The organism is uncultured Phyllobacterium sp. (assembly GCF_902479695.1).
GTDB lineage: Bacteria > Pseudomonadota > Alphaproteobacteria > Rhizobiales > Rhizobiaceae > Phyllobacterium > Phyllobacterium calauticae.
Map to the genome: position 1 here is coordinate 1 of NZ_CABSQF010000014.1, position 113,013 is coordinate 113,013.

The window sequence follows — 113,013 nt, forward strand, 5'->3', positions numbered from 1 at the left end:
ATTCCCGCCGCCCGCGACTCGGTGCGCGCCATCATGATGATCCGCGCCTATCGCATGCGCGGCCACCTGCATGCCAAACTTGATCCGCTGGGCCTGGCCGAGGTCAAGGAAGATTACAACGAGCTTTCGCCCGAGAGCTACGGCTTCTCGCCGGCCGACTATGACCGCAAGATCTTCATCGACAATGTGCTGGGGCTCGAATATGCGACGATCCCGCAGATGCTCGACATCCTGCAGCGCACCTATTGCTCGACCATCGGCGTCGAGTTCATGCACATTTCCGATCCCGTGGAAAAGTCATGGATTCAGGAACGCATCGAAGGCCCGGACAAGGGCGTCGCATTCACGCCCGAAGGCAAGAAGGCCATCCTTTCCAAGCTGGTCGAGGCTGAAGGTTTCGAACAGTTCATCGACGTCAAGTACAAGGGCACGAAGCGTTTCGGCCTTGATGGCGGTGAATCGCTGATTCCGGCCCTCGAACAGATCGTCAAGCGTGGCGGATCGATGGGCCTCAAGGAAATCGTTCTCGGCATGGCGCATCGTGGCCGCCTGAACGTGCTCAGCCAGTTCATGGCCAAGCCGCACCGCGCCATTTTCCATGAATTCAAGGGCGGCTCCTATACGCCTGACGATGTCGAAGGTTCGGGCGACGTGAAGTACCATCTGGGTGCGTCGTCGGACCGCGAATTCGATGGCAACAAGGTGCATTTGTCGCTGACCGCAAATCCCTCGCACCTCGAAATCGTCAATCCGGTTGTCATGGGCAAGGCGCGTGCCAAGCAGGATCTGCTTGCCGGCCGCGAACGTGATGATATGGTGCCTTTGTCCGAGCGCGCCAAGATCATGCCGCTGCTGCTGCATGGTGATGCTGCCTTTGCCGGCCAGGGTGTGGTTGCGGAATGTCTTGGCCTTTCCGGCCTGCGCGGGCACCGCGTTGCCGGCACGGTGCATTTCATCATCAACAACCAGATCGGCTTCACCACCAATCCGCGCCTGTCGCGTTCCTCGCCCTATCCGTCCGATGTGGCGAAGATGATCGAGGCGCCGATTTTCCACGTGAATGGCGATGATCCGGAAGCCGTGGTCTACGTGGCAAAGATTGCCACGGAGTATCGCATGACGTTCCATAAGCCCGTGGTCATCGACATGTTCTGCTACCGCCGCTTCGGCCACAATGAGGGCGACGAGCCTGCGTTCACGCAGCCGCTGATGTACAAGACGATCCGCGGCCAGAAGACCACCGTACAGCTCTATTCGCAGAAGCTGATCGATGAAGGTCTGGTCAATCCGGCGGAAGTCGATGCCATGCGTTCCGCTTGGCGCGAAAAGCTCGAACAGGAATTCGAAGCCGGACAACACTACAAGCCCAACAAGGCCGACTGGCTGGATGGCGCCTGGAGCGGTCTGCGCACGGCCGACAATGCCGACGAGCAACGCCGCGGCAAGACCGGACTCCCGTTGAAGACAGTCAAGGAAATCGGCAAGAAACTGTCCGAGGTTCCCGGCGGTTTCAATGTGCACCGGACGATCCAGCGTTTCCAGGACAACCGCGCCAAGATGATCGAGTCGGGCGAAGGGTTCGACTGGGCAATGGCCGAGGCTCTTGCCTTTGGCTCGCTGGTTATCGAAGGCCACCCGATCCGCCTTTCCGGCCAGGATGTGGAACGCGGTACGTTCAGCCAACGTCATTCGGTTCTCTATGATCAGGAAACCGAGCAGCGCTACATCCCGCTCAACAACCTGCAGAAGGGTCAGGCCATCTACGAAGTCATCAATTCGATGCTTTCGGAAGAGGCCGTGCTTGGTTTCGAATACGGCTATTCGCTGTCCGATCCGCGCGCGCTGACCCTGTGGGAAGCCCAGTTCGGCGATTTCGCCAACGGTGCCCAGGTGGTGTTCGATCAGTTCATCTCCTCGGGTGAGCGCAAGTGGCTGCGCATGTCCGGTCTCGTCTGCCTGCTGCCGCATGGCTACGAAGGCCAGGGTCCGGAACATTCGTCGGCCCGCCTCGAGCGCTATCTGCAGCTCTGTGCGGAAGACAATATGCAGGTGGCGAACTGCACCACGCCTGCCAATTACTTCCACATCCTGCGCCGCCAGATGAAGCGTGACTTCCGCAAGCCGCTGATCCTGATGACGCCGAAGTCGCTGCTGCGCCACAAGCGTGCCGTGTCTTCCATCAGCGATTTCACTGGCGATTCTTCGTTCCACCGTCTGCTGTGGGACGATGCGCAGCTGCTGAAAGATCAGCCGATCAAGCTGCAGAAGGACTCCAAGATCCGCCGTGTCGTGCTCTGCTCGGGCAAGGTCTACTACGACCTCTACGAAGAGCGCGAAAAGCGCGGCATTGATGATGTCTATCTGCTGCGCGTGGAGCAGCTGTATCCGTTCCCGGCCAAGGCGCTGATCACGGAACTGTCCCGCTTCCGCAATGCGGAGATGGTCTGGTGTCAGGAAGAACCCAAGAACATGGGTGCCTGGGCCTTCATCGACCCCTATCTGGAATGGGTTCTGGCGCATATCGATGCCAAGCATCAGCGTGTCCGCTATACCGGACGTCCTGCCGCTGCATCGCCTGCAACGGGCCTCATGTCCAAACACCTTGCACAGCTCGAAGCATTCCTTGAAGATGCCCTCGGCGCCTAAACCACAACAAACAGAAGTCATCTGAAGATCAACGGAAGAGCAAGATCATGGCAACCGAAATCCGCGTCCCAACGCTGGGCGAATCCGTTTCCGAAGCAACCATTGGCAAATGGTTCAAGAAAGTCGGCGATGCGATTGCCGTCGACGAGCCTTTGGTGGAACTCGAGACCGATAAGGTAACAATCGAAGTTCCGGCCTCCGCTGCCGGTTCCCTTGAGGAAATCACCGCCAAGGAAGGCGATACGGTCGAAGTTGGCGCCTTGCTCGGCATGATTGGCGGCGCCGGTGCCGCTTCTGCGAAAAAGGAAGAGGCCAAGCCCGAAGCTATCGCCCAGGCATCGGGTGCCGCCGGTGCGTCGTCAACGGCAGAAGCCGAGGACAAGGCTGCTCAGGTTGCCGGCAACACGCCGATCACGGAACGCAAGGAGAGCGAGATGCCCGCGTCCCCCGCAGCATCAAAGCTACTGGCGGAAAAGGGCGTTTCTGTCTCGCAGGTCGAGGGTTCGGGCAAGCGCGGCCAGGTTCTCAAGGGCGATGTCCTTGATGCTGTCGCCAAGGGCATTGCCGCACAGCCTGCCGCTGCTCCGGCCCCGCAGGCAGCGCGTCCCGCCTCTTCGGCTGATGACGCATCGCGCGAAGAACGCGTGAAAATGACCCGCCTGCGCCAGACCATTGCGCGCCGCCTCAAGGATGCCCAGAGCACGGCAGCGATGCTGACCACTTACAATGAAGTGGACATGTCGGCCGTGATGGACCTTCGTAACCGCTACAAGGAAATCTTCGAGAAGAAGCACGGCGTCAAGCTCGGCTTCATGGGTTTCTTCACCAAGGCGGTCACCCACGCACTGAAGGAAATCCCGGCGGTCAATGCCGAGATCGATGGCACTGACATCATCTACAAGAACTTTGCCCATGTCGGCGTTGCCGTCGGTACGGACAAGGGCCTCGTCGTGCCGGTCGTGCGCAATGCCGACCAGATGTCGATTGCGGAAATCGAGAAGGTCATCGGCCGTCTCGGCAGAGCTGCCCGCGATGGCGCGCTGTCCATGGCTGATATGCAGGGTGGCACCTTTACGATCTCCAATGGCGGCGTCTACGGTTCGCTGATGTCTTCGCCGATCCTCAATGCGCCGCAGTCCGGTATTCTCGGCATGCACAAGATCCAGGATCGTCCGGTTGTCGTTGGCGGCCAGATCGTTATCCGTCCGATGATGTATCTTGCCCTTAGCTACGATCATCGCATCGTTGACGGCAAGGAAGCCGTGACCTTCCTCGTGCGGGTCAAGGAAAGCCTGGAAGATCCGGAACGCCTGGTTCTCGACCTGTAAGATTGCGAAGAGCGGCCTTGCCGGCAAAGCGAGGCCGTTTTTGCAGTGTGGTGAATTGCACCGGATTGACTTAGTCTTGCGGCCCAATCACAAAATGACGTGATGAAAGGCGATTCAAAATGGCTTTTGCACCGAATTTCCCACCTGTCGAACCCCATATCTGCGTGAAAGGCGGCCTCGAAGCGATCGCCTTCTACGAAAAGGCCTTTGGTGCCGAAAATACCTTCAAGCAGCTGGCCGAGGATGGCAAACGCGTGCTGCATGCCAATCTGTCGCTGTTTGGCGGCTCGATCATGCTGCACGACGAATTCTCCGAGTACAAAAACCCGGACGGTGAGAACGATGTCATGTCGCCGGTCACCCGCGGCGGGGCGAGCATTGCGCTGAACATCAATCTCGCAAGGCCCGCCGATGTCGATGCGGCGGTGAACCGTGCGGTGGCGGCTGGTGCGGCACTGATCATGCCCGTCGAGGATACGTTCTGGAATGCCCGCTATGGCCGTATTCGTGATCCCTTCGGTCATGTCTGGGCTTTCAACGCCGCGCTTGAAGCGCCTGCCGGAGAATAGGCATGTCACATTACATGTATGAGTTCCTCGGCCTGATGGCCGTCTTCTCGATCATGATCGTCTCGCCGGGCGCTGACTTTGCCATTGTTGTGCGGCAGAGCATCGTGCATGGCCGCCGCAGCGCTATCATGACCAGCTTCGGCATCGGCGCCTCTTTGCTCTTCCATATCAGCTATACCATTCTTGGCCTTGGCCTTCTGGTGTCCAAATCACTGTTTCTCTTCGGCATGCTGAAATGGGCCGGCGCTGCCTATCTCTTTTATCTGGGCATCAAGGCCCTGCGCGCTCCCGGCATGGAAGCATCTGGGGAAGCACCTGGAGATATCGTCGATGACACCGTGGAAAAGAATATTTCCGACTGGCGTTGCTTTCTCATGGGATTTGTCACCAATGCGCTCAATCCCAAGCCGGTTCTTTTCTTCCTGTCGCTTTTTTCAGCTCTGGTCAGCCATGAAACCCCGGCGCTGGTGCAGGCAACCTATGGCCTGTTCATGGCAACCGCGCTGATTGCCTGGTTTGTTGCCGTATCGACGTTCTTCACCATGCAATCCGTACGGGATCGCTTTGTTGCGTGGGGACGCTGGTTCAACCGCGTGACCGGTGTGGTTTTCATCGGCCTCGGTATCAAGCTTGCAACGCAGCAGGCGAGCTAGGAATACCGATGACCGCATTGCTTCGCCGCCGTCCCGCAAAAAGTGTCACCCTGCTTGCAGCACTCAGCATCACCCTGTCGTCGCCAGCTTTCGCGGCGTGTTTGCAGGACCATGCGGTCTATACGGATCGGGACGATGATTATACGCTGACTTTCAAAAGCGTTCCCGACGATGGCGCGGCGGTCACCTCCGATGAATTCACGATTAAGATGAATGACAGCGATCTGAAGATGGATGGTGTTGTCATGTGGAACATGGATGGCGGTAGGCCCAATGCCACCATCAGATACAAATGCCCGGCGGGCGATGCGACAGGTGCAGAGCTGCAACAATGCACTGTCTGGAAAGGCGTGGTTTATGCCTTGAAGGAAGGTGCTGATGCCGAGCTCCTGCCAAAGGCCAAGGAGCCTTCGGCCCAGGCACTGCTCTTGCCTGATTTTTCCGGCGCCATGAGCAGCTTCAATTTCAAACTTGAAAAACCCTTGGAGGCTTTCCCGTGGGAAGTCTTCCGTTTCAAAGAATGCGTGCCCGAACAATAGTTTCGCGTTGCGTCAGAACAGAAGGATTGAATCATGTCATATGACGTCGTCATCATCGGAACAGGCCCTGGCGGCTATGTCTGTGCGATCAAGGCTGCACAGCTCGGCCTGAAGACCGCGGTGATCGAAAAGCGCGATACATTTGGCGGCACCTGCCTCAATATCGGTTGCATTCCATCCAAGGCATTGCTGCATGCTTCGGAAGTCTTCCATGAGGCTGGCCACACCCATGCAAAACTGGGCGTCGAGGTTGGCACGCCAAAGCTCAACTTGAAGGCGATGCTTGCCCATAAGGACGCAACGGTTGAGTCCAATGTCAGCGGCGTAGCCTTCCTGTTCAAGAAGAACAAGATCGACACCTTCAAGGGGACCGGCAAGGTTGTGGCGGCAGGTAAGGTGTCCGTCACCGGCGACGATGGTAAGGTGCAGGAAATCGAGGCGAAGAACATTGTCATCGCCACCGGTTCCGATGTCGCCGGCATTCCGGGTGTCGATGTCAAGTTCGATGAAAAAATCATTGTATCTTCGACCGGCGCACTGGATTTCGACAAGGTTCCGGAAAATCTGATTGTTGTTGGCGGCGGCGTCATCGGGCTTGAGCTGGGCTCGGTCTGGGCACGCCTCGGCGCCAAGGTTACCGTTGTCGAATATCTCGACAAGATTCTTGGACCGATGGATGGTGAAGTATCGCGCCAGTTCCAGCGCATGCTGGAGAAACAGGGAATCGCATTCAAGCTTGGCGCCAAGGTGACGGGCGTCGAAAAGTCCGGCAAGGGAGCCAAGGTGACGTTCGAGCCGGTCAAGGGCGGTGAAGCCCAGACCATTGCGGCTGATGCCGTTCTCGTATCCACCGGTCGCCGCCCCTACACGGACGGTCTCGGGCTCAAGGAAGCAGGTGTTGCCGTTGATGATCGCGGACGGGTGGCAATCAATGACCATTGGCAGACCAACGTCGCGGGTATCTACGCGATCGGCGACGTCGTCCAGGGCCCGATGCTGGCACACAAGGCCGAAGACGAAGGCATTGCCGTTGCCGAGATTCTGGCCGGACAGGCGGGACATGTGAATTTCGATGCCATTCCGAGTGTCGTCTATACGCAACCGGAAGTGGCTTCGGTCGGAAAAACCGAAGAAGAGTTGAAGGCAGCCGGTATCGAGTACAAGGCCGGAAAGTTTCCGTTCACAGCCAATGGCCGTGCCCGCGCCATGCTGCAGACGGATGGCTTTGTCAAAATCCTCGCGGACAAGGCGAGCGATCGTGTGCTCGGCGTTCACATTGTCGGTTTTGGCGCCGGCGAGATGATCCACGAAGCAACGGTCCTGATGGAATTTGGCGGTTCGTCAGAGGATCTGGCACGGACAACCCATGCCCATCCGACAATGTCCGAAGCCGTCCGCGAAGCTGCCCTGGCAACCTTCGCCAAGCCAATTCATATGTAATCTCCAAGCACGAAAATGAGAAAAAGGCCCGAAATTTCGGGCCTTTTTGGTTTCGAAGGCACTTTGGAACTAGTTGTTGCTTGGGGCCGAATTGGCGGGAGCGGGCGCTGCAGGTGCAGGCGCCTGCGTTGTTGGTGCTGCCGGTTCCGGGCCATCCATGGTCGAACTGTTGTTCAGATAATAATAACCGCCGATAATCAGCGCTGCGATCAGAATACCTGCGATCAGAAAGCCGCTGCCGCCTGAGGGAGCCGCGTCGGGCTCACGATCGGACTGCGTATCCACCGGACGCCGCAAATTAGGATCATAGGTCATCATGTCCTCCGTCACACTCTTTGCATTCAGAATAATAAACGGCTCAGAACAGCCTGGGTTCCGAAATCGCCCGTCATCTGGCTGACCAGCCTTATATAAGGGCTTGGAATCACTCTGCCAGATGTGACAAAATTTAAGGTTATTGCGCCTCGACCGTAAAGCCCTTGCTGCGCAGCAGAGCCACCAGCCCCTTTTCTCCGGGAAGATGCAAGGCTCCCACCGCTATAAAGGCATTGCCCTTGTCGATGATTGGAACCGCATGTTCCGCCATGACGCGGTTGCGAGCATTGACCATCTTTTCCTCGAACGCGGCATAGTTTTCACCGCTCGCCGTGCCATCGGGAGAGATGGACCGTATCACCGGGAAAATCATGGCTACGTCGCCCCGGGTGTAAAGCAAGGTCATGGTTTCAAACATGTCGGGTAGTTTCGGCGCAAGTGTCAGTGTCTCGACAAGTCCCTCGACATGGAATTTCAGCGGCAGGGATGCCATGGCGCTGAGCTGATCCTTGATGGTTTCAAGCCCCGTGACAGCCTTGCCCTGTGCCTTGGCGTCCTGGGCGAGCTTGACGTCGAGGAAGGCTGTGCCGCTTTTGCTGCGCGTCAGCTCGCAGGGAGGCATGGCCAGCATGCTTGTCACGATCCATGGCTGCATCTTGTTGAGCGCCGTCAACGACAGGCCGCGTGCGGCAAGGCCCGCTTTTACACCCTCGAGCTTGTCAGCTGGAATGAGCTTCTCCAGCGTGTTCTCATCGGTGAACATCATCAATCCCGGATCCTGCGCCATGACTTTCAAGGGCGCTTTCGGATCAAGCACCTCATCGGTTTCAATGACGACCGTTGCCGCCCCCTGATAGGCTGTTTGAGCCGCGTCTGAAAGCTTGAGCACGCGCGGATCTGTCAAATGCATGGTGCCAAAGAGCCAGGAAGGTTTGGTTCCCGGCTTTCCAATCTTCCAAAGGATGCCTTTGCCGTTCACCGTTGCGGCTGCTTCCTTGCGCAAGGCGGCCAGCTTTGCGGGGTCCGACTTGGCCATTTCGGCGACGAGATCGCGTCCGCCACAGGAGGCATCCTCCGCACGGGCGCGGGTTGCGCCAAACGCCACGACAAGAAATGAGGCGAGCAGAATCCAGCTCAGAAAAGCCAGGAGCCTCAGTGCGCTCTCAGCAATGCGATCAAGAGAAGTGGTGGGGCCGGAATGGGTCATCATCAATGCATACATAGGGTTTGACAAAAAGGCGTTAAAGCTAGTGGAACGAATTTGACATTCGCATCTCATTTGACATCACGCGCAACAAGCGAATGTCAGAATCGGACCACTAGTCTGCAGATTGTTTGTTACAATCCATATGGTGTTCAGGCGCGGGGATGTGCCTTGTCGTAGATTTCCATCAGTCTGTCGGTATCAACGCCGGTATAGACCTGCGTCGTTGACAGGCTTGCATGGCCGAGCAGTTCCTGGATCGTGCGCAAATCGCCGCCGCGCCCGAGCAAATGGGTCGCGAAGGAATGGCGCAGAGCATGCGGCGTCGCGGTCTCCGGCAGGCCGAGCGCGCCGCGCATTTTCTGCATGTCGCGCTGGATGATGGCCGAATGCAGTTCCCCACCCCGCGCGCCGCGAAACAGCGGCTTGCCCGCTTCCAGTTCGTAGGGGCAGAGCGTGCGGTATTCCTCCACCGCCCGGTGGACTATGGGCAGGAGCGGCACCATGCGTGTCTTGCCGCCCTTGCCGGTGATGGGGATGGAACGCGCCGAGGCATCACGCAAGGCGGCGCCGTCCAGGTTGAGTGCTTCTGAAATGCGCAGGCCGCAACCGTAGAGCAGGGTCAGCACCGCCGCATTGCGCGCGGCAATCCAGGGTTCCTCATTGAGCTGTTCGCCTTTTTCCACCACGCGGCGCGCATCGATGGCCGTCAGTGGCTTTGGCAGGGATTTCGGTTGCTTCGGCGCGCGCATGGCAATGGAAGCTGCCGCATTGGCCATGCCCTGCTTTTCCAGATGGCGCAGAAACGAACGAATGCCCGCAAGACCGCGCCCGAGCGTGCGCGCACCGGCACCATCATTCCGCCGCCGCGCCAGGTAGGATCGCAGATCGGCAATCCGCAGGGCTGCCACGTCCTTCAGGGATGGCGGCTCAGCGAGATGACCGGTGAGAAACTGGAAGAACTGACGGGTGTCGCGCTCATAGGCTTCCAGCGTGTTGGCCGCCAGACGCCGGGTGTTTTTCAGTGATCTGAGCCATTCTTCCCGCGCCGCGATGAGGTCTGGCCGGGCCGAAACAAGAAACTCGGCATTCTGGGGCTGCGCCACCATTGCCATACTCCTTACCGTGTATCGGGGTAGACCATGCCACGACAGTCCTTACGGAGTCGTTTCGCTTTCCCTTGAGGGCTGATCCTTCGCACTTGGCGTTTGGCCAAAGACAGAGTAATTCGTCGGGAAGAGAAGATAGGAATGGAACAGCCCGATGGCAAAATTGAATGATCCAGTGCAACTCGCCGTTATCGGTGCAGCGCACGGAACGCGCGGCGAAGTGCGGGTCAAGACGTTTACCGGTGATCCGCTGGCACTGGCCGATTATGGCCTGCTTTACGATGTGACCGGCAGAAGCTTCGAGATTCTGGCTATCCGCCCGGCCAATACGGTTGTCGTTGTGCGGTTCCGCGGGGTCAATGACCGCAACATGGCCGAAGCGCTGAACGGCACGACGCTGTTTATCGACCGCTCGCAGCTGCCGGAAGAGCTTGAGGAAGACGAGTTCTATCATGCCGACCTGATCGGGCTCGATGCCGTCGACGCAACAGGCAATCCCTATGGCAAGGTCTCGGCCATGTTCAATTTCGGTGGCGGTGATCTCATCGAGTTAACTATACCGGGACGCCGGCCGATGCTGATTCCGTTCACCCAGGCCGCCGTGCCGCATATCGACATCAAGGCTGGACAGGTTGTTATCGATCCCGCGGCAGCCGGGCTTATTGCTGACGAGAACGAAGAAGAGGACCGGCGCAGGCAGCTGGGTGGTGATAGCGGGAAAGAGCGGCCATGAGCGGCAAGGCTGCCGGTTTCCGTGCGACGGTGCTGACGCTCTATCCGGAAATGTTCCCCGGGCCGCTCGGCGTCTCTCTCGCCGGAAAGGCATTGGCCGATACGGCATGGTCGCTTGAAACCGTACAGATTCGCGATTTCGCCACGGATCGGCACCGTATGGTTGACGACACGCCCGCTGGCGGCGGGGCTGGCATGGTGATGAAGGCAGATGTCCTGGCGCGTGCCGTCGATGTGGTGGCGGATGAGCGGCCGCGGCTCTTCATGAGCCCCCGCGGCAAGCCGCTGAGCCAGGAACGCGTGCGCGAACTTGCTGCGGGCCCAGGTGCAATCATTCTGTGCGGCCGGTTCGAAGGCGTCGACGAACGGTTGATCGAAGCGCGCGGCTTTGAAGAAGTTTCAATCGGCGATTACATCCTTTCCGGCGGTGAGACGGCAGCTATCGTTGTTCTCGATGCGATCGTTCGCCTTTTGCCCGGTGTGATGGGCAATGCCCAGTCGGGTGAAACGGAGAGTTTTGAGACCGGGTTGCTGGAGCATCCGCAATACACCAAGCCGCAGGAGTGGGAAGGGCGCCGCATTCCCGACGTGCTTCTCTCCGGCAACCACGGGGCCATTGAGAAATGGCGCAGGGCCGAAGCGGAAAAACTGACGCAGGAACGGCGTCCGGACCTGTGGGATCGTTATCCGCAGGCCAGGAAGCCGCGTAAATAACAGGATCAGGACAATGCAGTTTCGCAGCGGTGATGCAGGGGATGTGCCTGCTGTCCAGGCCATTGAACGGGCGTCCGCGGTGCGATTCCGTACGGTCGGCATGGAAGACATCGCCAATGACGATCCTACATCCGCGTCCCTTCTGTTTGAACGGATAAGTCAGAATCGCCTTCTTGTTGCGGTTGACAATCGGCCGGTCGCCTTCGTGATTTTTGATGTGGTTGATGATCATCTCTATATCGAACAGATCGATGTGGATCCGGCCCATGCCGGCAAACGCATCGGATCGGCACTGATCGGGCTGGTGGAGGATCGTGCCCGGAAAGAGGCCAGGATGGGGCTGTTGTTATCCACATTCCGGGATGTTCCGTGGAATGCGCCCTATTACCGGCGGCTTGGATTCACCGATATTCCCGATGATGCTCTCAGTGCTGCGCTGGTGCATATCCGCCGGGATCACATTGAAAGGGGCCTTGACGAGACACAACGGGTTTTCATGCGGAAACCGCTTCGGCTCGACTCGGGTGGCAATCAGCGCTAAAAAGAATCGCTGCCAGAGGTGACAAACGGACTTTTATGGTGTATCTGGCCGCGAACTCGGGAAAATCCCAAGTCCGATAATCAATGGATGGTGAATTCGCTCCTGCCTCCTCAGAGGCATAGACATGCGGCCAGGATGCTGCATTGCAAGTGTTGAGCGCTCTGGCTGTTTGAAAAAGAAAAGGATGAAGACGATGACCGTCGATATTATTCGTCAGCTCGATCTCGAACAGAGAGCAAAAATCGAAGCCAAGCGCGTGCTTCCGGATTTCAAGCCAGGCGACACAGTCCGCGTTAATGTTCGCGTGACGGAAGGTACACGTACCCGCGTTCAGGCTTATGAAGGCGTCTGCATTGCCCGCAACGGCGCTGGCATCAACGAGAACTTCACAGTTCGCAAGATTTCCTACGGCGAAGGCGTTGAACGCGTATTCCCGATCATTTCCCCGCTGGTTGAAGGCGTAGAGATCGTCCGTCGCGGCAAGGTTCGCCGCGCGAAGCTCTACTACCTGCGCGGCCTGACCGGTAAGGCTGCCCGCATTGTCGAAAAGAAAGACAACCGCAAGGGCAAAGCCGCTGTTCCGGTCACCGGTACAGCCGAAAAGGTAACGGAAGAAACCGTTGCCAAGGCACCCGCTGCTGAATAAGCGCGATTGTTTTGAGTTTGAAAAGGCGGTCTTCGGACCGCCTTTTTTGTTTCCGGCAAGGCTGTTTCCGCTTCCTTGCCCGGTTGAAAAAATCGTGCTTGCGCGATAGCGAATAAAGCAGTTGCATGCCGTTCGGGGATTGACGGGGCCTTCATAAAATGAAATTTGTGCTTCGCTTGATCAAAACGCAATATTAGAGGTCTGACATGAACTTGCGATCCGTTTTTCTGGCGGGGCTAGCACTCGCCATGGTTCCATTTTCCGCACTGACGGCTCCCCTTCCCGACCTTGGCGGCAAGAAAGTTGCTGTTGTGACGGAAAATGCCTATCCGCCGCTGCAGTTTGTCGATCCCAAAACCGGCAAGCCGGTCGGCTGGGAATATGATGCCATGAATGAAATCGCCAAACGGTTGAATTTCAAAGTGGAATATCTGAATACCAGCTGGGATGCGATGATTCAGGCCGTGGCCGACAATCAGTACCAGATCGGCATGACCGGCATCACCATCAATGATGAGCGCAAGCAGAAGGTGGATTTTTCCGAACCCTACATGCGTTCCGAGCAATTCATGCTGGTTCGCGCTGATGAAAAGCGCTTTTCCGATGCAAAGACCTTTGGCGAAATTAAAGACGGTCTCGTCGGCGCCCAGCCGGGTACAACCAATTTCTACGTGGCCGTCTACAATCTGCTTGACGGTAACGAGCAAAATCCGCGTATCAAGCTGTTCGAAACGTTTGGCGCGACGATCCAGGCTCTCAAGACCGGCGACGTTGACGTGGTCTTGACTGACAGTACGGCGGGCAAGGGCTATGTGGATGCGTCCGGCGGCGCGCTGAAGCTCGTTGGCGGCCCGTTGGGGGCTGAGGATTTCGGCTTCATCTTCGCCAAGGGCTCGGATCTCGTTGGTCCGGTAAATGCGGCCATCGAAGTCTTGAAGGCCGACGGCACGTTCGACGCCCTCAACAAAAAGTGGTTCCTCGACTACAAGCTCGGCCAGTAGGCGGCGGGTTGTCAGTTCCCTCACAGAACAGAAGTCCTTTCGTCAGGAAGGACTTCCCCTGGTGGCTGGCCGTTGCCGCGGCCATCGCTGTTGTGCTCGGCATAGCCATCCTGGTCAGCGATATCTACGGGCAGGTGTTCTCCACGGTCTCGCAGGGCATCTGGATCACCGTCTGGGTCTCGCTCCTGGCATTTCTGCTCGCATCGGGGCTCGGCCTTCTGCTCGCGCTGATGAGTCTCTCGGAACATATCGTCCTGCGGCAGACCGCCCGGTTCTACGTCGAAATCGTTCGCGGAATTCCTCTGCTGGTTCTCCTGTTCTACATCGCCTTTGTTGGTGCGCCGGCAGTTGTCGCCCTGTGGAATTTCCTCACCCATCCGCTTCAGAGCGCCGGCCTGTTCGAGCCCTTGCAGGTGCGGGATTTTTCACTTCTGTGGCGGGCGATCATTGCCCTGACACTTGCCTATGCGGCATTTTTGGCAGAAATTTTTCGCGCCGGGATCCAGGCCGTCGACGCGGGACAGATCGAGGCGGCCAAGTCACTCGGGCTGAAACGGTTCCAGCGCTTCCGGCTGATCGTGATGCCCCAGGCATTGCGTACCATCCTGCCGCCCTATGGCAACGACTTCATCTCGATGGTGAAGGACTCGTCGCTTGTATCGGTGCTTGGCGTCGTCGACGTGACGCAAATGGGCAAGGTCTATGCCTCGGGTTCGTTCCGCTTTTTCGAAACCTATTCCGTCGTTGCCTATGTCTACCTGATCCTGACGATCAGCCTGTCCCTGGGCCTGCGTTGGCTTGAAGCGCGGCTGAATGATCGGACCTGAGCTGCGCGTGACTCATAACGATGCCGGGAGAATCGCTTCAAAATCATGGAGAATCGGGCGCCGGTCGCGGCGCTTTGTCGCCGAAATATTACTTTTATCGCTTGTTTCTTGACGTAAGTGGGTACCGAGTGCATATGTCCACGACATAATCTTACAGCACCTACCATTGCCGAGGATATCGCGATGACTGCGCCACGTACACTCTATGACAAGATCTGGGATGATCATCTGGTTGATCAGCAGGACGATGGCACCTGCCTTCTCTATATTGATCGTCACCTTGTGCATGAAGTGACCAGCCCGCAGGCTTTCGAAGGCTTGCGCCTTACCAACCGCAAGGTTCGCCACCCGGAAAAGACACTGGCTGTCGTCGACCATAATGTGCCGACCTCGCCGGATCGCATCAACGGCATCAAGAACGAGGAAAGCCGTATCCAGGTCGAAGCATTGGCCAAGAATGCTGCGGATTTCGGCGTTGAATATTATTCCGAGAAGGACATCCGCCAAGGCATCGTCCACATCATCGGACCGGAGCAGGGGTTCACGCTTCCGGGCATGACCATCGTGTGCGGCGACAGCCATACATCGACGCATGGTGCCTTCGGTGCGCTTGCCCATGGCATCGGCACGTCGGAAGTCGAGCACGTGCTGGCAACGCAGACGCTGATCCAGTCAAAGGCCAAGAACATGCTGGTGCGTGTTGATGGCGTTCTGCCGGTCGGCGTCACCGCCAAGGACATCATCCTTGCCATCATCGGCGAGATCGGCACCGCTGGCGGCACCGGCTATGTCATCGAGTATGCCGGCGAAGCCATCCGCGCGCTGTCGATGGAAGGCCGCATGACGATCTGCAACATGTCGATCGAAGGCGGTGCCCGCGCAGGCCTGATTGCGCCTGACGAAACAACCTTTGCCTATGTGAAGGACAAGCCGCGCGCCCCGAAGGGTGAAGCGTTCGATCAGGCGGTCGAGTACTGGAAGACACTGAAGTCCGACGAGGGCGCCCATTTCGATAAGGTGGTCGTGCTCAATGCCGCGGACCTGCCGCCCATCGTTTCCTGGGGCTCGTCGCCGGAAGATGTGATCTCGATTACCGGTGCGGTGCCTAATCCTGACGAAATCACCGACGAGAACAAACGTACATCGAAATGGCGTGCACTGGACTACATGGGTCTGAAGCCGGGCACACCGATGACCGAGATCAAGCTTGATCGGGTCTTTATCGGCTCGTGCACCAACGGCCGCATCGAGGATCTGCGTGCAGTCGCCAAGGTTGTCGAAGGCCGCAAGGTTGCGGAAACGGTCGATGCCATGATCGTTCCGGGTTCGGGTCTGGTCAAGGAGCAGGCGGAAGCGGAAGGCCTCGACAAGATTTTCAGGGCTGCCGGTTTTGACTGGCGCGAGCCGGGCTGCTCGATGTGTCTTGCCATGAATGACGACCGGCTGAAGCCGGGCGAGCGCTGTGCGTCCACGTCGAACCGTAATTTCGAGGGCCGTCAGGGTTTCAAGGGCCGTACGCATCTTGTTTCGCCGGCCATGGCGGCCGCGGCCGCAATCGCCGGTCATTTCGTCGATATTCGCGAGTGGAAATAGGCTTCGCGCCATCTCCTGTGTAACTCCATAAAAACGGGGCCACTGGCCCCGTTTTTTATAACCTTTTTTACCGCGCATTCTCGCCGGAAGGCGGATTAGCTCAGTGTTGTCGTGAAGGCCGGATCGCCGCGCAGCGTGTTGCTTACGGTGCAAATCTCGTTTTCCGCGGCCTCGACGATCGCATGCTTTGTGGCGTCATCAATATCGCCGGTGATGGTGAAGGCTATATGGAAACGGTCAACGCGCGACAGACCGTCCTTGGCCTTGTCGCCCGTAACATGCGCTTGAACCGCCTCCAGCTTGTCGGCAACGCCGAGCCGCGACGCCGCCATTTTGGCGCTGAGCACCAGGCAGGCGGAAAGCGATGCGTAGAGCAGATCAAGGGGCGCAAAACCCTGCTCCGAAACCGCGTGAGCGACGTTCAGTACGCCGCCTGTATGGGATGTGACAACGGGTTGACCGCCTCGCTCCAGAACGGCCGTGGCGCCGACATCCCGTGTTCTTACCCTGAGTTCAGCCATTGGATCGTCTCCCTTTACATCTTGGTCAGCCGCGGCCGCGATAGGTGGGAACGCCCTGGTCCGGCAGCCACAGACCCTCCGGTACCGGCCCGGTCTGCCAGAAGACATCGATGGGGATACCGCCGCGCGGATACCAGTAACCGCCGATGCGCAGCCAGAGCGGCTTGACCGCTTCCACGATGCGTTTGCCGATATTCACGGTGCAATCCTCGTGAAAGGCGCCGTGGTTGCGGAAGCTGGTCAGAAAAAGCTTCAGCGACTTGGATTCGACCAGGGCCTGGTCCGGCGCGTAATCGATAACCAGATGGCCGAAATCCGGCTGGCCGGTCACGGGACACAGCGAGGTGAATTCCGGGCAGGTGAAGCGTGCCAGAAACAGTGTCCCCGCCTGCGGGTTGGGGACAGCGTCGAGCAAGGCTTCATCGGGATGATGCGGGATGGGAACATCCTTGCCCAGCATCGTTGCCTGTTCTGCGTAATGACTCATGCCGCTTCCTCCACTGTTTCAAACTCGCCCTGATATTCACAGCCTTCACCGCAGCTGTCGCGGTAAATGCCGATCTCGGCAAGCGCCGGAAGGTCCGGTGCAATACGCCGCCACAGCCATATGGCGATGGTTTCAAGCGTCGGCAACTCCAGTCCGGCAATTTCGTTGAGATAGCGATGATCCAATGCGTCTTTTGCGCTGTCGACCGTGGTCTTGACGGCGCCAAGATCGGCGATCAGTCCGGTTTTGGGGTCCGGCCGGCCCTGCAGGCTGACACGGACGCGAAAACTATGTCCGTGCAGGCGCTGGTTGACATGCCCGTCCGGAAAAGAGTGCGGCAGATGGTGAGCCGCTTCAAAATTGAAGTCGATAAAGATTCTCATGGTTTTTCCCGTCAGCTCTGGCGCAATACAGGCGCCCGCCAAAAAAGCCTGCCCTCAGGGCAAGCCGATCAGTTTATGTGTCTGCGTGCTCAGCCGCCAAAGCGGATGGGCGAGGCAATAGGCCGCTGCAGATGCCACATGCCGGGCGGTTTGCGCCGGATCACCGATGACGTCAAGAGGCTGCAAATAGAAATGCTGAAAGGAAAGGCGTTCGAAACGGGCCGGATCGGTCTGGGCTTCCGCCTGGGGATAGACAAGCTTGAGCTCGTGACCGCTGGTCTGGACAAGTGTGGTATCGGCCTTTGGCGACACGCAAATCCAGTCAATGCCAGCAGGCGCTGCAATCGTGCCGTTGGTCTCGACGCCGACTTCGAAGCCTCTCGCGTGGAAGGCGTCGATCAACGGCTTGTCCAGCTGCAGCAGCGGTTCGCCGCCGGTGCAGATGACATAGGGCTTGCCCTTGGAGCGAGCGCTTTTTGGCCAGGCGTCGGCAACGGCATCGGCAAGCGCGTCGGCGGTTTTGAACTTGCCGCCGCCGGGACCATCCACGCCAACGAAATCCGTATCGCAGAACCGGCACTGGGCGTCCGCCCGGTCGCGTTCAAGCCCGGACCAGAGATTGCATCCGGCAAAGCGCATGAACACCGCGGCGCGGCCGGTATGGTTGCCCTCGCCCTGCAGCGTCAGATAAATTTCCTTGACGGCGTAAGTCATGCGGCTTCCGCCTTGAATTTGGACCAGCCGCCGGAACGCAGGGCGCAGGCCGGGCAGGTGCCGCAGCCATAGCCCCAGGCATGGCGGGCCGAGCGGTCGCCGAGATAGCAGGTGTGGGTGTTTTCAATGATCATATCGAGCAGCGGTTCGCCGCCTATGTCGCGAGCCAGTGCGAAGGTTTCAGCCTTGTCCAGCCACATCAGCGGGGTTTCGATGGTGATGCGGCGGTCCAGTCCCAGTGAAAGGGCGACCTGTTGCGCCTTGAGCGTGTCGTCGCGGCAGTCGGGATAGCCGGAATAGTCCGTCTCGCACATGCCGCCGACGATGACGCGCAATCCGCGCCGGTAGGCGAGGGCAGCGGCAAGCGTGAAAAACAAAAGGTTGCGGCCGGGCACGAATGTGTTGGGCAGGCCGTTCTCTGCCATCTCGATGGCAATGTCTTCGGTCATCCCGGTGGCGCCGAGCTGGCCGATGACGCCGGCATCGAGCCGGTGATCGTCGCCAAGGCGTTCCGACCAATCGGGAAACCGGTGGATCACTTCGGCGCGGAAATCATTGCGCACGTCCAGTTCCACCCTGTGGCGTTGGCCATAGTCGAAGCCGACCGTCTCCACCCGGTCAAACCGGGAGAGCGCCCAGGCAAGACAGGTTGCAGAATCCTGCCCGCCGGAAAAAAGGACGAGTGCGCCATCAGCATTACGAGCCATGAATGAACCTCTTCAATGAAGCGGCCCCCTTACAGGGCGCGGACCAGCGAGGCAAATCAAATGTGGGCTATTGGCAGCCTGGAAGCCCGAGAATGGGCGTTTCGCCACGGTTGATACCATACATGTAGCCGCGACCGCGCACGACAATCGGGCCATCACAGCGTGTGTTGGGTGGCGGAATAACCCCCACGACATAGGGATCGCCGGGTGGAGAGATGATCGCCGGTCCCTTGGCCCGCTTGTAGACGGCAACCTTCTTGCGGAGTTCGCGGGCGAGCCTGTCCGATTTGGCGGCTGTCGCGCCGACAAAGATCATCTTCGGTCCATTGGGGTCCTGCACGATGATGTTGCCATATTCGTCGCCATAGGCATCACGCAGGTTGATGTCGTAGGCAGCAGCGCTGTGCGTGGCTGCGACAACAGTCAGGCCCGACAACAAAAGTGCGGCCGTGTGTTTGCGGAAGGCGAACATGGACAAGCTCCTTGGTTGAATGGGCTGCAGCAGTCCAAGCATTAACCTTTTATTAACGCTTGTCATCCGTCAAAACGCCTTTGAATCGATTTTTGCTGCGGTCCGCCGGTTGACGTGCGGTGCGCAATCAACCAATCCTCAACACAGCGAGGCAGCCGGAAGTGCTGCCGGAGTGAAAGGGATGATGCGACCATGACGACAAAGAGCCCGGATGAACACGCCGTCGACATTTCTCTGCTGCATCTGAACGATGCCCACGAGTTCGCACCTCTTCTGGCCAGCTATGCCCAGGCGCTGAAGCGCGGCGCACCCCGCCGCCCGGACGATTACTACGCGGAAAACCTGTTGCGGGACCGTGCCGCGGAGATCGCCGGAGCGCGACTCGACGGCCATCTGGTGGGCTTTGTGATTTTCTATGATCTGCCCGAGCCTGTCTCCGGCATGCGTGCCGGGCAGGTGGATCATATCTATGTGCATCATGACCATCGCGGTAAGGGTATCGCCAAAGCGCTGATCGATGTTCTCGCCGACAAGGCGGAAGAACGCGGCTGGACAAAACTGTCACTCAACGCGCCGCGTCTGCCGGAAGATGGCCGCAAACTGTACGAACAGATTGCGGCGCCTGCCGACTGGACCAGTTTCATCATCCGTTTTGGCAATCAGTAGAACGGACCTGCCCCAGCGCCCTGAAGATACGCGGGACATCCTGGGAACGACTCGGAATGTCTCGTTCGCGTTGCACAATTGAGGGGCGCGACACGCTGAAACCGGTTAAACCGGACAGACTCACTCAAATAAAATTGATTGCCGATTTGACGTGAAATACGGGCCTTTGGGGCTCTCTGTGGCGCTTTAAACGATTGAATTTTCTAAAGAAACCTTATGGACTTGCGTTTGTTGCCAATTCGCCGCATGAGGGGGGTGAATGGGCCTTTGACGCAGTGCAAAAACGGGACTAAAACCCTTCTAAATTTGCCTCTATCCAGCCTTTCGGCCCTGCCCGTCAATCAAGGTTCAAATGGCGCGGCGCTTATCATTGGGGACGCTATGAGCAAGACAAACCTGCATGCAAACCGGCCGCTGTCGCCGCATTTGCAAATCTACAAACCAATTCCCACCATGGTCATGTCCATCGTTCACCGCATCACCGGCGGCGCGCTGTATTTCGGCACGCTGCTGGTTGCCTGGTGGTTGATCGCGACCGCGACCAGCGAGAGCCAGTTCAACGTTGTCAGCTGGGTGTTCGGTTCGTGGATCGGTCTTCTCGTCCTGCTCGGCTACACCTGGGCGCTTGTTCATCACATGATCGGCGGTATTCGCCATCTCATCTGGGATACGGGCCGCGGACTCGACAAGAACACCACCACGAAGATGGCCATCGCCTCACTCGTTCTCTCCATCGCGTTGACGATCCTGATCTGGATCGCGGCGTTCACGGTTTTGTAAAGGAGGCGGGACAATGAGTGAAATGCGTACACCGCTCAAGAAAGTCCGCGGACTGGGTTCCGCACACGAAGGGACCGAGCATTTCTGGCGCCAGCGGCTGACAGCCGTTGCCAACGTGCCGCTTATGCTGTTTTTCATCGGCCTGATCATTTACCTGCATCGCGCAAGCTATGCGGAAACCCGGGCTGCTCTTTCCCACCCGCTGACCGGGCTGGTGCTGTTGATGGTGATCATTTCGGGTCTCTATCATATGCGCCTCGGCATGCAGGTCATCATCGAAGACTACGTAACCAGCGAAGGCAAGAAGATCGCCTGTCTGATGCTCAATACGTTTTTCACCCTTGTGGTGGGCGTTGCCTGCGTCTTTGCGATCATCAAGCTGAGCTTCGGAGGCTAATCTTGGCAACTACAGACAAGAACGGGACCGCCGGCAAAGACGGCAAGGCCTATACATTCGTTGACCACAAATTCGATGTGGTTGTGGTGGGCGCCGGCGGCGCCGGTCTGCGCGCGACGCTGGGTATGGCCGAGCAAGGCTTGAAGACAGCCTGCATCACCAAGGTTTTCCCGACCCGCTCGCACACCGTTGCGGCACAGGGTGGTATCGCTGCTTCCCTGAGCAATATGGGCCCCGACTCGTGGCAGTGGCACATGTACGACACCGTCAAGGGGTCGGACTGGCTCGGTGATACGGACGCCATGGAATATCTCGCGCGTGAAGCACCGGCTGCGGTCTATGAGCTTGAGCATTACGGCGTGCCGTTCTCGCGCACCGAAGCGGGCAAGATTTACCAGCGGCCCTTCGGCGGCCACATGATGAACTATGGCGATGGTCCGCCCGTACAACGCACCTGCGCGGCTGCTGACCGTACGGGTCACGCCATCTTGCATACGCTGTATGGCCAGAGCCTGCGCCACAATGCGCAGTTCTTCATCGAATATTTCGCGCTGGATCTCATTCAGGATGCGGATGGCACGATCACCGGTGTCGTCGCCTGGAACCTCGATGACGGCACGATCCATCGTTTTGCTGCCAAGATGGTGGTGCTGGCAACGGGCGGCTATGGCCGGTCCTACTTTTCGGCAACGTCAGCCCATACCTGCACCGGTGACGGTGGCGGCATGGTGGCGCGCGCCGGTCTGCCGCTGCAGGATATGGAATTCGTTCAGTTCCATCCAACCGGCATTTACGGTGCCGGCTGCCTGATTACCGAAGGCGCACGCGGCGAAGGCGGCTATCTCGTCAACTCCGAGGGCGAGCGCTTCATGGAGCGCTATGCGCCATCGGCCAAGGATCTGGCGTCACGCGACGTGGTTTCGCGCTGCATGACCCTGGAAATCCGCGAAGGCCGCGGTGTTGGCAAGAACAAGGATCACATCTTCCTGCATCTCGACCATCTCGATCCGGCCGTGCTGCACGAGCGTCTGCCCGGTATTTCCGAATCGGCCAAGATTTTTGCCGGTGTGGATCTGACCAAGGAACCGATCCCGGTCCTGCCGACGGTTCACTACAACATGGGCGGCATTCCAACCAACTACTGGGGTGAAGCGCTCAATCCGACCAAGGATAATCCGGACCGCATCCAGCCGGGCCTGATGGCTGTCGGTGAAGCGGGCTGTGCTTCGGTGCATGGCGCCAACCGGCTTGGCTCGAACTCGCTGATCGATCTGGTGGTCTTCGGCCGTGCGGCTGCCATTCGTGCCGGTCAGGTTATCGATCGCAATGCCAAGATCCCGACGATCAACGAGGCATCGGTTGAGAAGATCATGGAGCGCTTCGACCGCCTGCGCCATGCCAGTGGCAGCACGCCGACAGCGGTCCTGCGTGAAAAGATGCAGAAGACCATGCAGGAGGACGCAGCTGTGTTCCGTACATCGGAATCGCTGAAGTCAGGCGTCGAGCGCATGGAGAAAATCTGGAGCGAACTGCCGGACATCAAGGTCACGGATCGCTCGATGATCTGGAATTCCGACCTGGTGGAAACGCTGGAACTGGAAAACCTGATGGCCAATGCGTTGACCACGGTGGTTGCCGCCGAAGCGCGCAAGGAAAGCCGCGGCGCCCACGCCCATGAGGATTTCCCCAACCGCGACGACATCAACTGGCGCAAGCACAGCCTTGCCTGGCTCTCGCCCGAGGGTGAGGTCAAGCTCGACTATCGTCCCGTTCACCTTGACCCGTTGGTCAAGGAAGAGGACGGCGGCATCAGCCTCGCCAAGATCGCGCCGAAAGCGCGTGTGTACTAAGGGATCAGAGCATCATGGTTGAACTTGCACTCCCCAAGAACTCGAAGATGCGTCCCGGCAAGACCTGGGACCGCCCGCAGGGTGCCAACAATCTTCGGGAATACCGCATCTATCGCTGGTCGCCTGATGATGGCGAGAATCCGCGGATCGATACCTATTACGTCGATCTCGACGATTGCGGTCCGATGGTTCTCGATGGCCTATTATGGATCAAGAACAAGATCGATCCGACGCTGACACTGCGCCGCTCCTGCCGCGAAGGCATTTGCGGCTCCTGCGCGATGAACATTGACGGAACCAACACGCTGGCCTGCACCAAGGGCATGGACGAGATCAAGGGCGCGGTCAAAATCTATCCCTTGCCGCATCTTCCCGTGGTGAAGGATCTGGTGCCGGACCTGTCGAATTTCTATGCCCAGCACCGTTCCATCGAGCCTTGGCTCAAGACGGTCTCGCCGGAACCGGCGAAAGAATGGCTCCAGAGTCATGATGATCGCGCCAAGCTTGACGGGCTCTATGAGTGCATCCTGTGCGCCTGCTGCTCGACATCCTGCCCGAGCTACTGGTGGAATGGCGATCGCTATCTCGGACCAGCGGTTCTGCTGCAGGCCTATCGCTGGCTGATCGACAGCCGCGACGAAGCAACAGGCGAACGCCTTGACAATCTGGAAGACCCGTTCCGGCTTTATCGCTGCCATACGATCATGAATTGCGCACAGACCTGCCCGAAGGGATTGAACCCCGCCAAGGCAATCGCCGAGATCAAGAAGATGATGGTCGAACGCCGGGTCTAGGCGATTGGTCACGCAAGATGATTGCATAAAAACGGGCGCTTCGAGCGCCCGTTTTGTTTGGTACGTTTGACGTGTTGCTCAGGCCAGCTTTGCGTCGAGTGTGACCTGAATGGCGCCGAGTGCCTTTGACAGCGGGCAGGACGCCTTTGCCTGCTCAGCAAGTTTTGAAAAGGTCGCGGCGTCGATACCGGGCACATCGCCAATGAGCGTGATGGCGCTTTTGGTGATTTCGAAACCGCCACCTGCGGCCGGGTTGATGCTGACGGTTGCCTTGGCATCAAGTTTCGTGGCCGGTGTGCCGTTTTCAGCCAGGAAATGCGAAAGCTGCATGGCGAAGCAACCGGCGTGGGCGGCGGCGAGAAGTTCCTCCGGATTGGTACCCGCTGTGCCGCTTGCGTCCTCGAAACGGGCCTTGAAATTATAGGGAAGCCCCTTCAGTGCGCCGCTTTGCGTATCAAGGGTACCACCGCCGTCTTTCAAGGCGCCCTTCCAGATTGCAGTTGCCTGTCTGTCCATTGAATACTCTCCCTCGGTTGATTGGTTGGTTAAGGCTGCTTGCACCCTGTCCGTAACGCCGCAGGGTTGCAGCAGTTCCGCATCATAGGCTTGGCGGCGGAATTTGCCAGAATTGATCGTTTTGTCGTGCTGTCTGCGAAACGATATGGAAAAGCGGGATTTGATTGCTATGGTGGCGAGGTCCACTGGCGCCGCTCAAACCTCCCTTGCTGCGGCCAGCGTGTCCGAAAGCTGCAGCAGAAGCTCGGCTTCGAAATCGAACATTCGTGAATTCAAAACAGGAAAATCCCCGTGAAACTGAAAAAGCTTGGCCGGACGGATATTGACGTCACGGAAATTTGCCTTGGTACCATGACCTGGGGCGTGCAGAACACCGAAGCGGATGCCCATGCGCAGATCGATCATGCGCTGGAAGCCGGAATCAACTTCATGGATACGGCCGAGATTTATGCGGTTCCGCCGACCGCCGAAACCTATGGCAAGACCGAAACCTATATCGGCAATTGGTTTGAGAAGACCCGCAAGCGCGACCGCTTCGTGCTGGCGACGAAAATTGCCGGCGGCGGACGCAACAGCTGGATTCGCGGCGGCAGTCTAATGAGCAAGACCACCATCGCGGAAGCGGTCGAAGGTAGTCTGAAACGTCTGCAGACGGACTATATCGATCTTTACCAGGTGCATTGGCCGGTTCGCGGGCATTATCACTTTGGCAACGGCTGGGAATATGCGCCGCATCAGCAGAACCGGGCCGAGGTGGTTCAACAGATCGAGGAAGCGCTCGATGGCCTTGGTGACATGGTGAAGGCGGGCAAGATCCGTCATATCGGCCTTTCCAATGAAACGGCCTGGGGGCTTGCGCAATGGTTGAAGCTTGCCGAGCGCAAGGACCTGCCGCGCGTTGTCTCGGTTCAGAATGAATACAGCCTCTTGCAGCGGGCATTCGACCTGGATCTGGCGGAAGTCAGCCACCATGAAGGCGTCGGGCTCCTTGCCTATTCATCCCTGGCCTCAGGTGTCCTGACCGGCAAATATCTGGATGGAAAGGTGCCGGCGGGAACCCGCGGTGCGCTTCAGGATCTTTGGCGGAACAACGTGCATGCCGATCCGGCCGTCAGGGCCTATATTGCGCTTGCGCGGAAGCACGGTCTTGATGTTGCGCAACTTGCGATTGCCTTTGCATTGAGCCGGCCGTTCGTCACGTCGGTCATCATCGGTGCAACATCGCTTGAACAGCTGAAGACCGATATCGGCGCTGCGAATGTGACGCTGACACCGGACATCCTTGGTGAAATCCAGGCTATCCATCGCACCTATCCCCGCCCGCTCTGAGCGGGGAAAGCTGCTTCAGATCGGTTGACCCTGAAGCAGCTTCGGCGATGTGGTCGACAATCCCGCGGCTTGACGGATGAAAAATCCTTTGAGCCGCGGCATGCGCTCGACAAGGCCCAGTCCGAAGTCGCGCAGGGCCCGCACCGGCACATTGTCGTTGGAGAACAAACGGTTGAGGACGTCGGTGGTCACGCCCATCTGCACCGTGTCGAAACGGCGCCAAGTCTGGTAGCGCTCGAGTACCGCGATGGAGCCGATGTCGAGACCGAGGCGGTCGGCATCGACAATGGTCTCGGCGATCGCCGCAGCGTCCTTGAAGCCAAGATTGAGGCCCTGACCGGCAATGGGATGGATGCCATGGGCCGCATCGCCGATGAGCGCAAAGCGCGGTTTGACGAAATCACGCGCCAGCGTCAGGCCAAGCGGGAAGGCCTTGCGCGGTCCTTCGACCCGCAATTCTCCCAGTTTCAGGCCAAAACGCTGTTCGAGCTCGGCTTCGAACACGAAATCATCTTCCCTGATCAACCGCTCCGCGTCTGCAGTGCGCTCGGTCCAGACAAGCGAGGAGCGGTTGCCGCTGAGCGGCAGAATGGCAAACGGGCCCGCAGGAAGAAAATGCTCTTCCGCGCGACCGTTATGCGGCCGTGCATGGGCGACCGTGCAGACGATGCCCGACTGGCCGTATTCCCAGTTCACGGTTTTGATACCCGCCATATCGCGCAGCCGCGATTTGACGCCGTCGGCCGCCAGCAGCAGGCGCGTGCGCAGCATCTTGTCATCGCCGTAACGCACGGTGAGGTGCACGTCGCCATTGTCAAAACCATGGACGGGTGTCCCCTCGACAAAGGTGACGCCGATCTGTTCGGCTTTCGAACGCAAGGCGGCGTTGAGGTCGCGGTTTTCCACCATATGGGCGAAGGGTTCACCAGGCTCGACTTCGCCATTGAAGGTCAGGAAGACCGGGCGGACCGGATCGGAGGTGCGCGAATCCGTGACGATCATCTCGTTGATCGGTTGTGCCTTCGGCAGGATTTCCTCCCAGCAGCCGAGCCGGTCGAGCATGCGGCTCGCAGCGGCGGCAATGGCCGAGGCGCGGGTGTCTTTGCGCCAGACACCAGCCGGTGCCGCGTCGATCACCGTGACAGCCAGGTGCGGCGCAGACGATTTCAGTGCAACGGCGGTCGCCATGCCGACATAGCCGGCGCCCGCAATCACGATATCGGTGCTGCCAGGGACTTCTGATGTATGTGTACGGGTTCTTTCAGCCATGATTGCCTCCGGTTTCCCTTTGCTCTTGCGCCGACGTGGCGCTTGACTTGTTCACCTGTTCCTGTTGCAAGCGGATTCAGGCACTATTATGCCGACCGTACGAACAGGAGTCGCGCCCGTCATGTCTGATGCCATGAAAGAGCTTTTGTCCATACTCGACCTTGAGACACTTGAACACAACCTGTTTCGAGGTCGCAGTCCGCAGGTCGGCTGGCAGCGGGTGTTTGGCGGTCAGGTCATCGGCCAGGCTTTGGTGGCGGCGCAGCGCACGGTCGATCCCGAGCGTCACGTCCACTCCCTGCACAGCTATTTCATGCGTGCGGGCGATCCGAAAGTGCCGATCATCTACGAGGTGGATCGCATCCGCGACGGCGCGAGTTTCACCACCCGGCGCGTGGTGGCGATCCAGCACGGGCATGCGATTTTTTCGCTGGAGGCCTCATTCCAGATCGAGGAAAAAGGACTTGAGCACCAAAAGCCGATACCCCTCGATGTTCTCGCGCCGGAAAAACTGATGAGCGACAAGGACCTCAAGGAGCAGTATCTGCAGAACGCGCCAGCCAATGTGCGCAAATATTGGGAGCAGGACCGTCCCATCGAGATGAAGCCGCTGTCCCTGACCCATTACTTCACGCGGGAAAAGCTGCCGCCGGAGCAGAACGTCTGGATCAGGACAACGGGGCCGGTTCCGGATGATCGCGCCCTGCAGGCGGCGGTTCTGGCCTATCTCTCGGATATGACATTGCTGGATACCTCGCTCTATGCCCATGGCCGCTCGATTTTCGATAAAGATTTGCAGGTCGCAAGCCTGGACCACGCCATGTGGTTCCACCGCCCCTTCAATTTCGACGATTGGCTGCTTTATACGGCAGACAGCCCGAGCGCTGCCGGTGCCCGTGGCTTCAATAGAGGCGCCTTGTACAGCCGCGATGGCACTCTGATTGCCTCGACGGCTCAGGAAGGCCTAATTCGTGTGCATCCGGCCGAATGAAAATCGACCACGCAGATTGAAATGCCTAATTTTTAGGCATGTTGCCGGATAATGTATTGTGCACTGCCGAACTGATAAAAATATCCATATATAATCAATGCCTTAGTATTATTTTTCGAGTCTGGCACGGAACTTGAATACTCCTCACCAGTCGCCAAGGGCCATCAAGGCTTAGGGGATGGGTTCAACGCGGGTTGCTGCCGTTCAGGTAATTCCACCTGAGGGGTGCCGCGCTAGCGCAGGGGTATAGTCAATGAAAATTGTGATGGCCATCATCAAGCCGTTCAAGCTGGACGAAGTGCGCGAAGCACTTACCGCTGTCGGCATCCAGGGCCTGACCGTCACCGAGGTGAAGGGTTATGGCCGCCAGAAAGGACACACCGAGATTTATCGTGGCGCGGAATATGCCGTCAGCTTTCTTCCCAAACTGAAAGTGGAAGTGGCTGTCGCGTCAGAGCTCGTCGACACCGCCGTTGAAGCCATCACCACGGCCGCCAAAACCGGCCAGATCGGTGACGGGAAGATTTTCGTTCTCAGCATTGATCAGGCCGTCCGTATCCGTACGGGCGAAACTGACACCGATGCGCTTTGAGTCATTTGGGGTTTAAGGAGAAAATAATGAAAATTCCAACCAGTCTGACATCCGCGGTGCGCAGTACCCTTCTGGGTTCGCTGGCGCTGACCGCATTCGGTTCGCTGGCCGCACTCGCTCAGGAAGCGGCGCCTGCGGTAGCGGATGCCGCCGCAGCCGCTGCGCCGACTGTCAACAAAGGGGATACCGCCTGGATGATGATCTCCAGCGTCCTCGTCCTGTTCATGATCGTTCCTGGCCTTGCGCTGTTCTATGGCGGTCTCGTCCGTGCCAAGAACGTGCTTTCCGTCCTGATGCAGTGCACCGGCATTGCTGCCGTCGTCATGATCATCTGGGTTTTCTACGGTTACTCCTTCGCCTTCGGCGGCGGCACCAGCCCTTACTGGGGCGGTCTCGGCAAGGTTTTCCTTTCCGGCGTGACGCCGGCTTCGGTTGCGGCAACCTTTACCAAAGGCGTTGGTATTCCCGAGTATGTGTTCATCTGCTTCCAGATGACCTTTGCCGCCATTACGCCGGCACTGATCATCGGTGCTTTTGCCGAACGCATCAAATTCTCGGCAACGATCCTGTTTGTCATCCTCTGGGTCACGTTCGTCTACTTCCCGATCGCCCATATGGTCTGGGATTCCAATGGCCTGATCTATGGCTGGGGCGCGCTTGATTTTGCCGGCGGTACGGTCGTTCACATCAATGCCGGTATTGCTGGTCTCGTCGGTGCTCTCGTCATCGGCAAACGTGCCGGTCTTGGCCGTGACATGATGGCGCCGCACTCCATGCCGCTCACCATGATCGGTGCCTCGATCCTGTGGGTCGGCTGGTTCGGCTTCAACGCCGGTTCGGCTCTCGAGGCCAACGGCATTGCGACGCTGGCGATGATCAACACCTTCACGGCAACGGCCGGTGCGATCATTGCCTGGGTTGTCATCGAAGCGCTCGCCCGCAAGACGGCTTCGATGCTGGGTGCCGCATCCGGCGTTGTTGCCGGTCTGGTTGCAGTAACGCCTGCTGCCGGAACCATCGGTCCGGTTGGCGCTATCTTCCTTGGCGCCATTGCCAGCATCATCTGCTACTACATGGTGGCCGTGGTGAAGCCGAAGCTCGGCTATGACGACAGCCTCGATGTCTTCGGTGTGCATGGTATTGGCGGTATCATCGGCGCCATCGGCACCGGCTTCCTCACCAGCACGGCGCTTGGCGGCGTCGGTTATGCGGAAGGCGTCACCATGGGCGCGCAGGTGTTCGTGCAGATCAAGGCCGTGCTCGTCACGCTGGTCTGGAGCGGCGTCGGTTCGCTGATCCTCTACAAGATCGTCGATGTTGTTGTCGGCCTGCGTCCGACCGCTGAAGCCGAATCCATCGGTCTCGACCTCACCTCCCACGGTGAAGCGGCCTACCACAATTAATGGACGGCTTTTGACAGGAACTGAAAAGGGCCCGGTTTTCCGGGCCTTTTTTGTTGCGGCAGGCAAGCTTGTCGAACCCGGGACGGCAACTCCGCCAATGTAATTTCGCTCGGGCTCGCCATGGTTAATGCCCCCTTAACCATCCGCGCCGTAACGTGGGAATCGAATCTGCGGTTACTCACGACCGCCGTGCGTGCGTTTACTTAGGGCGAGATTTCATGCGTCAAGGATATTCAGCCTCCTATGCGATCGAAGAAAACCGGCACGGGTTGACGACCCTTTTCCGCAGACAGATCCAGATTGTCTGGGGATTGGCGCTGTTTTGCTTCGTTGCCTTTGCCATTGGCAGCCTTGCGACCTGGAACGTGATCGATCCGAGCTTCAGCCACGCCACTTCCAATCCGGTTCGCAACGCCCTTGGCTATGCCGGCGCGGTTTTTGCCGACCTCGGCATGCAGTTCTTTGGCCTTTCGACGGTTGTCGCGCTCATGCCGGCCCTGTTCTGGGGTGGTCTGATGCTGACCGGCCGTGGCGTCGACCGCTTGCCGCGGCGGGCGATTGCCTGGTTCGGCGCATCGCTGATGGCGGCGGCCATTGCCGGCTGCTTCACCATCCCCGCAAGCTGGCCGATGCCCATCGGGCTGGGCGGTGTTTTTGGCGACATGGTTCTCAAAATCCCGGCGATCTTCACCGGAACATTCCCGCGCGGCGGTCTGGCCATGATCCTGGTCGCCGTTCTCGCTTTGCCGACGCTGTGGGTTTTCGGCTTTGCCAGCGGCCTGACCTATCGCGACAGCGAACCGGTCGTCGCCAAGAAGTCCGGCCGTCATGTGGCGCAGGAAGAGGACTTTGACGACGAGGACGAGGATGACGAGGAAAGCGAAGGCGGCCGTTGGCTGGCGCTCGGCGCATTGACCCACTGGTTCCTCAGCATCAAGGCGCTCTTCCGCCGTCTGTTCGGGCGCAGCGCTGGGCTTTACAGCAATGCGCGCAGTGCGGCGGCACGGCACAATGATGACGATCTCTTCGCCGATGCCCCAGCGGCACGGCAGAACGGGGCACGCCGCGAGCCCGGTTTTTATGACGAAGCGCCGCGCATTGAGGCGCCGTCAATCGACATCGGCAATGATGGTTTCGGGCACGAACCCGATGACTACGATCCGATCGCCTTCAGCGAAGACGATGAGGTGGATGATTGGGCGCCGCAGGCAGCGCCCGCGCGCCCGACAGCAATACCCGGCGGCAAGGCGCGGATCGCCACCCCAGCCCCGGCCCCTCGGACCGGCGCGCGCATGCAGCGCGAAGCCCAGACATCCCTGATCAAATCCGACGAATTTGAAATGCCGCCGCTGCATTTCCTCAGCGAACCGAAGAACGTGGTCCGCAACCCGAGCCTTTCAAAGGAAGCGCTTGAGCAGAATGCGCGGCTGCTGGAAGGCGTGCTTGAAGATTTTGGCGTCAGAGGTGAAATCATCCATGTGCGCCCGGGTCCTGTCGTAACGCTGTATGAGCTGGAACCGGCTCCGGGCATCAAGTCGTCGCGTGTCATCACGCTGGCCGATGACATTGCCCGCTCGATGAGTGCCATTGCAGCGCGTGTTGCCGTCGTGCCGGGCCGCAATGCCATCGGTATCGAACTGCCAAACCAGACCCGCGAAATGGTTTTTCTGCGGGAATTGCTGGCCAGTCGGGATTTTGAGCAGACCAAGACCAAGCTGGCGCTGGCGCTGGGCAAGACCATCAATGGCGAGGCCGTCATCGCCGATCTGGCGAAGATGCCGCATCTGCTCGTTGCTGGTACCACCGGTTCGGGTAAATCCGTTGCCATCAACACCATGATCCTGTCGCTGCTTTACCGCATGACCCCGGAACAGTGCCGGCTGATCATGATCGATCCGAAGATGCTGGAACTGTCGATCTATGATGGCATTCCGCATCTGCTCACGCCCGTCGTGACCGATCCGAAGAAGGCCGTCGTAGCGCTGAAATGGACCGTCAAGGAGATGGAAGACCGCTACCGCAAGATGTCCAAGGTCGGCGTGCGCAACATCGACGGCTTCAACCAGCGGGTTGAACAGGCGCAGAAGAAGGGCGAGCGGATTGCCCGGACCGTGCAGACCGGCTTCGACCGGGCAACGGGCGAGGCGGTCTACGAGACCGAAGAGCTGGATCTGCAGCCCATGCCCTATATCGTCGTGATCATCGACGAAATGGCCGATCTGATGATGGTGGCCGGCAAGGACATCGAAGGCGCTGTCCAGCGTCTGGCGCAAATGGCGCGTGCTGCCGGTATTCACGTGATCATGGCGACACAGCGTCCGTCGGTCGACGTCATTACCGGCACGATCAAGGCGAACTTTCCGACCCGCATTTCCTTCCAGGTCACATCCAAGATCGATTCGCGCACCATTCTGGGTGAGCAGGGCGGCGAACAGTTGCTCGGCATGGGCGACATGCTCTACATGGCGGGCGGCGGGCGTATCCAGCGCGTGCACGGACCGTTTGTCGGTGACGACGAAGTGGAAAAGATCGTCAATCATCTGAAACTGCAGGGTGTCCCCGAATATCTCGATGCGATCACGGAAGAGGACGACGAAGACGATATGGGCGGTGGCCCGGCCGGGACATCCAATCTGGAAGATTCGGATGATCCTTACGATCAGGCTGTTGCCGTGGTGCTGCGCGACAAGAAGGCGTCCACCAGTTACATCCAGCGCCGCCTCGGCATCGGTTACAACAGGGCAGCCTCGATCATCGAGCGCATGGAGCAGGAGGGCATCGTTGGCCCTGCCAACCATGCGGGCAAGCGCGACATTCTCGTGCCGACACAGGACGATGATTTTTAAGCGCCGTTACGTAGCATTTTTGCCTGCGCGTCCTGTAACGGGCGCAATGAATGACTACATAACGGCATGATCCAGCGTTACGTAACCGATGCGTCACGAATTTGAGGAACAAGTTGCGGTTTCCCGCCGTTTCTCGGCCATAGTCAGGTCAAACTGACCGGGTATACAGCAAGAGAATAAGACAGGAGACATAACACCATGACAACGACCAAAGCTTCGTTTCGCACGATTGGCACTTTTGCCCGGACATGTGCTGCGGCTTCCGTGGTTGGCATGGGGCTGCTTCTTGGCGCGGCTGGCATTTCCGGACAGGCAACCGCTCAGGCGGCACCTGCCGCCATCAATGGCGCACAGCAGATCGCCAACCAGTTTTCCAGCGTGAAGACGATGACCGGTGACTTTGTTCAGTTCGGTCCGCGCGGTGAGCAAACCGAAGGCACGTTCTATATCGAGCGCCCGGGCAAGATTCGCTTCACCTACAACAAGCCATCGCCGATCCGTGTCATTTCCGATGGTGAATCCGTCGTGATCAACAACCGCAAGCTCGACACGTGGGATCTCTATCCCCTGTCGAAGACACCGTTGAAGCTGCTCCTCGCCGACCAGATCGACCTGACCGGCGATCGGGTGAAATCCGTGAAGGAAGAGCCCGACATGACCACGATCGTCCTCGGCGACAAATCTGTCTTCGGCAACTCGACCATCAAGATGATGTTCGATCCGAAGACCTATGAACTGCGCCAGTGGACGATCACCGATGCGCAGGGCCTTGATACGACGGTTATGATCACCAATGTCCGCAAGGACGTGAAGTTCGCCAAGGACATGTTCACAATCGACTACACGCGCATCGCCATGAAGCGCTGACCGCATTCATCGTTCCCAGGGCCGCATCGTTGCACCAATCGCGTGTGGACGAGCGGCCTTTCGATTTTCAATCGCAGCAGAGATGGTCTAGTCTCGCGTCAATCCATTCTGTCGCGAGATTCCTCCCCCATGCCTTTTTCCGTTGCCACCTGGAACATCAATTCCGTGCGCCTGCGTCTTGATCTGGTCCTGCAATTCCTGCGCGATTACCAGCCGGACGTCCTGTGCCTGCAGGAAACGAAATGTCCCGATGATCTCTTCCCGCGTGAGGCCTTCCATATGGCCGGCTATGAACATATCGAGATCAGCGGCCAGAAGGGATATCACGGCGTTGCCACGCTCTCACGGCGGCCGTTGTCGGAGCCGGCGCGGGTGGGTTTCTGCAACATTGCCGATTGCCGTCATCTGAGCACGATTGTCACGGCCGGATCGAAGCGGCTGCGTATCCATAATTTCTACGTGCCTGCGGGCGGTGACGAGCCGGATCCGGTCACCAATCCGAAATTCGCGCACAAGCTCGGCTTTCTCGAAGAAATGAAGGCGATGAATGCCGTTTATGGTGATGGCCATGCCTCGTTGCTCGTCGGTGATCTGAACATTGCGCCGCTCGAAACCGACGTGTGGTCGCACAAGCAACTGCTGAAAGTGGTCAGCCATACGCCAATCGAGACGGAAACCTTCGAGGCCCTGCGCAAGAACGGCGGCTGGAGCGATCTGATGCGCCATTACATTCCGCCGCACGAAAAGATCTATACGTGGTGGAGCTACCGCGCCGCTGATTGGGCCGCGGCTGATCGCGGTCGCCGTCTCGATCACATCTGGGGGTCGCCGGATCTGGAAAATGATCTTGCCAGCATCACCGTCCTGCGCGAAGCGCGCGGCTGGGATCGTCCGTCCGATCATGTGCCGGTCATTGCCCGGTTCAATCTGGATTAAGGATCGCTTGAGCCGTTACTGGCTGCCGAACAGATGCTCATATCTGCTGATTGCCGCGATCATCTCGCTCAGGTCTGCGGAAATCTGGGTATGGAGCGCGGCGGCAATTTCCGGGTACTCCTCAAGAATACGCCGGAACAGCGAGCGATTGAGACGGATGACTTCGGTTTCCGTGTCCGCCATGGCGCTGGTGAGGCGTTTTGTCTGGGCGATGATCGCCATTTCGCCGAGAACCGCGCCGGCGCCCACACTCTTGAGCACGACACGCCCCGACTGGCCTTCGCGGAACAGCGAAATGGTTCCTCGATCGATCACATAGGCGCAATCGGCGGACTGGCCTTCGCGGTAGAGTTCGCGGCCTTCCCTCAGGACGAGGCGCTCTGTCCCAAAGGCAAGCAGACGCAACTGGTCGCGGGTGAATGTCCCGAACAGTCCCACTGTTTCCAGAATGCGAATATCATCTTCAATTGCCATGTAAGAACAGACATATACCTAGATTGACCTGATCGGCATCAAGGAATGAGTTTGTATCCCCCGCTTTCGGTAACAAGTATGCTTGAATTCGACGGGTCGTGCTCGATTTTTTGTCGTAACCGGTAGACGTGGGTCTCCAGCGTGTGGGTCGTCACACCGGAATTGTAGCCCCAGACCTCTTCCAGCAGCACATCACGGGTGATGACCTTGCCGCCGGCACGGTAAAGATACTTGATAATCGCGACTTCTTTTTCCGTCAGCCTGATCTTGCCGCCCTTGGCGTCGATCAGCATTTTCTGGCCGGGTTTGAAAGTGTACGGGCCGACAACGAAGGTCGCGTCCTCGCTCTGTTCGTGCTGGCGCAATTGCGCGCGGATGCGTGCCAGCAGCACGGCAAAGCGGAATGGCTTGGTGACATAGTCGTTGGCGCCTGATTCGAGGCCGAGAATCGTATCCGAATCAGTGTCGTGGCCCGTGAGCATGATCACGGGTGCCTTGAACCCGCCTTTGCGCAGAAGCTTGACCGCTTCCCGCCCGTCCATGTCGGGAAGGCCCACATCCATGATCAGGAGATCAACGACGCCATTGCGCGCGGACTGGATACCCTTGGTCGCATTGTCTTCCTCGATGATCTGGAACTCTTCATAGAGGCTCAGCTGCTCGACCAGGATGGCGCGAAGATCAGTATCATCATCGACGATAAGAATGGTGCGTGCTGTCATATGGTTTCCCGCCCGTGCAAAGAAGTGGTTGGAATTTAAGTCGAATTGTTCCGGAAAGAAAGAGGACTGGCTTGATATTGCTTATGCGGCGCATCAGTCTGACATAAAAATGCTTTTTATGAGGCAAGTATGAGTCGCACCGCGTTGAAAATGATCGATGTTCGCCGCAAACCCGGCCACCGCAGCCGCGGGCAATTGATCGCTGGCCAGATGGTTTTGCATTGCGCCCTGGGAAAGGGCGGGATCACCGCCTTCAAACGCGAGGGCGACGGGGGAACGCCATTGGCGCGCATGCGGCTGCTCTATGGCTTCAAACGCCCCGACAAACGGGTGATCGCACCGACTGGCCTCAACTTGCGCGCATTGCGCCGCACCGACGGCTGGTGCGAAGTGGGTGATGACCGCAATTACAATCGCAAGGTACGCATTCCCTACGACGCCAGCCATGAAACCATGTGGCGCAAGGACGATCTCTATGACGTCTGCATCGTGATGGACTGGAACATCAGGCCAAGGCGGCGTTCCGGCGGCAGTGCCATTTTCTTTCATCTAGCGCGGCCCGGCTATACCTATACGGAAGGCTGCATCGCGCTGAACCGGCGGGATATGGACCGGTTGCTGCCATTTCTGTCACCGGAAACGGTTATCCGGGTCTTGCGCTAGAGCCCTGCTAGTGGCGGAATCGCCAGACAGTGGTGCGTTTCACTTCCGAATCTTCGAGAATGCGCGTGACCGGCACCGCATAGACCGCCAGTTCTTCCAGCAGGTTTTTCGGGAAATATGAGCGACCGGGATCGCCGACAATCACGGTTGCCCCGCGCGCGGCGAGCGCCGTGAACCATGGGACGAGCCGGTCCGCCAGCGGCTTTTCATAGAAGACGTCGCCGGCCAGGACGATGTCCCAATCATGGTCCGTATCGATCAGGTCGTGAATGAGGGTTTCGACCGCGACGCCGTTGGCATCGGCGTTGAGAAGGATGGCCGGGCGGGTAAAGGGGTCGATGTCGCAGGAGGTGACACGTGCCGCACCGGCCATTGCAGCGGCGATGCCGACAAGACCGGAACCGGAAGCGAAATCGAGAACGGTCCTGTTCTTCACCGTATCAGGATGATCGAGGACGTAACGTGCAACGCCCTGGCCGCCAGCCCAGGCAAACGCCCAGAAGGGTGGCGGCAGGCCAATGGTCGCCAGTTCCTCTTCCGTCTTGTGCCAGAGATCATGGGCTTCATCGGCCAGATACAGGTTTATCTCCGGCACATGCGGTGGCGCCTGCAGCGTGGTGTTCGCCTGAACAAAGCGCCGGTAGCGTTCGCTGGTGGGATCAAGCGCCTGCTCATCCATGACGGGCGATCATTGGGGCGCGGGAACAAGCCCGGCCATACGGCAGACTTCCTCCCATTCGTCCGGAGTGACCGGCTGCACGGAAAGGCGCATCGAGGTGACGAGGGCCATTTTTTCCAGCTTGGGGTTTGCCTTGACGTCCTTGAGCGTCACCGGTTTGGGCACGTCCCTGACCGCACGGATGTCAACGCACTCCCAGCGGGGATCGTCCGTGGTCGAATCATGATGCACCAGCGCGCAGACCTCGACGATGCCGACGACTTCGAGACCTTCATTGGAATGGTAGAAGAAACCCTTATCGCCCAACTGCATGGCGCGCATATTGTTGCGCGCGAGATAATTGCGCACGCCGGTCCATTCGGTGCCCTTGGCGCCCGCTTCCTTCTGTTTCTCCCAGGACCATGCATCGGGTTCGGATTTGAAAAGCCAGAATGCCATATTTGAACCTATTTGCTGTCTGGATTCTTGATTGCCCAATTCCATGGGCGGATATCGACCGATGCAAACAGACCAGCCTTGGCATAGGGGTCGTTTGCGGCGATTTCCCGGGCACCGGCGACATCAGAAGCTTCGATCACAACCAGACTGCCGTTGGGCTTGGAATCTTCCCCGAGGAAAGGCCCTGCGAATTTCAGGCGGTCGCCAAGACCGTTGAGATAGTCAAGATGCGCGGCGCGGGTATCGAGGCGCACCTGCAGATGGCCGGGCTTGTCGTTGCAAAGTAGAGCATAGAGCATTCGGTTTCTCCGATACGGACAATCAGATTTCTAATCTTCGTTTTTCAGCGGTCTTGCAAGCAGGGCTTCGACCGCCTCGTCAATGGTAATACTGCGGTCCAGAATGCGCGCAACCGCTTCGATGATGGGAGCTTCGATAGAGTGCCGGGCGACCAGCTCCGCGGCAATAGCCGCCGTCGCCACGCCTTCCGCCAGCGGTCTGCCGGTCAGGTCATCGCCCCGGCCGAGGGCCAGGCCGTAGGAATAGTTGCGCGACTGGGAGGTCGAGCAGGAGAGCAGCAGATCGCCGAGGCCGGAAAGGCCCATGATCGTCTCCGGCCGGGCACCCAGTGCGTGACCCACCCGCCGCAGTTCGACAAAGCCGCGGGTCACCAGCGCCGCCTGTGCGCTGGCGCCAAAACCACGGCCAATGGCTGCACCGGCGGCAATGGCAAGCACGTTTTTCAGGGAGCCGCCGATCTCGACGCCGACAAGATCGTCCGTCGAGTAACAGCGAAATGTCGGACCCGAAAGGGCCAGTGCAATGCGGTCTGCCACGGCCTGGCTTTCCGCGGCAACGGTCACGGCGGTTGGCAGGCCTCTTGCCACGTCGCTGGCAAAGCTGGGCCCGGACAGCGCCGCGATCAGTTGATCCGGGATGATTTCCCTGACCAGACTGGACATCAGCAGACCGCGTTTGCGATCAATGCCCTTGGCGCAGATGATCAGCGGTACTGCCCTCGGGATCAGGGGCTTCAACTCCTCGAGAGCGCCCGCCATGGCCTGCGCCGGAATGACGCAAAGAATGAAATCGCTACCCGCAAGAACGCTCGCTGCGTCTGTGCTGGCAGTCAATGGCGCTGGCAGGTCAATGCCCGGCAGGTAGGTTTCATTGCGGTGAAGCGTGTTGATGGAATGCACACTGGCAGCGTCGCGGGCGTAAAGGCGCACATCATGTCCATTGTGCGCCGCCATGGCGCCAAGAGCCGTGCCCCAGGCGCCGCCACCAAGAACTGCAATCTGATGTCTGGGATTCATGCCTTGGCTCCCCGGCGTCCGGCGCCGATCAGGGGGGCGGATTGCATGTCCAGCGGCCAGCGCGAACGCGGCGCGATATCGAGCGAATCGGCGGCCATATGCCCGGCCCGTTCCACCCCGGCCCAGGCGATCATCGCCGCATTATCGGTGCACAGCGCCATGGGCGGCGCAATGAAGCGGAAGCCGTTGCCGGAGCACAGATCCTGCAGGCAGGTCCGCAGGACCTTGTTGGCAGCAACACCACCGGCGACGACCAGCGCGGGTTCCTTCACATCTGGAAATCTGGCGCGGAAACGGGCAAGCGAGCGCGATACGCGGTCATTCAGCGTATCGGCAACGGCAGCCTGAAACGCGGCGCAGATATCGTTCACATCCGTCTGCGACAACGGTTCCAGTGTGGTTGCCAGCTGGCGCACGGCCGTCTTCAGGCCGGAGAAGGAGAAGTCGAGCCGCTCCTCGCCCTTGAGCGGCCTTGGCAGGGAAAAGCGGCTGGAATCGCCGGATTGCGCCGCCTTTTCCACTTCGGGACCGCCGGGATAGGGCAAGCCAAGCAGTTTTGCTGTTTTGTCAAAGGCTTCGCCGAGGGCATCGTCGATGGTCGTGCCAAGCCGTTCATAATCGCCGAGGCCCTTGACCAGCACCATCTGGGTATGGCCGCCGGAAACAAGGAGAAGCAGATAGGGAAAATCGATCTGGTCGGTCAGACGGGGTGTCAGGGCATGACCTTCGAGATGATTGATGGCGTAAAACGGCTTTTGCGCGGCCATGGCAATGGCCTTGCCGGTCATCAGGCCGACGATCAGCCCGCCGATCAGGCCGGGACCAGCGGTTGCTGCCACCGCATCAACCTCATCCAGGGTCATGTGGGCCTCATGCAGCGCCTGTCCGATCAGCCGGTCGAGCACTTCCACATGGGCACGCGCGGCAATCTCCGGCACGACGCCGCCATAGGGCGCATGGTCGTCAATCTGGCTCAGAACCACGTTGGAGAGAATCCGTCCGTGACCGTTGTGGTCGCGCTCAACGACCGCAGCAGCCGTTTCGTCACAGCTTGTTTCTATGCCCAAAACCCGCATCGATGACCCTGACATCCTTCGCCGCATTGCCCGTTGCACAAAAGCCCGTTAGTTAGGGCCGGATAATTCAAACTCGCGTAACACGGACTGCGACTAATGCAAACAAAAACGCTCAAGATCGGTACACGTGGGAGTGCGCTTGCACTCGCACAAGCCCGTGAGACGTGTGATCGGCTGGTTAAAGCCCATGGTCTGCGCGAAGACGACATCGAAATTGTGGTGATTTCGACCAGCGGCGACCGGATTCAGGATCGCCCGCTGTCGGAGGTTGGCGGCAAGGGGCTGTTTACCCTTGAAATCGAAGAGCAACTGGCGGATGGCCGCATTGATCTGGCCGTGCACTCCTCCAAGGATATGCCGACTTTCCTGCCCGAGGGCCTGCATCTCTCGGTTTTTCTGGAGCGCGAAGATCCGCGCGATGCCTTCATCGGTCGTACCGTGAAAACGCTGACGGAATTGCCTTCGGGTGCGGTTGTCGGTTCCGCCTCGCTGCGGCGCCAAGCCTTGATTCTCAAATCGCGGCCGGATCTGAAGGTTGTAAACTTTCGCGGCAATGTGGAAACGCGCCTTCGCAAGCTGGCCGATGGTGATGTGGATGCCACTTTCCTGGCCTATGCGGGTCTGCGCCGCCTTGGTCTTGGCGATGTGGCGACCGCCCTGATGGATGTGGCAAGCTTTCCGCCGGCTCCAGGACAGGGAGCGATCACGCTGGAAACCCGAATCGGGGATGCGCGAATTGACGCACTGGTTGCGCCGCTCAATCATTTTGCAACCTCGACGGCGCTGGCCTGTGAACGCGCCTTCCTCGGCACGCTCGATGGTTCGTGCCGCACACCCATCGCCGGTCTTGCGACGATTTCCGGCAACACCCTGACCTTCCACGGCATGATCCTGCTGCCGGATGGTACGGAAGCCCATGAAGTGACCGGCGAGGGCGATGTGGCGGATGCAGCCGCCATCGGGCGGGATGCGGCCGCCCGCGTCAGGGCAAAGGCTGGAGCGCATTTCTTTACGGATTGGCTCTGATGGAAAAAACTGTTCTGGTTACACGGCCCCTGCCAGCTGCGACCAGAACCGCCGACCGGCTGCGCGTGCAGGGCTATGTACCCCTGCTGTTGCCGCTCACGGAGATTGTTCCCCTGAACCCGGCCGTGCCTGAAGGCACCTTCAATGCGTTTGTTGCCACAAGCGCCAATGCGCTGGTCCACGCCAGCGAAGCGTTGCTTGCGCCTTATCTCCAGTTGCCCTGTTTCACCGTGGGTGAGGCAACCGCGGATGCGGCACGCGCCCGCGGCTTTGAGACGGTGACAACGGGCGATGGCGATGGAGAATCGCTGGCGGAAACGATCATTGAAGAGCTGTGTTCAAGTGACTCTCTGCTTTATCTGACCGGCCACGTCAGGTCGCCGGGCTTTGAGCGCGCCGTGGCGAAAGCAGGGTTCCGCTGCTCTTCCATATCGGTCTACGACACAATTTCAGTCAGTTATACAACTGAGTTTCTGACCAAAACGCTCGGGTCAAGAAATATTGATTGCTGTCTGCTGTATTCGCGCATGAGCTCAGGCATCCTGTCAACTCTGGCCGAGGCCGCAGGATTGACGCATCTCTTTGATAAGACGCTCTTTTTATGCCTTTCTCAGCGTATTGCCGATGATCTCAAGGGCTTCAACAAACCGTCGGTCAGGATCGCCCGCAGGCCGGATGAAGATGCGCTGTTTGACCTCCTGGAAGGGACGCAGGACGATAGGTGAATGGCATTCGTCGCTGCATGACGTTTCCGAAGCGGAACTTCCCTGCTAGCTTGGGGTTTCAGTCAACCCAATTGTTCTGAAGAGAGTGTCTATGGCCAAATCATCCGTTCCCCGTCATTCCAAGTCAGCCCGGAAGCCTGTGACGATAGAACTGGAGCCATCGGATATTATGAAAAGTGCCCCGGCCGGTGCGAACGTACCGCAACCGGAGCCGGTCGGCTTCAGCCCGAAGATGGATACCAAGCCACAGCCGCCGAAAGACGAGCCGGTAAAAGCGGCCTCTGCGGCCAGTGCTGAAACGGCGAAGGCAGAAGAGACATTGGAACAGGGCACGACGTTTGGCCGGTCGCCATCTGGCGAAGCGTCAACACCAGCGGCTCCGGCATCTGCCGCCGTGCCGCCCAAGACGGGCGATCCGCTCGGACGTTTGACGGCCGGTCTCATCGGCGGCGTGGTGGCGTTGCTTGGTGCGACCGCGCTGCAATGGGCTGGCGTATTGCCATCGCCCAAAGCCGACCTTTCAGCCGTGCAGCAACAGATTGCCGAATTGCGCGCCGCCGCTCCGGCGAAGAGCAGTCTCGACGAGGGTGCACAGGTTGCATTGAACGGCGCTGTGGAAAACGCCAAGCAGGCCTTGGGTCAAGTGTCCGGCATTGCCGCCGACGTAAAAGCCCTGAAGCAAACCCTGGCGGATGCCCAGACCAAGGCCGCCGGCACAGGAGGTTCTGTTGATACCGGTGCCATCGATGCGCGTATCGCATCGCTCGAAACGCAACTGACCGCCAGTCAGCAGAAAGTGGATCAAGCCGCCGGCGCACTTGCGGGGGAGGCACAGACGTCAGCAGCCTTGCAGACGCGGCTCGATGCGCTGGAAACGAAGGTGCAGGACAATGCCGGCCAGAGCACCATGGCACTGGCCATCGCCGCCACCGGCCTGAAGTCGGCGATCGACCGGGGCGGGCCCTTTGCGGCGGAGCTCGACACATATCTTGCTGTCGCGCCGGCCTCGGCTGACGCCGAGGGGCTGCGTACTGCCGCTTCGGCCGGTGTTCCGACTGTCAGCATGCTGGCGAGCCAGTTCGCCGACGTGGCGACAAAAATCATTGCGACGACGCGAACGGTTGATCCCAATGCGGGTATTGTCGACCGGCTATGGGCAAGCGCCAGCGTACTGGTGGAATCGCGCCCCGTGGGCCTTGTCGAGGGTGAAGGCGTTGCTGCCATCACCGCACGCATAGAGGCGCATCTCAATGGCGGTGATCTGCCTGCCGCCATTGCCGAATGGGACAAGCTGCCCGAATCGGCCAAAGCCGTCTCGACCGATTTCGCCAATGCCATGCGCACCCGTCAGAAGGCAGGCGAGATCGTTTCCAAGGCGCTCTCCAATGCATTGACCGGCATGAAGACGCCGGCTGCAGCGCAGTAAGGGAAGATGACCATGATCAAAGTTCTGTCCTTCCTTGTCGTCGTTCTGGTGCTGGGGTTTGGTTTTGCATGGCTCGCCGACCGGCCCGGCGATCTCGTCGTCACCTTTGCCGGGATGCAGCACAAGGTCAGCCTCATGGTGGCCGCGTCCGCCATCGTGGCGCTTGTGGCCGCTGTCATGCTGGTCTGGTGGATCATCAAGAGCGTTATTGGCTCGCCCTATGCCCTGCGCCGCCATTTCCGGGCCCGCAAGCGTGATCGCGGCTATCAATCCCTGTCCACAGGTCTGATTGCCGCGGGTGCGGGGGACGGGCAAACGGCCCGGCGCATGATCAAACAGGCGGAAAAACTCCTCAATGTCGATCAGGAGCCGCTGATTAAGCTTCTGGACGCGCAAGCAGCCATGCTGGAAGGCCGTTCGGACGATGCGAGGGCGAAATTCCAGGCGATGCTGGATGATCCGGAGACCAAGCTGCTCGGCCTGCGCGGGCTTTATCTCGAAGCGCAACGCCTTGGTGCGCGGGATGCGTCGCTGCAATATGCCGAACAGGCAGCGCTTCTGGCACCCAACGTCGAATGGGCCTCTACGGCGGCCCTTGGCCAAAAAACCGCTCATGGCGATTGGGATGGTGCGCTGGAATTGCTGGAGAAGCAGAAATCCGCCAAGCAGATCGACAAGGACACGGCAAAGCGGGAACGTGCCGTTCTCCTGACCGCCAAGGCGCTCGATACGTTCGAAAGTGATCCGGTCGGATCGAAACCCATTGCCATCGAGGCGAACAAGCTTGCGCCTGATCTGATCCCGGCCGCCATTATCGCGGCAAAAGTGCTGTTCCAGCAGGCCGATTTGCGCAAGGGCTCGAAAATTCTGGAGCATGTGTGGAAGAAGCAGCCACACCCGGAAGTGGCGGAAACCTATGTGCATGCGCGCCTGGGAGATTCCGTGTTCGATCGTCTGAAACGCGCCCGTCATCTGGCTTCGCTCTATCCGCACCATGCGGAATCGAACCTCGCTATAGCCCATGCGGCGCTGGCTGCCGGTGAATTGAAGGAAGCGCGCGAGGCTGCCGAGACCGTGTTGCGCACGGCGCCGCGCGAAAGTGCCTATCTGCTGCTGGCCGATATCGAGGAGGCGCAGACGGGCGATCAGGGCCGGGTGCGCCAGTGGCTGTCACGGGCCGTCAAGGCGCCCCGCGATCCCGCCTGGACCGCTGACGGCTATGTTTCCGAGCGCTGGGCTCCCGCTTCGCCGGTCACCGGCAAGCTGAATGCGTTCGAGTGGAAGGTTCCCGTCGAGCAATTGGGAACGGTAATCGATGCGCGCGATGATTTTGACAGTGCGCTGGCAGCCAAACCCATCCAGTCAGCGCCCGGGCGCGAGCCCGCCGAGCCATTGATCCCGGCGAAGTCCATGGTGGTATCTGCCGAAAAACCGGCGGCACGTGTTGTTGAAGCGGATGCTGATATTGCGGACGCGGAAATTGTACCCGCAGAGCCTGCGGTGAAGCCCGTGGCGGCAAAACCGGAGGAGCCGCATGCCCATGAACGCATTGCGTCCGTCCTGCCGTCTCTGGCGGAAACGGCGCCTGCGGCGGTGCAGAACGCGGAAGAAAAACTGGTCATTCCGGTGCCTGATGACCCGGGTGTGCTGGCTGACGATGAGGAAGACCGGCCCAACAAGAAGTTCCGTCTTTTCTAGAGCTTTTTCCGGTCGGCGTGGCCGGAAATGCTCCGGTGTGTCGATCCTAACACATTAATTTCAATAGCGGTCTTTGCGGCAAGATGCACAATGGCAGGGCCGTGTCAGCCAAGCTATCAGTTGATTCGGCTCATTGATAACAACGTTGAGAGATCCGTATTGATGCTGGACCGCCTTGTCACCTTCTTCAAAGCTTTGCCTTCAGGCGAAAGCGGGAAAGGCCATTTTTCCAGGAATGATCCGCGCCTTGCGGCGGCCGCGCTGATGTTTCATGTCATGGATGCGGATGGCGAGCGGCGTAAGGTGGAACGCAAGCGCCTGTCACAGCTGATTTCCGAAGCCTACGGGCTCAAAGGCGAAGCCTTGAAGCGTCTGCTCGAGGACAGTGAGCAGGCGGATCAGGAAGCCGTCGATCTCTACAGCTTTACCAGTGTGCTCAAACGCAATCTTGACGAAGCGGCGCGAATTCACTTCATTGAACTGATGTGGGACGTGGTTTTCGCCGACGGATCTGCGCATGAGCTGGAAGAAAATGTTGTCTGGCGGGTTGCGGAACTGATCGGAGTCTCGTCCCGTGACCGGGTCACGATGAAGCAGAAGGCAGCCCTTCGCGCCAAGCAGGCGGTGCAAGAGGAATAGGATCAGAAGCATGTTCCAGACAGACTGGATGGAGAACAGGCAAGTGAAGCGCCCGAAAATCCTCACGGTACTGCATCAGGAACGTTCAAGCCCCGGCCGCGTCGGCCAGCTGCTGCTGCAATCCGGCTTTGATCTGGATATTCGCCGCCCGCCGCTTGGCGATGAGCTGCCCGAGACGCTGGAGGACCATGCGGGCGCTGTCATCTTTGGCGGCCCCATGAGCGCCAATGACCCCGATGAATTCGTTGACCGGGAAACCGACTGGCTGTCCGTGCCGCTTGCGGAAAACAAGCCCTTTCTTGGCATTTGTCTTGGTGCGCAGATGCTCGCCAAGCATCTTGGCGGCACGGTCGGTCCGCATCCGGAAGGACTGGTGGAAATCGGCTGGTATGAACTCGAAGCCACCGAGGCCGGCAAGGCTCTGATGGACTGGCCGCCCATGGTGTATCATTTTCACCGCGAGGGCTTTGACCTGCCGCGCAGCGCCACGCTTCTGGCAACGGCCAAGGCCTACCACAACCAGGCTTTCCGCTATGGCGAAAATGCCTGGGGGGTACAGTTTCACGCGGAATTGACCCGCGCCATGATGCAGCGCTGGGTGGTGCGCGGCTCGGAACGCTTCACCATGAACAATGCCCAGCACGGCCGCCAGCATCTGGAAGGCCGACTGGTCTATGACGCGGTGCTGAAAGCCTGGCTCCAGCGTTTTCTTGGCACGATCTTCGGCGCGCCGGTTCCGGCTTAGCCGTCTATGTCCGGCCCTGCAGGTTGCGTGCCTTGCGCAATTGCGGGAACCGGTAAGCCCACAGGCCCGCGACGGCAATCGTACCGACACCGCCGAAGACGACGGCAGGGATGGTGCCGATCAGCGATGCCATGATACCTGCGCGGAACTCACCCAACTCATTCGACGCGCCGACAAAGACCATGTTGACCGCATTGACGCGGCCGCGGACGTGGTCTGGTGTCCAGAGTTGCAGGAGGGTTTCCCGGATATAGACGCTGATCATGTCAGCCGCGCCCATCAGGGCCAGCAGGGCGATAGAGAGCCATGCGAGGTTGGATATGCCGAACATGACGGTGAGCAAGCCGAACAGCGCGACAAACAGGAACATGATCATGCCGGCATGGTCGCGAATGGGATGACCGGCCAGCCAGAGCGCAGTCAGAATGGCGCCGATGCCCGGCGCTGCCCGCAGCATTCCAAGCCCCCAGGGGCCGAGCTGCAGGATATCCCGGGCATAGACCGGCAGGAGCGCCACGGCGCCGCCGAGCAGGACGGCAAACAGATCGAGCGAAATCGCGCCGAGAACGACTTTCTCTTTCCAGATGTAGTGAAAGCCTGCCAGCAGCGTCTGAAGCGATTTTTTCTCGGTAAGCGTATGTTGGGCGGGTTTTGGGATGGAGAAAATGCAGATCGTGGCGGCAGCCAGCAGGACCGTCGCTATGCCGTAGGCGATGGCGGGCGACAGGCCGTAGAGCAGGCCGCCTGCCACAGGGCCCACAATCGTGGCGATCTGCCAGGCGGAGGAGTTCCACGATACGGCGTTCGAAAATACTTCGGTTGGCACCAGATTGACGACCAGCGAGGCGGAAGCCGGTCCAAGAAAAGCGCGCCCCACGCCGAAGCCGGCGAGAATGGCAAAGACGGTGAGCGGGGTGAATGTGTGGGTGAGGGTCAGCAGCAACAGCAGCGCGGCGCAGATCACTTCCGCACCCAGTGCAAGCCCCATGATGAAGCGGCGGCCAAACCGGTCTGCGGCGGCACCGGTGACGAGAACCAGCAGCAGTGAGGGGGCGAACTGGACGAGCCCGACGAGGCCGAGATCAAAGGGATCGCGCGTCAGATCGTAAATCTGCCAGCCGACGGACACGCTGATGATCTGGATGGCAAAGGAGCCGAAGAAGCGTGCCAGCCAGTATCGCGTGAAGGATGAATGGCGAAAGGCGGCATAGCGATCATGCGCCGCGTTCATTTCTGGGAGGGACATTGCGATGAAAGGCTCCGGAATCTGGAAACCTCTTCTAGAACAAATCCGGCCGAAGGGGGATCAATAAATATGAATTAATATATCGTTTGAGCAGGGTGAAAAAATGCGCCGGATCAACCGACCCGAAATCACGCTTGGGGGGATTGAGAATTCAGTCCTTGCCGGGAATACCCTTCCGGGTGATTGCCGGACAACAGCGCTGCCGGCGTCAGCCATGGTTGGGACAGCAAGACCAAACGCAACTCCAAGAGAGCAGCTGCCTCTTGCCCGAAAGCACGCCAATCGCTACATGTCGTGATTATCAGGAGAAACCCATGCTCGCCCTTCTCGAAACCATCAATCTGGCGCTAACGCTCTATTCCTACGTCATCATTGCCAGCGCAATTTTCTCATGGCTCCATGCGTTCAACGTGATCAACTCAAGCAATCACTTTGTCGCTTCGATTGGTGAGTTTCTGTATCGCGTGACGGAACCGGCGCTGCGCCCCATACGCAGGTTCATTCCGGATCTGGGCGGCATCGATATCTCGCCCATCATCCTCCTGCTGATCATTTTCTTCCTTCAGCGGTTTCTCGCAACGACGATTGCGCCGGCGCTGCTTTAAGTCAGCGCCTTGGCTTTGCGCGCTGGCTTCTTTCGCAAAGAGCGCGATGGCGTCACGCTCTTTGTCCGGTTGACGCCAAAGTCAGCCAAAGACGCGGTGGAAGGTGTTGAAGCAACGGATGACGGCAGAGCGCATCTGAAAGCGCGCGTGCGGGCGGTACCGGAAGATGGAAAGGCCAACGCGGCGCTGGAAAAGCTGCTGGCACAATGGCTTGGCATTGCAGCACGGGATGTTTCCATTGGCGCAGGCGCCACATCGCGGCTGAAGCAGGTAAAGATTTCGGGCGATCCGGAGGCGCTGGCAATGAAGCTGGCCGCACTTGGATCGCCCGAGGAATAAATCAGGCCTTCTTGGCGTTGTGACGCTCGATGGCTTCGGTGATCAGCTTGCGGGCCGCATCTTCATCGCCCCAGTCACCGATCTTCACCCACTTGCCGGGTTCCAGATCCTTGTAGTGTTCGAAGAAATGCTGGATCTGCTTCAGGGTGATGTCGGGCAGGTCCGTGTAGTTGTGGACCTTCTCGTAACGCAGTGTCAGGTGCGGCGACGGCACGGCGATGATCTTTTCATCCTGGCCCTTGTTGTCTTCCATAACCAGAACACCAATAGGGCGCACGTTGATCACGCTCGTGGGCATCAGGGCGCGGGTGTTGCAGATCAGAACGTCAATCGGATCGCCATCATCCGACAGGGTGTGCGGCACGAAACCGTAATTGCCGGGATAGGTCATCGGGGTGTGCAGGAACCGGTCGACAAACAGGGCGCCGGAATCCTTGTCGAGTTCGTATTTGATCGGCTGACCGCCGACTGGAACCTCGATGATTACGTTGACATCTTCAGGAGGATTATTGCCGACCGAAATGGCATCAATGCGCATATTTTCAGAGTCCTTGTTGGTTTGGGAGTGCTGTAAAGATTTTTACGGCCTGGCGCAAGAATTGCATCGCATATCTACGTCCCGAAAACGCGGGAGCAGGCCGAATTGACCGAAATAAGCGCCGGCAAGGCCCCGAAGCGGCAGACAACACAACAAATAGTGCGCTTCGAAATGACGGGATGCCCCGCCGCTTCGCGGGTGGGGGAAAGCATTTCCCGTGATCAATTCCAGACGAAGGCGATTTTCTTCAGTGTTTTGCCTTCGAAACATTCGACGCCTTCGGCTACATCCTTGCCGCCTGCGCTGGCATAGAAGCTGACCGCAAGATCATTGTCCTCGAGCGCCCAGACAACCATGCCCTTCAGCCCCTGATCGATGAGGCTGCGGCGCGAGGCGCCCAGGAGCCGCGTCCCCAGACCCAGTCCCTGATACTCGGGACGGATGTAGAGTTCGTAGACTTCGCCTTTCTGCGGCAGCTGCCGCGCCCGGTTGGGGCCCAGCGTGGCATAGCCGGCGACAACACCGCCAATGTCGGCGACGAGAATTTGCGTGGAGCGGCGAATGGCTCTTGCCCACCAGTCCGCACCGCGGCGATGCAGCATGGTATTGAGCGAACGATGCGGAATGATACCCGTATAGGCACCTTGCCAAGCAGCCAGATGCACGGCGGAAATTGCGCCCGCATCGGCCAGTTCTGCACGTCTGATCTCGGTCACATGGGTGTTCATGATTTCTTAACCATAGACCCGGGCACCGGGACTTCGCAACTGGCTTTCAAAACGATTTTTCGTGTCGTGCACCAAAAAGAAAAAGCGGCGAAAATCGCCGCTTTCTCCGATTGTTAAGCCGTCACATCTTCGCCTTATGCGGCGCCGGCTGTCTTGTTGCTCTTTTCAAAACGCTTGCGTTCGTTTGGATCGAGGTAGAGCTTGCGCAGGCGGATGGACTTCGGCGTGACTTCCACCAATTCGTCATCCTGAATCCACGACAGGGCGCGTTCCAGCGTCATGCGGATCGGCGGTGTCAGCTTGACGGCTTCATCCTTGCCGGCAGCGCGGATGTTGGTGAGCTTCTTGCCCTTGAGCACGTTCACTTCCAGGTCGTTGTCGCGCGAGTGGATGCCGATGATCATGCCGGCGTAGACCTTGACGCCGGCTTCGATAACCATCGGGCCGCGATCTTCAAGGTTCCACATGGCGAAGGCAACGGATTCACCCTGGTCGTTGGAGATCAGAACGCCATTGTTGCGACCGGAGATTTCGCCTTTGAAGGGCTCATAGGCGCGGAACAGGCGGTTCATGATCGCCGTACCGCGTGTATCGGTCAGAAGTTCCGACTGATAACCGATGAGGCCGCGGGTCGGTGCGTAGAAAACCATGCGGACGCGATTGCCGCCGGATGGACGCAGTTCGACCATTTCGGCCTTGCGCTCGGACATCTTCTGCACGACCGTGCCGGAATATTCCTCGTCGACGTCGATCAGCACTTCCTCGATGGGCTCGAGCATGTTGCCGTTCTCGTCCTTCTGCATGACGACGCGCGGACGCGATACGCCAAGCTCGAAACCTTCGCGGCGCATATTCTCGATGAGAACGGCGAGCTGCAATTCGCCGCGGCCCGATACGAAGAACGAATCCTTGTCGCCGGATTCCTCGACCTTCAGTGCAACATTGCCTTCAGCTTCCTTGAGGAGGCGGTCGCGGATGACGCGGCTGGTGACCTTGTCGCCTTCGGTGCCGGCCAGCGGAGAATCGTTGACGATGAACGACATGGTCACTGTCGGCGGATCGATCGGCTGGGCATGCAGAGGCTCGGTAACTTCCGTCGCGCAGAATGTATCGGCAACCGTGCCCTTCTGCAGGCCGGCAATGGCCACGATGTCGCCCGCATGGGCTTCGTCGATCGGCTGGCGCTCAAGACCGCGGAATGCGAGGATCTTGGAGATGCGGCCGGTTTCAAGCTGGGTGCCGTCGCCGTGCAGAACCTTGACCTGCTGGTTCGACTTGACCGTGCCGGAATGGATGCGGCCGGTGATGATGCGGCCAAGGAAAGGATCGGCTTCGAGAATCGTGCCGATCATCTTGAACGGGCCTTCGCCGACGGTTGGCGCGGGCACATGTTCGAGAACCATGTCGAAGAGGGCGGACAGACCCTGGTCCTGCGGACCTTCCGGGTTGCGTGCCATCCAGCCATTGCGGCCTGAACCGTAGAGGATCGGGAAGTCGAGCTGTTCGTCGGTGGCATCCAGAGCGGCAAAGAGATCGAAGACCTCGTTGACGACTTCCTCGTAACGCGCATCCGGGCGGTCGATCTTGTTGATCGCAACGATCGGGCGCAGGCCAACCTTGAGGGCCTTGCCGACCACGAACTTGGTCTGGGGCATCGGGCCTTCGGCAGCGTCAACGAGAACGATCGCGCCGTCCACCATGCTGAGGATACGTTCGACTTCACCGCCGAAGTCGGCGTGGCCGGGCGTATCGACGATGTTGATGCGTGCGTCCTTCCAGACAACCGAAGTGGCCTTGGCGAGAATGGTGATCCCGCGTTCCTTTTCGATGTCGTTCGAATCCATCATGCGTTCGGCAACGCGCTGGTTGTCACGGAAATTGCCGGACTGTTTCAGAAGTTCGTCGACAAGCGTGGTTTTGCCATGGTCAACGTGTGCGATGATCGCGATGTTGCGCAGTTTCATGAGTTTCTCTTTTGGAGGATTGAGGACGCACACATGCTGGCGCCGCTTTGCATTTGCGCGCTCCTTACATGTTTTTTCGCAAATGCGAAAGGGGGGATGCGCGTTTGGATGGCCGCTGTCTGCATTACAGCTATGCGGATGTAACGGTTCTTGGGCGGTCCCGCGCGCGGCAAATCCGGGAATTTGCCGCGCGATTGGTCAAAGAAGGGTGCCGGAAAGAAAGACCAGCGCAATCGAGAAATAGATCACCAGCCCAGTCACATCGACCAGCGTGGCCACGAAGGGTGCGGAGGCACTGGCAGGGTCGAACCCGATTTTCTGCAGGATGAAGGGCAGCATGGACCCGACAAGCGAACCGAAGGTCACGATGCCGATCAGGGCTGCGCCGACTGTCGCTGCAATCAGCATCCAGTGCGGGCCGTAATTGTAAAGGCCGGCCATCTGCCATGTGGTGATGCGGATAACGCCGATCAGACCGAGGAAGGACCCAAGCGCCAGGCCGGTCGGCAGTTCCCGCAGCGCAACGCGCCACCAATCCTTCAGGCGCAGTTCCTGCAATGCCAAGGCACGGATCAGCAGGGATGTGGCCTGGGAGCCGGAATTGCCGCCCGAACTCATGATCAAAGGAATGAACAGGGTGAGAACCACGGCCTTTTCCAGTTCGCCCTCGAAATACTGCATGGCGCTGGCCGTCAGCATTTCGCTGAGAAACAGCACGCCGAGCCAGCCGGCGCGCTTGCGCAGCATCTGGACGAACCCGATCTGCATATAGGGCTTGTTGAGCGCCTCCATACCACCGAATTTCAGGGTATCCTCGGTCATTTCCTGGGTCATGGCGTCGATCACATCATCGACGGTTACGATGCCGATGATGTGATTGTCGTCATTCACCACGGGAACAGCGAGCAGATCGTGCTTGCGGAACAGCCGGGCCACGTCTTCCTGATCGGTGAGCGGGCCAACCGTGACCGGTGCCACGTCGCGGCCGACGCTCATGATGGAGTCGTTCGGTTCGCTGGTGATCAGGCGGCGCAAGGCGACGGCGCGCTGCAGACCCTTGGTCTTCGGATCGGTCACATAGATCGCATAGATCGTTTCGCGCGAGCGTTCCACCTCACGAATGTGCTGAAGCGTTGCAGCGACGCTCCAGTTGGCGGGAACGCTGACGAATTCCGTCGTCATCAGGCTGCCGGCCGTATGGGGTGGGTAATGCAGGAGTTTGCGCAGTGCTGCCTTGGTTTCCTGGCCGAGGCTGGCGGCAAGACGAATGCGGGTTTCGTCGTCGAACTGCTGGAAAATATCCGTCACGCGGTCCGCCGACATGGCATCGAGCAATTCCCGCGCAATGACGGGGGGAAGCGCTGTGATAATCTCGGCGGACGAATGGAGTTCCGGCTGATCCAGAATCAGAACCGCGTGATCCCGCGGCATTTCTGCCAGAATGCCGACTGCATCCTCGACATCGAGCTCATTGAGCAATTCGACAGCATCAGCAGCCTGCATGGACGCAAGCTGTTCAGCCACATTGGATGCCGTTGCCAAATCAGCATTGGCTGCATCCTGGTTTAAGCGAAGGTCGTTCATTTTAGCTCGCCTTTCCGTCGATCCGCCGTCATGGCTGATCGGGGCGAGCTGATCTCTTGAAATCAGGCCACGATCGCCGATGACGGCGCAAACAATCGACTGTAACTGTCGTCGCTGGGCATAAGAGATAGACTCCGGTTTGGTGATACGCGGTTGAAAATATATCAGCTGCGTGCTGCCATTTGGTCCCCTCTGCGGGGAAAGTCAACCCCCCGGAAATTATGCCGCAGGGCGTTGATTTGCTGCTGTTTCAGCGGGCTTGCCTGACGGGGCGCTGGACGCTTCACGCCTTTACTTTTGCGTTGTGCGGATCATAGAGCGGCTCGAGATGGATCGCGGCGGGAAAGCGCTCATTGGCGACGACAAGTTCATAGGTTCCCCCGGTCAGAAAGCCATCCGTGACACCCTCGGCATGGCGCACATAGCCGAAGCCGATGGCCTTGCCGAGCGTATAGCCAAAGCCGCCGCTGGTCAGGTACCCGACCGCCTCGCCGTTGCGCAGGATTGTTTCGCGCCCGAGGAGAACCACGTCCTCGCTCGCGACGGTAAAGCCGACGAAGCGCTTTTTGAGTGGTGCTGCCTGAATGGCCTCGCTGGCCTTCCGGCCGAGAAATTCCGTATCCTTGCGCAGTTTGACGGCCCAGCCCAGTCCCGCCTCGAAAGGCGCGTCATTGGGCGTGATGTCGGCGCCCCAGGCACGGTAACCCTTTTCCAGCCGCAGGGATTCCAATGCCCGGTATCCGACCGGCTTGATACCGAAATCGGCACCGGCCTGCATCAGGGCATCGAAGACGGCGCCGGTCGCGGCAATCGGGATGTGCAGTTCCCAGCCGAGTTCGCCGACATAGGTGACACGCAGGGCGCGGACCGTTGCTCCGGCAATGGTGATTTCCCTGACGTGACCGAAGGGGAAGGCGCTGTTGCCAACATCGGTATCCGTGATACGGGCGAGAACATCCCGCGCCTTCGGCCCCATCAGGGAAAGCGTGCCGAAATGCTCGGTGATATCGGTGAGGCGCGCGTCCAGCCCGTCGCCGATATGCTCCCTGATCCAGGCAAAGTCATGGGTGCGGAAGCCGGTGCCAGTGACGATATAGAACTTGTCTTCGGCAAGCCGCGCGACCGTGAGATCACACTCAATGCCGCCGCGCATGTTGAGCAGCTGTGTATAGGTCAGGCGCCCGACAGGCTTGGCGACATCATTGGCGCAGATGTAGTCCAGTGCCTTTAACGCGTCCTTGCCCGTCAGTTCATATTTGGCAAATGACGACTGGTCGAAAATACCGACGTTTTCACGCACCAGCGCATGTTCCTTGCCGACCTGGTCAAACCAGTTCTGCCGGCCCATGGAATAGATATCAACGGGCTCTGTTCCTTCCGGGGCAAACCAGTTGGGCCGCTCCCATCCGAGCTTTGAACCAAAGACCGCGCCATGCTCCTGCAGGCGCTTGTAGAGCGGCGAGACGATGGCTGGCCGCCCGGACGTATATTCCTCGTGCGGGAAGCCGATCGTGTAATGCTTGCCATAGGCCTCCAGCGTGCGGTCCCGGACCCATTCACGGTCGCGATGCAGATTGGAAAAGCGCCTGATGTCGACGGTCCACAGATCGAGAGGCGCTTCGCCATCGATGACCCACTGTGCGAGGACCCAACCGGCACCGCCGCCCGAGGCGATGCCGAAGGCGTTGAAGCCTGCGCCGACAAACATGTTGGAGCATTCCGGAGCCCGGCCAAGGATGAAATTGCCGTCCGGCGTGAAACTCTCGGGGCCATTGATCATCTGTTTGACGCCGACGGTTTCGAGCGCCGGAATGCGTTCGATGGCCTGCAGCATATGCTGCTCGAAATGATCGAAATCGTCGTCGAACAGGCGGAACTGCCAGTCCTCCGGCACATCGCCGGTCACCCAGCCCTGCGGATTGGGCTCATAGCCGCCCATGACCAGCCCACCCACCTCCTCCTTGAAATAGGTGCGCCGATCGGGATCGCGGATTGTCGGCGCGTTGGAGGACAGGCCATCGATCTTTTCCGTGATGATGTACTGGTGCTTGACGGGCTGCAGCGGCACATTGATCCCTGCCATCGCCCCGACCTGGCGTGCCCATTGCCCGGCACAGTTGACCACCTTTTCACAGGCGATATCACCCTGGTCCGTCTTGACCTTGACGATGCGTTCGCCATCCATCTCGAATCCGGTCACGCGGATGTTTTCGATGAGTTTCGCGCCGTTCATGCGGGCGCCGCGCGCCAGCGACTGGGTGATGTCGGACGGGCTTGCCTGTCCGTCTGTCGGCAGCCAGCTCGCGCCGACCAGATCGTCGACCCGCATCAGCGGCCACATGGCCTTGACCTCCCCAGGCGAAAGCAGGTGCATCTCCATGCCGAAGCTGCCGGCGGTCGTCGCCAGCCGGCGGAACTCGGTCCACCGGTCCGGATTGGTGGCAAGGCGCAGGCAGCCGGTCATTTTCCAGCCCGTTGCCAGACCGGTTTCTTCGTCGAGGCGCTTATAGAGATCGACGGAGTATTTCAGGACGCGCGTGATCGATGCGGAGGAGCGCAACTGACCGACCAGGCCCGCCGCGTGCCAGGTGGAGCCTGATGTGAGTTGCCCCTGTTCGAGCAGAACGACATCGGCCTTGTGATCTTTGGCGAGATGATAGGCGGTGGAGCAGCCGATGATGCCGCCGCCGATGACGATGATCTGGGCGTGACTGGGCAGGGTCATGATTTGTTTCCATAGGTGGTTCGAAACCGGTCGAGCGCCTGATCCAGCCGCTCCAGATTTTCGTGGGTATAGGCGACGTAATCGACGCCGGGTGCGTTGAGATACAATTCCGATACCATAGCCCACATCGCCTCGCGCAGCAGCGAGGCACATTGCATGGCGGCATGGGCACGTTTCAGCGCGTCATCCGGCGCAGCCCCGAAATAGGCGGTGAGAAGCACTTCCGATTCGTCGTCGCTCAGGCCCGCATTGGAGGCGATGCCGGCGAGATCGAACATGGCCGTGGAAAATCCGGCATATTCGAAGTCGATCAGCCAGAGGCGTTTGCCGTCATCGAGGATATTGGCAGGCAAGAGATCATTGTGGCTGAAGATGATCGGCAAGGGCATCTGTGCCGCCTCCATCTCCGTGGCTATGGCGAGGTAGTCGTCCAGGTGACCGGCCATGCGGCTTCTGCCGTCCTTGAGGGTGCGGGCATAATCGCGGATCACGTGGAACACCCAGAACATGAAAGCGGGGCCGGTGACGTGCTCCGGCATTGCCGTGTGAAACCGTCGGATCAGCTCTGCAACACCCACAATGTTGGTGCGCACGTCCTGGGAATCGTAGGTTTTCGCCCCGAGAAACGCCGATACCATGATGCCGTCATCCGCATGAAACAGTTCCGGCGCGAAACCGGCGCGATGGGCCGCCTTTGCCGTCATCGCTTCGCGGTCACGGAAGACATGGTGAAAGGGATAATCCTTGCCGAAGCGCACGACATATTTGCGGGTGTCATCCTCGACGACATAGCTCTCATTGCTGATCCCGCCCTTGAGCATCGATATCCGGATGTTGCCATGCCAAAGCGGCAAGGCAGCAATTCGAGCTTCACTGGTCTGGGTCTGCGGCATGGGGCAATCCAGAAAACAAGGGCCCGGATTGGGCGCTCACTGCAGCAAATCTCATCCGCATGTCTGGCGTTGTCAATCCAGAGTTGTGAGATTTTGTGGTTTTTATGACTGTTTTATAAAGTTTATGTGGTATTACTATCGGAAGGCGCGTGAACTTGCGGGATTGAAGAGGTGTTTGATGAGTTCCAAACGGCGTGGCGAGATTGCCAGAGTGCTGCAGGACGAGGGCACAATCTCGATTGCGGATCTCGCACAAAGACTGGGTGTCTCGCTTGAAACGATCCGGCGCGACGTCAAACCCCTGACGGATGAAGGGGTGATCGTGCGCACCCACGGCGCCGTGGGATTGCCGCAGCATCTGGGGGAAGCACCGTTCGAGCGGCGCATGCGGGAGAACGCCAGCGCCAAACGGGCAATTGCCCGCCATGTGGCCGGCACGATCCGCAGCGGAGATTCGATCATGCTCGATACGGGGACGACCACCAGCTTTCTGGCGCGCGAACTCCTGCACCACCGTAACCTGACGGTCGTGACCAATTCATCCGACATTGCCCGGACGCTGGCGACCGTCAACGGCAACAAGGTGTTCATGGCGGGAGGCGAATTGCGCAGCGACAACGGAGCGGCGTTCGGTGCTTTTGCCATCGACTTTGTCAGCCGGTTCAACGTTGCCCATGCGATCATCTCCATAGGCGCTATCGACGCGACGCACGGGTTGATGGACTATAATCTGGAGGAGGCCGAGTTCGCGCGCATGGTCCTGTCGCGCGGCGGACGTTCGGTTGTGGTAACCGACGCTTCCAAGTTCGGCCGGCATGGTCTCGTTCAGGTCTGCGATTTCACCGGTTTCGACGAGTTGGTGACGGATTCATCCCCTCCCGCCGTTATTCTCGAGGCGCTTGGCCGGGCCGGAGCCAAGGTCAACATCGTCGGTGAAGGCGCTCGGCAAGAAACGGGTGGCGGTCAAGTCGCAGGCGGATAAAATCACCCGGGTGAGTCGGGAGAGGATCGTGACAAAGACCCTGCGCTACAGGCATATACAGACACCCATCGGCCCCATGATCGCCATGGCGAATGATGAGGGGCTGTCTCTGCTGGAATTCGCCGACCGGCCGGCGCTGCCCGCGGAGCTCAACGAACTGGAGCAGCGCTATCGCTACACGATCATACCGGGCGAGCATCGCTATCTCGATCAGATCGACGGGGAAATGACCGCCTATTTCAGCGGCGTGCTCACGCGGTTCGAGACGCCGCTGTTTTTGCCTGCCACACCGTTTCAGCGTACGATATGGTCGATGCTTCTCGCCATTCCCTACGGCGAAACGCGGACCTATGGCGGCATGGCGCAGGCGCTTGGCAGGCCGAATTCGAGCCGGGCTGTGGGAGGAGCGAACGGGCAGAACCGCATCGCCGTTGTCGTTCCCTGTCACCGGATCATTGGCGCGGACGGATCGCTGACCGGCTATGGCGGCGGCCAGCCGCGCAAACGCTTCCTTCTCGATCTCGAACATCGGATTGCAGCCCAGACATCCGGACAACCGGTGTTTCACCCGATCACGGCGCAGGGAAGCTTTCTTTAAACAAGGATCCCGGTTGCGAAACGCGGCTCGTGCAGCAGCCGGTCGAGCAGGACCAGTGCCTGCTCCAGTCTCGGCCTGTTCGGCGCTGCACCCAGTGACAACCGCACCGCTTCGGGGTGGGCGGGTGCTATGCTGAAGGCCGAAGCGGGGACGATGCCAATGCCGGACCGGCGGGCCAATGCGGAGAATTCCGCAGCACTCCACTGAACCGGCACATCGAGCCACAGGTGATGCCCGGCGGGATGGGCGGCAAAATGCCAGTCCTTCAGCACTTTCCGTGCAATTGCCTGCCGGGTGCTGCTTTCCTCACGAATGGCCGCGGCGATCCCGTAAAGACTGCCATCATTGATCCAGGCGGTGGCGATGGCCATCAGCAGTGGCGATGCGGTGGGGTTGCTGGCGCGCAGGCTGGATGCGAGTTTCAGCACATCCAGCGCGGAAGGGCAGACCACATAGGCGACACGCAACGCCGGCGTGACACATTTCGACAGCGTGGCGATGTGCCAGGTGATGTCGGGCGCTATCGAGGCGATGGCCGGCAACGACGCATCGAGAAGTTCCGCATAGGGGTCATCCTCGATGATCATCACGTCATTGCGCTGGGCAATGCTGACGATTATCTGCCGGCGCGAAAGCGGCATTGTCACTGTCGTCGGATTGTCGATGGACGGGCAGAGGTAGATAGCCTTCGGTTTCAGGGTTCTGCAGCAACTCTCGAACACATCGGGAATAATACCGTTCCTGTCCGTGGCGAGCGGGTGCAGGGGAATATCGAGCGCCGAGCACACGGATTTCAGGCCGGGATAGGTGAGGGTTCCGGTGCAGATGGAGCCGCGCCCGGCCAGAAGACTGCAAATGGCAAAGAGCGCGCTTTGGGCTCCGCCTGCGACCAGCAGCCGGTCGGCCGACGGGGCTGCGCCAAAACGCGGTGCCAGCCATTTTGTCCCGGCGGCCCGCGCCGCTTCCGTCCCGGTGCTTTCCTGGTAGCTGAGAAAATGGCTTGAAGCGCCGTTGAGCACATGACTGACACCGTGGATCAAGTGACTGTGGAGATCCGCTTCCGGGGGCTGCGGCGGAATGATCATGGTGAGGTCGAGATCCGTCAGAAGCGACGCCAGGCACTGGACCGGCGGTGTCAGGGCACCCTTTATGATCGTGCCTGAACCGACTTTCGCTTCAATGAGGTCGAGGCGGCGCGCTTCGGTCATCGCCCGTGTGACTGTGGTCAGATCGATTCCAAGCTCTTTTGCAATCGCGCGCTGCGGCGGCAGCGCATCGCCGGGTTTGAGGATGCCGGAACCAATGTCTGCGACCAGCGCATCGACAATCCCCTGATGCTTGTAGCGGGAACTGGCGGCGATACGGGGTTTCCAGGTGGTCATGATGGACTCTTTGTATGGGCTCAAGCCATACAATTACCCATGATCTGCCATTAGAACAAGGACAAATCTTCCGTGTGACAAAGCGTCATGCTTGTTTATCCGCATACAATCCGTATATTTCTCTCAGATAGTATGCTGATTGTATGTGTATTTATGAAGAATAGCATACAATGAGGCTTCACTCGAAAGGCATCAGCCATGTCACAGACAGGCCACTACCACCCGACCGACAATCCGATGAAGACCGGCATTCTCGGCCGCTGTCCGCAATGTCAACAGGGGCGGCTGTTCCACGGATTTCTCAAGCTTGCTCCCTCCTGCGAGGTTTGCGGGCTCGACTATGCCTTCGCAGATCCAGCCGACGGTCCTGCGTTTTTTGCCATGACCATCGTGGCTGTTCCAGCCATGCTGTTCGCGCTCTGGCTGCAGACGACCTACGAAGTCTCAATCTGGGTGCATCTGTTCACCACACTGCCCCTGACCCTGTTCGGCAGCCTTATTCTGCTGCGGCCGCTGAAGGGCTGGCTGGTATGTTCGCAATTCTTCCACAAGGCCGAAGAAGGCCGCCTGGTGCGCAAGGGCGAGCAGTAAGAACGGCCCAGGCAATAAGGCCGGGGCCGTTCCCGTCGATCAGGTGTTGGCGCCCCCGTCGATTGTCAGCGACGTGCCGTTGATGAAACGGCCTTCCTCGCCGGCAAGAAATGCCACCAGACCGGCGATGTCCTTGGCTTCGCCGAAGCGCGGAATGGCCATGCGGGCGCGCTGGCCTTCGGCATGATCGCCATCGGCAGGATTCATATCGGTATCCGTCGAGCCGGGATGGACGATGTTGGCGGTAATCTCCCGCGGTCCGAGATCGCGCGCCAGCGCCTTGGTCAGGCCGATCAGAGCAGCCTTGCTGGTCGAATAGGCAATCAGGCCCGGGAAGGGAACGATTTCCGCCAGGTTGCTGCCGATGCTGATGATGCGTCCGCCAGCAGGCATGAATGCTGCGGCTGCCTTTGCCGCCACAAAACTCGCGCGGACATGAATCGACATCACCCGGTCGAATTCTTCCAGTTCCAGTTTATCGACAGTGTCCATCGTATAGACCCCGGCGCTGTTCACAAGAATGTCCAGCCGCCCAAGTCTGGCGTGGGCTTCATGCACCGCAGTCTCAACAGCCTTCGCATCGAGATTGTCCGCCTTGATGGCGATTGCCCGGCGTCCAAGCTTCTCGATGGCCTTGACCGTCGCGTCCGCCTTGTCCGGGGCGCTGGTGTAGGTGATGGCAATATCGGCACCGTCTTCGGCCAGTTTGAGGGCGATGGCTGCGCCGATACCGCGGCTTCCGCCGGTGATGAAGGCGACTTTAGGAGAGAGGCGAGACATCGATTTTCCTTTATGTAATGATTGATACATAAATAACTGCCACTCTTGCACCGAAGCGTCAAGCGATTTATGTATTGATTGTTACAAAAGGAGATTGCCATGTTGCCGAAGGGCCGGCCCCGCGCCTTTGACCGTGATGCCGCACTGGAACGCGCGATGCGCGTTTTCTGGCAGAAAGGCTATGACAGCGCTTCCATGAGCGATCTGACGGAGGCCATGCAGATCAATGCACCAAGCCTTTACGCGGCTTTCGGCAGCAAGGCTGGCCTGTTCAGGGCGGCAGTGGAACTTTACACGAATCAGGTGGGGCGGCGTATCAAGAACGCTTTGCCGACAGCGGCGACGGCAAAGGAAGGTATTGCCGATTTTCTCAAGCAAACCGCAATTTCGCACACGCATCCCGGCCAGCCGCATGGATGCATGGTCGTGTTGGGGGCGTTGCATGGTGAGGAGGGTGCGGGCACACCGTGTTCTCTCTTGCGCGAACGCCGCCTCGAGAATGTAGTGCTTCTACGCGAGCGGTTGGAACGCGGGGTGCGCGAAGGTGAGCTTTCCCCAAAGGCCGATCTGCAGCAGATCGCCGAGTTCTACGCCACCGTACAGCATGGGATGTCGATCACGGCCCGCGACGGGGCAACGCTGGATCAGCTGGTGAAAACCGCACATGCGGCTATGGCAGCCTGGGAGGGGCTGACGGCAACCCCGGGATAGAATGATTGAAGACCGACCTTCGTCAGGATTTAGACGGGCGCGGATGCAGGATTGTGATGCCCTTCGTGTTCTCCTCGTCCCAATTCTACGCCGGGGCGTTCGACAAACAAATGAACGACCAGGGCCCAAAGCACCAGGCTGACAAGAACACCGAGGATGGCAATCCAAAAATTGACGTCAGACGCCATCGCAAAATCGCGGAAGGGCTGTGTGGCAAACAGCGCATACAGAACCAGCCCCTGCATCATGTAAACCGCATAGCTGATTTCGCCGAGCCTGATGCAAGGCTTTGCAATGAGGAATCCGAATAAATCTGCGCCGCTGATCAGAAAATAAAATGCGAGGCCGAGAAGCAACGCTACCTCCGGCCGGTAAGCGCTGCCGTAAAGCAATATAATGGCAATCAGGCATCCGGCGCACAGGACGGATAAAACAAACTTTGGCAGCTTGAGCAGATAGTCCGAGGCCTCGAGCGAAGCGCTGACCATTCCACAGGCAAAGAAAACGTAAAAGACCAGGGTTGAACTGCCGCTCATGAGAACGAGAACCAGTGCCGTCAACAATGTCACGATCGCAAAAGGCAGGTGGGTGTGCGCCTGTCTGGCGAAGATGGCTAGAGCAGGCAAAGCAAAATAGAACTGCCATTCATATTGCAGCGTCCACGTAACGCCTGCCAAAATTATTGCTGAACTTGGCTCATCGTTCATCCCGGTGAACGGAAAGATTCCGATGGCCATGTTTTGGATGATCTGAAGAAGGTATTGCGACAGCGGTATCTTCAGAACACCGCCGGACTTCCAAAAGATAATTGCGACAGCGAGAGAAGCTGCCAGGCAATAAACGGGCGCAAGCCTGAAAAATCTGCCCTTCATCAGTTCGGCAAAGTCCAGACGCCCCTTTGAGCGGACAATTTTCGCCCAGAATAAATAGCCGGTTATCATGAAAAAACATGCAACACTGACCTGTCCGATAAGCGTGTAGAATCGTGAGGGGGGAACCTGCCATACACCCGACCGGATGAACTGATAGTAAATTACAGAATGGTGGATCGCCACTCCCAGCGCGAGAAATCCGCGGACGCCGTCAATGGCATTCACACGAACCGCCGTTGATTTGAAGCCGGCCCGATCAAAGCCCGGAAGATATGTCAAAAGCATCAGTAGGGCGAGGCACACGAATGTCGGCCAAATCGAATATACGGTCATGAGTGTACCCGCGTAATACTTGATCCAAGCACCCTGTGGTGGCTGGTTGTGATGCGTGAGAGATGATTGCCGTCAAACGGCACAGAGGTGGGTAAATGATGTATCGGGCGTTCGCTGTTTTTTAAAGTCTGTTCTTTCTTTGCAAGAGCAAAAACAAAAACGGGCGACCGTGAGCCACCCGTTTTGCAGTCTTGGCGATGCAGTAAAGCTTACTCGCTGGCAGCAGCTTCTTCAGCCGGTGCTTCGGCAGCGGCCTTAGCGGCTTCTTCAGCGGCCTTTGCAGCTTCAGCTTCAGCGGCAATCTTTGCCTTCGCGTCTTCTTCGGCCTGCTTGGCCATGGCAACGCGTTCCTGAGCCTTCTTGCCCGGAAGACCCTTTTCAGGGTTGCTGCGCGTGTCGCGCTTGGCAATGCCAGCCTGATCGAGGAAGCGCAGAACGCGGTCGGTTGGCTGCGCGCCGTGGCCGATCCAATGCTGGATGCGGTCAGCGTCGAGCTTGACGCGATCGCCATCCTTGGGAAGCATCGGGTTCCATGCGCCAACCGTTTCGATGAAACGGCCATCGCGTGGGGCACGAACGTCAGCAATGACGATGTGGTAGTAAGGGCGCTTCTTGGAGCCGGCACGTGCCAGGCGGATTTTCAGTGACATGGGGTATTCTCCTGTTGGTTAGTTCGCGGCGTTTTCTTTGGCCGCAGTTGTTTCGTGATGTCTGATCACTTCCTTGACGATGAAGTTGAGAAACTTCTCGGCAAAATCCGGGTCGAGGTCGGCCGACTGGGCGAGGGCGCGCAGACGTTCGACCTGTTGTTTTTCGCGCGCGGGATCAGCAGCTGCGAGGCCGTTTTTGGCCTTCAGCACACCCACGGCTTTGGTGCAGCGGAAACGTTCCGCCAGCATGTGGATCAGCGCCGCATCGATGTTGTCGATGGAGGCACGCAGTTCGAGTAATTCTTTTGGCAGAGAGGAAGACGTCATGATTATCCCTTCTTCTTCGGCAGGCCGGGAAGCCCGCCACCAAGGCCGGGCAAGCGCGGGAGGCCGCCGCCCAAACCACCACCGAGGCCACCCGGAAGACCGGGAAGACCACCACCCTTGCCGAAGCCTGCGGCTTCCGCCTGCCTCTGCAAGGCCTCAAGCTGTTTCGGATCCATCTTTGAGAGGTCAGGCATGCCGCCCATACCACCCATGCCGCCGAGACCCATCTTGGCACCAAGACCGCCCATCATCTGTTTCATGATGCCGCCTTTGCCCTTGCCGCCCATCGCCTTCATCATATCCGCCATCTGGCGGTGCATTTTGAGAAGTTTGTTGATGTCGGCGGCATTGGTGCCGGAGCCCTTGGCGATGCGCTGCTTGCGCGAATGTTTGAGCAAATCCGGATTGGTGCGCTCGGCCGCAGTCATGGAGGAAATGATCGCGAGCTGGCGCTTGAAGATGGAATCATCGAGGCCGGCTGCGGCCATCTGATCCTTCATCTTGCCCATGCCTGGCATCATGCCCATGATGCCGCCCATGCCGCCAAGCTTCTGCATCTGGCCGATCTGGTCTGCCAGATCGTTGAGATCGAACTTGCCGGATTGCATCTTCTTGGCCATCGCTGCGGCTTTTTCCGCATCGATGTTTTCGGCTGCCTTCTCGACCAGCGAAACGATGTCGCCCATACCGAGAATGCGGTCGGCGATACGGCGGGGGTAGAATTCCTCCAGCGCATCCATCTTTTCGCCGGTGGCAATCAGCTTGATCGGCTTGCCGGTGACGGCGCGCATCGAAAGCGCGGCACCGCCGCGGCCGTCGCCGTCCATGCGTGTCAGGACGAGACCGGTGATGCCGACACGTTCGTCGAAGGAGCGGGCGAGGTTGACGGCGTCCTGACCGGTCAGCGCATCGGCGACGAGCAGGATTTCGTGCGGATTGGCCTTCTTCCTGATGTCGGCCATTTCGACCATCAGCGGCTCGTCAATATGCGTGCGGCCCGCAGTATCGAGAATGACGACGTCATGGCCGCCGAGCTTGGCAGCCTGCACGGCGCGCGCGGCGATCTCGACCGGTGTCTGGCCGGCGATGATCGGCAGCGTGTCGACGCCGGTCTGCACGCCGAGCTGGCGCAACTGTTCCTGGGCGGCCGGACGGCGCGTGTCGAGCGACGCCAGCAGCACCTTCTTCTTCGACCGTTCGGTCAGGCGCTTGCCGATCTTGCCGGTGGTTGTGGTTTTACCGGAGCCCTGCAGGCCGACCATCATGATGACGACCGGCGCCGGGGCATTGAGATCGATAGTGACGCCTTCGGCGCCGAGCATGTCGACGAGTTCGTCATGGACGATCTTGACGACCATCTGGCCCGGCTTGATACTTTTCAGGACTTCGGCACCAACCGCCTTGGCGCGAACCTTGTCCGTGAATGAGCGGACAACATCGAGGGCAACGTCAGCTTCGATGAGGGCCCGGCGCACTTCGCGCAAAGCCGCCGCGACGTCGGCATCCGACAACGCGCCACGGCCGGTCAGGCCATTCAAAATTGAACCTAGTCGTTCCTGTAAGCTCTCAAACATCCGTTTTCCTTTATCCTTCCGGGAACCGTTTCCCCGAGAGGTAAGCATCCTCCGCGCCAAAGCCCATAGTTAAAATGCGGCTCAAAGCAAAATTGCACCCGAGGGCGCATCGCGCTGTCGGGTGTTGACCTCCGGGATCGTCGAACCCTTGCGGGGTCCCGGTCGGCTGCTCGGAGTTTGGAACTCGTCGCGGATTGATGTGCGGCTTAAACAGGAAATGCGGCTCAAAGTCAAGACAAGGGCATTAGGCGCGCTTTTTCAATCCTGCGGCTTCACGCAAGGCCTCGTCGATGCGGCTCTGCCAGCCGGGACCGCCGGAACGGAAATAATCGAGCACATCGGGGCTGAGACGGATGGAAACCGGCGTCTTGGTTGTCTCCGCGACCGGCCTGCCGGGCTTGCGCCTGCTCAATTCGGTAACGAGAACTGTATCGGGATCCTCCAGCGCAGCCTTGGTCAGCGCGGCATCTTCTTCGGGAGTAATCTTATCCAAAGCCGCTTGAATGCGTGCTCTGTGTGCGGCGCGTTGTTTCTCAGTCATATTCGTTTGCATATCTTTTGATCTCAGTGGTTGTCGATCGACGCAAGGAGATAACTCTAATCTGGTCACCACGTTCGGTATAAACAAGCGTAAAAAGGGTATGTCCGATGAAGCCTATCGCCACGATTCGCTCTTCTGCGTAGTTTTCCCGATCGTCCAAGCTTTCCAAAGCCGTGCTGAACTGAAATCGCTTTGCAAGTTCGAAATCCACGCCATGTTTGCGCAAATTGCTCCTGGCCTTTTCGTCATTCCATTCGAATTTACGCATGAAAACCGCTGCAGTCAATAATTAATGTATATACAAAAATATGAGTGGCTGGTCCGGAAAATTGCAGCCATTTTACAATGAAAGCGGAGCGATGCTGCTTATCAATACGTCTAACGCCGGCCGCCGAATCAGGTTGTATGTAGCAATTCTAGGTTGTGACGAGTCCAGTGCTTCTGGGCTCGCTCACGGTCTTCAAAATGCCTTCGAATAGCGTCAAAAGCCCGAAACCGGGTCAAAATAAACGGAATTGGCGCGGTTTCGCCAAATGTCGCCGGATTCTGCCAGATGACAGCGGATCAGAAAAATGGCAGATAGGTTCAAAGAAGATTCAACTTTTAAGGAGATTTCCATGGCATTTGTTGCCAAAGCCAGGTTTTTTGCAGGAGTCGCCGCAGCGGTTTTTCTGACTGCGGGTGCGGCGCAGGCCGCCGCCCAGTGCGGCAACAACTCCGCCGGATTTCCGGCATGGGTTCAGCAGTTCAAGCAGGAAGCCCAGTCGCAAGGGATCGGCAGCAAAGGCCTCAGCGCGCTCAACAACGTGACCTATTCCACGAAGACGATCGCGCTGGATCGCAATCAGAAGAGCTTCAAGTACTCGCTCGAAAAGTTCCTGCAGGTTCGCGGCGGACAGACGATCGTCTCGCGCGGCAAGAAGCAGAAGGCGCAGAATGCGGCGCTCTTTGCCAGCATCGAAAAGCGTTATGGCGTGCCAGCCGGCCCGATCATTGCCATCTGGGGCATGGAAACGGGCTTTGGCGCCTATATGGGTGACCAGCACACACTGTCCGCCGTATCGACGCTTGCTTATGACTGCCGTCGCAGCGACTACTTCCGCCAGCAGCTTTATGCGGCTTTGAAGCTGATCGATCATGGTGATCTGGCACCCGATGCGCGCGGTGCGTTGCACGGCGAAATCGGCCAGACCCAGTTCATGCCCGCCAACGTGCTGAAGTACGGTGTTGATGGTGATAGCAGCGGTCACATCGACATGGTGCGCTCCAAGGCCGATGCCCTGGCATCCACTGCAAATTTCCTGGTTGGTCATGGCTGGCAGCGGGGCGCCGGCTATCAGCAGGGCGAGCCGAATTTCGCAGCGATTCAGGGTTGGAATGCCGCCACGGTTTACCAGCAGGCGATTGCGATCATGGGTGCGCAGATCGACGGCAAATAAAGCCTTTTTTCCGCTCTATCACGTTCAAGAGGCCGGTGTGTTCGCACCGGCCTTTTGTTTTTAGAAGCCTTCACAGGTCTCGCCGATGGCGCCTTGGGCACTGGCGCTGATCTTGCCATCACGGAAGCTGAATATCTCACGTGTATAGGTGGTGTTTTCGGGGAATTCGTAGCAGACGAGCATGGTCATCCTGCCGTTCTCCATCCCCTCAAGCCGATGCTTCACCTTGGTGTCTTTTGCCGCACTCTCCCATTCGGTGAGCGAAGCGAGGAATTCGCTTTTGTTCAGTTCGACTTCCTGGTCTTCCAGCACAATTGTTGCATCATCCGTCAGAAGATCGGCGAATTCGGCCCGGTCAACCGTTGCAAGCGCCTTGTACCAGCGCTCGACAAGAATCTCTGGTGCATCCTCGGCAAGCGAAGGCACCACGAGGCTGAAAAGCAGCGCGACGGCGATCACCAGTTTCCGCATGGGCTACTGTCCCGGCTGCAGGTCGACCAGTTCAGGGTCCGGGCGCAGGAAATCCCCGGTTTCAGGGTTCATCACCCAAAGCTCGCCGGTCGAGATATCGAACCAGGCACCATGCAGGGTGAGGCGTCCCTTCTTTTCCAGGATATCGACACAGGGAAAGCTGCGCAGGTTCCTTAGGGAGTAACGGATGGAAATGCGCTCCAGCGCGGTCTGGCGTTCGAACGGGGTCATCAGCTCGTTGGCGGCGACCGCTTCGGCGGCGGGGGCCACGAGGCTCATCCATTTGCCGATGAAGTCACCGGGTGAAAGCGGCTTGCTTTCCGTATCGAGCGCCGCCTTGATGCCGCCGCAACGGCCATGCCCCAGAACGACGATATTTTTCACCTTGAGGCTTTGCACGGCAAATTCGAGCGCGGCCGACGTCGCGTGGTACTCGCCGTCCGGCTCATAGGGCGGCACCAGATTGGCGACATTGCGGATGACGAAAATCTCGCCGGGGCTGGTGTCGAAAATGATTTCGGGGGCGGCGCGGGAGTCGCAGCAGGCGATTACCAGCGTTTCAGGGGTCTGGCCTTGTTCGGCCAATTGGCGGTAGCGCAGGGTTTCATTGGCATAACGCTGCGCCATGAAGGTGCGATAACCGGTGAGCAGTCTCTCAGGAAGCATGGTCATGATGGTGCATTAATCCCGATTGAAGGTAAGATCAATTGGTCTTGTGTCGGTAGACGCAATGCTGAAATGCGAGACCCCAGAATAGGGCCATTTCACGGCATGTCACCGGAATTGCGGAACCACGCCCCGTGTCGAAACGGCGCAGGTCAGGCCCGGATGCCTTTGCTCGGGTGCGTAAGGCGGCGCATCTGGATCATCGCCATCGGACTGGACAGGCTGGAAGCATCCGCTTCCAGCATCAATTCGTCGGCGCCGCGCTTGGCCGAACGCGCCATGATCTCAAAGACCGACGCGGTGGTCCGCTGCAAAATCTGCTCGTGGTCGAGGCCAGCCAGCATGCGCGCCAGGAAGAGTGCCGACGTCAGGTCGCCGAGCCCGTTCGTCGGGCCGGTGACAAGGCGGTGCTCTGCCAGCATGGCGAAGGAATGGGTGACCAGAAGATTGCCCGTGCCGCCAGCCAGCATCGGATGGGCCGAGGTTACCAGCATCGTGCCGGGACCGGCATGCAGCGCCGCCTGCATGATCGACTTGTTGTCGGGAAGGTCGGCTCCGGCGAGCCAGGCCAATTCGAAACGGTTGGGCGTGGAGATATCGGCGAGAGGCATCAGCTCATCGCGAATACCGATGGCCGTGGCTTCGGGAACATAAAGGCCTTTCGTGTCGCCGATCACGGGATCGCAGAGGTAAAGCACATCCTTGTTCTGGCTTTTGACCTTCTTGACGAGGCGGGCGACGGATGCCGCCTGTGCGGCATTGCCGAGATACCCGGTCATGATGGCGCGCACTTCGCCCAACCACGGCGCGCGCTCCAGATCGGCGATCAGATCGTCGAACTGCTGGGGTTCCGGTACAATGCGCTTGGCTGGCCCGTGCCCGGGATGCCATGGCAAGACGACCGTGGGTACTGCCCAGACCGGATGTCCGAGAGTCTCAAGCGCAAACACCGCAGCACGGTTGCCAACGGAACCGCGCACCACGTGGCTTGAAATGACGATGACTGCATTGGAGGAGGGAGCAACAGAACCGGTCATGGGAATACTCGTAAAGGAGTTCGGAAAAGCGGGATGAGTGCGCAGACTCAGCTTTTGCCGGTAACAGAACTGATCAACCAGATAAACATGGCGAGCAATACAAGCAATCCCAGAAACCGGCCGATGCGTGTCCCCCAGATTTCTATCGGATCGCTGGCATCGGCATCTTGCGCGGTGAAATGCCCCTTGGTTCTGGCAACTGTGCGGTCGATCACGGTTCCGCTGCCGGCATTGGACTCGTGGTTGACGCGTTCCAGAATCCGCGCCGATTCTGTTACAGTCTGACGTTCTTTGTCATTGGCAGCCATGGCGATTCCGCTTGATCCCTGTTGCAAGGCAGCATAGCGCTTTGCCAGTTCCTTTTGCAGCAAAAAATGGCTACGCTCAGCCTGCTTCGTTCCAAAACGGCCAACTGGGCAGGAAAATGAGTGTTGAGGAGAGGGTTTTATGCAGAAAATGGCGTCGTCGTCCGGCTTTTTGCCACGCAATGTTTTTTCGGTTCTTGCGCTTGCCATCCTCATGCCGCTGCTTTCCGCATGCGGCTTCAATACGATTCCAACCAATGAAGAGCAGGCCAAGGCCGCATGGAGCGAGGTGCTCAACCAGTATCAGCGCCGTGCGGACCTGATCCCGAATCTGGTCGAAACCGTCAAAGGTTATGCGGCTCAGGAAAAGGACGTGCTGACATCCGTGGTCGAGGCACGCGCCAAGGCAACGTCGGTGCAGGTGACACCTGATACGCTGAAGGACCCCAATGCCTTCAAGGCGTTCCAGGACAATCAGGCCAATCTCACCGGTGCCCTGTCGCGGCTTCTGGCGGTTGTCGAAAACTATCCCGACCTCAAATCCAACCAGAACTTCCTGGCACTGCAATCGCAGCTGGAAGGCACGGAAAACCGCATAGCCGTTGCCCGCCGTGATTATATCGAGGCGGTGCGCGTTTATAACACCTCGCTGAGAACCATGCCGACGATCATCTGGACGTGGATCTGGTACACCGGCAGCCAGCCCTATCAAACCTTCACCATCGACGATTCCGCCAAGCAGACGCCTCAAGTCAAATTCTAGGCTTTCAGAATGCGCACCATGCGCCAAAGCGCGGTCAATACGATGCGACGTCCCATCTTGATGCGGATTTGGCATGGTCTGCTGTTGATTCCGGTTCTGCTTGGGCTGTTGCTGGGCGGCGCCTTTGCGGCTGCGCTGCCAGCCCTGACGGGACGCGTGGTCGACGGTGCAAATGTCATCGATGCGGCAACGCGGGATGCCATCACCCAGAAGCTGGCGGCATTCGAGGCGAAGTCATCCGACCAAGTCGTCGTCGTGACGGTTCCAAGCCTTGATGGAGAGGCGATCGAGCCTTATTCCAACCGGCTTTATCGTGCCTGGGCGCTTGGCCAGAAGCAGGAAAACAACGGTGTCCTTCTGGTCGTTGCTCCCAGTGACCGCAAGGTGCGTATCGAGGTCGGCTATGGGCTGGAAGGAACGCTGACGGATCTGTTGTCCAGGCTGATCATCGAGAACGCCATTATTCCGGGCTTCCGTTCGGGCGACTATTCCGGCGGCATAGCGCGCGGGGTCGACGATATATTGACCGTGCTCTCCGGCGATTCAGCCGAACTCCAGGCACGGGCCAAGCGGAATATCCAGAAGGAGTCCTCCAACATCGACTGGTTCGGGGTGATTTTCATCTCGATCTGGGTGCTGATCTTCTTCGGTGGGTTCGGCATGGCGATCATGGCTTCGGTTTTCGGCCAGAAGATCGGGCCCGGCCGTTACAAATGGCTTGGCATGACCATTGATACACGATCCTCCTCGGGCGGCGGTTCCGGTGGAGGATGGTCATCGGGTGGTGGCGGTTGGTCTTCCGGCGGTGGCGGAGGCGGCGGCTTTTCCGGCGGCGGCGGTTCGTCGGGCGGCGGCGGCGCTTCGGGAAGTTGGTAGGAGAGAGCATGTCAATGATGAGCGACGAGGATCACGCCCGCATTGCCGAGGCGATCCGTGATGCGGAAAGCCGGACCAGCGGCGAAATCTACGCGGTACTCGCCCGCCGCAGCGACAGCTATTTCTTCGTCGCCGGTTTTGTGGTCACCGTTGCCATCCTCATTGCAGCCGTCGTGGTTGCACTGGCGGCACACTGGTACTGGTTCACGATTTCACTGCCGCTGTTCGGTCTGGCCATTCTCGCAGCGTTTCTCACCGCTATCCTGCTGATCCGGCTGGTGCCGGGCCTTGGCATGCTGTTCGTGCCCAAGCGCATTCTCTATCAGCGCGCGCACCTCAATGCGGTTCAGCAATTCCTGGCGCGCAATGTTCACCTGACGGAAAAGCGCACCGGCATTCTGCTCTTCGTGTCCCTGGCCGAGCACTATGCGGAAGTCGTGGCAGATGCGGGCATCAATGCGCGTGTGCCGCAGGAGGAATGGAACGGCATTGTCGCAATCCTGACAAACCATGCGGCGCTGGATGATCATGCCTCCGGCTTTCTCAAGGCCATTCGGCATGCGGGGCAATTGCTTGAAACACACTTTCCGGCAGGTCCCGACAACGTCAATGAGCTCGATGACCATCTGGTGGAACTGTAGCCTGTCCAAATGTCATGCGAATTTTACCTCCGACGTGCAGTTTGCAGTCGAAAATGCAATTTCAGTGGCTATGATGAGCCAAAATGCCTGTTCAGGGAGAGAATCTGATGGCTTCAACAACAAAATCGGGCGCGAAAGCCGCTCTGAAATCAAAAACAGCAAAAGCCACGAAAGAAAAGAAGCAAGCACCCGGTTTGTTTGAAGAACTGCTGTTTGCGCGGGCGCCGGCAGAAGACCTTGCTGACTACGATGCAGGGGCGCTGAGAACGTCTGCCAGGCTTGCCGAGGATGCACTGAGCCGGTTCAAATCGGGAAAGCCCCTGATCGACCTTTCCGATGGCAGCACCGTCTCTCGTGATGGCAGGCCGGTTACGGTCGTCACCCTGATCAACGATAACATGCCCTTCCTGCTCGACTCGGTTCTGGGCGAGATCAGCGAACGGGTTAGCTCGGTCTATCTGGTGCTGCATCCGGTGATGGACGTGGACCGGAAAAGCGGCGCGGTTATCGGTGCTGCAGGACCCGACAAACCGGGCAAGGATGAAGCCCGCGTCTCCGTGATGCAGATTCATGTGCCGGCATTGGATGCACCCGTGCGTGAAATCATGGTTGAAGCGCTCAATCTCGTGCTCAAGCAGGTGCGCGAAGCGGTGAATGACCGCGCCGCCATGGTTGCGCGTCTCGGCGATGCGATCGAAGCCTACAAGACCGGCAAGACGCCGATGAAGAAAGCCGCCGCCGAAGAGGCGGTCGAATTCCTCGAATGGCTGCGCGACAACAATTTCACCTTCCTCGGCGTGCGCGAATACGATTATCAGGGCGACGGCAGCCAGGGCGAACTGGAGCGGTCGGGCAAACCCGGTCTTGGCATTCTGCGTGATCCCGATGTGCGCGTGCTCAAGCGCGGCAACCAGGGCGTGACGACCACGCCGCAGATCATCGCGTTCCTCACCGGTCCCGAGCCGCTGATCGTCACCAAGGCGAACACCAAGTCGCTGGTGCATCGCCGCGGCTACATGGATTACATCGGCGTCAAGACCTATGATGCCGATGGCAAGGTGAGCGGCGAATTGCGCTTCGTCGGCCTATTCACCTCCGGGGCCTATACGCGTTCCGTGCTGAAGATCCCCTATCTGCGTTCGAAGACGGAAAGCGTCATCAGCCGCCTCGGATTCAACCGCGAGGATCACTCGGGCAAGCAGCTGATCAAGGTACTCGAGAGCTATCCGCGCGACGATCTTTTCCAGATCGACGTCAAGACACTGACCCGCAATGCCGAGATCATTTTGGCCCTGGGCGAGCGCCCGCGTGTGCGTGTCCTGCCGCGCATCGATCCTTTCGGCCGGTTTGCTTCCATCATCGTCTACGTGCCGCGCGAACGTTACGATTCCATCGTACGCGAAAAGGTTGGTTCCTATCTCGCGGCAACCTATGAGGGACATGTTTCCGCCTATTATCCGGCATTTCCGGAAGGCAATCTGGCGCGTGTTCATTTCATCATCGGCCATGCGGAGAATGACTTCCCCAAGGTCAAGCGCGAGGCTTTGGAAGAAACCGTCCGGTCGATTGTCCGCACCTGGGAAGACGCAGTCGCCGAAGTTGGCGACCGCAGCGGCCTGGCGGAGTTCTCGTCGCTCGCCGCGGTATTCCCCGATTCCTACCGCGAAAACTTTTCGCCGGATGAAGCGCTGATCGATGCCAGCCGGATTGCCGGACTGTCGCGGACCAATCCGCTGTTTGTTGATTTCTACCGTCACCGGACCGATGGCGCCAATGCGGCGTCGCTGAAAATCTATCACTACGGCTCGGCTGTCGCCCTGTCCCAGCGCGTGCCGCTGCTCGAGAACATGGGCTTCCGCGTGATCAGCGAGCAGACGTTTGCCTTGCCTGCTGCCGATGGCAGCCCGCTTTTCGTGCATGACATGGAATTGGTCAGCACATCCGGGTCCTCCATCGATCTCAGGGACAATGGCGACCTGTTCGAAGATGTGTTCCGCAACATATGGGGCGGCGCTTCCGACAATGACGGCTACAATGCGCTCGCATTGACAGGGCAGTTGACGGCACGCCAGATCATCATCCTGCGCGCCTATGGCCGTTATCTGCAACAGGCCGGTATTCCCTATTCGCAGGATTACATCGCCATTGCGCTCAACCGCTACCCGGCGATTGCCAAGCAATTGTTCGATCTGTTCGAGCAGCGGCTCAATCCGAAAAAGGGTGCGTCGACGCAATCGCACCGCAAACAGGCAACGATTCGCGCTGCCATCGAAGAGGCACTGCAGGGTGTGCCAAGCCTTGACGATGACCGCATCCTGCGCCGTTTCCTCAATCTGATCGAATCGACATTGCGCACCAATGCCTTTGCGCCGGAAGAGGATGGCAGCGAACGTGTGACGCTGGCCTTCAAGCTCGACCCGCGCGCGCTGGATGATCTTCCGGAGCCACGGCCCTATCGCGAAATCTTTGTCTATGGCCCCGAAGTCGAGGGCGTCCACCTGCGCTTTGGTCCGGTCGCCCGCGGCGGGCTGCGCTGGTCGGACCGGGCACAGGATTACCGCACGGAAGTGCTGGGCCTCGTCAAGGCACAGCAGGTCAAGAATGCCGTCATCGTGCCGGTTGGCGCCAAGGGCGGGTTCTATCCGAAGCGCCTGCCGACAGGCGGCGACCGCAACGTGATCTTCGAAGCGGGGCGTTCGGCCTACATCACCTTCATCGCGACGCTGTTGTCGGTGACCGACAACCTGCACGGTGAAACCGTTGTGCCGCCGGAAAATATCCTGCGGCTGGACGGGGACGATCCCTATTTCGTCGTGGCTGCCGACAAGGGCACGGCGACGTTCTCCGACACCGCCAATGCCATCAGCCAAGCACATGATTTCTGGCTGGACGATGCCTTTGCGTCGGGCGGTTCGGCCGGCTACGACCACAAGAAGATGGGCATTACCGCTCGCGGTGCCTGGGAAGCCGTGAAACGGCATTTCCGTGAAATCGGCACGGATATCCAGAAAGTACCGTTTGTGGCGGTTGGCGTCGGCGACATGTCCGGCGACGTCTTCGGCAATGGCATGTTGCTGTCACCGCAGACGAAACTCGTTGCCGCGTTTGACCACCGCGATATCTTCATTGATCCGGAGCCCGACGTCAAAGCCAGCCTGAAGGAGCGGCAGCGCCTGTTCAACCTGCCGCGTTCGAGCTGGCAGGACTATGACAAGTCGAAGATTTCGGCTGGCGGCGGCGTGTTCTCCCGTTCGCAGAAGTCGATTACCCTGTCGAAGGAAGCCGCCAAGGTGATCGGCCTTGCCAAGACCACGGCAACGCCGTTCGAAATCATGACGGCCATCCTGAAAGCACCGGTCGATCTCCTGTGGTTCGGTGGCATCGGCACCTATATCCGCTCCAGCTTCGAGACGGATGCCGAAGTGGGCGACCGCGCCAATGACGCCATCCGCATCACCGGGCTTGATGTGCGGGCCAAGGTGATCGGTGAGGGTGCCAATCTTGGCGTGACGCAGAAGGCGCGCATCGAATTCGGTCTCGCCGGTGGGCGCTGCAATTCCGACGCCATCGACAATTCGGCCGGCGTGAACACCTCTGACGTCGAGGTTAACATCAAGATTGCCCTTGCGCAGGCCATGCGTTCGGGAAAACTGCAGCGCGACAAGCGCGATACGCTGCTCGAATCGATGACGGACGAAGTAGGACATCTCGTCCTGCGCAACAATTATCTGCAGACGCTGGCACTGTCGCTGGCGCAGCGGCGCGGGTTGACCGATCTTGCCTATCAGTCGCGGTTCATGAGCGAACTGGAAGCCCGGAAGCTGTTGAACCGCAAGGTGGAAACCCTGCCGGATGACAAGGCGTTGGCCGAAAGGCAGGCTGATGGCATAGCACTCAGCCGCGCCGAACTCGGTGTCCTGCTCGCCTATGCCAAGATCGTGCTGTCCGACCAACTGCTGGCCAGCAACCTGCCGGATGATCCCTATCTGGAACGTGGATTGCTCGATTACTTCCCGAAGCAGATGAAGGAAGGCTACGGCGAGGAAATCCGCACGCATCGTCTGCGTCGGGAAATCATTGCGACCCAACTCGCCAATGATGCCATCAACCGCGGCGGCCCGACCTTTGTCAGCCGTCTTGCCGATCTGACGGGGCAGTCGGCACCGGATATCGTCCGGGCCTATGTGATCGTGCGTGACGGTTTTGAGGTTGATGGGCTGTTCGCCGATATCGATGCGCTCGACAATGCCCTGCCGGGTGACGTGCAGAACGGCTTTTACGCCAAAGTGGCGCAGATGCTCAACTGGACAACGGCGTGGGTCCTGCGCAACCGGACCGGCGGCATCGGCCTGGAGGCGGCAATCAAGGAAATCAAGTCGGCCCGCAGCACGCTGCAGCCCAAACTGGAGAAGCTGCTGCCGCTGTCCATGAGCAGCCAGCTGCGCGACGATACGGCCTATTACGCCGGACAAGGTGCACCTGCGGCCTTGGCGGCTCAGCTCGCCCGGCTGGAAATCGCGCCGATCATTCCGGATATCGCTGCCGTCGCCCAACAGGCCGGTACCGACATTGCCAGTGCGGCCAAGGCGTATTTCGATATTTCCGAAGCGTTCCGCATCGGCCGTATCGTCGAAGCGGCGCGAGGTGTTTCCGTCGCGGACTACTATGACGGCATCGCGCTGGCACGTGCATCCGACCTGATCTCGCAAGCGCGGCGCGGTATTGCCGTGGCGGCACTCAGCGAGCACGGCAAGAAGTCCGATCCGGCCAAGGAATGGCTGGCCGGACGCGGCACGCAGGTCGATGAAGTGCGTCAGCGTATGGCGAATATCGTCGAGGGCGGGGACCTCACGGTCTCGCGTCTCGCCGTTGCCGCCGGATTGCTTTCCGACCTGTCCTAGAACAGGCTGGGGGGACCGGATCAGGGGAAGGAAACGACATGGCTGCGTCTAAACGGGGCATCTGGGGATGGATGCTCTTCGACTGGGCGGCGCAGCCATTCTTCACCGTCGTCACGACCTTCATCTTCGGTCCCTATTTTGTTGCGCGGATGGCGAGTGATCCCGCCATCGGCCAGGCCGCCTGGGGCTATGGCATAGCCATATCAGGCCTCGTCATTGCTGTGCTGTCACCCGTCCTCGGGTCGATTGCCGATCAGACCGGCGCGCGCAAGCCGTGGATCGGCTTCTTTGCCGTCATCCAGATCATTGCCCTGTCGATGCTGTGGTTCGCCGCGCCGGGTTCAAGTCTCATTGCTCCGCTGCTCTTCTTTTCCCTGGCGTCGATTGCCGCGGAATTCTCCATCGTTTTCAACGACTCGATGATGCCGCGGCTGGTGCCGGAAAAGGATATCGGGCGTATTTCCAACATGGCGTGGGGACTCGGTTATCTCGGCGGCATGATTGTGCTGATCTTTGTCGTCGCCTTCATGGCCGGCTCGCCGGAAACCGGAAAAACCATGCTGGGATGGCAACCGATCCTGGGGCTTGATCCCGCTGCAGGCGAGGGCGACCGCGCAACCGGACCTCTGTCAGCACTGTGGTATCTGGTTTTCGTGCTGCCGATGTTCCTGTTTACGCCCGACAGCGCAAGGGGTCTGCCCATCGGCAAGGCGGTGCGCGGGGGGCTTGCGGAGTTGAAATCCACCATTGGCGAGGTGCGCCGGCGCCCGGGCATCTTCCGCTTTCTCATCGCCCGCATGATTTACCAGGATGGCGTCAACGCCCTGATCGCCCTTGGCGGGGCATTTGCCGCGATCATGTTCGGTTGGGCAACCGTGGAGATCGGCATCTACGGCATCATCCTGAATGTCGTTGCGATTTTCGGCTGCCTTGCCGCGAGCTGGCTCGATACGCGGATCGGCTCGAAGGCGGTGGTGGTGATCTCGCTGCTGCTATTGACTGTCGCGGCCGTCGGCATCGTGTCGACTGGGCCCGGCTACACACTGTTTGGATTGTTGCCGCTGACCGGCGCCGATACGGGCGGGCTGTTCAAGACACCCGCCGAGAAGGCCTTCATCGTGTTCGGGCTTCTCATCGGGCTTGCCTTCGGCCCGGTGCAGGCATCGTCGCGGTCCTACATGGCCCGCAGCGTGTCGATCGACGAAGCGGGCCGCTATTTCGGCATCTATGCCCTGTCGGGGCGGGCAACGAGTTTTCTCGCGCCATTTATGGTTGCCACTGTGACAGCGCTGAGCGGATCGCCACGCCTCGGCATGGCGATGATCATCGTCTTCCTGCTGGCCGGACTGGCTGTCCTGTTGCGAACACCCTATCCGGCCGCAATTCCGGCAAGGCTCAGTGCCTGAAATGGCGCATGCCGGTGAACACCATGGCAATGCCGTGTTCATCGGCTGCAGCGATAACGTCCTCGTCCCGCATGGAACCACCGGGCTGGATGACGGCCGTGGCTCCGGCGGCGACCGCTGACAGCAATCCGTCGGCGAAGGGGAAGAACGCGTCGGAGGCGACGACCGAGCCTTTGGTCAGGGGTGTCGCCAATCCGGCGGCTTCAGCAGCATCTTCCGCCTTGCGGGCGGCAATACGTGCGGAATCAACGCGGCTCATCTGACCGGCGCCGATACCGACTGCCGCGCCATCCTTCACATAGACGATGGCATTGGATTTGACATGCTTGGCGATGCGGAAGGCGAGCTTCAGGTCGGTCATTTCCTGTTCGGTTGGCGCGCGTTTGGTCACGACCTTCAGATCGAGATCGTCGACCACGCCGCTGTCGCGTGACTGGACGAGAATGCCGCCGGCAACAGTCTTTGCGGTGATACCGGATGCACGCGGATCGGGCAGGCCGCCGGTGACGAGCAGGCGAAGGTTTTTCTTGGCGGCAACGATTGCCTGGGCTTCCGGTGTTGCATCCGGCGCGATGATCACTTCGGTGAAGGTCTTGACGATTTCTTCCGCCGCATCCGCATCGAGTGTCTTGTTGAGCGCGACAATGCCGCCGAAGGCCGAAACGGGATCGCAGGCCAGCGCCTTGAGATAGGCTTCCTTCAGTGTCGCGCCCTCGGCCACGCCGCAGGGGTTGGCATGCTTGATGATGGCGACAGCGGATGTGCGGGCTGGATCGAACTCGGCAACCAGTTCGAAGGCTGCGTCGGTATCGTTGATGTTGTTGTAGGAAAGCTGCTTGCCCTGCAGCTGGGTTGCCGTGGCAACGCCCGGACGCTTTTCCCCGGTGAGATAAAAGCCGGCGGACTGATGCGGGTTTTCACCGTAGCGCATGACGGAATGCAGGTGGCCGCCGATGGCCCGGCGCGATGGCGTCTCGGTCATCAGCGCTTCGGCGAACCAGCCCGAAATGGCCGCATCATAGGTTGCCGTGCGGGCATAGGCCTTGGCGGCAAGGCTCTGGCGGAAGGAATAGGGCAGTGATCCATCGTGCTTGTCGAGCATGGCAATCACCATCTCGTAATCGCCTGTATCGGTGACCACGCCGACATAGGCATGGTTCTTTGCCGCCGCCCGGATCATGGCCGGTCCGCCGATGTCGATGTTCTCGACGATATTGGCGTAGTCGGCACCGGAATGGCGAACCTCTTCAAAGGGGTAGAGGTTGATGACAGCCAGATCGATGGCGCCGATGCCGTGCGCCTGCATGGCATCGGCATGTTCCGGATCGTCGCGCACCGCCAACAGGCCGCCATGCACCTTGGGGTGCAGGGTCTTGACGCGGCCATCCATGATCTCGGGAAAATTGGTAACCTCGGAAACATCAATGACCGGAATGCCTTCTGCCGCAATGGTCTTGGATGTTCCGCCGGTCGACAGTATTTCGATACCGTGCCGGTGCAGCGCATGGGCGAGGGCTGTCAGGCCCGCCTTGTCGGAAACCGAAATGAGCGCACGCTTGACGGGATGAAGGTTCGGGGCGGGAATGGATTTTGCAGTGACGGCCATGGGAGAATTCGTCCTCAGCGGGAAAGTTTGGGGGATTTGGACAGCCGGTTAGCACAGGCAGCCAAGGAATCCTACTTCCGATCGCATATTCAGACGATTTGGGGCGGTTTTCCCCACCACAAGGGGTCAGCCATAGGCGCCGAGGGATGTCCGGGTGAATTGCCATTCCACTTCCGGCAGTTGCGCCGCACTCAGCGAAAGCGTGATCTGGCGCGTTTTGACCGGCCCGCGGAACCCGGCGAAGAACAGCGAGTCTTCGATGAAGGGCTGAACGGTGGCGGAAAACATCCAGATATCGTCATTGTCCACCTGCAGGATGATCAGGCCGTTATCATCGACACTGACATTGACCGCCGGATGGAGATGAAAGCGGATGACCACATTTTCGCGGCCGGTCCCGCGCAGCGGATTGCGGCCGGCGGCAAAGAAACTGTCGATGCCCTCGATGACACTGCCGTTGTGCGACAGGACGATCTGGCGTTCGTGGTAGATGCCGAATGGCCGGACATAGCCATTGTGGTTGGCGACGAAACCAACGGCCCCCGGCCGTTCGATCCGCTCGACATTGACCTTTGTCGGGCCGGCGATGATCGGCGTGCCGATCATGGTGGAAAGCCCGGAGGTCGCGCTGAAACGGCATGACGAGGTGTCATTGATCGTCGCGGTGGAATGCGCAGCGGTGGAGCGCGCCAGCGGGCGGAATTCTTCCGGGCCGTAGCGGTCGACACCGGCATTGACGATGTAGCGATTGCGCCCGGATGACATTTCGAAAGACAGGCACCCGGCATGGGCGTCGCGCGACGCGGTGACCGGCGGTGCAAGGCCGGTATCGGCAATGATGGTGGTCGAATCCATCGAGAGCCGCTCATAACCCGAATGCAGCGCATGGGTCAGGGGCAGGCCGCCAATATCGTCATGGCGCAGAACGGCGATGACACGTTCGGGCATCGTCGCGCCGACGCCGTTGAAGAGGGCCAGGTTGCCGTCGTGATGGCGGAAGAAACGCAACGCGGGCAGCATGCGCTCGATGGCTTCCATCAGCGCCTTCGGCGGTGCCTCGGTGCCACTGGCATAGGTCTGGCGCAGGGGAAGAAGGTCGGCCAGAAGCTCGAGCACCGTCAGCGGATTGCGGGAGATATGCCCGCCATCCGGCAGGATCTGGTGAATGAGCTCAAACTCGAGATTGCGACGGGCCGAGCGCGCCGTATTGGATGAAACGGGCAGCGCCAGCGCGGCAAAGGCAAGCGCAATGCGGGCGCGCAGTTTCTCTTCGCCATCGTCCATTACGGCGGCCATGGTCCTCAGATAACGCACCTGGGTGGCGAGCGAACGCATGAATTGCCGGTATGCGCGCAGGTCTGCACCCGCCAGGATGAGGCTGGAATGCTGGAGCCAGGCGATAATGCGCTGGGCTGTGACCTCGGGAGCCCAGGCAGGGCCGCCGATCGAGCGGCCGTGGGTCGCTATCCAGTCGCTGAGCAGGGCGCGGGCATTGGCTGTTGCAAGCTCGGTGCCGGAAGCACGCATATGGCGCAGCCAGCCGAAATTGTGCAGCGCCGCCTGCCAGGCGGCATTGGGTGGCTCGACGATGAAGGGCGAGCGCCCGCCGGTTTCAACCACCCGGCCGGCAAGGGCAAAGCGGCCATGGTAAAATTCTTCTGCAAGCTGCGGGTCGGCTGGGCGCAAATCCTGCGGTGCAATGAGCACGCGTTCGGGGGTGAACCCGGTGAAACGCCAGCGAAACAGTGGCCCCATGCGCAAGCGCCTGCGAAAACGGCGCCACAATTGCGCAGTCGCAAGTCCCCAAAGTTGCGGTGTTTCGCTAAAAGCGACCATCTCGCGGCATTTCCTCGCTTCGCCGCATTCCGGCGCACTTCAGTCTGCTGTTACGCATGTTCGCGAAACATGTCCCGCATGGCGGAATCCTGTCCCGGCTCCCTGAAATCATTGCTTTGGTTTCAACCCATCGACGACAAATCGGGACTATGCAACCAAAACAGTTAAAATTTTAGTATTTGATTTTAATCTTTCCGGCGAAAACGTGCAGCGAAGAAACCATCCATGCCTGAGAGGGCCGGATCATCGTTGGCAAGGTCAGCCGGTGTGGAACGCACATAGCCCTCCGGGGTGATCAGCTCGGCAAGTCCGCCCACCTCGTCCTTGCTTACGGGCAGCAATTCGATGGACGGATTCTTGGCCAGAAGATCGTTGGCAACCTTTTCGCCTTCCAGCGGATCGAGCGAGCAGTTGGAAAAGACCACGACGCCGCCGGGTTTCACCAGTGTAACAGCATGATCGAGCAGCTTGGCCTGAAGCGTTGCCAGCTTCTGGATATCGGCCGGCGACTTCGTCCACGGAACGTCGGGATGGCGCCGCACGGTGCCGGTGGAGGAGCAGGGCGCATCGAGCAGAACCGCGTCGAACGGCTCGGCTGGAGTATAGGCGGTGAGATTGGCTTCCACGGTTTCCGCCGCGAGCTGCAGGCGCTCAAGGTTGGATCGTAGGCGTTTCAACCGATTGGCCGACAGGTCAAGCGCCGTGACATGCGCGCCGGCCTGCGCCAATTGCGCGGTCTTACCGCCGGGAGCGGCACAAAGGTCGGCAACACGCTTTCCCTTGATGTCACCGAAGAGTTTTGCAGGAAGGCTAGCTGCCGTATCCTGCACCCACCAGTCGCCTTCTGCAAAGCCTGGAAGGCTGGTCAGCGCACCATCGACCTGGGCGATGCGCACCGACCCGGTCGGGAGGGCAATGCCGCCAAGGCGCTCCGCCCATTCCTGCGGATCACCCTTGACGGTGAGGTCAATGGGCGGTTCCTTGCTCTGAATATCCAGAATAGCCTTGGCTTTTTCCTTGCCATAGGCGGCGATCAGGCCATCTTCGAACCACGCCGGTACGTTGCTCGCATTCGAAACGAGAGTGTCTCGCTCGCGCGACAGGCGGCGCAGCACGGCATTGACCATCGAAGCGAAACGGCGGTTGCGTGGATCGTTGTTGGCGGCGGTCACCGCCAGATCGACAGCGGCCCGATCAGGGATATCGAGATAGAGAATCTGTGCGGCGGCCACGTGCAGCAAGTGACGCAGGGCAACGGCGTTTTCGGGCAGCGGCCGGTCGATCAGCTGACCGATGGCTGCTTCAATGGCGCCGCGATTGCGCAGGGCAGCACCGAGAATAGCGCGAACCAGCGACCGGTCGCGGTCGTCAAGCGCCATGTATTGCGGATGACCGTTGCTGTTGTCGGTAAGGCCGTCCAGCGAGGTCTGCTTTTCAATCACGGCACCCAGCAGCCGGGTTGCGCATTGGCGCGCCGCCAGCCCCGGCCGGTCTTCGGCCTCGTGGTAATTTGAGGTGCTGTTCTTCTTGCCGAATGGCCGCTTTCTCTCCTGTCCCGCGCTCATGCCCATGGGCCTTTACGCGAGGAACCGTCACGGCCCCAGGGGGACGGCGTCTCGTCCTGAGGCTCCTCCTGTGCGGGAGCAGCCGGTGTCGCCATTGGCTGTGGTGCGGCAGGACGCTGGCGAAACTCTTCCACCATGGCCTGCAAGGCCGCGATACGGTTTTCGGTGCTCGGATGGGTGGAGAACAAATTGTCAGCTCCTTGGCCGCTCAATGGATTGATGATGAAGAGCGACGCGGAGGCCGGGTTGCGCTCGGCTTCCTCGTTGACGATCTCCTTGGCGCCGCGGGCAATCTTGTTGAGTGCGGAGGCGAGCCACAGCGGGTTGCCGCAAATCTCAGCGCCGCGCCGGTCCGCCGAGTATTCCCGCGTCCGGCTGATGGCCATCTGCACGATCATGGCGGCGAACGGCGCAACGATCATGGCAACGAGAACGCCGATGAAACCGAGGGGATTGTTGTTGTTGCGATTGCCACCGCCAAAGAACATGGCAAAATTGCCAAGCATGGAGATTGCTCCGGCGAGGGTGGCTGTGACGGTCATGGTCAGGGTATCGCGGTGCTCGACATGCGCCAGCTCGTGCGCCATGACCGCTGCAACCTCGTTCGGTGACAGGCGATGCAGCAGTCCGGTAGACGCGGCCACCGCGGCGTTCTGCGGATTGCGTCCCGTGGCGAAAGCATTCGGCTGATCATTTTCGATGAGATAGACCCGTGGCATGGGCAAGCCAGCGCGCGCGGCGAGATCGCGCACGATGCCGAAATATTCCGGGGCGTTGTTCTGGTCGACTTCGACGGCGTTGTACATCCGCAGGACCATCTTGTCGGAGTTCCAGTAGCTGAAGAGATTCATGCCTGTCGCAACGACGAGGGCAATCAGCATGCCGCCGGTGCCGCCAATGAGAAAACCGACGCCCATAAACAAGGCGGTCATGAAGGCGAGCAGCATTCCAGTGCGCATTACATTCATGGTGTCATTCCCCGCATTGTGAACATTTCACGTATCAAGATCATTCCTTTTGTTCGACATCTTCCGGTATATGATGGTGTTTCACACAGCAAGCTTCAATGATGGACAGACCAGAATGACCAGCGACCAGACATCGGAGACGCCGCAGGCCGAGACCGGCGAGCAGCCGTCAGGTAAGCCTTTCGATCAACTGCCGCCTGCCGCACAGCGCGCATTGCTGGAAGCTGAGGCGCGCCGCAAGGCCGAGGAACAACAAGCCGGCCAGCCGCGGGAGATCGGTGGGCGCGGCGGCAAGGATCCCGCCCGCTTCGGCGATTGGGAAATCAAGGGCCGCACCATCGATTTCTGATCCCGCCGGCCTAGTGCCGGATGATTTCGATGCCCAGTTTTTCCCGCCGCAGCCAACGGCTCATCAGCAGAATGGCGGCGGCAGCCAGGCCGGACAGCAGGCCGAGCCAGATGCCTGCACCTTCCAGCTTCAGCCAGAAACCGAAGGCGACCGAGAGCGGCAGGCCGATGCCCCAATAGGCAATGGCCGCATAGATCATCGGTATTGTCGTGTCATGCAGGCCGCGCAGCATGCCGCTGGCAACGGCCTGCCCGCCGTCAAAAATCTGAAAAAGCGCGGCAAAGGCCAGAAACGACACTGCGAGGGATACGACCGGCGCATTGGCCGGATCGCTGACGTCGATGAATGCGCGGATGAGCTGGTGTGGCGCCAGGAGCATGAGCAGCGCTGTCAGAACCATGAAGCCTGTGCCGGCTGCAAACGCCACCCAGCCCGCCCGCTTGATACCATCCCGGTCCTGTGCACCGTAGGCCCTGCCAATGCGCACCGTGGCGGCCTGGCCAAAGCCCATGGGCACCATGAAGCTGATCGACGCGATCTGGATGGCAATGGCATGGGCGGCAAGGGAATCGGGCCCGATAATGCCCATCAGAAAGGCGGCCGCGTTGAAAATGGTCACTTCAAAGCTGAGGATCGCTGCAATGGGAAGGCCGAGGCGCAGCAGTTCGCGATAGCGGGCCCAGTCGGCGCGCCAGAACCGGCCAAACAGGCGGTAGCGGCGAAACTGCCGGTCGCGCAAAACGACAATGACAAGACCGATGAACATCAGCGCGGAGGAAAGCGTCGTGGCAATGCCCGAGCCAACGATGCCGAGTTTGGGGAACCCGAAATGGCCGAAGATCAGGCACCAGTTTGCCAGGGCATTGAACATCACGGCGAGGACGGCGATCACCAGCGCCCAGCCTGGACGCTCGAGTGCTGCCAGGAATGAACGGACGACGATGTAGCAATAGAACGGCAGGGCTGCCCATTGCAGGGCCCTGACATAGGCGCCTGCTTCGGCTGCAAGCGCCGGATCCTGCCCCATGGCCGTCAGGATCGATTGGGTGTTCCACAGGACAAGCCAGATGGGAATGGAGATCGTCACCGCAATCCACAGGCCCTGGCGCACGGTGCGGCGGATTTCCCGTACGGTGTGTTTGTTACGGCCAAGCTCGCGCGCCATCATCGGCGATGTCGCCAGCATGAGACCAAGGCCAAAGATCATCGGAACATAATAGAGATTGGTACCAAGCGCCCCTGCGGCCAGCGTGTGCGCGCTGACCCAGCCCATCATCATGACGTCGGTTGCCGTCATGGCGGTCTGAGCCAGGTTGGTGAGAATCATCGGCCAGCTTAAGGACAGCATTGCAATGATTTCGTCACGCCATGCACGCTTCGGTGCTGCGTTTGGGGTCGAGAGGGCGGACATCGTGGGTCTTTCCGAGGGAATTGCCTCGTATAGAGGCAGAGTGCACCATTTTCAGGCAGAAATCTTGGTATCATCAATTTTGGAAAGAGCAAAGTGCATCACGGATACAATCTGGCGTTGGTTTCATTTGGAATGTCATCCGATTAATACTTGGAGGAATTGACATATTGTAATTTAAAAAATACATTTTTAATGCAGATCAAACAGACGGACACCTATCGGAGATGGGAGCGGACGCTTAGAGACGACAGGGCAAGAGCTGCGATTGCTGCCCGGCTGTTCCGTTTGGCCAATGGTCTGGTTGGTGATGTTTTGTCAGTCGGACAGGGCGTCTGCGAGTTGCGCATTCACTACGGACCCGGCTATCGCGTTTATTTCAAACGGCACAATTCCGAGATTGTCATTCTCTTGTGCGGTGGGAACAAGAGCACGCAACAGCAGGACATACGCAATGCAAAACTGTTGGCTGCAGAATGGAAAGACGACAATGGCGACAAAGCTTTATGATTATGATCCAGCAGAGGCTTTGAAATCGGACGATGCAATCGAAGTGTTCCTGGCCGATGCGTTTGAAACCGGCGATGCAGGTCATATTGCAAAAGCGCTGGGTGTCGTGGCGCGCGCCAAGGGGATGACGAGCATTGCCCGTGCAACCGGCTTGGCGCGTGAACAACTGTACAGGTCTTTGAGCGAGGACGGGAATCCGACGCTTGAAACGACCATTGCCGTCATGAAGGCGATCGGTTTCCGGATTACAGGAAAACGTGCTGCCTGAACGGAAAGGGCCACTCCGAAGAGTGGCCCCGCAATTCCGTCTGGCACAAAGCTGTCGTTTGGCCTTCTTACCCCTGGACTAGCCAGGGTTGCTTATTCAACGGAGAGACGATCCCCGATGGAAAGCATCAGACGCCTTGTGGCAGTTTGCGAAATCACGAGACATCGGATCACCTCCTTTTCTTTCGTTGAACACAAATTGAGAATGGGGTCTGCCGCGTCAGGTTTCAAGGGAAAATTTTCAATCGCCGTTTTCAGCTGCCCGTGAAAGTGCGTTGCCAGCCGGAAACGAAGCGCATAGGTTCTGCCGGACCTCCGGCAGCAGTGTGCCGGAGCCTATGATTTGGAGTTGTTGCATGGCGGCACAAGAAAGCGCGGCGCGGATCATCCGCACAGTCCTACACATGCTGGAGCCGCAATTTGCCGTCGAGCTATGGAATGGCGAGCGTATCGGCGACATGGACGGCCCGGTGCTTGCGATCAACGATCCGATGGCCGTGCGCCGTCTGGCGCTGAAACCCAACATCGGATCGATCGTCGAGCTGTGGATTTCCGGCCAGATCGACGTGAAGAACGGCACGCTGTTCGACCTGGTCGAGCGTGGGCCCAAGGGCAGGTTCAAGCAGAAGCTCAAGACCCTGCCCAAATGGCAATTGCTGAAGGACGTGCCGGCTTTGCTGCTCGGCGGCCGCGGGACGGATGCTTCGGGCGTCGATGGACAGAAGCCTTTCGTCAGCGGCTCCGACAAGGCGGCCATTACCCACCACTATGATGTCTCGAATGAATTCTACCAGCTCTTCCTCGACGAGCGCATGGTCTATACCTGTGCCTACTTCACCGATTGGGCCAACAGCCTCGATCAGGCGCAGGAAGCCAAGCTAGATCTGATCTGCCGCAAGTTGCGCTTGAAGCCTGGCGAAAAACTGCTGGATATCGGCTGCGGCTGGGGTGCGATGCTGATCCATGCGGCCAAGCATTACGGCATCACCGGAACCGGCGTGTCGCTTTCGGAAGCCCAGACTGCGCTTGCCCGCGAACGGATCAAGGCAGAGGGTCTGGAAGACAAGATCACGATTCACGTGAAATCCTACGAACACCTTGACGAGGAGTTCGACAAGATTTCATCGATCGGCATGTTCGAACATGTCGGCATCGCCAATTACGATACATATTTTTCCAGCGTGCATCGTCTGCTGCGACCGGGTGGCCTTTACCTTCATCACGCCATCACCCGTCGCATGAAGCGCAACAAGAAGACGTTCGGCCGCAAGAGTGCCGAGCATCTGGCGCTGGTGAAATACATCTTCCCGGGCGGTGAACTCGACCATCTCGGCATGACCATTGAAAATCTCGAGGGGTATGGTTTCGAGGTTCACGACGTGGAAAACCTGCGCGAGCACTATGGCCGGACCTGCCGTCTCTGGGCCGATCGCCTGCATGCCCGCTTTGACGAGGCGATTGCCGAAGTCGGTGCGCCAAAAGCCCGGCTCTGGCTGCTCTACCTGACCGGCTGCGCGCTGGCGTTCGAGCGCGGGACCGTACAGATCAACCAGACGCTCGCATCCAAACGCAAGCGCGGGATTTCCGCCGTGCCGCAGACAAGGGCCGATCTCTATCGTTAGAGACCGGCTCTTGTTCGGGTTTTTGTAGCGGGTTGCCGCTCAGCCCTTCTTGTTCTGCCGGTTGGCGATCAGGTCATCGACAACAGCCGGATCGGCCAGTGTCGACGTATCGCCCAGCGAGCCGAAATCGTCCTCGGCGATCTTGCGCAGGATGCGGCGCATGATCTTGCCCGAGCGCGTCTTGGGCAGGCCCGGTGCAAACTGGATCTTGTCCGGGGAGGCAATCGGCCCGATTTCCTTGCGCACATGCGCAACAAGTTCCTTGCGCAACTCATCAGTGCCTTCTAGTCCGGCCATCAGCGTGACATAGCAATAGATGCCCTGTCCCTTCAGGTCATGGGGATAACCGACCACGGCCGCTTCCGAAACCGTGTCATGGGAGACCAGAGCCGATTCCACTTCGGCGGTGCCCATGCGGTGACCCGACACGTTGAGCACGTCGTCGACACGGCCGGTGATCCAGTAATAGCCATCCTTGTCGCGGCGGCAGCCATCCCCGGTGAAATACTTGCCCTTGTAGGTGGAGAAGTAAGCCTCGATGAAGCGCTTGTGATCACCGTAAAGCGTGCGCATCTGTCCCGGCCACGAGTCGGTGATGCAGAGATTGCCGTCGGCTGCACCTTCCAGCACATCACCTTCATTGTCGACCAGCTGTGGCTGCACGCCGAAGAACGGGCGCGTGGCGGAACCCGGTTTCAAGTCGGTGGCACCCGGCAGCGGCGTGATGAGAATACCGCCGGTTTCCGTCTGCCACCAGGTATCGACGATGGGCGAGCGCTTGTCGCCGACCACCTGATAGTACCATTCCCAGGCTTCCGGATTGATCGGTTCGCCAACCGAACCAAGGATGCGCAGCGATTTGCGCGAGGTCTTCTTGACCGGCTCATCACCGGCGCTCATCAGCGCACGAATGGCAGTTGGGGCGGTGTAGAAGATGTTGACCTTGTGCTTGTCGATGACTTCCCAGAAGCGCGAATTGGTGGGGTAGTTGGGAACACCTTCGAACATCAGGGTTGTGGCGCCGTTGGCAAGCGGGCCGTAGACGATATAGGAGTGGCCGGTGACCCAGCCCACGTCGGCCGTGCACCAGTAGATATCACCGTCGTGATAGTCGAAGACATACTGGTGCGTCATCGAGGCATAGACGAGATAGCCGCCTGTCGTGTGCAGCACACCTTTCGGCTTGCCGGTGGAGCCCGATGTGTAAAGGATGAACAGCGGATCCTCGGCCTTCATCTTTTCCGGCTTGCACTCGGGCTTCACGCTGAGAATTTCCTCGTGATACCAGAGGTCGCGGTTGGGCGCCCAGCTGGTCTTGCCACCCGTGCGGCGGACAACCAGCACGTTCTTCACCATCACATAATTCTTGGCAGCGATGTCGATGGCCTTGTCTGTATTGTCCTTCAGCGGAATCGGCTTGCCGCCGCGCATGCCTTCATCGGCCGTGATGACGAAGGTGGATTCGCAATCGATGATGCGGCCGGCAAGCGCATCGGGCGAGAAACCGCCGAAAACGACGGAGTGGACAGCGCCGATACGCGCGCAGGCGAGCATGGCGTAGGTGGCTTCGACGATCATCGGCATATAGATCGTCACGCGGTCGCCCTTCTTGACGCCGTGCTTCTTCAGCACATTGGCAAGACGGCAGACCTGCTCATACAACTCGTTGTAGGTGACTTTCTTGTCGAGATAGGGATTGTCGCCCTCCCAGATGATGGCGACCTGGTCGCCGCGCTTCTTCAGGTGCCGGTCGATGCAATTGTAAGAGACATTGGTCTGGCCGTCTTCGAACCATTTGATCGCGACCTTGCCCTCGAAGGAGGTGTTCTTGACCTTGGTATAGGGTTTGAACCAGTCGATGCGCTTGCCGTGCTTGGCCCAGAACTTCTCCGGATCCTTGATGCTCTGCTTGTACCAGGCGAGATATGTTTCATTGTCGATAAGCGCGTTCTTCTTCGCGCTTGGCAGCACGGGGTAGACCTTCTCGGACATCAATTTCCTCCAAACCTGAGCTGACGGGCCTCCACCCGGATGCCTCCCGGGGAGAGAGGCGCATGGCGTTCATTATCACCATGCAAATCGATGCGTAAATACAACAAATGCCCCGGAGGGAACGGCGTTCCGTCGCACACAAACCGCTACGCGTCGTAATATTACGTTACATTTTGTTATGGGGCGTGATCCATTTTGGACACATTTTGCCTTAGACCGTCTCTGCCTTGACTTGGGAGGATAATGTCGGCGCGCCGTGTGGACTGAAGAGCGTGCGCCCAATCAAGGACTGATGGATGACGATGTTACCCTTGCGCGGCGTTGTGTTTCGCGCAAAATCCGCCTCTCTGGCGATTGCCCTGTTCGGGCTCACTTTTGCCTATCCCGCCACTGCCGGCACGCTGCCGGAACCGGCCAATCCCTGGAAACGGCTTGGTGCACACCTCTTTGACGAAGAGCATGCGCATCTGCTCGGCGATTCCCTGTTCGACAAGATCAATCCGCTCGTGCTTGCGGCCATGCCGCGCGGCAAATCCTATATTCAGTACAAGGCCCCGGCCAATTGCGTGCCGGAACGGCTCAAGCACGTCTTGAACCGAGTTTCGGCAGCCTATGGCCCGATCACCGTCAATTCGACCGTGCGGTCACGCAATGCCAACCGCAAGGCAGGCGGGCGGGAAAAGTCCTACCATCTGAGCTGCCAGGCCGTTGATTTCCGTGTGCATGGAAGCGCGTCCGGCCTGCTGCAGCATCTGTCAGGCAGCAAGGAAGTCGGTGGTTTCAAGCGTTATCCCGCTGGCTATTATCACATCGATACGGGACCGCGCCGCAGCTGGTGACGACAGCGTCTCAGGTTCGGCTGCCGAAAATGGCCGAGCCGATGCGCACGGATGTCGCGCCAAAGCCGACGGCGGTCTCGTAGTCGCCCGACATGCCCATGGAGAGCTTTTCCACGCCGGCTTCCTGCGCGATCTTTTCCAGAAGGGCAAAGTGCGGGCCAGGGTTCTCATCCGCCGGAGGGATGCACATCAGGCCTTCTATGGCCAGCCCGTGCACCATGCGGCAGCGCTCGACAAAGGCGACGGCTTCCTTCGGCTCGATCCCGGCTTTCTGCGGTTCGGAGCCGGTATTGACCTGAACGTAGAGCTTGGGAAACCGGTTCTGCTTCTTCATTTCGCCGGCAAGGGCTGCGGCGATCTTTTCCCGGTCAACCGTTTCGATGACATCAAACAGCGCAACGGCGTCTTCACTCTTGTTTGATTGCAGCGGCCCGATGAGATGAAGGTCTATACCCGCATAGTCCTCGCGCAAACCGGGCCACTTTGATTGCGCTTCCTGAACCCGGTTTTCCCCGAAAACACGCTGTCCGGCGTCCAGAACAGGGCGAATCTCTGCTGCGTCAAAGGTTTTCGATACGGCAACGAGTGTCACCGAGCCTTCCCTACGGTTGGCTTCCGCTTCGGCTTTCGCAATGGCTTTGCGAATGGCAAGAAGGTTTTCAACGGCGGTCGACATGGTCAAGCGTGTCCTTTTTGATGCAGTTTCGGCCAAACCCTCATTGTCAATGGTTGACGCTCTGGTCAATCCATGGTGAAGGTCCGCCCATCACTATCCTTTGCAAGAGAATCCCGTTCATGGCAACCGAACGATACAATCCCCGCGTAGCCGAGAAGCATTGGCAAAAGGTTTGGGACGAAGCCAAGCTTTTCGAAACCGACAATGACGATCCGCGCGACCCCTACTACGTGCTTGAGATGTTCCCCTATCCGTCGGGACGCATCCACATGGGGCATGTGCGCAACTATGCCATGGGTGACGTCGTAGCCCGCTACAAACGCGCCAAGGGATTCAATGTTCTCCACCCGATGGGATGGGACGCCTTCGGCATGCCGGCAGAAAACGCGGCGATGCAGAACAAGGTTCATCCCAAGGAATGGACCTACCAGAACATCGCGACAATGCGCAGCCAGCTGAAGTCCATGGGTCTTTCGCTGGACTGGTCGCGCGAATTCGCCACCTGCGATGTCGAATATTACCACCGCCAGCAGATGCTGTTCCTCGACTTTGTCGAGAAGGGGCTGGTGACGCGCAAATCTTCCAAGGTCAACTGGGACCCCGAGGACATGACGGTGCTTGCCAACGAGCAGGTCATCGATGGCCGCGGATGGCGCTCCGGCGCGCTGGTGGAGCAGCGCGAACTGACGCAGTGGTTTTTCAAAATCACCGATTTCAATGAAGAGTTGCTGAGCGCTCTGGATGGTCTCGATCAGTGGCCGGACAAGGTGCGGCTGATGCAGCGCAACTGGATTGGCAAGTCCGAAGGCATGCTGATCCGCTGGGCGCTGGACACTCAATCGCAGATCGGTGGCGAGACCGAGGTCGAGGTCTATACGACGCGGCCCGATACGCTGTTCGGTGCATCGTTCCTGGCCATTGCGGCGGATCATCCGCTGGCGAAAAAAGCGGCAGAGAACAATCCCGCCCTGGCTGAATTCAACGATGAATGCCGACGTGCGGGTACATCTCTGGCTGCGCTGGAAACGGCGGAAAAGCGGGGTTTCGATACGGGCCTGCGCGTCAAACATCCTCTTGATGAGAACTGGACACTGCCGGTCTTTGTCGCGAATTTCGTGTTGATGGATTACGGTACGGGCGCGATTTTCGGCTGCCCGTCCGGCGATCAGCGCGATCTGGATTTTGCCAACAAGTATGGCCTGCCTGTCGTGGCTGTTGTCATGCCGGAGGGCGGCGATGCGGCCACATTCCAGATCACCGAAACCGCTTATGTTGATGATGGCGTGATGATCAATTCGCGCTTCCTCGATGGGTTGTCGCCCGCAGCGGCCTTTGACGCGGTTGCCAAGCTTCTGGAAGAACAAACAATCGGCGGCCGTCCGCAGGGCGAGCGCAAGGTGAATTTCCGCCTGCGCGACTGGGGCATCTCGCGCCAGCGCTACTGGGGCTGCCCGATCCCGATGATTCATTGCGACGATTGCGGCGTTGTTCCGGTTCCCAAGGCTGATCTGCCGGTGAAACTGCCGGATGACGTGGAATTCGATCGTCCGGGTAACCCGCTCGACCGGCACCCAACGTGGCGGCATGTCAATTGCCCGCAATGCAGCAAGGCGGCCCGGCGCGAAACCGACACGATGGATACATTTGTCGATTCGTCCTGGTATTTTGCCCGCTTCACCGCGCCGTGGGAGAACGAACCGACCGATCCGAAAGTGGCCAATCACTGGCTGCCGGTCGATCAGTATATCGGCGGCATTGAGCATGCGATCCTGCATCTGCTCTATTCGCGTTTCTTTACCCGCGCGATGAAAGTTGCGGGGCATCTCGATATCAGCGAGCCGTTCAAGGGACTGTTCACGCAAGGCATGGTCGTGCACGAGACCTACCGGCTTGGCACGGGTGCCAATGGCAACTGGGTCACGCCGGCCGAGGTGCGGCTGGAGGAAAGCAACGGCAAGCGCCGGGCGGTTCTGATCGCCACCGGCGACGAGGTCGAAATCGGCTCCATCGAGAAAATGTCGAAGTCGAAAAAGAACGTTGTCGATCCGGACGACATCATCGCTTCCTATGGCGCCGATACCGCGCGCTGGTTCATGCTGTCGGATTCGCCGCCCGAGCGCGACGTGATCTGGACCGAAGCGGGAGCCGAGGGTGCGCATCGCTTTGTCCAGCGTGTCTGGCGCCTGATCTCCGAAGCAGCGCCGGTCCTGCAGGGAGCGACGGCCGCACCTGCCTTCGACGGCGATGTGGCGGCGATTTCCAAGGCTGCCCACCGGACAGTCAAGGCTGTCGGCGAAGACATCGAAAAACTGGCTTTCAACAAGGCCGTTGCGCGTCTCTATGAACTCGTCAATGTGCTGGCTGCTCCCTTGCAGAAGATCGCCGCAGGGGAAGCCGATGCGACAGCCATCGCTGCCTGCCGCGAAGCAACGGATATGCTGATTGCCATGATCGCGCCGATGATGCCGCATCTGGCCGAGGAATGCTGGAAAGCCCTCAACGGCAGCGGTTTCGTTGCTGATAAGGCCTGGCCGCACCACAACGAAGCGCTGATCGTCGAGAACACCGTCACGATGCCGGTACAGATAAACGGCAAGAAGCGGGGTGATTTGACAATTGCCCGCGATGCGGATCAATTGACGGTCGAAAAGGCCGCTCTCGAACTTGATTTTGTCAAGGTGGTGTTGAACGGTAATCCGCCGAAGAAAGTCATTATCGTACCGCAGAGGATCATCAATGTCGTTGCCTGATCGTTTCCAGCCGGTGTCCGGCTCCAAGCGCTTGCTGTCCGTATGCGTTCTCGGCTTGGCTCTGATCGCCGGCGGTTGCCAGGTTCGCCCGCTCTATTCCAATCCGGGTCCCGTGGCCGGGGCAGGCGCTGGCGTGAGCGGCAGCGTGCAGTCGAAACTTGCCACCATCGCCATTGCGGAAGTGGGCAGCCGTGAAGCACAGCAGGTGCGCAACAATCTGATCTTCATGTTCAATCATGGAGCCGGGCAGCCTGCGAATGCCGCCTATACGCTGCAACTCGGTGTCAGCTACCAGGATCTGTCGCTTGCACTCATCCAGAATGCAACAAACGACAAATCCGGTCAGCCGACCGCCGGTTCGATGCGCATGACTGGCAGCTATACGCTGACACGCATTGCGGACGGCAAGGTCGTCGGCAAGGGCACCCGTCTTGTGACCGCCGACTACGATGCGCCAAGACAGCGCTACGCCGTTCTCCGGGCGCAGCGCGATGCGATCAACCGGGCGGCACGGGAAGTTGCGGAGGCTTTGAACCTCAGCGTTGCGCAGGACATGTCCAAGCTCTAAGAGCATAACGGGGCGCCCCCCAATGCGTCTGATTTCCCTCTCGGCGACCGGTTACCGGTCGCTGCAGTCGATCCGGTTGGATATCCGCCAGCTTGCGGTGTTCGTTGGCGAGAACGGTGTCGGCAAATCCAACCTTTACCGCGCCATGCAGATGATCAAGGCGGCGGCCGAGGGCACGCTTTCCTATGAGATAGCCCGCGAGGGCGGTATGCAATCGGCGCTGTGGACCGGCAAACGCAAACCCGGGCCGGTGCGTATGATCTTCAGCGCTTCCTTCGACGATGACGAGGAAGCGATTCGGACCGGGCATGCGGTGCGCACGGGATTTGCGCCGAGTTACAGCATTGAGATCGGATTGCGGCCTCCGGTCGCGGCGGGCTTTGCTTTCGAACCGCAGATCAAGGAAGAAAGTCTGACAATCGATTCCGGCCGCCGCCCGGTCGAGATGATGGGCCGCAAGGGTCCTGCGGTGTTTGCCCGCGACGATGGTGGCCGGAGAATCGAGCATCCGGTACGCCTGCTTGATTCGGAAACAGCATTGGCGGCGCTCGGCAATGCGGGGCGATATCCCGAAATCGGTGATTTGCGTGCCACCATTCTGGGATGGCGGTTCTACCACGGCTTCCGGACCGACCGCGATTCGCCGGTCAGGCAGCCTGCTCTGGCAATCACCGCGCCGATGCTGGATGAGGACGGCCGCAATCTGGCTGCCGTTTTCGCCACATTGGTGCATATCCGCGGGGATACCGCTGATCTCGACCATTGCATTGCATCGGCTCTCGGCGGTGCGGTGCTCGATGTGCCTGTTCCCAGTGAAACCGCGACGTTCGGTTTGCAGATGCCGGAATTCCCGCAGCGGATTTTCCGGCCCGAAGAGCTTTCAGACGGGCAGATTCGGTTTCTCGCCCTGGCCGGCGCACTGTTGTCCTATCGCCTGCCCCGGCTTATCGCGCTGAACGAGCCGGAGACCAGCCTGCACCCGTCCATGCTTCCCGCCCTGGCGGAAATGATCGCCAATGCCGCGGAACGGACGCAGGTTTGGGTCGTCACCCATTCGCGTATCCTCGCCGATGAAATTGAAGCGCGAACCGGGGCGCGGGCCCTGACGGTGGTGCGCGACCATGGTGCTACGACCATCAAGGGAGTGCGCGTGTCGGGTAGCCATGCCGACGATGACGATTGAGCATCGTTCACCCCCGGATTCTCCGCGAATGCGCCGCCGGGGAAATAATTTTCTTCGTGGGATGGAAACTTGGCAGATCGTAACTCTACAATTCTGGTAGAGATGACCAGAGTTGGAACAGGATTGTTTCAACAGGTCAGGATCACCGATGTTCACCCGCCGTCATTTCCTTGCTGCGACCACTGTTCTTTTCAGTCTCGGAGCATTTGTTTCCGCTCAGGCGGAGGATCTGAAGATCACCATCGGCTATCAGACCGTGGTCGAACCTTCCAAGGTCCCGCAGGCCGATGGTGCCTATGAAAAGGCTGCATCCGCTAAAATCGACTGGCGGAAGTTTGATTCCGGTGCGGATGTCATCGCCGCTGTTGCTTCCGGCTCAGTTGACATCGGTTATGTCGGATCCAGTCCGCTCGCCGCTGCCGCCAGCCGCGAGTTGCCGATCCAGACTATTCTCGTTGTCGGTCTCATCGGGGAATCGGAAGCGCTGGTCGCCCGTAACGGCTCCAATGTCAGCAAGATTGCCGATCTGGCCGGCAAGAAAGTGGCTGTACCCTTCGTTTCAACGACCCACTACAGCCTGCTTGCCGCATTGAAGCATGAAGGCGTCGATTCAAAATCCGTTAATGTCCTCAACCTGCGTCCGCCGGAAATTGCCGCGGCCTGGGAGCGCGGTGATATCGATGCGGCCTATGTGTGGGATCCGGCGCTTGGCCAGATCAGGACCAGCGGCAAAATCATCGTGGATTCCTCGAAAGTGGCGCAGTGGGGTGCGCCGACATTCGATGCCTGGATCGTCCGTACAGAATTTGCCGAAAAACACCCGGATGCCGTGCGTGATTTCGTCAAGGTGACCGGGGCGGCCTATGCCGATTATCTGGCGAAGCCGGAAGCATGGTCAGTGACATCGCCGCAGGCCGAAAAGATCAGCCGTCTGACGGGGGCAAAGGCTGACGACGTGCCGCTTCTGTTGAAGGGCTATGTTTTCCCGACCCTGACGGAGCAGGCATCCTCCAGGTTCCTTGGCGGCGATACGGTCAAGGCCATTGCCGCCACATCGCAATTTCTGAAAGAGCAGGGGAAGATTGACGCTGTCCTTCCTGATTACTCGAAATATGCAACGGCAAAATTCGTGGAGGCGGCACTCGCATCGAACTGAGTTCGAAACCTTGTAACGCGGGGGTGTTCATGTGTTCTTTCCGGTCTTCGGGGTTCCCTCTCCCCCGGAGGTCGGGAAGGCCATGAACGCCGCGTTCAACCGGTAGACCCCATGGCACATCTCCTTCTCGATCATGTCTCCGTGCACTATGATGGTCAGGCGCAGCCTGCTGTCACGCAGGCAAGCATTTCCGTCCAGTCAGGCGATTTCGTCGTCCTGGTTGGCCGGTCCGGTTGCGGCAAGACCACCTTGCTCAATGTTGCGGCCGGACTGGTGCCGCCGACCGGAGGAACCGTGACTGTGGATGGGAAGACCATCACGTCGCCCGGTGCCGATCGCGCCGTTGTCTTCCAGAATGACGCGCTGTTTCCCTGGTTGAACGTGCGTGACAATGTCAGCTTCGCCCTGAAACTGCGCGGTCTGCCTCAACAGGAGAGGGATGCCGCTGCAACGCGTCTGCTCGAACGGGTCAAGCTCGATGGCATCGGCGGCAAGGCGATCTGGGAATTGTCGGGTGGTATGCGCCAGCGGGTCGGTCTCGCCCGGGCATTGTCCGCAGAGCCGGATTTTCTGCTGATGGACGAGCCGCTGGGTGCGCTTGATGCCTTGACGCGTGAGCGCATGCAGACCCTACTTCTCGATATCTGGGCCGCCAACTCGGTCGGCGTTCTGATGGTGACCCACGGTATTGACGAGGCGCTGCTGCTGGCGACGCGGATCGTGGTGCTTGCCCCTGGTCCCGGACGGGTCGTCAGGGAGATTGAGGCTGGTTTCGGCCGCCGCTATGTCGGCGGCGAACCTGTCCGGTCGATCAAGGCAGACCCGGCATTCAATCAAGCGCGTGCCGAGCTCGAAGATTCCATTTTCGAAGGAGAGGCGGCATGACGCTCTCCGTTGAAATCAGCCGGGATATTCCTGTTGAAAGCGCCACGGAGCGACCAGACGGCAAAAGGGTAAAGCCTTCGGCGAAAAGGACGGCCCGCATTGCCAGCGCGGCAACCATTGCCAGTTTGGTGCTTGTCTGGATCGTCGCGGCGCATTTCAAACTGGTTTCTCCGGTTTTTCTGCCTGCGCCCTCGGCGGTGCTGTGGAAGTTCTATTCCGTCGCAACCAATGGCTTTGTCGACGCCACGCTGTGGCAGCACCTGCTTGCAAGCCTGCTGCGGGTGTTCGCGGCCCTGCTGCTTGCACTGATAGTCGCTGTTCCCGCAGGCATCGCGATCGGTGTCAGCGCCATCGGGCGCGGTATTTTCGATCCTATTATCGAATTCATCCGGCCCATTCCGCCACTGGCCTATCTGCCGCTGGTCATCATCTGGTTCGGTATAGGCGAGCCGTCAAAAATCCTGGTGATTGCCATTGCCATGCTGGCACCGATTGCCATTTCCACCGCCGCCGGTGTCAAAGGCGCTTCGCTCGACCGGGTCAACGCGGCGCGCGCACTCGGTGCCACGCGGTCGCAGGTCGTCCGCCACGTGATTTTGCCCAGTGCACTGCCCTCCATCCTGACCGGATTGCGCATTGCGCTTGGGGCGGGATGGTCGACGCTGGTTGCAGCGGAACTGGTGGCTGCCACGCGCGGTCTTGGGTTCATGATCCAGTCTGCCGCACAATTCCTGGTCACTGACGTGGTCATCATGGGCATTTTCGTCATCGCCATTGTCGCTTTCATCCTGGAAATCGGGATCAGGCGGCTGGAACGTAAATTGGCACCCTGGGCTGGCCGGGAATAGATAACTCCCGCCGGCGGAAAGGTGTTGCGGGAAACCGCTTGGCCTTTGCTTCGGCTTGCGCGACGCCGAGAAAACCAATCCGCATGCGGCTCATTATACGAAATATATTTTCTCTATAGAAATAGTCGAGTTGAATAGCATTGGGCCATTCCTGATCACGGGAGGGTCATTGGTATAATCCTGACGATGCTCTGCCAAACCAAAGAATTGCGAGAGCCCATGCCCAACCTGACGCGCAGACTATTCGGTGCCCTTGTCCTTGCAGCAACGGCCATCGCGGCAACGGCATCCCATGCAGCCGAATCGCTGCAGGAGTACAAGATCGGCTTTCAGAAGACGAGCCTGCCGGTCATTGCCCAGCAACAGAAGGTGATTGAAAAAGTTCTGGAGCCCAAAGGTATCAAGGTCAAATGGGTCGAGTTTACTGCTGGCCCGCCCCTGGTCGAGGCGCTGAATGTCGGCAGCATCAATGTCGGATGGGTCGGCGATGCCCCGCCGATCTTCGGGCAGTCCGCAGGCTCGGCCATTGTCTATGTCGCTGCCCTGCCATCCAATGGCAAAGGCGAAGCGATCTTCGTCAAGCCGGCTTCCCCGATCCAGTCCCTGGCCGATCTGAAAGGCAAGAAGGTCGGCGTCGGCAAGGGAACCAGCGCGCATAATCTGCTCGTGGCTGCGCTTGAGAAAGCACACGTCAGCTATGACGAGATTACCCCGGTTTATTTGAGCCCTGCGGATGCCGCAGCGGCCTTTGCCAGCGACAAGATCGATGCCTGGGCGGTCTGGGATCCGTTCTTTGCCATTGCCGAGACCCGCTATCAGCCGCGTATTCTCGCGCGTTCCAGCGAGGTGCTCGACGTCAACACCTATTTTCTGGCCAATCGCGACTTTGCCGCCGCGCATCCCGATGTCGTGACCACGACCGTTGCCGCCCTGAAGGAAGCCGCTGCATGGGCCGAGGCGAACAAGGACAAGGTGGCAGCGGCACTGCATGAGGTCACCGGCGTTCCGCTCGAAGCCCAAACCATCGCCGCAAACCGGTCGGTGTTCGGCATCTTCCCGATCACGCCTGAGATCATCGCGCATCAGCAGGAAACGGCCGACCGCTTCTTCAAGCTGAAGCTGATCCCCAAAGCCATCAAGATTTCCGATGCCGTCTGGGCGGCCCCCGGCAACTGAACGGAACAACCGGGGATGCGGAAATCGTCCCGTACCATGGAAAGAACTGGAACCACGCCATGACGCAGCCAGCAAATACCACACCAGCCCCGCTTGATTTCTTCTGGTTCATCCCCACCCATGGGGACGGAACCTATCTCGGTTCGGAAGCGCAGCAGCGGCCGCCCGAGTTTGCCTATTTCAAGGAGATCGCCCAGGCCGTGGACCGGCTGGGTTTCCCCGGCGTGCTGCTGCCGACGGGGCAAAGCTGTGAGGATTCCTGGATTACCGCGACGGGTCTTGCCGCCCATACGGAGCGGCTGAAGTTCCTGGTGGCGCTGCGTCCCGGCATTGTCTCGCCTGTTTTTGCCGCCCGGCAGACCGCTGCGCTCGACCGGCTCAGCAATGGGCGTCTGCTGCTCAACGTCGTCGTCGGCGGCAACCCAACGGAGCTGGCCGGTGATGGCGTTTTCCTGCCGCATGACCAGCGTTACGAACAGGCAGCCGAGTTCCTGAAAATCTGGCAGGGCCTGGTGACCGGCGAGACCGTCGATTTTGAAGGCAGGCATTATCGGGTTCAGGGCGGGCGGCTCGATCTGCTGCCGGTGCAGACGCCGCCTCCGCTTTACTTCGGCGGCTCGTCCGATGCCGGTCAGGATCTGGCGGCCGAGCAGGTGGACATGTACCTGACCTGGGGTGAGCCGGTGGCACAGGTCGCCGAGAAGATCGAGCGGGCGCGCAGGAAGGCCGCACTCAAGGGCCGCACGCTGCGGTTCGGCATAAGGCTGCATTTCATCGTGCGCGAAACCGAAGACGAGGCCTGGGCCGCGGCTGACAGGCTGATCAGCCGCGTGACCGACGCCCAGATCGAGATTGCACAGCAGCGCTTTCTTAAGGAAATGGATTCCGTCGGCCAGCGCCGCATGGCGGAGCTGCATGGCGGACGCCGTGACAGGCTGCTTGTCGGCCCCAATCTGTGGGCGGGCGCCGGACTGGTTCGCGGCGGGGCGGGTACCGCCCTTGTCGGCAGTCCCGAAAGCATTGCCGCACGCATCCGCGAATATCAGGACGTGGGTATCGATACGGTGATCGGCTCCGGTTATCCGCATCTTGAAGAAGCCTACCGCGTTGCCGAGTTGCTGTTCCCGAAACTGGGATTGGGCGAGCGCAGAAACACACCCCGGCAGGAGATCGCCAACGAATTCGCCGTTGGTTTCCACGGTGCCAAACGGCTGCAGGCGGCCTCATGAGCAGGGCGCTTCAGTCCATTGGCCGCAGCGCCGTAGGCTGGCTTCTTCCGGCCCTGTTGCTGGCCGGGTGGGAAATTGCATCACGTGCCGGTGTCATCTCGGCCAATGTCCTGCCGGCACCTTCAGCCGTGGGCGCCGCCTTCTGGAAGCTGCTTCTGTCAGGTGAACTGCTGGAAAATATCCGCATATCCACGCTGCGCGCCTTGAGCGGCTTCGTTGTGGGCGGCGCCATCGGTTTTGGCCTTGGCCTTGCCAATGGCCTCTCCGCGCTCAGCCGCGGGCTCACCGATACGACCATCCAGATGATCCGCAATATCCCGCATCTGGCCCTTATCCCGCTGGTGATTTTGTGGTTCGGCATCGACGAGGAAGCAAAACTGTTTCTGGTCGCGCTTGGCGTTTTCTTTCCGATCTATATCAACACGCTCCTTGGCATTCAGGGCGTCGACCCGCAACTGGTTGAAATGGGCCGCATTTACGGCATGTCCCGTTCGCAGCTGTTCATGCGGGTTATCCTGCCGGGCGCCCTGCCGTCGATTTTCGTCGGGCTGCGCTATGCGCTGGGGATCATGTGGCTGACGCTGATCGTGGCCGAGACGATCTCCGCATCCTCCGGTCTCGGCTATATGGCCATGCAGGCGCGGGAATTTCTGCTGATCGATGTGGTTGTCCTGTCGATCCTGATCTATGCGCTCCTCGGAAAACTCGCCGATGCCCTGGCGCGTTCCCTTGAGCGGCTTTCCCTGCAATGGCACCCGGCCTTTCAAAACGTGTGAGGAACGACGATGACCGCAGCAACCATCACCGCCCGCCAATCCTTTGCTGAAACCACGGCCCGCGCCACCGTAACGGCACGCAGGATCACCTTCTCGTTCCGTAACGTTACCAAACGCTTCGGCGACAAGACCGTGCTGCAGGGGATCGATCTTGACGTGCATGACGGCCAGTTCGTTGCCGTTATCGGCAAAAGCGGCTGCGGAAAGAGCACATTGCTGCGGTTGCTGGCCGGGCTCGACAAGCCGACATCCGGCGAGCTGGTTCATGCCGATGAAACGAAGGATCAGAAGCGCACGCGCATCATGTTCCAGGAGCCGCGGCTGCTGCCGTGGGCGCGGGTTGGTGCCAATGTGGATGTCGGATTGACCGGCATCGCCCGCGGCTCGGAGGTTCGGCAGAAAAGTCTCGATATTCTTGCGGAAGTGGGACTTGCCGATCGCAGCGAAGAGTGGCCCTCTGTGCTGTCGGGTGGTCAACGGCAGCGCGTGGCCCTGGCGCGCGCCTTGGTCGGGCACCCCCGCATTCTGGCTCTGGACGAGCCGCTTGGTGCGCTGGATGCCCTGACCCGCATTGAAATGCAGCAATTGCTGGAACGTATCTGGCTCAACAAGAAATTCACGGCGGTGCTGGTGACGCACGATGTGGCGGAAGCCGTTGCGCTGGCGGATCGTGTCGTCGTCATCGATAGCGGCCGGATCGCCCTTGATCTGGCCATTCCGGTGGAGCGGCCGCGGCGGCATGCCTCGCCGGAACTCGCCTTTTTCGAGCGCCAGATTCTGGACCAGCTTTACACACAAAGAACATCTTGAAGTTGAATGCATCGGGATAGACAATCGGATTGCATGCGGAGACCTGAACGATGAGCGCCCTACCCAAAACCGACACCTTGCCAACACTCGATTTCGGGCGTTATCGCGATCCCGAGGAACGGGAAGCCTTCTTCGAGGACTTGCGCCATGCAGCACGACTCTATGGCTTTTTCTATCTGAGCGGCCATGGCGTCGCCGAACAGCTGCAAAGGGATATCGTTGCTGTTTCCAAGCGGTTCTTTGCCTTGCCGGAGGAGGACAAGATTGCCGTGGAAATGGTCAATTCACCGCATTTCCGCGGTTATACCCGTGCGGGTTGGGAACGGACCAGGGGACAGGCGGACTGGCGCGAACAGTTTGACGTGGGCGCGGAGCGGGCCGTTATCCAGCAGGATGCAACAACACCTTCGTGGTCGCGGCTGCAGGGCCCCAATCAATGGCCGGATAGCCTGCCCGACCTGAAATCCATCGTGCTGGAGTGGCAGAGCGAGCTGACGCGGGTTGCCATCGAGCTGCTGCAGGCCTTTGCAACGGCGCTCGGGCAGGAAAAGGATGTTTTCGCGCCCATCTACGAAAAGGCGCCCAATCAGCACCTGAAGATCATCCGCTATCCCGGCCGCGATGCAACCGGCAGCGATCAAGGTGTTGGCGCGCACAAGGACAGCGGGTTTCTGACCCTGCTGCTGCAGGATGTGCAGGGCGGCCTGCAGGTGGAAAAGGATGGCGGCTGGATCGATGCCACACCGGTTCCCGGTACGTTCGTCATCAATATCGGTGAAATTCTCGAACTGGCATCGAATGGCTATCTCAAGGCGACCGTGCACCGCGTCGTCTCACCGCCGTCGGGCAAGGACCGGCTGTCGGTGGCGTTCTTCTTCGGCGCCGATCTCAACGCCAATGTGCCGTTGCTGACACTGCCGGACGATCTTGCGCGGGAGGCGGGCGGTGCCGATACGGACCCTGACAATCCGCTGTTCCGGGAAGTCGGGCGCAATTATCTCAAGGGACGCCTGCGCTCGCATCCCGATGTCGCGCAGCGCCATCACGCCGATCTGCTGTAGTCCCGCAGTACAGGCGGGAAGGACCGGATTTCCCAGCCTTCGCCAAATCAAAACGCCCGCAGGTCATCACCGGCGGGCGTTCCATTTTGAAAGCTATCTGCCTTGATCAGGCGATCTTCTGACCGGTCTTGGCCCAGTCGGCGAGGAAGGTCTCGAGACCCTTGTCGGTCAGCGGATGCTTGACCAGCGCCTTCAGTGTTGCCGGTGGGATGGTGGCAACGTCGGCACCGATCAGTGCGGCTTCCTTGACATGGTTGATCGTGCGGATCGAAGCCGCCAGGATTTCCGTCTTGTAGTCGTAGTTGTCATAGATCGTGCGGATTTCGGCGATCAGATCCATGCCGTTGATGCCGATGTCATCGATGCGGCCGATGAACGGCGAGATGAATGTTGCACCGGCCTTGGCGGCAAGCAGCGCCTGGGTGGCGGAGAAGCACAGCGTGACGTTGACCATATGGCCATCGGAGGTGAGCGCCTTGCAAGCCTTCAAACCATCGAGTGTCAGCGGAACCTTGATGCAGATATTGTTGGCGATCTTGGAAAGAACCGCCGCTTCCTTCATCATCTGCTCATATTCGACAGCAGTAACCTCTGCGGAAACCGGGCCATCGACGATGCTGCAGATTTCCTTGGTGACGTCGAGGATACTGCGACCGGATTTGAGGATCAGCGACGGATTGGTGGTCACGCCGTCGAGCAATCCGAGATCATTCAGTTCGCGGATATCCTTCACATCGGCAGTATCGACAAAAAATTTCATTGGAGCAGTCCTCCTTAAATGGGGCTAAAGGGATGGTGTCCCGGAAAAGTGGCTTTTCTTTAAACGAAAGCCGCGCCAAGGTCACGAGGTTATGAAGCAAGATTCGCCTTCCGCGCAAAAAATTGTTCCGGTGCTCGTGCCTTTGCCGGCAGCGAAACCTTACAGCTATTCCGTGCCTGATGGAATGGTCGTGAAAGCCGGCTCAATTGTTCGTGTTCCCCTTGGTCCCCGCGAGGTTGCAGGCATTGTAACCGAGGGCGCGACCGATTCGGTTGATGCGAAAAAGCTGCGGCCGATCTCGGAGCTTTTCGATTGTCCTCCGGTCGATGATGGCATGATGCGCTTCATGCGCTGGGCCGCCGATTATACGATCTCGCCGCCGGGCATGGTGGCCCGGATGATCCTGCGCGTGCCTGCGGCCTTCGATCCCGAGCCGCCGGTGCCGGGGTTGCGTTTTTCCGGCCAACAGCCTGAGCGGATGACCGGTGCACGCTCGCGCGTGCTTGAACTGGCCGGGGATGGTCTTGCCTGGACGCGCACTGGCCTTGCCCACGCGGCCGGGGTTTCCGCAACGGTGATTGACGGGCTTTCGGCGCAGGGGGTGTTCGAGGACGTCATGATCCCGGCGCGTCCCGTCGTTGCGCCGCCCGATCCGGATTATGCGCCCGCCGAACTCTCCGGTGATCAGGCCGATGCCGCAAGGCAGCTGGTGGATGCGGTTTCGGCGCGCGGGTTCTCTGTGTCCCTGCTGGATGGCGTGACCGGTTCCGGCAAGACGGAAGTTTATTTCGAAGCGGTGGCAAAAGCGATCGAGCAGGGAAAGCAGGTGCTGATTCTTTTGCCCGAAATCGCCCTGACGCAGCAGTTTCTCGAGCGCTTCCATGATCGATTCGGCTCAAAGCCGGCGGAATGGCATTCCGATCTCGCCCCGAAAACGCGCGAGCGGGTCTGGCGGCAGGTGATGGAAGGGCAGGTGCGGGTTGTCGCGGGCGCGCGCTCGGCGCTGTTCCTGCCCTTCCAGGATCTGGGTCTTATCATTGTCGATGAAGAGCATGACCCTGCCTACAAGCAGGAGGACCGTGTTTTCTACAATGCCCGCGACATGGCAGTGGTTCGCGGCCATATCGGCAGCTTTCCCGTCATCCTGGCTTCCGCCACACCATCCGTCGAGAGCCAGGTCAATGCGCTGCAGGGGCGCTATACCCGCATCCGCCTGACCGGGCGTTACGCGGAGGCGGCGATGCCGGATCTGAAAGCCATCGACATGCGCCGCTCGCCGCCGCGTCCCGGTGGTTTCCTGTCCCCTGCGCTGGTCGAGGCGATGAACCAGACCTTGCAGCGCAAGGAACAGTCACTGCTGTTTCTCAACCGCCGCGGCTATGCGCCCCTGACCCTGTGCCGGGTGTGCGGGCATCGTTTTCAATGCCCCTGCTGCTCAAGCTGGCTGGTCGAGCACCGGTTTCGCGGCCAGCTTGTCTGCCATCAATGCGGCCATCACGAAGCGCGACCGGAGGCTTGCCCCTCCTGCGGCACATTGGATCATCTCGTCGCCTGCGGGCCGGGTGTCGAACGTATTGCGGAGGAGGCGGAAAAAACCTTTCCCGATGCGCGGATCATTGTCCTGTCATCCGATCTGATGGGCGTGAAACGGCTGCGCCTCGAACTGGATGCCATTGCACGCGGCGAGGCGGATATTGTTATTGGTACGCAGCTCGTCGCCAAGGGGCACAACTTTCCCAATATGACGCTGGTGGGCGTCGTCGATGCGGATCTGGGCCTTGCCAATGGCGACCCCCGGGCGGCGGAGCGGACATTCCAGTTGCTGAGCCAGGTGACGGGTCGTGCCGGACGCACCGGCAAGAAAAGCCTGGGATTGCTGCAAACCTACCAGCCGGATCATCCGGTCATGCGCGCCATTGTCTCCGGCGATGCGGAGGCCTTCTACGCGCGCGAAATCGAGGAGCGGGAACGGTCCGGCCTGCCGCCCTATGGCAGGCTCGGTGCCCTTATCATTTCAGCGGGAACGCGGGCGGAAGCGGAAAACCATGCGCGCGCGCTACGCCGTGCAGCGCCGCACTCGCCCGAGATCAATGTTCTGGGGCCCGCCGAAGCGCCGCTTGCCCTTATCCGCGGGCGGCATCGTTTCCGGCTGCTGATTCACGGAACGCGCAAGGCTGATATCCAGAACTTCATTCGCGCCATTCTGAGTGCCGGACCAAAAGAGCGTGGATCAGTGCGCGTGCAGATTGATATCGACCCGCAAAGCTTTCTATAAGCAAACAGCGGAAATGGTTAACGCAGCGGGGACGCGGAAATGATGGAATTGTATTGGCCAGCCAGTCAGGGCGAATGGATCGCCTGGAGTTCTGCCGCCGTTACGGTTGTCTTCGGCCTGATCCTGTTCTTTGCGCCGCGCATTGCATTCAGGATTCTGCGCCTGCAACCTGTTCCGGCGCATCCGGAAGCGCTGTCCGAGGCGCGTGCGACAATGGCCGGCTTCTATCTGGGGCTTGGGCTTTGCGCCCTTGTCTTTGCACAGCCTTTCCTCTGGATCGCGCTCGGCGTCTCCTGGGGCTTCACGGTTTTCGGCCGGCTGATCTCGATGATGTCGGACCGCGGCAATACGCTTTACAACTGGATTTCCGTTCTGATCGAACTGGCGCTGGCAGCCGGCCCATTGCTGTTCGCCTTCGGCTTTATCGCCTAGATATAGTTGAGTAGGTCATTCATAAAATTGCTGCTGCGGCAATTCTGACGCCAGTTTTCGCGGATTCGCGTGTTGCGACTCCTGCTTCTCTATGCTAGACGGCATTCAAATCTCGTCGGGGGCAGTTTCAGGGTTGTTTCCAAGGCGATAAAAAATCAATAATGCCAAAGATTTGACCGAAAATTCCTTTTGGTTTACCGATTTTTGGCTTCAACGCAGAGAGCTTGTCGTTCGTGGCAGAAACTTCGTCGCTCATATCCGGTGTTGCCCAGCGTTATGCGGGTTCGCTGTTCGACCTCGCGCTGGAAGCAAAATCAGTCGCTGATGTGGAAAAGAATCTGGGCCAGTTTGAGGCGCTCGTCAATGGCAGCGCCGATTTGAGGCGTCTCATTCAGAGCCCTGTTTTCTCCGCGGAAGATCAGGTCAAGGCTATTTCGGCGATCCTCGCCAAAGCCAAGATCGGCGGCCTCGTCGCCAACTTCCTGCGTGTCGTGGCGACGAACCGCCGTCTGTTCGCGGTGCCTTCCATGATCCAGGCTTTCCGCAACATCGCTGCGGAGAATCGCGGCGAGGTTTCGGCCGATGTTACTTCTGCGCATGCCCTGACGGCAGCGCAGCAAACTGAATTGAAGGCCACGCTGAAAAGCGTCGCCGGCAAGGACGTGACAATCAATGTCACTGTTGATCCGTCGATCCTTGGTGGTCTCATCGTCAAGTTGGGGTCCCGCCAGATCGACACTTCACTTCGCACAAAACTTTCTTCGCTTAAGCTTGCACTGAAAGAGGTCGGCTGATGGACATCCGCGCCGCGGAAATTTCCGCAATCCTGAAAGAGCAAATCAAGAATTTCGGCAAGGAGGCAGAAGTCTCCGAAGTCGGTCAGGTTCTGTCCGTCGGTGACGGTATTGCTCGTGTATACGGTCTGGACAATGTTCAGGCTGGTGAAATGGTCGAGTTCCCGGACGGTACCCGTGGCATGGCCCTGAACCTTGAAAGCGACAACGTTGGTGTTGTTATTTTCGGTTCGGACCGTGACATCAAGGAAGGTGACATCGTCAAGCGCACAGGCGCTATCGTTGACGTTCCCGTCGGCAAGGAATTGCTTGGCCGCGTCGTTGACGCTCTCGGCAATCCGATTGACGGCAAGGGCCCGATCAAGGCAAAGCAGCGCTCGCGCGTTGACGTCAAGGCGCCCGGCATCATCCCGCGCAAGTCGGTGCATGAGCCTATGTCGACAGGCCTCAAGGCCATCGATGCCCTGATCCCCGTCGGCCGCGGTCAGCGCGAGCTGGTCATTGGCGATCGTCAGACCGGCAAGACAGCGATCATTCTCGATACGTTCCTCAACCAGAAGCCGGCGCACGATGCCGGTAACGAGAGCGAGCGTCTGTATTGCGTTTACGTGGCTATCGGCCAGAAGCGTTCCACCGTTGCCCAGTTCGTCAAGATCCTTGAAGAACGCGGCGCGCTCGAATACTCGATCGTTGTGGCTGCAACCGCTTCCGATCCGGCACCCATGCAGTATCTCGCACCGTTTGCCGGTTGCGCGATGGGCGAATACTTCCGCGACAACGGCATGCATGCGCTGATCGGCTATGACGATCTGTCGAAGCAGGCCGTGGCTTACCGCCAGATGTCGCTGCTGCTGCGCCGCCCGCCAGGCCGCGAAGCCTATCCTGGCGACGTTTTCTACCTGCATTCCCGCCTTCTCGAGCGTTCGGCAAAGCTGAACGACGAAAACGGTGCCGGTTCGCTGACTGCTTTGCCGGTTATCGAAACGCAGGCGAACGACGTTTCCGCCTATATTCCGACCAACGTGATCTCGATCACCGACGGTCAGATCTTCCTCGAAACCAACCTGTTCTATCAGGGTATCCGTCCTGCCGTTAACGTCGGTCTGTCGGTGTCCCGCGTCGGTTCCGCCGCGCAGATCAAGGCGATGAAGCAGGTTGCCGGTTCGATCAAGGGCGAGCTGTCGCAGTATCGTGAAATGGCTGCCTTCGCGCAGTTCGGTTCCGATCTCGATGCGTCGACCCAGCGTCTCCTCAACCGCGGTGCACGCCTTACTGAACTTCTGAAGCAGCCGCAGTTCTCGCCGCTGAAGACGGAAGAGCAGGTTGCCGTGATTTTCGCCGGTGTGAACGGCTATCTCGACAAGCTGGCCGTCAATCAGGTCAGCAAGTTCGAGCAGGGCCTGCTCACATGGCTGCGCACCGAGAACAAGGATGTTCTCGATGCAATCGCCAAGGAAAAGCAGCTGAGCGACGACATCAAGGGCAAGCTGAAGGCTGCAGTTGACGCCTTCGCCAAGTCTTTCGCGTAACCACTGACGGGATGAACGGATGCCTTCGTTAAAGGATCTGAGAAACCGGATCGCCTCGGTCAAGGCGACGCAGAAAATCACCAAGGCGATGCAGATGGTCGCCGCGGCGAAGCTGCGTCGTGCGCAGGAAGCTGCGGAAGCCGCGCGTCCCTACTCACAGCGCATGGCTGCAGTGCTGGCCAATATCGCCGCCAATGTGGACGGCGATGACGCGCCCGTGCTGATGAGCGGCACCGGCAAGGATGATGTGCATCTGCTCATCGTCTGCACGTCGGAGCGTGGTCTCTGCGGTGGTTTCAATTCGCAGATCGCCCGTCTGGCCCGCGAGCATGCACGTCGCCTGCTTGCAGACGGCAAGACGGTCAAGATCATCACTGTCGGCAAGAAGGGCGCGGACATCCTGCGCCGTGATCTCGGCAAGCATATCGTTGACCACGTTGATCTGCGCGATGTGAAGCAGCTTGGCTTTGTCAACGCTGATGCGATCGGTCACAAGATCATCGCCCTTTATAACGAAGGTGCGTTTGACGTTGCGACGCTGTTCTATTCGGAATTCAAGTCGGTGATTTCGCAGATACCGACTGCCCAGCAGCTGATCCCCGCAAGCGCTGTCGGCGATGCCGAACCGGAAACGGCAGGCGATGCGGTTTATGAATATGAGCCGGATCCGGCATCCATTCTTGGTGATCTGATCCCACGCAATATTTCCGTCCAGGTTTTCCGCGCTCTCCTTGAAAACGCGGCATCGGAACAGGGCGCGCGCATGTCCGCCATGGACAACGCAACCCGCAATGCCGGTGACATGATCAACAAGCTGACGATGTCGTACAACCGCCAGCGTCAGGCTCAGATCACCAAAGAACTGATCGAAATCATTTCGGGCGCGGAAGCGCTCTAATCGCGAAGGTAAGGATCGATGGCAAAAGCAGCGACCCCGAAAACACCCGCAGCCGCCAAAGCAGCTGCACCCAAGGCAGCGGCTGCAAAGACCGCTGCTCCGAAGGCTGAGGCAAAGGCTGCTCCTGCAGCAAAGATGGCCAAGGCATCGGCAACGCCAAAGACGACCGTGAAGGCAACCGGCACTGCCGGCCGCATCAGCCAGGTCATCGGCGCCGTTGTGGACGTTCATTTCGAAGGCGAACTGCCAAAGATCCTGAACGCGCTGGAAACCGACAACCTCGGCAATCGCCTTGTTCTGGAAGTTGCCCAGCATCTCGGTGAAAACACTGTTCGCACGATCGCCATGGACTCGACCGAAGGTCTGGTTCGCGGTCAGCCCGTGTACGACACCGGTTCGGCCATCATGGTCCCGGTCGGCGAGGCAACTCTCGGCCGCATCATGAATGTTATCGGCGAGCCGGTTGACGAAGCAGGCCCGATCAAGACCAAGCTGACACGCGCTATCCACCAGTCAGCTCCGGCATATGTCGAGCAGTCGACAGAAGCCCAGATCCTGGTTACCGGCATCAAGGTTATCGATCTGCTGGCGCCTTATGCGCGCGGCGGCAAGATCGGTCTCTTCGGCGGTGCCGGTGTTGGCAAGACGGTTCTGATCATGGAACTGATCAACAACGTGGCGAAGGCGCACGGCGGCTATTCGGTATTTGCCGGTGTGGGTGAACGTACCCGCGAAGGCAACGACCTTTACCACGAAATGATCGAGTCCGGCGTGAACAAGGCTGGCGGCGGTGAAGGCTCCAAGGCCGCACTGGTTTACGGTCAGATGAACGAGCCGCCAGGGGCACGTGCCCGCGTTGCGCTCTCCGGTCTGACGGTTGCGGAACATTTCCGCGATGAAGGCCAGGACGTTCTGTTCTTCGTGGACAATATTTTCCGCTTCACGCAGGCTGGTTCGGAATTGTCGGCGCTGCTCGGCCGTATTCCGTCCGCCGTGGGTTATCAGCCTACGCTGGCAACCGACATGGGCCAGATGCAGGAACGCATCACCACGACGCACAAGGGTTCGATCACATCCGTGCAGGCCATTTACGTGCCCGCCGACGATTTGACCGATCCGGCTCCAGCGACATCCTTCGCGCATCTGGATGCGACGACAAACCTCAACCGTGCGATCTCTGAAAAGGGTATTTATCCGGCTGTGGATCCGCTCGACTCGACATCGCGCATGCTCGATCCGCTGATCGTCGGTGAAGAACACTACCAGATTGCGCGTCAGGTTCAGTCGATCCTGCAGCGTTACAAGTCCCTGCAGGACATCATCGCCATTCTCGGCATGGACGAACTGTCGGAAGAAGACAAGATCACGGTCGCCCGCGCCCGCAAGATCGAACGCTTCCTGTCGCAGCCGTTCTTCGTTGCTGAAATCTTCACCGGCTCGCCGGGCAAGCTGGTTGATCTGGCTGACACCATCAAGGGCTTCAAGGGCCTTTGCAACGGTGACTACGATCACCTGCCGGAAGCAGCATTCTACATGGTCGGCTCGATTGACGAGGCGATCGAAAAGGCACAGCGTCTGGCAGCGGAAGCTGCCTGATCTGGAACATAATGGCGGGCTCCGGCCCGCCCTTTCTTGTCAAGGCCATCCCTTCTATCAGGTCAATGACCGCAGGAATTGAGTGAATATCATGGCAGAAGCCTTCCATTTCGAACTCGTATCGCCAGAACGTCTGCTGCTCTCGGAACAGGTCACCGAAGTTGTGGTTCCAGGCAC

The 113,013-nt window shown here is 59.3% G+C and carries 112 protein-coding genes (1 of these 112 only partly in view); 67 read left to right on the top strand and 45 right to left on the bottom strand.

What is annotated here, in order from left to right:
- The 6 genes from RDL77_RS10495 to lpdA form a co-directional block, all read left to right on the top strand.
- On the top strand, window positions 1–2,646 hold a 2,646-nt coding region (locus RDL77_RS10495; protein WP_288192780.1), incomplete at its 5' end, for a 2-oxoglutarate dehydrogenase E1 component.
- A 47-nt stretch (window positions 2,647–2,693) separates the two neighbouring features.
- Complete coding sequence (gene odhB / locus RDL77_RS10500) at window positions 2,694–3,974, top strand: 2-oxoglutarate dehydrogenase complex dihydrolipoyllysine-residue succinyltransferase (protein ID WP_288192781.1); 1,281 nt, start codon at window positions 2,694–2,696, stop codon at window positions 3,972–3,974.
- Window positions 3,975–4,093: 119 nt separating this feature from the next.
- Window positions 4,094–4,543 (top strand): VOC family protein, encoded by a 450-nt coding sequence (locus RDL77_RS10505; protein WP_288192782.1) that lies wholly within the window; start codon window positions 4,094–4,096, stop codon window positions 4,541–4,543.
- Window positions 4,544–4,545: 2 nt separating this feature from the next.
- Entirely contained in the window at window positions 4,546–5,196 is a 651-nt protein-coding gene (locus tag RDL77_RS10510; RefSeq protein WP_288192783.1) for a LysE family translocator, read from the top strand.
- A gap of 8 nt (window positions 5,197–5,204) precedes the next feature.
- Complete coding sequence (locus RDL77_RS10515; RefSeq protein ID WP_288192784.1) at window positions 5,205–5,735, top strand: hypothetical protein; 531 nt, start codon at window positions 5,205–5,207, stop codon at window positions 5,733–5,735.
- Window positions 5,736–5,768: 33 nt separating this feature from the next.
- On the top strand, window positions 5,769–7,175 hold the full coding sequence (gene lpdA / locus RDL77_RS10520) for a dihydrolipoyl dehydrogenase (RefSeq protein ID WP_223613888.1): 1,407 nt from the start codon (window positions 5,769–5,771) through the stop codon (window positions 7,173–7,175).
- Between the two features lie 69 nt (window positions 7,176–7,244).
- On the opposite strand, the gene RDL77_RS10525 is transcribed toward lpdA, so the two are convergent.
- The 3 genes from RDL77_RS10525 to RDL77_RS10535 form a co-directional block, all read right to left on the bottom strand.
- A complete protein-coding gene (locus RDL77_RS10525) occupies window positions 7,245–7,490 on the bottom strand; it encodes a hypothetical protein (protein ID WP_288192785.1) in 246 nt (81 codons plus the stop codon).
- 139 nt (window positions 7,491–7,629) lie between these two features.
- On the bottom strand, window positions 7,630–8,700 hold the full coding sequence (locus RDL77_RS10530) for a TraB/GumN family protein (protein WP_288192786.1): 1,071 nt from the start codon (window positions 8,698–8,700) through the stop codon (window positions 7,630–7,632).
- 146 nt (window positions 8,701–8,846) lie between these two features.
- Window positions 8,847–9,803, bottom strand: coding sequence for a tyrosine recombinase XerC (locus RDL77_RS10535; protein ID WP_288192787.1), 957 nt, complete (start codon window positions 9,801–9,803; stop codon window positions 8,847–8,849).
- A gap of 154 nt (window positions 9,804–9,957) precedes the next feature.
- Here RDL77_RS10535 and rimM point away from each other — a divergent pair, with 154 nt between their 5' ends.
- The 7 genes from rimM (at window position 9,958) to leuC (ending at window position 15,857) form a co-directional block, all read left to right on the top strand.
- Window positions 9,958–10,536 carry a ribosome maturation factor RimM gene (rimM, locus tag RDL77_RS10540; protein ID WP_288192788.1) on the top strand — a complete coding sequence of 193 codons (579 nt, stop codon included), beginning with the start codon at window positions 9,958–9,960 and terminating at the stop codon, window positions 10,534–10,536.
- On the top strand, window positions 10,533–11,249 hold the full coding sequence (gene trmD / locus RDL77_RS10545; protein WP_288192789.1) for a tRNA (guanosine(37)-N1)-methyltransferase TrmD: 717 nt from the start codon (window positions 10,533–10,535) through the stop codon (window positions 11,247–11,249). The genes rimM and trmD overlap by 4 nt, the downstream gene beginning before the upstream one ends.
- Before the next feature lie 13 nt (window positions 11,250–11,262).
- Complete coding sequence (locus RDL77_RS10550; RefSeq protein ID WP_288192790.1) at window positions 11,263–11,790, top strand: GNAT family N-acetyltransferase; 528 nt, start codon at window positions 11,263–11,265, stop codon at window positions 11,788–11,790.
- A gap of 193 nt (window positions 11,791–11,983) precedes the next feature.
- Entirely contained in the window at window positions 11,984–12,436 is a 453-nt protein-coding gene (rplS, locus tag RDL77_RS10555; protein ID WP_105734617.1) for a 50S ribosomal protein L19, read from the top strand.
- A 206-nt stretch (window positions 12,437–12,642) separates the two neighbouring features.
- Window positions 12,643–13,437 (top strand): basic amino acid ABC transporter substrate-binding protein, encoded by a 795-nt coding sequence (locus RDL77_RS10560; RefSeq protein WP_288192791.1) that lies wholly within the window; start codon window positions 12,643–12,645, stop codon window positions 13,435–13,437.
- Between the two features lie 8 nt (window positions 13,438–13,445).
- Window positions 13,446–14,264: an amino acid ABC transporter permease gene (locus tag RDL77_RS10565; RefSeq protein ID WP_288192792.1), complete on the top strand. Its 819-nt coding sequence runs from the start codon at window positions 13,446–13,448 to the stop codon at window positions 14,262–14,264.
- A gap of 183 nt (window positions 14,265–14,447) precedes the next feature.
- Window positions 14,448–15,857, top strand: coding sequence for a 3-isopropylmalate dehydratase large subunit (gene leuC, locus RDL77_RS10570; RefSeq protein ID WP_288192793.1), 1,410 nt, complete (start codon window positions 14,448–14,450; stop codon window positions 15,855–15,857).
- Between the two features lie 95 nt (window positions 15,858–15,952).
- On the opposite strand, the gene RDL77_RS10575 is transcribed toward leuC, so the two are convergent.
- The 6 genes from RDL77_RS10575 to RDL77_RS10600 form a co-directional block, all read right to left on the bottom strand.
- Window positions 15,953–16,378, bottom strand: a complete 426-nt coding sequence (locus RDL77_RS10575; RefSeq protein WP_223613877.1) for an OsmC family protein — start codon at window positions 16,376–16,378, stop codon at window positions 15,953–15,955.
- A 25-nt stretch (window positions 16,379–16,403) separates the two neighbouring features.
- On the bottom strand, window positions 16,404–16,838 hold the full coding sequence (queF, locus tag RDL77_RS10580; RefSeq protein WP_374042705.1) for a preQ(1) synthase: 435 nt from the start codon (window positions 16,836–16,838) through the stop codon (window positions 16,404–16,406).
- Window positions 16,839–16,861: 23 nt separating this feature from the next.
- A complete protein-coding gene (locus tag RDL77_RS10585) occupies window positions 16,862–17,248 on the bottom strand; it encodes a 6-carboxytetrahydropterin synthase (RefSeq protein WP_223613875.1) in 387 nt (128 codons plus the stop codon).
- A 54-nt stretch (window positions 17,249–17,302) separates the two neighbouring features.
- The gene (gene queE, locus RDL77_RS10590) at window positions 17,303–17,962 is read right to left on the bottom strand and encodes a 7-carboxy-7-deazaguanine synthase (RefSeq protein WP_288192794.1); all 660 of its coding nucleotides are present in this window, start codon (window positions 17,960–17,962) and stop codon (window positions 17,303–17,305) included.
- Window positions 17,959–18,669, bottom strand: coding sequence for a 7-cyano-7-deazaguanine synthase QueC (gene queC, locus RDL77_RS10595; protein WP_288192795.1), 711 nt, complete (start codon window positions 18,667–18,669; stop codon window positions 17,959–17,961). The genes queE and queC overlap by 4 nt, the downstream gene beginning before the upstream one ends.
- A 67-nt stretch (window positions 18,670–18,736) precedes the next feature.
- A complete protein-coding gene (locus tag RDL77_RS10600; RefSeq protein WP_223613872.1) occupies window positions 18,737–19,141 on the bottom strand; it encodes a hypothetical protein in 405 nt (134 codons plus the stop codon).
- A 192-nt stretch (window positions 19,142–19,333) separates the two neighbouring features.
- Between RDL77_RS10600 and RDL77_RS10605 the strand changes: the two genes are divergently transcribed.
- From RDL77_RS10605 to RDL77_RS10625, 5 genes are all read left to right on the top strand, one after another.
- Window positions 19,334–19,807 (top strand): GNAT family N-acetyltransferase, encoded by a 474-nt coding sequence (locus RDL77_RS10605; RefSeq protein ID WP_105734225.1) that lies wholly within the window; start codon window positions 19,334–19,336, stop codon window positions 19,805–19,807.
- Window positions 19,808–20,188: 381 nt separating this feature from the next.
- A complete protein-coding gene (gene sdhC / locus RDL77_RS10610; RefSeq protein WP_223613871.1) occupies window positions 20,189–20,587 on the top strand; it encodes a succinate dehydrogenase, cytochrome b556 subunit in 399 nt (132 codons plus the stop codon).
- 13 nt (window positions 20,588–20,600) lie between these two features.
- Entirely contained in the window at window positions 20,601–20,984 is a 384-nt protein-coding gene (gene sdhD, locus RDL77_RS10615; RefSeq protein WP_223613870.1) for a succinate dehydrogenase, hydrophobic membrane anchor protein, read from the top strand.
- Window positions 20,985–20,986: 2 nt separating this feature from the next.
- Window positions 20,987–22,834: a succinate dehydrogenase flavoprotein subunit gene (sdhA, locus tag RDL77_RS10620; protein ID WP_288192796.1), complete on the top strand. Its 1,848-nt coding sequence runs from the start codon at window positions 20,987–20,989 to the stop codon at window positions 22,832–22,834.
- 14 nt (window positions 22,835–22,848) lie between these two features.
- Window positions 22,849–23,628 (top strand): succinate dehydrogenase iron-sulfur subunit, encoded by a 780-nt coding sequence (locus RDL77_RS10625; RefSeq protein ID WP_105734229.1) that lies wholly within the window; start codon window positions 22,849–22,851, stop codon window positions 23,626–23,628.
- 78 nt (window positions 23,629–23,706) lie between these two features.
- On the opposite strand, the gene RDL77_RS10630 is transcribed toward RDL77_RS10625, so the two are convergent.
- Window positions 23,707–24,144, bottom strand: a complete 438-nt coding sequence (locus RDL77_RS10630; protein ID WP_223613868.1) for an OsmC family protein — start codon at window positions 24,142–24,144, stop codon at window positions 23,707–23,709.
- Between the two features lie 291 nt (window positions 24,145–24,435).
- Here RDL77_RS10630 and RDL77_RS10635 point away from each other — a divergent pair, with 291 nt between their 5' ends.
- Window positions 24,436–25,473: an aldo/keto reductase gene (locus tag RDL77_RS10635; protein ID WP_288192797.1), complete on the top strand. Its 1,038-nt coding sequence runs from the start codon at window positions 24,436–24,438 to the stop codon at window positions 25,471–25,473.
- 15 nt (window positions 25,474–25,488) lie between these two features.
- On the opposite strand, the gene RDL77_RS10640 is transcribed toward RDL77_RS10635, so the two are convergent.
- On the bottom strand, window positions 25,489–26,742 hold the full coding sequence (locus tag RDL77_RS10640) for a ubiquinone biosynthesis hydroxylase (RefSeq protein ID WP_223613866.1): 1,254 nt from the start codon (window positions 26,740–26,742) through the stop codon (window positions 25,489–25,491).
- A 121-nt stretch (window positions 26,743–26,863) separates the two neighbouring features.
- Between RDL77_RS10640 and tesB the strand changes: the two genes are divergently transcribed.
- The 6 genes from tesB to RDL77_RS10670 all read left to right on the top strand — a co-directional run bounded on the left by tesB (window position 26,864) and on the right by RDL77_RS10670 (window position 34,377).
- Window positions 26,864–27,733: an acyl-CoA thioesterase II gene (gene tesB / locus RDL77_RS10645; protein WP_288192798.1), complete on the top strand. Its 870-nt coding sequence runs from the start codon at window positions 26,864–26,866 to the stop codon at window positions 27,731–27,733.
- A 253-nt stretch (window positions 27,734–27,986) separates the two neighbouring features.
- Complete coding sequence (locus tag RDL77_RS10650; protein ID WP_105734234.1) at window positions 27,987–28,325, top strand: P-II family nitrogen regulator; 339 nt, start codon at window positions 27,987–27,989, stop codon at window positions 28,323–28,325.
- A 26-nt stretch (window positions 28,326–28,351) separates the two neighbouring features.
- Window positions 28,352–29,728, top strand: coding sequence for an ammonium transporter (locus RDL77_RS10655; RefSeq protein ID WP_288192799.1), 1,377 nt, complete (start codon window positions 28,352–28,354; stop codon window positions 29,726–29,728).
- Between the two features lie 218 nt (window positions 29,729–29,946).
- Window positions 29,947–32,574 carry a DNA translocase FtsK gene (locus RDL77_RS10660; RefSeq protein ID WP_288192800.1) on the top strand — a complete coding sequence of 876 codons (2,628 nt, stop codon included), beginning with the start codon at window positions 29,947–29,949 and terminating at the stop codon, window positions 32,572–32,574.
- 198 nt (window positions 32,575–32,772) lie between these two features.
- Entirely contained in the window at window positions 32,773–33,441 is a 669-nt protein-coding gene (locus RDL77_RS10665; protein WP_288192801.1) for an outer membrane lipoprotein carrier protein LolA, read from the top strand.
- 129 nt (window positions 33,442–33,570) lie between these two features.
- Entirely contained in the window at window positions 33,571–34,377 is an 807-nt protein-coding gene (locus tag RDL77_RS10670; RefSeq protein ID WP_288192802.1) for an exodeoxyribonuclease III, read from the top strand.
- 15 nt (window positions 34,378–34,392) lie between these two features.
- On the opposite strand, the gene RDL77_RS10675 is transcribed toward RDL77_RS10670, so the two are convergent.
- Window positions 34,393–34,851 carry a cyclic nucleotide-binding domain-containing protein gene (locus RDL77_RS10675; protein WP_223613860.1) on the bottom strand — a complete coding sequence of 153 codons (459 nt, stop codon included), beginning with the start codon at window positions 34,849–34,851 and terminating at the stop codon, window positions 34,393–34,395.
- A gap of 38 nt (window positions 34,852–34,889) precedes the next feature.
- Window positions 34,890–35,573 (bottom strand): response regulator transcription factor, encoded by a 684-nt coding sequence (locus RDL77_RS10680; protein WP_091879514.1) that lies wholly within the window; start codon window positions 35,571–35,573, stop codon window positions 34,890–34,892.
- Between the two features lie 129 nt (window positions 35,574–35,702).
- On the opposite strand from RDL77_RS10680, the gene RDL77_RS10685 reads away from it, so the two are divergent.
- Window positions 35,703–36,236, top strand: coding sequence for a L,D-transpeptidase (locus RDL77_RS10685; RefSeq protein ID WP_288192803.1), 534 nt, complete (start codon window positions 35,703–35,705; stop codon window positions 36,234–36,236).
- A gap of 7 nt (window positions 36,237–36,243) precedes the next feature.
- On the opposite strand, the gene RDL77_RS10690 is transcribed toward RDL77_RS10685, so the two are convergent.
- From RDL77_RS10690 to tsaD, 5 genes are read right to left on the bottom strand one after another with little or no spacing between them, the layout of a single operon-like run.
- On the bottom strand, window positions 36,244–36,915 hold the full coding sequence (locus RDL77_RS10690) for a methyltransferase (protein WP_288192804.1): 672 nt from the start codon (window positions 36,913–36,915) through the stop codon (window positions 36,244–36,246).
- A gap of 9 nt (window positions 36,916–36,924) precedes the next feature.
- Window positions 36,925–37,353, bottom strand: a complete 429-nt coding sequence (locus RDL77_RS10695; protein WP_105734242.1) for an EVE domain-containing protein — start codon at window positions 37,351–37,353, stop codon at window positions 36,925–36,927.
- Between the two features lie 8 nt (window positions 37,354–37,361).
- The gene (locus RDL77_RS10700) at window positions 37,362–37,652 is read right to left on the bottom strand and encodes a YciI-like protein (RefSeq protein WP_223613856.1); all 291 of its coding nucleotides are present in this window, start codon (window positions 37,650–37,652) and stop codon (window positions 37,362–37,364) included.
- Window positions 37,653–37,682: 30 nt separating this feature from the next.
- On the bottom strand, window positions 37,683–38,669 hold the full coding sequence (locus RDL77_RS10705) for an NAD(P)H-dependent glycerol-3-phosphate dehydrogenase (protein WP_288192805.1): 987 nt from the start codon (window positions 38,667–38,669) through the stop codon (window positions 37,683–37,685).
- The gene (gene tsaD, locus RDL77_RS10710; RefSeq protein ID WP_288192806.1) at window positions 38,666–39,745 is read right to left on the bottom strand and encodes a tRNA (adenosine(37)-N6)-threonylcarbamoyltransferase complex transferase subunit TsaD; all 1,080 of its coding nucleotides are present in this window, start codon (window positions 39,743–39,745) and stop codon (window positions 38,666–38,668) included. Before tsaD ends, RDL77_RS10705 begins: the two co-directional genes overlap by 4 nt.
- A 96-nt stretch (window positions 39,746–39,841) precedes the next feature.
- On the opposite strand from tsaD, the gene hemC reads away from it, so the two are divergent.
- The 6 genes from hemC (at window position 39,842) to RDL77_RS10740 (ending at window position 46,004) form a co-directional block, all read left to right on the top strand.
- Window positions 39,842–40,771 carry a hydroxymethylbilane synthase gene (hemC, locus tag RDL77_RS10715; protein ID WP_288192807.1) on the top strand — a complete coding sequence of 310 codons (930 nt, stop codon included), beginning with the start codon at window positions 39,842–39,844 and terminating at the stop codon, window positions 40,769–40,771.
- Window positions 40,771–41,496 carry a uroporphyrinogen-III synthase gene (locus tag RDL77_RS10720; protein ID WP_288192808.1) on the top strand — a complete coding sequence of 242 codons (726 nt, stop codon included), beginning with the start codon at window positions 40,771–40,773 and terminating at the stop codon, window positions 41,494–41,496. The genes hemC and RDL77_RS10720 overlap by 1 nt, the downstream gene beginning before the upstream one ends.
- 169 nt (window positions 41,497–41,665) lie before the next feature.
- Entirely contained in the window at window positions 41,666–42,922 is a 1,257-nt protein-coding gene (locus tag RDL77_RS10725; RefSeq protein ID WP_288192809.1) for a COG4223 family protein, read from the top strand.
- Between the two features lie 6 nt (window positions 42,923–42,928).
- Window positions 42,929–44,620 carry a heme biosynthesis protein HemY gene (locus tag RDL77_RS10730; RefSeq protein WP_288192810.1) on the top strand — a complete coding sequence of 564 codons (1,692 nt, stop codon included), beginning with the start codon at window positions 42,929–42,931 and terminating at the stop codon, window positions 44,618–44,620.
- A 162-nt stretch (window positions 44,621–44,782) separates the two neighbouring features.
- Window positions 44,783–45,259, top strand: coding sequence for a TerB family tellurite resistance protein (locus RDL77_RS10735; RefSeq protein ID WP_105734250.1), 477 nt, complete (start codon window positions 44,783–44,785; stop codon window positions 45,257–45,259).
- A 10-nt stretch (window positions 45,260–45,269) separates the two neighbouring features.
- Window positions 45,270–46,004, top strand: a complete 735-nt coding sequence (locus tag RDL77_RS10740; RefSeq protein ID WP_288192811.1) for a glutamine amidotransferase — start codon at window positions 45,270–45,272, stop codon at window positions 46,002–46,004.
- Between the two features lie 4 nt (window positions 46,005–46,008).
- On the opposite strand, the gene RDL77_RS10745 is transcribed toward RDL77_RS10740, so the two are convergent.
- Window positions 46,009–47,250 carry an MFS transporter gene (locus RDL77_RS10745; protein ID WP_288192812.1) on the bottom strand — a complete coding sequence of 414 codons (1,242 nt, stop codon included), beginning with the start codon at window positions 47,248–47,250 and terminating at the stop codon, window positions 46,009–46,011.
- 314 nt (window positions 47,251–47,564) lie between these two features.
- Here RDL77_RS10745 and RDL77_RS10750 point away from each other — a divergent pair, with 314 nt between their 5' ends.
- Both RDL77_RS10750 and RDL77_RS10755 read left to right on the top strand, forming a co-directional pair.
- Window positions 47,565–47,855, top strand: a complete 291-nt coding sequence (locus tag RDL77_RS10750; RefSeq protein WP_223613847.1) for a YggT family protein — start codon at window positions 47,565–47,567, stop codon at window positions 47,853–47,855.
- A 15-nt stretch (window positions 47,856–47,870) separates the two neighbouring features.
- Window positions 47,871–48,194, top strand: a complete 324-nt coding sequence (locus RDL77_RS10755) for a DUF167 family protein (RefSeq protein WP_288192848.1) — start codon at window positions 47,871–47,873, stop codon at window positions 48,192–48,194.
- 1 nt (window position 48,195) lies between these two features.
- Here RDL77_RS10755 and ppa read toward each other — a convergent pair whose 3' ends face one another.
- The 6 genes from ppa to RDL77_RS10785 all read right to left on the bottom strand — a co-directional run bounded on the left by ppa (window position 48,196) and on the right by RDL77_RS10785 (window position 56,626).
- A complete protein-coding gene (gene ppa / locus RDL77_RS10760) occupies window positions 48,196–48,732 on the bottom strand; it encodes an inorganic diphosphatase (RefSeq protein ID WP_105734254.1) in 537 nt (178 codons plus the stop codon).
- 221 nt (window positions 48,733–48,953) lie between these two features.
- Window positions 48,954–49,460, bottom strand: a complete 507-nt coding sequence (locus tag RDL77_RS10765; protein WP_223613846.1) for a GNAT family N-acetyltransferase — start codon at window positions 49,458–49,460, stop codon at window positions 48,954–48,956.
- 134 nt (window positions 49,461–49,594) lie between these two features.
- Window positions 49,595–51,424 carry a translational GTPase TypA gene (typA, locus tag RDL77_RS10770; protein WP_105734256.1) on the bottom strand — a complete coding sequence of 610 codons (1,830 nt, stop codon included), beginning with the start codon at window positions 51,422–51,424 and terminating at the stop codon, window positions 49,595–49,597.
- Window positions 51,425–51,622: 198 nt separating this feature from the next.
- On the bottom strand, window positions 51,623–53,008 hold the full coding sequence (mgtE, locus tag RDL77_RS10775) for a magnesium transporter (RefSeq protein WP_288192813.1): 1,386 nt from the start codon (window positions 53,006–53,008) through the stop codon (window positions 51,623–51,625).
- 283 nt (window positions 53,009–53,291) lie between these two features.
- Window positions 53,292–55,733 (bottom strand): FAD-dependent oxidoreductase, encoded by a 2,442-nt coding sequence (locus RDL77_RS10780; RefSeq protein WP_288192814.1) that lies wholly within the window; start codon window positions 55,731–55,733, stop codon window positions 53,292–53,294.
- Window positions 55,730–56,626 carry a phosphotransferase gene (locus RDL77_RS10785; RefSeq protein WP_223613842.1) on the bottom strand — a complete coding sequence of 299 codons (897 nt, stop codon included), beginning with the start codon at window positions 56,624–56,626 and terminating at the stop codon, window positions 55,730–55,732. Before RDL77_RS10785 ends, RDL77_RS10780 begins: the two co-directional genes overlap by 4 nt.
- 175 nt (window positions 56,627–56,801) lie before the next feature.
- On the opposite strand from RDL77_RS10785, the gene RDL77_RS10790 reads away from it, so the two are divergent.
- Together RDL77_RS10790 and RDL77_RS10795 are read left to right on the top strand one after the other, a co-directional pair.
- Window positions 56,802–57,608, top strand: coding sequence for a DeoR/GlpR family DNA-binding transcription regulator (locus RDL77_RS10790; RefSeq protein WP_288192815.1), 807 nt, complete (start codon window positions 56,802–56,804; stop codon window positions 57,606–57,608).
- 28 nt (window positions 57,609–57,636) lie between these two features.
- Window positions 57,637–58,206 (top strand): methylated-DNA--[protein]-cysteine S-methyltransferase, encoded by a 570-nt coding sequence (locus RDL77_RS10795; protein WP_288192816.1) that lies wholly within the window; start codon window positions 57,637–57,639, stop codon window positions 58,204–58,206.
- Here RDL77_RS10795 and RDL77_RS10800 read toward each other — a convergent pair.
- The gene (locus tag RDL77_RS10800) at window positions 58,203–59,588 is read right to left on the bottom strand and encodes a PLP-dependent aminotransferase family protein (protein ID WP_288192817.1); all 1,386 of its coding nucleotides are present in this window, start codon (window positions 59,586–59,588) and stop codon (window positions 58,203–58,205) included. The genes RDL77_RS10795 and RDL77_RS10800 overlap by 4 nt on opposite strands.
- Window positions 59,589–59,786: 198 nt before the next feature.
- On the opposite strand from RDL77_RS10800, the gene RDL77_RS10805 reads away from it, so the two are divergent.
- Window positions 59,787–60,179 carry a DUF983 domain-containing protein gene (locus RDL77_RS10805; protein WP_223613838.1) on the top strand — a complete coding sequence of 131 codons (393 nt, stop codon included), beginning with the start codon at window positions 59,787–59,789 and terminating at the stop codon, window positions 60,177–60,179.
- 39 nt (window positions 60,180–60,218) lie between these two features.
- On the opposite strand, the gene RDL77_RS10810 is transcribed toward RDL77_RS10805, so the two are convergent.
- Window positions 60,219–60,959 (bottom strand): SDR family oxidoreductase, encoded by a 741-nt coding sequence (locus RDL77_RS10810; protein WP_223613837.1) that lies wholly within the window; start codon window positions 60,957–60,959, stop codon window positions 60,219–60,221.
- Window positions 60,960–61,058: 99 nt separating this feature from the next.
- Between RDL77_RS10810 and RDL77_RS10815 the strand changes: the two genes are divergently transcribed.
- Window positions 61,059–61,670 (top strand): TetR/AcrR family transcriptional regulator, encoded by a 612-nt coding sequence (locus RDL77_RS10815; RefSeq protein ID WP_288192818.1) that lies wholly within the window; start codon window positions 61,059–61,061, stop codon window positions 61,668–61,670.
- A 29-nt stretch (window positions 61,671–61,699) separates the two neighbouring features.
- Here RDL77_RS10815 and RDL77_RS10820 read toward each other — a convergent pair whose 3' ends face one another.
- The 6 genes from RDL77_RS10820 to RDL77_RS10845 all read right to left on the bottom strand — a co-directional run bounded on the left by RDL77_RS10820 (window position 61,700) and on the right by RDL77_RS10845 (window position 66,235).
- Window positions 61,700–62,875 (bottom strand): acyltransferase, encoded by a 1,176-nt coding sequence (locus tag RDL77_RS10820; RefSeq protein ID WP_288192819.1) that lies wholly within the window; start codon window positions 62,873–62,875, stop codon window positions 61,700–61,702.
- A 209-nt stretch (window positions 62,876–63,084) separates the two neighbouring features.
- The gene (gene rpsP, locus RDL77_RS10825) at window positions 63,085–63,525 is read right to left on the bottom strand and encodes a 30S ribosomal protein S16 (RefSeq protein WP_105734266.1); all 441 of its coding nucleotides are present in this window, start codon (window positions 63,523–63,525) and stop codon (window positions 63,085–63,087) included.
- A gap of 18 nt (window positions 63,526–63,543) precedes the next feature.
- On the bottom strand, window positions 63,544–63,852 hold the full coding sequence (locus tag RDL77_RS10830) for a chorismate mutase (protein WP_223613835.1): 309 nt from the start codon (window positions 63,850–63,852) through the stop codon (window positions 63,544–63,546).
- Between the two features lie 2 nt (window positions 63,853–63,854).
- The gene (gene ffh, locus RDL77_RS10835) at window positions 63,855–65,426 is read right to left on the bottom strand and encodes a signal recognition particle protein (RefSeq protein WP_288192820.1); all 1,572 of its coding nucleotides are present in this window, start codon (window positions 65,424–65,426) and stop codon (window positions 63,855–63,857) included.
- 244 nt (window positions 65,427–65,670) lie between these two features.
- Window positions 65,671–65,967: a BrnA antitoxin family protein gene (locus RDL77_RS10840; protein WP_288192821.1), complete on the bottom strand. Its 297-nt coding sequence runs from the start codon at window positions 65,965–65,967 to the stop codon at window positions 65,671–65,673.
- Window positions 65,960–66,235 (bottom strand): BrnT family toxin, encoded by a 276-nt coding sequence (locus tag RDL77_RS10845; RefSeq protein WP_223613832.1) that lies wholly within the window; start codon window positions 66,233–66,235, stop codon window positions 65,960–65,962. The genes RDL77_RS10840 and RDL77_RS10845 overlap by 8 nt, the downstream gene beginning before the upstream one ends.
- Window positions 66,236–66,584: 349 nt before the next feature.
- On the opposite strand from RDL77_RS10845, the gene RDL77_RS10850 reads away from it, so the two are divergent.
- Window positions 66,585–67,406, top strand: a complete 822-nt coding sequence (locus RDL77_RS10850; RefSeq protein ID WP_288192822.1) for a lytic transglycosylase domain-containing protein — start codon at window positions 66,585–66,587, stop codon at window positions 67,404–67,406.
- A 60-nt stretch (window positions 67,407–67,466) separates the two neighbouring features.
- On the opposite strand, the gene RDL77_RS10855 is transcribed toward RDL77_RS10850, so the two are convergent.
- The 4 genes from RDL77_RS10855 to RDL77_RS10870 all read right to left on the bottom strand — a co-directional run bounded on the left by RDL77_RS10855 (window position 67,467) and on the right by RDL77_RS10870 (window position 70,068).
- Complete coding sequence (locus RDL77_RS10855; protein ID WP_223613830.1) at window positions 67,467–67,877, bottom strand: nuclear transport factor 2 family protein; 411 nt, start codon at window positions 67,875–67,877, stop codon at window positions 67,467–67,469.
- Window positions 67,878–67,880: 3 nt separating this feature from the next.
- Window positions 67,881–68,549 carry a carbonic anhydrase gene (locus RDL77_RS10860; RefSeq protein WP_223613829.1) on the bottom strand — a complete coding sequence of 223 codons (669 nt, stop codon included), beginning with the start codon at window positions 68,547–68,549 and terminating at the stop codon, window positions 67,881–67,883.
- A gap of 146 nt (window positions 68,550–68,695) precedes the next feature.
- Entirely contained in the window at window positions 68,696–69,580 is an 885-nt protein-coding gene (pdxY, locus tag RDL77_RS10865) for a pyridoxal kinase PdxY (protein WP_223613828.1), read from the bottom strand.
- Window positions 69,581–69,627: 47 nt separating this feature from the next.
- Window positions 69,628–70,068, bottom strand: coding sequence for a hypothetical protein (locus RDL77_RS10870; protein WP_288192823.1), 441 nt, complete (start codon window positions 70,066–70,068; stop codon window positions 69,628–69,630).
- Here RDL77_RS10870 and RDL77_RS10875 point away from each other — a divergent pair.
- From RDL77_RS10875 to RDL77_RS10895, 5 genes are all read left to right on the top strand, one after another.
- Window positions 70,028–70,648 (top strand): LemA family protein, encoded by a 621-nt coding sequence (locus RDL77_RS10875; RefSeq protein WP_374042703.1) that lies wholly within the window; start codon window positions 70,028–70,030, stop codon window positions 70,646–70,648. The two genes, RDL77_RS10870 and RDL77_RS10875, sit on opposite strands and share 41 nt — an antisense overlap.
- Window positions 70,649–70,708: 60 nt before the next feature.
- Window positions 70,709–71,524, top strand: a complete 816-nt coding sequence (locus RDL77_RS10880) for a YgcG family protein (RefSeq protein WP_288192849.1) — start codon at window positions 70,709–70,711, stop codon at window positions 71,522–71,524.
- Between the two features lie 8 nt (window positions 71,525–71,532).
- Window positions 71,533–72,165 (top strand): TPM domain-containing protein, encoded by a 633-nt coding sequence (locus RDL77_RS10885; RefSeq protein ID WP_223613826.1) that lies wholly within the window; start codon window positions 71,533–71,535, stop codon window positions 72,163–72,165.
- A 107-nt stretch (window positions 72,166–72,272) separates the two neighbouring features.
- Complete coding sequence (locus tag RDL77_RS10890) at window positions 72,273–77,066, top strand: NAD-glutamate dehydrogenase (protein ID WP_288192824.1); 4,794 nt, start codon at window positions 72,273–72,275, stop codon at window positions 77,064–77,066.
- 38 nt (window positions 77,067–77,104) lie between these two features.
- Window positions 77,105–78,472 (top strand): MFS transporter, encoded by a 1,368-nt coding sequence (locus tag RDL77_RS10895; RefSeq protein ID WP_288192825.1) that lies wholly within the window; start codon window positions 77,105–77,107, stop codon window positions 78,470–78,472.
- On the opposite strand, the gene purH is transcribed toward RDL77_RS10895, so the two are convergent.
- The 4 genes from purH to htpX form a co-directional block, all read right to left on the bottom strand.
- Window positions 78,462–80,078, bottom strand: coding sequence for a bifunctional phosphoribosylaminoimidazolecarboxamide formyltransferase/IMP cyclohydrolase (gene purH / locus RDL77_RS10900; protein ID WP_288192826.1), 1,617 nt, complete (start codon window positions 80,076–80,078; stop codon window positions 78,462–78,464). The genes RDL77_RS10895 and purH overlap by 11 nt on opposite strands.
- A gap of 126 nt (window positions 80,079–80,204) precedes the next feature.
- On the bottom strand, window positions 80,205–81,914 hold the full coding sequence (locus tag RDL77_RS10905; RefSeq protein WP_223613822.1) for a heparinase II/III family protein: 1,710 nt from the start codon (window positions 81,912–81,914) through the stop codon (window positions 80,205–80,207).
- A gap of 185 nt (window positions 81,915–82,099) precedes the next feature.
- Window positions 82,100–83,479 (bottom strand): RsmB/NOP family class I SAM-dependent RNA methyltransferase, encoded by a 1,380-nt coding sequence (locus tag RDL77_RS10910; RefSeq protein WP_374042704.1) that lies wholly within the window; start codon window positions 83,477–83,479, stop codon window positions 82,100–82,102.
- Window positions 83,476–84,447, bottom strand: a complete 972-nt coding sequence (gene htpX / locus RDL77_RS10915) for a zinc metalloprotease HtpX (protein WP_288192828.1) — start codon at window positions 84,445–84,447, stop codon at window positions 83,476–83,478. Before htpX ends, RDL77_RS10910 begins: the two co-directional genes overlap by 4 nt.
- A gap of 115 nt (window positions 84,448–84,562) precedes the next feature.
- Here htpX and RDL77_RS10920 point away from each other — a divergent pair, with 115 nt between their 5' ends.
- Window positions 84,563–84,796, top strand: coding sequence for a DUF1674 domain-containing protein (locus RDL77_RS10920; protein WP_223613819.1), 234 nt, complete (start codon window positions 84,563–84,565; stop codon window positions 84,794–84,796).
- Between the two features lie 10 nt (window positions 84,797–84,806).
- Here the strand turns inward: RDL77_RS10920 and RDL77_RS10925 are convergent, their stop codons facing one another.
- Window positions 84,807–86,207 (bottom strand): MATE family efflux transporter, encoded by a 1,401-nt coding sequence (locus RDL77_RS10925; protein ID WP_288192829.1) that lies wholly within the window; start codon window positions 86,205–86,207, stop codon window positions 84,807–84,809.
- 192 nt (window positions 86,208–86,399) lie between these two features.
- Here RDL77_RS10925 and RDL77_RS10930 point away from each other — a divergent pair, with 192 nt between their 5' ends.
- From RDL77_RS10930 to RDL77_RS10940, 3 genes are all read left to right on the top strand, one after another.
- The gene (locus RDL77_RS10930) at window positions 86,400–86,714 is read left to right on the top strand and encodes a type II toxin-antitoxin system RelE/ParE family toxin (protein ID WP_223613817.1); all 315 of its coding nucleotides are present in this window, start codon (window positions 86,400–86,402) and stop codon (window positions 86,712–86,714) included.
- Window positions 86,695–86,982: an addiction module antidote protein gene (locus tag RDL77_RS10935; RefSeq protein ID WP_223613816.1), complete on the top strand. Its 288-nt coding sequence runs from the start codon at window positions 86,695–86,697 to the stop codon at window positions 86,980–86,982. The genes RDL77_RS10930 and RDL77_RS10935 overlap by 20 nt, the downstream gene beginning before the upstream one ends.
- Before the next feature lie 355 nt (window positions 86,983–87,337).
- The gene (locus RDL77_RS10940) at window positions 87,338–88,603 is read left to right on the top strand and encodes a cyclopropane-fatty-acyl-phospholipid synthase family protein (protein ID WP_223613815.1); all 1,266 of its coding nucleotides are present in this window, start codon (window positions 87,338–87,340) and stop codon (window positions 88,601–88,603) included.
- Between the two features lie 39 nt (window positions 88,604–88,642).
- On the opposite strand, the gene acs is transcribed toward RDL77_RS10940, so the two are convergent.
- Entirely contained in the window at window positions 88,643–90,595 is a 1,953-nt protein-coding gene (gene acs / locus RDL77_RS10945; protein ID WP_223613814.1) for an acetate--CoA ligase, read from the bottom strand.
- A gap of 296 nt (window positions 90,596–90,891) precedes the next feature.
- Here acs and RDL77_RS10950 point away from each other — a divergent pair, with 296 nt between their 5' ends.
- Complete coding sequence (locus RDL77_RS10950) at window positions 90,892–91,434, top strand: D-Ala-D-Ala carboxypeptidase family metallohydrolase (protein WP_288192830.1); 543 nt, start codon at window positions 90,892–90,894, stop codon at window positions 91,432–91,434.
- 10 nt (window positions 91,435–91,444) lie between these two features.
- On the opposite strand, the gene RDL77_RS10955 is transcribed toward RDL77_RS10950, so the two are convergent.
- Window positions 91,445–92,110: a YggS family pyridoxal phosphate-dependent enzyme gene (locus RDL77_RS10955; protein ID WP_288192831.1), complete on the bottom strand. Its 666-nt coding sequence runs from the start codon at window positions 92,108–92,110 to the stop codon at window positions 91,445–91,447.
- Window positions 92,111–92,229: 119 nt separating this feature from the next.
- On the opposite strand from RDL77_RS10955, the gene leuS reads away from it, so the two are divergent.
- From leuS to RDL77_RS11010, 11 genes are all read left to right on the top strand, one after another.
- Entirely contained in the window at window positions 92,230–94,860 is a 2,631-nt protein-coding gene (gene leuS / locus RDL77_RS10960) for a leucine--tRNA ligase (protein WP_288192832.1), read from the top strand.
- Entirely contained in the window at window positions 94,847–95,428 is a 582-nt protein-coding gene (gene lptE / locus RDL77_RS10965; RefSeq protein ID WP_288192833.1) for an LPS assembly lipoprotein LptE, read from the top strand. Before leuS ends, lptE begins: the two co-directional genes overlap by 14 nt.
- 22 nt (window positions 95,429–95,450) lie before the next feature.
- Window positions 95,451–96,611, top strand: a complete 1,161-nt coding sequence (locus RDL77_RS10970; protein ID WP_223613809.1) for an AAA family ATPase — start codon at window positions 95,451–95,453, stop codon at window positions 96,609–96,611.
- 148 nt (window positions 96,612–96,759) lie between these two features.
- Window positions 96,760–97,767 carry a taurine ABC transporter substrate-binding protein gene (tauA, locus tag RDL77_RS10975; protein ID WP_288192834.1) on the top strand — a complete coding sequence of 336 codons (1,008 nt, stop codon included), beginning with the start codon at window positions 96,760–96,762 and terminating at the stop codon, window positions 97,765–97,767.
- A gap of 111 nt (window positions 97,768–97,878) precedes the next feature.
- Window positions 97,879–98,652, top strand: coding sequence for a taurine ABC transporter ATP-binding protein (locus tag RDL77_RS10980; RefSeq protein WP_288192835.1), 774 nt, complete (start codon window positions 97,879–97,881; stop codon window positions 98,650–98,652).
- Window positions 98,649–99,500: a taurine ABC transporter permease TauC gene (gene tauC, locus RDL77_RS10985; RefSeq protein WP_288192836.1), complete on the top strand. Its 852-nt coding sequence runs from the start codon at window positions 98,649–98,651 to the stop codon at window positions 99,498–99,500. The genes RDL77_RS10980 and tauC overlap by 4 nt, the downstream gene beginning before the upstream one ends.
- 219 nt (window positions 99,501–99,719) lie before the next feature.
- Window positions 99,720–100,676 (top strand): aliphatic sulfonate ABC transporter substrate-binding protein, encoded by a 957-nt coding sequence (locus RDL77_RS10990; protein ID WP_288192837.1) that lies wholly within the window; start codon window positions 99,720–99,722, stop codon window positions 100,674–100,676.
- Between the two features lie 59 nt (window positions 100,677–100,735).
- Complete coding sequence (gene ssuD, locus RDL77_RS10995; protein ID WP_288192838.1) at window positions 100,736–101,905, top strand: FMNH2-dependent alkanesulfonate monooxygenase; 1,170 nt, start codon at window positions 100,736–100,738, stop codon at window positions 101,903–101,905.
- On the top strand, window positions 101,902–102,681 hold the full coding sequence (locus RDL77_RS11000; RefSeq protein WP_288192839.1) for an ABC transporter permease subunit: 780 nt from the start codon (window positions 101,902–101,904) through the stop codon (window positions 102,679–102,681). The genes ssuD and RDL77_RS11000 overlap by 4 nt, the downstream gene beginning before the upstream one ends.
- A gap of 9 nt (window positions 102,682–102,690) precedes the next feature.
- The gene (locus RDL77_RS11005; RefSeq protein WP_288192840.1) at window positions 102,691–103,491 is read left to right on the top strand and encodes an ATP-binding cassette domain-containing protein; all 801 of its coding nucleotides are present in this window, start codon (window positions 102,691–102,693) and stop codon (window positions 103,489–103,491) included.
- Between the two features lie 50 nt (window positions 103,492–103,541).
- Window positions 103,542–104,552 (top strand): isopenicillin N synthase family oxygenase, encoded by a 1,011-nt coding sequence (locus RDL77_RS11010; protein WP_288192841.1) that lies wholly within the window; start codon window positions 103,542–103,544, stop codon window positions 104,550–104,552.
- Between the two features lie 106 nt (window positions 104,553–104,658).
- Here RDL77_RS11010 and fsa read toward each other — a convergent pair whose 3' ends face one another.
- The gene (fsa, locus tag RDL77_RS11015) at window positions 104,659–105,312 is read right to left on the bottom strand and encodes a fructose-6-phosphate aldolase (RefSeq protein ID WP_223613800.1); all 654 of its coding nucleotides are present in this window, start codon (window positions 105,310–105,312) and stop codon (window positions 104,659–104,661) included.
- A 91-nt stretch (window positions 105,313–105,403) separates the two neighbouring features.
- Here fsa and RDL77_RS11020 point away from each other — a divergent pair, with 91 nt between their 5' ends.
- From RDL77_RS11020 to RDL77_RS11050, 7 genes are all read left to right on the top strand, one after another.
- On the top strand, window positions 105,404–107,587 hold the full coding sequence (locus RDL77_RS11020; RefSeq protein WP_288192842.1) for a primosomal protein N': 2,184 nt from the start codon (window positions 105,404–105,406) through the stop codon (window positions 107,585–107,587).
- Between the two features lie 42 nt (window positions 107,588–107,629).
- Window positions 107,630–108,019 (top strand): DUF4345 family protein, encoded by a 390-nt coding sequence (locus tag RDL77_RS11025; protein ID WP_223614129.1) that lies wholly within the window; start codon window positions 107,630–107,632, stop codon window positions 108,017–108,019.
- A gap of 233 nt (window positions 108,020–108,252) precedes the next feature.
- A complete protein-coding gene (locus RDL77_RS11030) occupies window positions 108,253–108,813 on the top strand; it encodes a F0F1 ATP synthase subunit delta (RefSeq protein ID WP_223613798.1) in 561 nt (186 codons plus the stop codon).
- Window positions 108,813–110,342: a F0F1 ATP synthase subunit alpha gene (gene atpA / locus RDL77_RS11035; RefSeq protein WP_182548638.1), complete on the top strand. Its 1,530-nt coding sequence runs from the start codon at window positions 108,813–108,815 to the stop codon at window positions 110,340–110,342. The genes RDL77_RS11030 and atpA overlap by 1 nt, the downstream gene beginning before the upstream one ends.
- A 19-nt stretch (window positions 110,343–110,361) precedes the next feature.
- Window positions 110,362–111,240: a F0F1 ATP synthase subunit gamma gene (locus tag RDL77_RS11040; RefSeq protein ID WP_288192843.1), complete on the top strand. Its 879-nt coding sequence runs from the start codon at window positions 110,362–110,364 to the stop codon at window positions 111,238–111,240.
- An 18-nt stretch (window positions 111,241–111,258) separates the two neighbouring features.
- Window positions 111,259–112,836, top strand: a complete 1,578-nt coding sequence (gene atpD, locus RDL77_RS11045) for a F0F1 ATP synthase subunit beta (protein ID WP_288192844.1) — start codon at window positions 111,259–111,261, stop codon at window positions 112,834–112,836.
- A gap of 91 nt (window positions 112,837–112,927) precedes the next feature.
- Window positions 112,928–113,013, top strand: the start of a protein-coding gene (locus RDL77_RS11050; protein ID WP_288192845.1) for a F0F1 ATP synthase subunit epsilon. Its footprint extends 322 nt past the window's final position; the window shows 86 of its 408 coding nt (coding positions 1–86); its start codon is at window positions 112,928–112,930; its stop codon lies off the right edge, out of view.

Coding starts and splice junctions, on each gene's coding strand:
- odhB (WP_288192781.1), top strand. CDS start 2,694: ATGGCAACCGAAATCCGCGTCCCAACGCTGGGCGAATCCGTTTCCGAA.
- RDL77_RS10505 (WP_288192782.1), top strand. CDS start 4,094: ATGGCTTTTGCACCGAATTTCCCACCTGTCGAACCCCATATCTGCGTG.
- RDL77_RS10510 (WP_288192783.1), top strand. CDS start 4,546: ATGTCACATTACATGTATGAGTTCCTCGGCCTGATGGCCGTCTTCTCG.
- RDL77_RS10515 (WP_288192784.1), top strand. CDS start 5,205: ATGACCGCATTGCTTCGCCGCCGTCCCGCAAAAAGTGTCACCCTGCTT.
- lpdA (WP_223613888.1), top strand. CDS start 5,769: ATGTCATATGACGTCGTCATCATCGGAACAGGCCCTGGCGGCTATGTC.
- RDL77_RS10525 (WP_288192785.1), bottom strand. CDS start 7,490: ATGACCTATGATCCTAATTTGCGGCGTCCGGTGGATACGCAGTCCGAT.
- RDL77_RS10530 (WP_288192786.1), bottom strand. CDS start 8,700: ATGATGACCCATTCCGGCCCCACCACTTCTCTTGATCGCATTGCTGAG.
- RDL77_RS10535 (WP_288192787.1), bottom strand. CDS start 9,803: ATGGTGGCGCAGCCCCAGAATGCCGAGTTTCTTGTTTCGGCCCGGCCA.
- rimM (WP_288192788.1), top strand. CDS start 9,958: ATGGCAAAATTGAATGATCCAGTGCAACTCGCCGTTATCGGTGCAGCG.
- trmD (WP_288192789.1), top strand. CDS start 10,533: ATGAGCGGCAAGGCTGCCGGTTTCCGTGCGACGGTGCTGACGCTCTAT.
- RDL77_RS10550 (WP_288192790.1), top strand. CDS start 11,263: ATGCAGTTTCGCAGCGGTGATGCAGGGGATGTGCCTGCTGTCCAGGCC.
- rplS (WP_105734617.1), top strand. CDS start 11,984: ATGACCGTCGATATTATTCGTCAGCTCGATCTCGAACAGAGAGCAAAA.
- RDL77_RS10560 (WP_288192791.1), top strand. CDS start 12,643: ATGAACTTGCGATCCGTTTTTCTGGCGGGGCTAGCACTCGCCATGGTT.
- leuC (WP_288192793.1), top strand. CDS start 14,448: ATGACTGCGCCACGTACACTCTATGACAAGATCTGGGATGATCATCTG.
- RDL77_RS10575 (WP_223613877.1), bottom strand. CDS start 16,378: ATGGCTGAACTCAGGGTAAGAACACGGGATGTCGGCGCCACGGCCGTT.
- queF (WP_374042705.1), bottom strand. CDS start 16,838: ATGCTGGGCAAGGATGTTCCCATCCCGCATCATCCCGATGAAGCCTTG.
- RDL77_RS10585 (WP_223613875.1), bottom strand. CDS start 17,248: ATGAGAATCTTTATCGACTTCAATTTTGAAGCGGCTCACCATCTGCCG.
- queE (WP_288192794.1), bottom strand. CDS start 17,962: ATGACTTACGCCGTCAAGGAAATTTATCTGACGCTGCAGGGCGAGGGC.
- queC (WP_288192795.1), bottom strand. CDS start 18,669: ATGGCTCGTAATGCTGATGGCGCACTCGTCCTTTTTTCCGGCGGGCAG.
- RDL77_RS10600 (WP_223613872.1), bottom strand. CDS start 19,141: ATGTTCGCCTTCCGCAAACACACGGCCGCACTTTTGTTGTCGGGCCTG.
- RDL77_RS10605 (WP_105734225.1), top strand. CDS start 19,334: ATGACGACAAAGAGCCCGGATGAACACGCCGTCGACATTTCTCTGCTG.
- sdhC (WP_223613871.1), top strand. CDS start 20,189: ATGAGCAAGACAAACCTGCATGCAAACCGGCCGCTGTCGCCGCATTTG.
- sdhD (WP_223613870.1), top strand. CDS start 20,601: ATGAGTGAAATGCGTACACCGCTCAAGAAAGTCCGCGGACTGGGTTCC.
- RDL77_RS10625 (WP_105734229.1), top strand. CDS start 22,849: ATGGTTGAACTTGCACTCCCCAAGAACTCGAAGATGCGTCCCGGCAAG.
- RDL77_RS10630 (WP_223613868.1), bottom strand. CDS start 24,144: ATGGACAGACAGGCAACTGCAATCTGGAAGGGCGCCTTGAAAGACGGC.
- RDL77_RS10640 (WP_223613866.1), bottom strand. CDS start 26,742: ATGGCTGAAAGAACCCGTACACATACATCAGAAGTCCCTGGCAGCACC.
- tesB (WP_288192798.1), top strand. CDS start 26,864: ATGTCTGATGCCATGAAAGAGCTTTTGTCCATACTCGACCTTGAGACA.
- RDL77_RS10650 (WP_105734234.1), top strand. CDS start 27,987: ATGAAAATTGTGATGGCCATCATCAAGCCGTTCAAGCTGGACGAAGTG.
- RDL77_RS10655 (WP_288192799.1), top strand. CDS start 28,352: ATGAAAATTCCAACCAGTCTGACATCCGCGGTGCGCAGTACCCTTCTG.
- RDL77_RS10660 (WP_288192800.1), top strand. CDS start 29,947: ATGCGTCAAGGATATTCAGCCTCCTATGCGATCGAAGAAAACCGGCAC.
- RDL77_RS10665 (WP_288192801.1), top strand. CDS start 32,773: ATGACAACGACCAAAGCTTCGTTTCGCACGATTGGCACTTTTGCCCGG.
- RDL77_RS10670 (WP_288192802.1), top strand. CDS start 33,571: ATGCCTTTTTCCGTTGCCACCTGGAACATCAATTCCGTGCGCCTGCGT.
- RDL77_RS10675 (WP_223613860.1), bottom strand. CDS start 34,851: ATGGCAATTGAAGATGATATTCGCATTCTGGAAACAGTGGGACTGTTC.
- RDL77_RS10680 (WP_091879514.1), bottom strand. CDS start 35,573: ATGACAGCACGCACCATTCTTATCGTCGATGATGATACTGATCTTCGC.
- RDL77_RS10685 (WP_288192803.1), top strand. CDS start 35,703: ATGAGTCGCACCGCGTTGAAAATGATCGATGTTCGCCGCAAACCCGGC.
- RDL77_RS10690 (WP_288192804.1), bottom strand. CDS start 36,915: ATGGATGAGCAGGCGCTTGATCCCACCAGCGAACGCTACCGGCGCTTT.
- RDL77_RS10695 (WP_105734242.1), bottom strand. CDS start 37,353: ATGGCATTCTGGCTTTTCAAATCCGAACCCGATGCATGGTCCTGGGAG.
- RDL77_RS10700 (WP_223613856.1), bottom strand. CDS start 37,652: ATGCTCTATGCTCTACTTTGCAACGACAAGCCCGGCCATCTGCAGGTG.
- RDL77_RS10705 (WP_288192805.1), bottom strand. CDS start 38,669: ATGAATCCCAGACATCAGATTGCAGTTCTTGGTGGCGGCGCCTGGGGC.
- tsaD (WP_288192806.1), bottom strand. CDS start 39,745: ATGCGGGTTTTGGGCATAGAAACAAGCTGTGACGAAACGGCTGCTGCG.
- hemC (WP_288192807.1), top strand. CDS start 39,842: ATGCAAACAAAAACGCTCAAGATCGGTACACGTGGGAGTGCGCTTGCA.
- RDL77_RS10720 (WP_288192808.1), top strand. CDS start 40,771: ATGGAAAAAACTGTTCTGGTTACACGGCCCCTGCCAGCTGCGACCAGA.
- RDL77_RS10725 (WP_288192809.1), top strand. CDS start 41,666: ATGAAAAGTGCCCCGGCCGGTGCGAACGTACCGCAACCGGAGCCGGTC.
- RDL77_RS10730 (WP_288192810.1), top strand. CDS start 42,929: ATGACCATGATCAAAGTTCTGTCCTTCCTTGTCGTCGTTCTGGTGCTG.
- RDL77_RS10735 (WP_105734250.1), top strand. CDS start 44,783: ATGCTGGACCGCCTTGTCACCTTCTTCAAAGCTTTGCCTTCAGGCGAA.
- RDL77_RS10740 (WP_288192811.1), top strand. CDS start 45,270: ATGTTCCAGACAGACTGGATGGAGAACAGGCAAGTGAAGCGCCCGAAA.
- RDL77_RS10745 (WP_288192812.1), bottom strand. CDS start 47,250: ATGTCCCTCCCAGAAATGAACGCGGCGCATGATCGCTATGCCGCCTTT.
- RDL77_RS10750 (WP_223613847.1), top strand. CDS start 47,565: ATGCTCGCCCTTCTCGAAACCATCAATCTGGCGCTAACGCTCTATTCC.
- ppa (WP_105734254.1), bottom strand. CDS start 48,732: ATGCGCATTGATGCCATTTCGGTCGGCAATAATCCTCCTGAAGATGTC.
- RDL77_RS10765 (WP_223613846.1), bottom strand. CDS start 49,460: ATGAACACCCATGTGACCGAGATCAGACGTGCAGAACTGGCCGATGCG.
- typA (WP_105734256.1), bottom strand. CDS start 51,424: ATGAAACTGCGCAACATCGCGATCATCGCACACGTTGACCATGGCAAA.
- mgtE (WP_288192813.1), bottom strand. CDS start 53,008: ATGAACGACCTTCGCTTAAACCAGGATGCAGCCAATGCTGATTTGGCA.
- RDL77_RS10780 (WP_288192814.1), bottom strand. CDS start 55,733: ATGACCCTGCCCAGTCACGCCCAGATCATCGTCATCGGCGGCGGCATC.
- RDL77_RS10785 (WP_223613842.1), bottom strand. CDS start 56,626: ATGCCGCAGACCCAGACCAGTGAAGCTCGAATTGCTGCCTTGCCGCTT.
- RDL77_RS10800 (WP_288192817.1), bottom strand. CDS start 59,588: ATGACCACCTGGAAACCCCGTATCGCCGCCAGTTCCCGCTACAAGCAT.
- RDL77_RS10805 (WP_223613838.1), top strand. CDS start 59,787: ATGTCACAGACAGGCCACTACCACCCGACCGACAATCCGATGAAGACC.
- RDL77_RS10810 (WP_223613837.1), bottom strand. CDS start 60,959: ATGTCTCGCCTCTCTCCTAAAGTCGCCTTCATCACCGGCGGAAGCCGC.
- RDL77_RS10815 (WP_288192818.1), top strand. CDS start 61,059: ATGTTGCCGAAGGGCCGGCCCCGCGCCTTTGACCGTGATGCCGCACTG.
- RDL77_RS10820 (WP_288192819.1), bottom strand. CDS start 62,875: ATGACCGTATATTCGATTTGGCCGACATTCGTGTGCCTCGCCCTACTG.
- rpsP (WP_105734266.1), bottom strand. CDS start 63,525: ATGTCACTGAAAATCCGCCTGGCACGTGCCGGCTCCAAGAAGCGCCCT.
- RDL77_RS10830 (WP_223613835.1), bottom strand. CDS start 63,852: ATGACGTCTTCCTCTCTGCCAAAAGAATTACTCGAACTGCGTGCCTCC.
- ffh (WP_288192820.1), bottom strand. CDS start 65,426: ATGTTTGAGAGCTTACAGGAACGACTAGGTTCAATTTTGAATGGCCTG.
- RDL77_RS10840 (WP_288192821.1), bottom strand. CDS start 65,967: ATGACTGAGAAACAACGCGCCGCACACAGAGCACGCATTCAAGCGGCT.
- RDL77_RS10845 (WP_223613832.1), bottom strand. CDS start 66,235: ATGCGTAAATTCGAATGGAATGACGAAAAGGCCAGGAGCAATTTGCGC.
- RDL77_RS10850 (WP_288192822.1), top strand. CDS start 66,585: ATGGCATTTGTTGCCAAAGCCAGGTTTTTTGCAGGAGTCGCCGCAGCG.
- RDL77_RS10855 (WP_223613830.1), bottom strand. CDS start 67,877: ATGCGGAAACTGGTGATCGCCGTCGCGCTGCTTTTCAGCCTCGTGGTG.
- RDL77_RS10860 (WP_223613829.1), bottom strand. CDS start 68,549: ATGACCATGCTTCCTGAGAGACTGCTCACCGGTTATCGCACCTTCATG.
- pdxY (WP_223613828.1), bottom strand. CDS start 69,580: ATGACCGGTTCTGTTGCTCCCTCCTCCAATGCAGTCATCGTCATTTCA.
- RDL77_RS10875 (WP_374042703.1), top strand. CDS start 70,028: ATGCAGAAAATGGCGTCGTCGTCCGGCTTTTTGCCACGCAATGTTTTT.
- RDL77_RS10880 (WP_288192849.1), top strand. CDS start 70,709: ATGCGGATTTGGCATGGTCTGCTGTTGATTCCGGTTCTGCTTGGGCTG.
- RDL77_RS10885 (WP_223613826.1), top strand. CDS start 71,533: ATGTCAATGATGAGCGACGAGGATCACGCCCGCATTGCCGAGGCGATC.
- RDL77_RS10890 (WP_288192824.1), top strand. CDS start 72,273: ATGGCTTCAACAACAAAATCGGGCGCGAAAGCCGCTCTGAAATCAAAA.
- RDL77_RS10895 (WP_288192825.1), top strand. CDS start 77,105: ATGGCTGCGTCTAAACGGGGCATCTGGGGATGGATGCTCTTCGACTGG.
- purH (WP_288192826.1), bottom strand. CDS start 80,078: ATGGCCGTCACTGCAAAATCCATTCCCGCCCCGAACCTTCATCCCGTC.
- RDL77_RS10905 (WP_223613822.1), bottom strand. CDS start 81,914: ATGGTCGCTTTTAGCGAAACACCGCAACTTTGGGGACTTGCGACTGCG.
- RDL77_RS10910 (WP_374042704.1), bottom strand. CDS start 83,479: ATGAGCGCGGGACAGGAGAGAAAGCGGCCATTCGGCAAGAAGAACAGC.
- htpX (WP_288192828.1), bottom strand. CDS start 84,447: ATGAATGTAATGCGCACTGGAATGCTGCTCGCCTTCATGACCGCCTTG.
- RDL77_RS10920 (WP_223613819.1), top strand. CDS start 84,563: ATGACCAGCGACCAGACATCGGAGACGCCGCAGGCCGAGACCGGCGAG.
- RDL77_RS10925 (WP_288192829.1), bottom strand. CDS start 86,207: ATGTCCGCCCTCTCGACCCCAAACGCAGCACCGAAGCGTGCATGGCGT.
- RDL77_RS10930 (WP_223613817.1), top strand. CDS start 86,400: ATGCAGATCAAACAGACGGACACCTATCGGAGATGGGAGCGGACGCTT.
- RDL77_RS10935 (WP_223613816.1), top strand. CDS start 86,695: ATGGCGACAAAGCTTTATGATTATGATCCAGCAGAGGCTTTGAAATCG.
- RDL77_RS10940 (WP_223613815.1), top strand. CDS start 87,338: ATGGCGGCACAAGAAAGCGCGGCGCGGATCATCCGCACAGTCCTACAC.
- acs (WP_223613814.1), bottom strand. CDS start 90,595: ATGTCCGAGAAGGTCTACCCCGTGCTGCCAAGCGCGAAGAAGAACGCG.
- RDL77_RS10950 (WP_288192830.1), top strand. CDS start 90,892: ATGACGATGTTACCCTTGCGCGGCGTTGTGTTTCGCGCAAAATCCGCC.
- RDL77_RS10955 (WP_288192831.1), bottom strand. CDS start 92,110: ATGTCGACCGCCGTTGAAAACCTTCTTGCCATTCGCAAAGCCATTGCG.
- leuS (WP_288192832.1), top strand. CDS start 92,230: ATGGCAACCGAACGATACAATCCCCGCGTAGCCGAGAAGCATTGGCAA.
- lptE (WP_288192833.1), top strand. CDS start 94,847: ATGTCGTTGCCTGATCGTTTCCAGCCGGTGTCCGGCTCCAAGCGCTTG.
- RDL77_RS10970 (WP_223613809.1), top strand. CDS start 95,451: ATGCGTCTGATTTCCCTCTCGGCGACCGGTTACCGGTCGCTGCAGTCG.
- tauA (WP_288192834.1), top strand. CDS start 96,760: ATGTTCACCCGCCGTCATTTCCTTGCTGCGACCACTGTTCTTTTCAGT.
- RDL77_RS10980 (WP_288192835.1), top strand. CDS start 97,879: ATGGCACATCTCCTTCTCGATCATGTCTCCGTGCACTATGATGGTCAG.
- tauC (WP_288192836.1), top strand. CDS start 98,649: ATGACGCTCTCCGTTGAAATCAGCCGGGATATTCCTGTTGAAAGCGCC.
- RDL77_RS10990 (WP_288192837.1), top strand. CDS start 99,720: ATGCCCAACCTGACGCGCAGACTATTCGGTGCCCTTGTCCTTGCAGCA.
- ssuD (WP_288192838.1), top strand. CDS start 100,736: ATGACGCAGCCAGCAAATACCACACCAGCCCCGCTTGATTTCTTCTGG.
- RDL77_RS11000 (WP_288192839.1), top strand. CDS start 101,902: ATGAGCAGGGCGCTTCAGTCCATTGGCCGCAGCGCCGTAGGCTGGCTT.
- RDL77_RS11005 (WP_288192840.1), top strand. CDS start 102,691: ATGACCGCAGCAACCATCACCGCCCGCCAATCCTTTGCTGAAACCACG.
- RDL77_RS11010 (WP_288192841.1), top strand. CDS start 103,542: ATGAGCGCCCTACCCAAAACCGACACCTTGCCAACACTCGATTTCGGG.
- fsa (WP_223613800.1), bottom strand. CDS start 105,312: ATGAAATTTTTTGTCGATACTGCCGATGTGAAGGATATCCGCGAACTG.
- RDL77_RS11020 (WP_288192842.1), top strand. CDS start 105,404: ATGAAGCAAGATTCGCCTTCCGCGCAAAAAATTGTTCCGGTGCTCGTG.
- RDL77_RS11025 (WP_223614129.1), top strand. CDS start 107,630: ATGGAATTGTATTGGCCAGCCAGTCAGGGCGAATGGATCGCCTGGAGT.
- atpA (WP_182548638.1), top strand. CDS start 108,813: ATGGACATCCGCGCCGCGGAAATTTCCGCAATCCTGAAAGAGCAAATC.
- RDL77_RS11040 (WP_288192843.1), top strand. CDS start 110,362: ATGCCTTCGTTAAAGGATCTGAGAAACCGGATCGCCTCGGTCAAGGCG.
- atpD (WP_288192844.1), top strand. CDS start 111,259: ATGGCAAAAGCAGCGACCCCGAAAACACCCGCAGCCGCCAAAGCAGCT.